Below are 109624 nucleotides of genomic sequence, written 5' to 3' on the forward strand. Positions count from 1 at the left end.
ACCTTGGCCGGACAAGATATTGCCGACACCCTCGTCAAGTACGCACGCCAACATAACCTCTCCAAAGTGGTGCTGGGTCGTGACGACTCGAAAAGGCGCAGCCCCTGGAAAAGGATGCTGGCAGATCGGATCGGCGAACTGGGAACCGACCTCGATGTGGTGCAGATTGCGCTCCCTGCGGTGCAACGTACACACACTCAGAACACAAGTTCCAGGAGTGAAAAGCGCGTTGCCTGGCCTGACTATGCCATGAGTGCTGCAATTTGCCTGGCTACAGTCTTGATTGCTACACCTCTGTCCCACGTGTTCGAGCTGACCAACATTGTGATGCTGTTTCTGCTCGCCGTCGTTATTGTCGCTGTGCGTTACGGCCGTGGCCCGGCGGTTCTTGCCGCCTTCCTCTCGGTGGGCTCGTTCGATTTTTTTTTCGTCCCACCGCGTTTTTCGCTCGCCATCAGCGATATCCAATACCTGGTGACCTTCGGCGTCATGCTGGTTGTTGCACTTGTCATAGGTCAGATGACTGCGGGCCTGACCTACCAGGCACGGGTTGCGCAACGGCGTGAAGACCGCATACGGGCGCTGTACGAAATGTCTCGGGATTTGTCTGCTGCGTTAATGATCGAGCAAGTGGCAGAGATCGGGACGCGTTTCCTCAATGCCCAATTCAGCGCACGCTCGGCACTGCTCGTCGCAGATGACAACGATAAACTCCAGATATCAATGCCCCCGAACGACGCACCTGAGGTCGACTCTGCTATTGCGCAGTGGTCTTTCGACAGAGTCGAAGCCGCCGGATTCGGAACCGATACACTTCCGGGGAGCCCGACACTCTATCTGCCGCTGTCAGCGCCGATGCGAGTGCGCGGAGTGCTGGCCGTGCAGCCTCGCGACACAACACGCTTGGCCGTTCCGGAACAGCGACGCCTGCTCGATACCTGTGCGTCACTCTTGGCCATCTCGCTCGAAAGAATCCACTACATCCATGTCGCTCAGGACACGACAATACAGATGGAGTCGGAGCGACTGCGTAATTCGTTGCTCGCTGCAATCTCACACGACCTGAGAACCCCTCTGGCAGCAATGGTCGGTCTGGCAGAGACACTGATACTCACCAAGCCTGTGCTGACTGGCGAGCACATTGAGATTGCCCGCGCGATTCGTGAGTCCGCTCAGCGCATGAGCACACTGGTCAATAACCTCCTCGACATGGCTCGACTCGAATCCGGTGCCATACAGCTCAACCTCCAGTGGCAGCCCTTGGAGGAAGTAGTGGGCAGTTCGCTGAGGGCCGCTCGCCCGGCCCTGGGCACACGTGCAGTTCAGGTAGCACTTCCCGAAGACCTGCCGTTGGTGAACATCGATGCGGTGTTGATCGAACGCATTCTAGTGAACCTGTTGGAGAACGCCAGCAAGTACACGCCTCCTGAAAAACCCATTCGAATCGGTGCTGCGGCCACCGATGATACCGTTGAGTTGTGGGTGGACGACTACGGTCCTGGAATACCGCAGGGTCAAAATGAGGCCATATTCAGCAAGTTTGAGCGCGGTAAAAAGGAAAACGCCGAACCTGGCGTTGGCTTGGGCCTGGCCATAAGTCGTGCCATCGCCAAGGCGCATGGTGGCAATGTCCATGGCGTCACGCGTCCAGATGGCGGCGCACGTTTCACCTTGTGCCTGCAACGTGGCGAGCCGCCAGTCATTGAGCCGTTGTCCGATCTGCCTGACGAGGGCCAGTCATGAACGAAACGCCGCTGCATGTTCTGATCGTCGAAGACGAGGCCGACATCCGGCGCTTCGTTCGCATGGCGCTTCAGGGTGAAGGCCTGGTGGTACATGAAGCGGATACGCTTGCCCGCGGCCTGATCGAGGCAGGGACGCGCCGCCCCAACCTCATCGTGCTGGACCTGGGGCTTCCTGACGGCGATGGCGTCGACCTCATCCGCGACCTGCGAACATGGTCAGAAGTGCCAATCATTGTGTTGTCGGCACGTAGTGCCGAAGCCGCCAAAATCCTTGCACTGGACACCGGCGCTGATGACTATCTGGTGAAGCCATTTGGCACCGGTGAACTGCTGGCACGAGTCCGGGCACAATTTCGCAGGAGTATGAAGAGCGCCGAGGGCGCCTCTATCGTGAGCTTTGGTGACGTTCACGTTGACATGGAAAGGCGCGTAGTGACGCGCGCTGGCATGCCTGTGCACTTAACGCCACTGGAGTACCGCCTGCTGGTTCATCTGTGCACCCACCCAGACCGTGTACTGACCCACCTCCATTTGCTCAAAGCGGTATGGGGGCCTGCACATGCAGCAGACACACAGTATTTACGGGTGTTCATGGGAGGCTTACGAAAGAAAATCGAAGCGGATCCTTCGCAGCCATCCCACCTGATCACTGAAACAGGCATCGGTTATCGCTTTGTCCCTTGAGAGCCCTTGATGATGGAGCAAGCCCGCGAGGCCGCTATCCCGCGTGCCTCAGTGAGGACCATGCATACTGGTCGAGCCTTGCGTCAGACGCTTGAGCACGACCACCATCAAGCCGCCGACCGTCAACATCGCCGCGAGAAACAACGGATAGGCAATCCACCAGGGGACGCCCGAGGTCATCATGCTGAATTCGGACATGCCACCAACGCTGGCGATCAGGTTGAGTGGCAAGAAGACCACATTGATCAATGTGAGTTTGCGCAACAGGTTGTTCATGCTGTTGTTCATCAGATTGCCACGTGCATCGATCAAGCCGGAAAACACCCTCGAATAGATTTCCGCTTGCTTGCTGCACTGGTTGTTTTCGATGATCAAATCGTCGATAAGCGCGATTGCCTCAGCGCCAAAGTGCTCTTTCTCGGCATGGTTGCGCAGGCGAGTCAGGACCGCGCCGTTGCTGTGAATAGCGTTGATGTAGTAGATCAGGCTCTCACTGAGGTTGAACATCTGAATCAGATGTTGGTTCTCCATGGAAGCGTTGAACTTTTTTTGCAACTCTCGGGCAACCATCTTGATGACCTTCAGGTGATCGAGATAGTGATGGAGGTTGTTGAACAGCATGTCCAGCAACACATCCAGTGGTGTGTGCAAGGGTTGCCGATCACCCAGCCCGCTCAACTGTGAGTCATCGGTGGCAATTACCAGCAAGCGCGTTTTCGAGAACAGCAATCCGAATGACGACACCTCGAAAGCGAGGCTTTCGGCACCCGAGTAACTCTCTGGACGCTTCCAGATCAAGAACAGGTTTTCCGGGTGAAACTCGATGCGCGAGACCTCGTCCGGATCCAGTGCAGAAGCCAGCGCGTGATCGTCCAGCTTGAAATCGCTTCGCAGCAGATCCCGTTCAGCAACATCGGGATTGCTGAACAACATCACTTCGGCATCGATGCGTTCAACCGGTATCAGCGCCCCATGGGCGAGTTGAAAACTCTTGATCACTTCTGTCCTCTACTGCTATCGACTACGCAAGCTCGGTATATAGCAGGGTTTGCCAGAGAACACCTACTCACCACGCCTGACCGCGACGCTTGAGTTCGAGGCGGCGGATAAACTCTTCCAGGATCAGCGCGTAGAGATCGTCTTGCAAATAGGCATCTTCAATACCCGCATCCAGGTTGGGATTGTCATTGACTTCGATCACCACCACGTTGTCACCCGATTGCTTCAGGTCGACGCCGTAGAGACCGTCTCCGATCAAGTTCGCGGTCTTCACCGCCAGATCAACCACTGCACGTGGTGCCTCATGTACCGCCAGGGTGCGGCACTCACCATTTACATCCTGGCCTTTGGCTTTGTGGTTGTAGATCTGCCAGTGTCCCTTGGACATGAAGTACTGGCAGGCGAATATCGGCTTGCGATTGAGCACCCCAATCCGCCAGTCATACTCGGTGTAGAAGTACTCTTGGGCGAGCAACAGCACCGAATGCTCAAACAACTGTGCGGTAGCTTCCAACAGCTCTTCCTGGCTTTGCACCTTGATGACCCCGCGTGAAAAACAACCATCGGGGATTTTCAGCACCAGGGGAAAGCCCAAGCGCTTACTCACCAGTTCAAAATCCTGAGGCCTATCCTTGTAGAGAATTTCGGTAGCCGGCATCCCCAGCTGGTGGCTCTTGAGCAGATCCGTCAGGTACACCTTGTTGGTACAGCGAAGGATTGACGTTGGATCGTCCATCACCACCAGACCTTCGCTTTCTGCCTTCTTGGCAAAGCGATAGGTGTGGTTATCGATACTGGTAGTTTCGCGAATCAACAGGGCGTCATACTCGGCGATGCGCGAGTAGTCTTTCTTTTCGATCAGTTCGACATCAATGCCCAGTCCTTTGCCAACCCGGATAAATCGCTCCAATGCTTTGCTGTTGGAAGGTGGCAACGCTTCTTGCGGGTCATGCAATATGGCCAGGTCATAGCGTGCCACCCGCCGTGATCGCGGTACTCGCCAAATCTTGCGACTGAAACGGTCCAACGCGTTGGCAAACTGATCTTCCTGATCTTCACGCAGTTTGTGTAACGCGCCAAACTTAATGCCTTCAATGCGCCAGTTCGTGCTTTTACGAAACTCGACGTGAAGAATCGGGCAGGGAAATATTTCGAATATTTGCCGTGCCAGCTCCTGAAGCGGTTCCAGGTTGGTCGTACCAAAGTACAGGGTTAGGGTGAACCCCTCGGCATTACTGTAAACGTGGTTAATCAATGCCCTGTCGATTGTTCTTCCGAGGTCATCAAGTGCTACACCGTACAATGACTTACGGGTCAGCTCGCTCATCGTCCGTACGGAGGGAATTACCTTATGACCGCGCGCTTCCGCCAATAATGAGCAGTAATAACCGTGCCCCAGGTACTTGTAGCTGCGGCACAGGTTAATTACTTGAACACGTTTTCCGCCTTCACTTTCCAGGTTTTTTTCGAGGTACTCCTGAGCCGTCATCAGGTCGTCACTTGGAAAATAAGAAGCCCAGTCATCTTTGCGTTCGACAATAATAACCAACTGACTGGAACCCTGTACCAGGCCAGATGAACAATTCAGTCTCAGCATTGCCGCCAACTGCTTTTTCTCTGATACTTCACGCACATCACGTTGTGCTACTGACATTTGAAGAAGTCCGCTGAAAAACAAGTTCCTGTCTATTAAACACGAGCCTTTCAGAAAGTCTCGTTTCGTTACGTAACTTTTACGGCGGCTATATGAACCTGCTATTTCGCAACGCTACACAAGAAGACTTGAAGCCCCTGCTGGCGCTGGAAAACCAGTGTTTTACCTCTGACCGACTGACGCCACGCAGTTTTCAGTGGATGATCAGCCGCGCCCACGCCAGCTTGATCGTCGCGCAGGTGGGCAGTCAGTTGATGGGGTACTGCCTGGTGCTGTTTCATCGCGGCACCTCCCTGGCCCGACTCTACTCCATAGCCATTGCCACCCACAGTCGAGGCATGGGCCTGGGGAAACAGCTGCTGGACCAAGCTGAACAATGTGCCCTGGCGCACGACTGTGCCTACATGCGCCTGGAAGTCAGATCGGACAATCCTGTCGCTATCACGCTCTATGAGCGCAACGGATACCGCCGTTTCGCCGAGGTCAACGACTACTACGAAGACCATGCGCAAGCGTTACGCCTGGAGAAGCGGATCCTGCAGCATCGCGAAAGCCGTATGGTTCCGGTGCCCTACTACCAGCAGACCACTGACTTCACTTGCGGGCCGGCCTGCCTCTTGATGGCCATGTGCGCGCTGCAGCCGAACCGCTTGGCCGAGCGCACGGAGGAGCTGCAGATTTGGCGGGAGGCCACCACCGTTTTCATGACCTCGGGTCACGGAGGTTGCAGCCCCCAAGGGCTGGCGCTGGCGGCATGGCGCCGAGGGTTTCGCGTGCGCCTGCAGGTCAGCGTTGACGGTCCGTTGTTTCTCAACAGCGTACGCAACAAGCATAAAAAGGAAGTCATACGTCTGGTACACGAAGCGTTCTGCACTGAACTACAGCACAGCGATGTACAACAAATCAGTGGCAACCAGTTGGATCTGGCACGTGTTCTGCGCGACGGAGGCCAACCCTTGGTCCTGATCAGCAGTTATCGCCTGACGCGCTCGAAAGCCCCACATTGGGTGATCGTCACAGACTGCGATGAAGATTTCGTCTACCTGCATGACCCGGACATCGATCACAGCCAGCACCGACAAGCACTCGACTGCCAGCACCTGCCTGTCAGCCATGCGGCATTCGACAAGATGTGCGCCTTTGGCAGCAACAAGTTGCGCGCATACGTAATCCTTTACGCTCGAGAACACGCCTGAAGCAGCCCCTAAGGCGTAATAGAAGACTAAAGTAAGTAGACAACGCAGAGTTTTACGGATTTTTTACGGTCACCAATCGGATCTGCAACGATACTGGCGCCCGCAAAAATGGCAGCGCTTGTCGATTTCCCTCGCGACAGCTCACCTGATCGTCTTCATCACTTTGGCGTTTCCGGGCACCTTTCGTCTGCTAGCGTAAACCCAGCGTAAATGAAAGAACCCAGCACAAGGTACCCGGGAGCAGGCCGAGGGCAGTACGCGTTTTTTCAGCATCCTCATTTTTCGAGAAACACCCAGTGAGCCAATCAGCAACCCAAGTAACCGAAAATTCACATGCAAAAACTTCAGCCGCAGGCCTGCTGGTCGCGGCAGTAGGCGTGGTGTATGGCGACATTGGCACCAGCCCCCTTTACACCCTCAAAGAGGTATTCGCAGGGCACTACGGGGTACAGGCCAATCACGACGGTGTGCTTGGGATACTGTCACTGATCTTTTGGTCGTTGATCTGGGTGGTGTCGATCAAGTACGTGCTGTTCATCCTTCGCGCCAACAACCAGGGAGAAGGCGGCATCATGGCGTTGACGGCGCTGGCCCGTCGCGCCGCTACACCCTACCCGCGCTTGAGCAGAATGCTGGTCCTGCTTGGATTGTTCGGTGCCGCGCTGTTCTATGGTGACAGCATGATTACCCCTGCAATTTCGGTACTTTCCGCTGTAGAGGGGTTACAACTGGCGTTTGACGGAATTGAGCACTGGGTCGTGCCGTTGTCCCTGCTTGTTCTGGTTGCGCTGTTCTTGATACAGAAACACGGTACCGCACGAATTGGCATCCTGTTTGGTCCGGTCATGGTGCTTTGGTTTCTGGTTCTAGGTGCACTGGGAATCTACGGCATCGTGCAGCGACCCGAAGTGCTGCATGCGCTCAACCCCGCTTGGGGCGTACAGTTTTTTATCGTTCACCCCGGGATCGGCGTCGCCATCCTCGGCGCGGTGGTGCTCGCGCTGACCGGCGCCGAAGCACTGTATGCAGACATGGGACACTTCGGCCGCAAGCCGATTGCTCGCGCGTGGTTCATGCTGGTACTGCCAGCCTTGGCGTTGAACTACTTCGGCCAAGGCGCATTGATCCTGGGGAATCCCGAGGCCGTACGCAACCCGTTCTATCTGCTGGCACCGCAATGGGCTCTGCTGCCAATGGTCGGGCTCTCTACGCTGGCAACCATCATCGCCTCGCAAGCGGTCATTTCCGGGGCTTTCTCCCTGACCCGCCAAGCCATCCAGCTTGGCTATGTTCCCCGCATGTTCATCCAGCATACCTCCAGCCAGGAGCAAGGGCAGATTTACATCGGCATGGTGAACTGGGCACTGATGGTGGGCGTCGTGCTGCTGGTCATTGGTTTTGAATCGTCCAGTGCTCTGGCCGCGGCCTACGGGGTGGCTGTGACGGGTACCATGTTGATCACTACAATCCTGTCCGCCGCTGTCGTCCTGCTCCTCTGGAAATCGCCTCGCTGGCTGGCGATCCCGATGCTGCTTGGTTTTCTACTGGTGGACAGCCTCTACTTCGCAGCCAATGCTCCGAAAATTTTTCAAGGTGGTGCTTTCCCCGTCATCGCGGGCATTGCCCTGTTCATCTTGATGACGACCTGGAAGCGTGGCCGCAAGATCATTGTCGAGCGGCTGGACGAGACGGCCCTTCCTCTCCATCTATTCATTGACAGTCTCCACTCACAGCCCCCACATCGAGTGCAAGGTACTGCCGTCTTCCTGACTGCCCGCACCGACGCTGTCCCCCATGCCCTTCTGCACAACTTGTTGCATAACCAGGTGTTGCACGAACAGGTCGTGCTGCTCACCGTGGTGTCTGAAGATCGTCCGCGCGTGCCTGCAGACAAGCGGTTTGAGGTCCAGGCATATGGCGCCGGATTCTTCCGGGTAAACCTTCATTTTGGCTTTATCGAAGAGCCTGATGTACCTGCGGCACTGAACCTCTGCCACTTGCCTGAACTGGATTTCAGCCCGATGCGTACAACCTACTTCCTGAGTCGTGAAACGGTCATCCCTACCAAGCGTATCGGTATGGCACGTTGGCGAGAGTACCTGTTCGCTTTTCTTCTGAAGAACGCCAACAGCAACCTGAAATACTTCAATCTACCGCTGAATCGGGTGATAGAACTCGGCACTCAGGTTGAGATGTAGGGTTACTACCGCGGATCAGGACACCTGCCTCGGGTGGTCAAATGACGTGCGATTTCGCACTAGCCAATTGCACTGCCCAGGCACCTCAATCTTCTGTCAGCTCGCAGACCCCTTTCGCCCCGTCCTTGCTGCTGTACGAGACAGAGGGTGTGCCATCGCGGTCGATGCTCAACGAGATGGTGATACCTTGGCCAATGGCTTCATAGCTATTTTCATTCAGCGTCTTCAGTTTGCCCTCTTCGCCATTGATGTAGATCGGCCCGCCTTCATCGGCGTGAACATCAATACCCCCTGGGCACGTGGCGTTCACCAATGGAATGTCGGCTTTCACGAACCCGACCATCGCGAACAGGGCAAGGCTCAACAGTACTCGCTTCATGGTTGCCTCCTCGGACCGGCGCTATGCCGTGACGTCTATGAACAGACTAGCCCACGGCATCCGCATGACGGCAAGGCCGGCTTACTCGATCAAACTCTGGGCTGCCCCGGACAGTTGCCGCTGCCCACTCAAGCCCACCATGACCCGTTCGACGATCTGCATGCGTTGCTCTGCGGCGCCGCGGATCTCGTCCATGGCGCGCAACGCGACGCTGGCTTGCTCCATGCCTGAACGTGTTGAAGCACCAAGCCCCTCAATTCCGGCTCGGGCGTCACCCGCCGATTGTTGCAGTTCGCCTGCAATGGTTTGAATCTGGGCACTGGAGTCGGCGACACGACGAGACAGGTTCCGAACCTCATCGGCTACCACCGCAAAACCGCGTCCATGGTCACCCGCACGTGCGGCCTCGATCGCCGCGTTCAGGGCCAGCAGGTTGGTTTGCCGAGCGATATCCTGAATGCTGCCGACCAACGCGCCAATGCGTACAGACTGCGCACCCAGTTCATTGAAGGTATGGGCGATCGTGCTCATCGACGTGTCGAGTTCACAGAGGATGTGCGAGGACGCCTGAATACTCTCGGCACTTGAACGCACATGCGCACCAGCAGCACGCGCCAACTGGTCGGCGAACTGCATATCGGCCTCGGTCTGGATGATGGCGTCATCAAGCTTTTTCAGCGTCTTCTGCAGCCTGCCGTCGCTCCACAAGGGGGCAATTACGTCGGTTATCGAAGCTGCGGGCGCGGGCTCGGGCTCGTGCACAACCGCTGCCACACCGTTCGGCATGCATTCAACCGGCACCTCAATCACCGCCGCCGGGCGAAAGTGATACAGCAGCCCTGCACACACAAAGCACAGTAACGCCACGCTGCCAAGGGCAGCCTGCTGCACCTCTGATACCAGTAACGCCGTTGCGATCAACACACCTGTCAGTTGCAGGATACCGGCGAGAAATCCACGACTCATCGTGACCGACTCCATGACCAGCGGTTTGAGTGGGCACTGCAGGGTGTGAAACAGGCAGATGACGTTATCGATAGCGCAGGCGGAACCCCGTTAAGCGTCACTCGGGAAGAAGGTATCGAAATCATAGGGCGCTCTTATTGTTCTTTATCCCACGATAGAGGCTGCAAGTAGTGGCAGTCCAATATTAGGTGGGTCTGACGCCATACCTGAAAAGTATCGTCACCATGACGAACTGTTACTCAATGGGGAATAGTCTTTTACAAAACCTCGGTATTCAGAAAACGTTCATTTTCGGCAAGATGCCGGAAGATCCGTGCACACGGACGAAAAGAAGAACAATGTTTCAACGCCAACGCGCCTTCCAGGGCCAAACGCGGCGTACTTGTCTGCCATTTCCACAAGACCATTCATAACAATCTCAAACCGAGTGTCTGTCAGACATTTTGTGCAGAGGGGCGACCGAAAGATGAATCACCTGAAAAATGGCGTACTGCTATTGGCCGTGTCCGGTGGGCTGGTACCACTGGCCAACGCAGCACCCTTCGTTAGCGACCAGGCCGAAGCCAAAGGCATTGTCGAAGACAGCAGCCTCAAGGTGCTGCTACGCAACATGTACTTCGATCGCGATGGCAAGAACGGCGGTGACACACGCCGCGACTGGACCCAGGGGTTCATGGCCAACTTCAGCTCCGGCTACACCCAGGGCACCGTCGGTTTTGGTGTCGATGCCTTCGGCTACTGGGGGATCAAACTTGACGGCAGCTCAGGCCAGACCGGAACCGGCAACCTGCCGGTTAACCGCGACGGCAGCCCTGAAGACGAGTTCGGCCGCGCCGGTGGCGCGCTCAAGATGCGCGTCTCCAAGACCGAGCTGAAGTTTGGCCAGATGCAACCCACCGCCCCTGTGTTCGCCGCAGGTGGTACCCGACTGTTGCCGCAGACTGCCACCGGCTTCTCGCTGATGAGCAGCGAGATCCAGAACCTTGATCTGGAAGCCGGGCATTTCTACGCCGGCACCTCCAATGCCACCACCAGTTCCAGCGGCGGCCTGTGGGCCACCTATGCCAACGTCGAGACCAGCGATGTCGATTACCTCGGCGGACGCTATGCACTGAACGACAACCTCGGCCTGATGCTGTACGCCTCGCAGTTCAAGGATATATGGCGCCAATACTATGGTGACTTGAACTATCAGTTGCCGATCTCCAGCAGCCAGTCCGTGGCACTGGACTTCAGCCTCTACCGCACACTGGATGAAGGCAGTGCCAAGGCCGGCTCGATCAACAACACCACCTGGTCGGCCTCGGCGGCCTACACCTTCCTGACCGCCCACACCGTTACCCTGGCCTTTCAGAAAGTCGATGGCGATACCCCATTTGACTATGTCGGGTTTGGCGATAACGGCGGGGGGGCTGCTGGTGACTCGATCTTCCTCGCCAACTCGGTCCAGTATTCGGACTTCAACGGCCCTGGCGAGCGCTCATGGCAAGTACGCTACGACCTGAAAATGGACACCCTTGGCGTGCCCGGCCTGAGCTTCATGGCCCGTTACATCAACGGTGACAACATCGACGGCTCGCACATGGCGGCAGACAGCGCCTACCGTGCCTATGGCTATGGTGACAACGGCAAGCACCACGAAACCGATGTGGAAGCCAAGTACACCATCCAGAGCGGGCCGGTCAAAGACCTGTCGTTCCGCCTGCGTCAGTCGTTCCACTATGCCAACGCCGACCAGGCTGAGAGCGACAACAATGAAATGCGCCTGATCATCGACTACCCGATCTCGATCCTGTAACCGCTGCACCAGCAGGCGTAACGCGGTGGTTTCTTCCGGTGCAGGAACCCCATCCGGCCGGATACAACCACCGCATCCCCGGCAACACCCTACCGATACCCTCGCAGTCAACCCTGCATCTCACAGCACTTACCCGCCTGCGCGCGGCCGGTGCTTGATCGCGCATTACTGGGCATAAACGTACAAGATATCGATCATGCGTGTTCACAAAACTGATCAGCGTCAACAACCCAGCATAGCGAGCAACAACTCTATTTTTTTGCCATAAATTTGACACACGCCTACACTGTAAGGGAGAGATGACTAAATACCTCCATACTGAGCAGGGTGAGCAGATTGAGTTGGGACAGTGGCGCAATGCGGCAGCACTTTGAAAAAATGCAGGCGGTGCTGTCTGCTGACAACGAAATACTGGACATCGAGGACTACGTCGATCAGTTCCTGCGGACACGCGGCTACGCCCTGACCAACGAAAACAGGCTTCGCGTTGCGATGCGATTGGAGCAAATCACCGAGTGGACCCACTACACCGTCAGTGAGCTGGATCATTGGCTTGATACGTGTTTCAAGGCATAGCAGCACCGAAGCAACGCCACCTCGGTTTATGGAGCGGAACCGGCCAGCAACTGTTGGTTAATGAACATTTGCTCCCGTCCTCGCGCTACCAGCCAACGATGGAAGTCACGGCAGTGGGCATTGTCGAATGCGCCCTTGGCACCCACCAGCAAATACGATGAGGGCATCGGCAATGCGTGTGCAAAGGGCATGATCAAGCGCCCGTCCGCCAGCGCACCGGCGATCATCGAACATTGAGCCAGTACTACGCCCTGCCCCGACAATGCGGCCTGAATCGCCATTGATGACAATGAGTAAACACGGTAGCCGTCACGCAACGACGAGCAATCGACCGCCTGAGCCATAAACCAGTCGCGCCATGACGGCGGCGAAGCGAACTTTGGTAGCCAGTCAATCGACAATAACGGGTAGGCCAACAGATCGGCCGGGGTATCCAGTGGCCGATCATCTTGAATCAGGCCGGGGCTACACACCGGAACGACACAATCGCGAAACAACTCAATGGCATTTTCGGTCGACTCAAGATCACCGTACGTGAGCCGGAAGTCGACTTCGTAGCCATCAGGCGAGGGCTCGGCATGGCTGCCGTCGAGAAACAGATTGAGCCCCGGGTGATCGCTCTGCCACGCGTAAATAAGCGGTGCCAGCCACTCGGAAAGCAACGACGGCAGCGCGCTGATGCGCAAGTTGCTAGCGTTTTTCGAGCGTTCGACCTCTACCTGGGCAATGCGCAGGCTTTCGAATGCCGACGCACAGCTCTCATGGTAACGCTGCCCCGCCGCGGTCAACCGGATACGCTTGCCCACCTTGAAGGTCAGGCTCAGACCCAGGCTATCTTCCAGCAGTTTCATTTGCTGGCTGACCGCACCGGCAGAAATCCCCAGACGCCTGGCGGCCTCGATAATGCCCCCGTAGCGCCCGACCGCTTCAAAAACCTGTAAGGCGCGCAGAGAAGGCAAGTTGTTCATCAGTCTCTCCTAAAGGGTGCTGACGGTTTGATACTTTAGCCCAGCTATACAAAGCAACAGCTTTCAGCATCTTTTCGCAAATTCAGACTCTCGTATGCTGGCCTTGGCACTGCCTCCCCTTCCCCTATCAAAAAAGCAAAAACAAGGAGAGCACCATGTCTATGCGTACTACCCCGTGTGTCGCGCGTTACTCGCCTAACCGATGGGATACCCCACGGGCTTCAGCGTGTACCGACGGGAACAAAAAAAAGCCTGACGTAACAATGCGTAACGAAACCGCGCACCTCCCCACCCCTTGGATTACCCTCCAGCACTCAAACCCCTTGGAACAGAGCCTTGCACCTACGCTGGCGCAGTTTGGCCTGCATATTGCTAATCATGTATATACAAGTACATGCATATCATGATGTATCTGTGCTTTAGCGCCGTACCCTCCGCCCCCTGTAACAGACAAAGGAAAACAACAATGAGAAAATTTGTCCTTGCCACTGTCCTTGCACTGGCTTCCACTGGCGCCCTCGCCAAGGACCTGAGCGTTATTCGCTTTGGTGTAGACCCGACGTTTGCGCCTTTTGAGTCGAAAAACGCTGACGGCGAGCTGGTTGGCTTCGACATTGATCTGGGCAACGCCATTTGCGCTCAGCTCAAGGCCAAATGTGTCTGGGTCGAAACGGCATTCGACAGCATCATTCCTGCGCTCAGGGCGAAGAAGTTCGACGGCGTGCTGTCGGCCATGACGGTCAACGAGAAACGCAAACAGAATGTCGCCTTCTCCGACCGCCTCTACAACTCGCCCAATCGCCTGATCGCGAAAAAGGACAGCGGCCTGCTGCCAACGGTCGAGTCGCTCAAGGGTAAACGTGTCGGGGTTGCACAAGGCACCACCCAGGAAGCCTTCGTCAAGGCCATGTGGGCACCACACGGGGTGATCATGGTCTCGTACCAGAACCAGGATGTGCTGTATCCAGACCTGGTCAGCGGGCGGATCGATGCCAGCCTGACCGATGCGGCCGTGGCCGATATCGGTTTTCTGCAAACACCGAGGAACACCGGTTTTGCATTCGCCGGCGATGCCGTCAAGCACGACGAACTGCTTGGCGAAGGGATCGCGATCGGCCTGCGCAAGGATGACCATGAGCTGATCGAGGCCATCAACGGTGCACTGGCAGAAATGCACAAGAACGGCACCTACGACACCATTCAGAAGAAGTACTTCAGCTTCGACATCTATAACTGAAGACGGCTACAGCGCGCTCAAACGCCTGCTATCCAGCGCTTGAGCGCGCTGTAGATACACAGCCCCTCCCCGAACACTCAAGCCTCGCAATGGACGGCCCACGGCCCCCCATTGCCTACGGAGAGACAGAACATGCTTTTACAGGGCTATGGTTCGCTCATTCTCGACGGTACCTTTGCGACCATCCAACTGGCGTTGCTCTCAATGCTGGTAGCCGTGACGATCGGCCTGGCCGGTGCCTCGGCAAAGCTGTCCAAACAGCGGCTGTTACGTAACCTGGCAACCGGCTACACCACCTTGATCCGCAGCGTCCCTGACCTGGTCATCATGTTGCTGTTGTTCTACAGCCTGCAAATCTGGCTGAACAACTTCACGGAATGGATGCAGGTCGAGCAGATCGACATCAACCCGTTCGTTGCCGGCGTTATCACCCTGGGCTTCATCTATGGTGCCTACTTTACCGAGACCTTTCGCGGTGCATTCCAGTCCGTACCTGCCGGCCAACTGGAGGCAGCCGTTGCCTACGGCATGAGCCGTCGGCAGATCTTTATCCGGGTGTTGTTTCCACAAATGATGCGATTTGCATTGCCGGGCATCGGCAACAACTGGCAGGTACTGATCAAGGCAACCGCCCTGGTATCGATCATCGGCCTGATCGATATCGTCAAAGTGACACAGGATGCCGGCAAGAACTCAATGCAACTGTTCTTCTTCAGCATCATCGGTGCGCTGATCTACCTTGCCATCACCACCGTCTCGAACGGCCTGCTGCTATGGCTGGAGCGCCGCTACAACATCGGCGTCAAGGGAGCCGCACTATGACCGAGATCATGAAGGACTACTGGAAAGCCTACCTCTGGTTCGATGGTTATCAGCTCTCGGGCGTCGCCATGACCCTGTGGTTGCTGGTCGTGGCCATTGCCCTCGGCGGCCTCCTTTCGGTGCCCTTGTCAGTGGCACGGGTGTCGAGAAACCCACTCATCCGCGGGCCGGTCTGGTTCTACACCTATGTGTTTCGAGGAACGCCGCTGTACATCCAGTTGCTGATTCTCTACTCCGGCATCTACAGCCTGCAGATGGTCCGCGAGCAGCCGGTGCTGGATGCCTTCTTCCGCGAAGGGATCAACTGCACCTTGCTGGCCTTTGCCCTCAATACCTGCGCCTACACCACGGAAATATTCGCGGGCGCCATTCGTGCCACCCCATATGGCGAGATCGAAGCCGGGCGGGCCTATGGCATGTCGCCGTTCACCCTGTACCGTCGGATCATTCTGCCTTCGGCACTGCGACGCGCACTGCCGTACTACAGCAATGAAGTGATCCTGATGCTGCACTCCACCACCCTGGCGTTCACCGCCACTGTGCCCGACCTGCTCAAGATTGCCCGCGACGTGAACTCGGAGACCTACTCCTCGTTCGAAGCATTCGGCATTGCAGCCGTGCTGTATGCCCTGATGGTGTTTGCCCTGGTCTGGCTGTTCCGACGTTGCGAAATGCGCTGGCTAGCCTTCTTGAAGCCACAGACTCACTGACCCGCCGTAAGTAATAAGAGAGCATCGAACATGTACAAGCTGAACGTAGATGAACTGCATAAAAAATACGGCGCCCATGAAGTCCTCAAAGGGGTATCGCTCAGCGCCAAAGCCGGCGATGTCATCAGCATCATTGGCTCGAGCGGGTCAGGCAAAAGCACCTTTCTGCGCTGCATCAACTTCCTTGAACAACCGTGCAGCGGACGTATTGCCGTAAACAACGAAGAGATCCGCACCAAGCTGGATATCAATGGGGCCATGCAGATTGCCGACCCTCGCCAGTTGCAGAAAATCCGTACCAAACTGTCGATGGTGTTCCAGCATTTCAACCTGTGGCAACACATGACGGTGCTGGAGAACATCATCGAAGCGCCAGTCCACGTCCTCGGCGTGAAACGCAAGGACGCCGAGCAGCGGGCACGCCACTACCTGAACAAGGTCGGGCTGGATGCGAGCGTGGCAAGCAAATATCCCTCGCACCTCTCTGGCGGGCAGCAACAACGCGTGGCCATCGCCCGGGCACTGGCAATGGAACCGGAGGTGATGCTGTTCGACGAGCCGACCTCCGCCCTGGACCCGGAACTGGTCGGCGAAGTCCTGAAAGTGATGCAGGCCTTGGCCGAGGAAGGCCGCACCATGGTCGTGGTCACCCATGAAATGGGCTTTGCCCGCAACGTCTCCAACCATGTCATGTTCCTGCACCAGGGCCGCGTTGAAGAAGAAGGCCCACCCGGTGAGGTATTGAACCATCCGAAAAGCGAACGCCTGACGCAGTTCCTCTCCGGGCGCTTGAAGTAAGTCGGCACATTCCCCTGCTGGCCACCGGGCAACCTCTGGATGCCCGGGGCCGGCCTATCGATACGAGGCCACCATGCTCGCAGGTTTCCCTAAACATCCCGGTTTCGCCCAGCAACGTGAACAGTTTCTAGCGGCGGCCAACGCTGCCGGCGCACGCCTGAGCGAATACCGCCACCCCTTGCGCGGCCCCTTTGGCGAGCCGCTGAGCACCGACGTTGCCCTGCTCGGTGATCCCCAGGCCAAACGGGTGCTGGTTGCGCTCAGCGGCACTCACGGCGTTGAAGGGTTCTATGGCTCCGACTGCCAGATCAAATGGTTGCACGCACTCGGCAACACGCCCCTGCCTGCTGATGTCGCGGTACTGATGATCCACCTGATCAACCCCTGGGGCACCGCCTGGATGCGTCGGGTCAACGAAGACAACATCGACCTCAATCGCAACCAACTGGACTTCTCTCAGGCACTACCAGACAACCAGGCCTACGAAGCGTTGCACCCTATCTACACCTGCGCCCAACTGCACGGTCCGCTACGGGAGCAGGCTGACGCGCTGCTCAACCAGCGAATTCGCGCCGAAGGCTGGTCAACCGTGATGTCGATTGTCGAGGCCGGCCAGTACCGTCATCCCGATGGCCTGTTCTATGGCGGCCAGTCCCCCGCGTGGTCGAACACCACCCTGCACACGATCTTGCAAACCCATCTGGCTCACAGCGAGGTTGCCATGTGCTTTGACCTGCACACCGGAGCCGGCGACTACGGGCACCCGATGCTGATGACCATTGCCCAGTCTGCCTACCCGGCACTGCACGATGCCCAGGCCCTCTATGGCCCGTGGCTGTACACGTTGATGACCGGAGCCGGCAGCCACAGCGACACCGGCGTAGCGGCAACAGCTACCGGCTACACCTCACAGGCGATCCTCAACGCCCTGCCCCACGTACACCTGATGCCATTCGTCATTGAATGCGGCACCTACCCGGGCGAGCAGGTTCACACCGTGTTGCGCAACGACCAGTGGCTGCACCTGCATGGCAACCTGGACGATAAGGTCGCGGCACACATCAAACGGGAACTGGTCGAGCAGTTCTACCCGGCGGACCCTGACTGGCACGCCGTCGTCTGGCTGCGCACCCAACATATCTGGGAACGAGCCTTGAGTGCGTTACCCAAGATTCACCCCGCCGCCCGTCGCTAAACACAGCGCCTGACACCCTTGTACAAAGCGACGCTCAACATAGCGTCGCTTTGGTTTGCCTGCAAAAAACGATTTAGTTTTTCTAAATCAATAAACAGTTTTAAGCATCTATTCTGACCTTATCAGCGCCTCGTATTCTGGCTTCGCCGAAAGCCTCGCCCTGCCGCACAGGGTGAAAACCAGAACAATAAGGAGAAACCCCATGTTTTTGCGCAACGCTTGGTACGTAGCCGCCAGTGAGGCCGAGTTGGGCGAAGCACTGTACCCCGTCACCCTGCTCAGTGAGCCCGTGCTGCTTTACCGCAAGACCGACGGCACCCCGGTGGCCCTTGAAGACGCCTGCCCCCACCGCAAGCTGCCGTTGTCCATGGGGCGTCGCCAGGGCGATGACATCGAGTGCGGCTACCACGGCCTGACCTTCGACTGTTCCGGCAGCTGTGTCCGTGCCCCCGGCAGCCGACACATCCCTCAGGGCGCCAAGGTTCGCAGCTACCCGCTTGCCATGCGCTACGGCCTGATCTGGATCTGGATGGGCGATCCCGAACTGGCCGACGAAGCTAAGATCTGTGAAGTCCCGGAATGGGGTGATCCGGCATGGGGGCTCAACCGTGGCGACAGTATGGTCGTGCCGTGCAACTACCTGTACGTGACCGATAACCTGCTCGACCCTTCGCATGTCGCCTGGGTACATCAGTCGTCCTTTGGCAATGCCGCGTGCGCCCAAGAGCCCCTGCAAACCCGGGTAACCGATACCGGCGTGATCGTTTCGCGCTGGATGCGCGATGTGGAAGTGGCGCCTTTCTACGCCAAGTTCGTCAAGTTCACTGGCAACTGCGACCGCAAACAGCACTACGAAGTGCACTACCCCGCCCAGGCCGTTATCAAGGCGATATTCACCCCGGCCGGCACGGGCAGCGACGAGGGCGAACTGCACGAGCAGGTGTTCCTGATGAACTCCTACAACTTCATGACCCCCATCGACGAGGAGAACACCCGTTACTACTGGTTCCAGGTACGCAATTTCGACCCCGAGAACCAGGACGTCTCCCGCCAGTTCGATGAAGACGTGCGTCACGCCTTCGCCGAAGATCGTGTCGTGCTCAGCGCCGTCCATCAAGGCATGGCCAACAAGCGCAGCCCCAACATCGACCTGGCCTCCGACTCAGGCCCGCTGCGCTTTCGCCGCAACCTGGAGCAGTTGATCGCCAACGAACAACGTAATGGCCTGATCGCCCGCAGCCAAGCGCAGGCCGAGCACGACAAGACGGAGGCGTGAGATGAACACTCAACCGAAGACGGCACTCAGCGCGCAAGGCTTCAGGGCCTTGCGGGTGATCGAAAAGAGACAGGAAAGTGCGGTCATTACCTCGTTCGTGCTGGCAGCGGACCATGGCACGTGCCCGCCCTTCGTGCCGGGTCAATTCCTGGTGGTTCGCCTGCCCACGGGCAACGGCGCCACACTGCTGCGCAACTACAGCCTCTCAGGCGACCGTAACGACCTGTCGCACCTGCGCATATCCGTCAAGCGCGAGCCTGCGCCCGCTGACCAGCCACAACTGCCACCCGGGCAAGGCTCCAACTACCTTCACGATCAGGTGCAGGTCGGCGATCTGCTCGAAGTCGCCGGGCCTGCCGGCGAGTTCGTCCTCGACGAAAAAAGCACACGCCCCGTAGTGCTGTTAAGCGGTGGTGTGGGCCTGACCCCCATGCTGAGCATGCTCCATCAGCTAAGCCGCCATTCGACCCGCACCGTGCACTTTATCCATGCCTGCGAGAACGGCGCCGTACATGCGTTCCATGATGAAGTACGCCAGTTGGCCGATCGGCGCCCCGGGATCAATGTGCATTTCTGCTACCGCAGCCCGAGCGTCGACGATCAGGCCAACCCGGCGTACCACAGCCAGGGCCTGATCAACCGGGAAACCCTGCAAGCGCTACTGCCATTGGACGACTACGAGGTCTACCTGTGCGGTCCACCACCGTTCATGCAGGCGAACTGGCGCCTGCTGCGCGACCTGGGAATCGACCGCCAGCGTATTCACTATGAGTTTTTCGGCCCGGCAACGGTTCTTGAGAGCGATCAGGAGCGAGCCCCAGCGTCCGTGACGCCAGCCATCAGCAGCCCACCCACAGCGACAGACAACGCCTTGACTGTGCATTTTTTGCCATCTGGCACCCGCGTGGACTGGCAACAGGGCTGTCACTCACTGCTTGACCTCGCCGAGCAGGCCGGCCTGACGCCCTCGTTCAACTGCCGGGCAGGCCTGTGCAACAGCTGCCAGGTCGGCCTCAGGGAAGGTACTGTCGAGTACTTCGAAGAACCGCTGGATGCCCCCATCAACGGCAACATCCTGCTCTGCTGCACACGCCCAACGAGTGCACTGACCATAGAACTGCGCGCGTAGGATCAACACCCACCACTGGTTGGCGGAGAATCGCGTGGGCTACGCTTTCGAGTGCATCGGCGATATCACGCGTGCATGATGGAGCGCGAACCAGCAAGCTTGGCGACAACCCCTTGGGGAAGCACTCCCCTGGCCCCGCACGCCCCTGACCCTATTGTACAAACCCAAGAGAACCCAAAGATGAGCATCTTCACACACGTCACCGTTGGCACGAACGACCTGAACAAAGCCCGCGGCTTTTACGACAAGGCACTGGGTGAACTAGGCCTCAAGCGTATCGCCGACCTGGGCGACAATGGCTCGATCTGGGGCGAAAATTCCCCGGCCTTTTTCGTCCTGAAACCCGCCGACGGCAAGCCAGCCACCGTCGGCAACGGCGTCACCATCAGCTTTGAAGCACCGAGTCGTGCAGCGATCGACGCCTTCCATGCGGCCGCCCTGGCATCCGGCGGTCAAGACGAAGGCAAGCCGGGCCCGCGCAATTGGGCACCCAATGCCTACGCCGCCTATGTCCGTGATCTCGATGGCAACAAACTAGCCGTTTACTGCTTCAAACCGGCTTGATCAACAGCCGTATCAAATGCCCGAAGCACTGCTTCGGGCATTTTTCGTTATGGGCCATGACGATTGATGTGACGGCAAAAAACAAAGCCATTGTAACGCCGCATTTTTCGACCTATCTTATACAAAACCTATACAAGGCTATTAGTCGTGTACAAGATAGAGCAATGGCCCCTGACGCTTTACTTCGACGGTGACTGCCCGCTCTGCGCTCGGGAAATCAAGCTCCTGCGCCGACGTGCTACAGACGCCCGGCTGCTACTGGTTGATATCAGCCGCGACGACTTCGATGCGCCTGCACTGGGTTTCACCCTTGAGCGCATGCAATCAGTCCTGCATGCGCGCTTTGCCAATGGTCAATGGGTTACGGGCCTGGACGCCACCCTCTGGAGCTGGCGAGCGGCAGGCCTGGGTGCGTGGGCCGCACCACTGACATGGCGCCCCATACGGCCACTGTTTGCCATCGGCTATCGCCTGTTCTGCCGCTTACGCCCCCATTTGGCCTGGTTACCTCATCCCGATGGCAGCCGTCGCTGTCGTGACAACCACTGTACGCTGCCGAAGTCGGCATCCGCGCCAGGCAACCCGCATACCCTTCAAACAACACATGGCTGCAAGGAGTCAAAATGAACCTGTCATTAGCCGAGCACTACCGTGAAATTCTCTCCGGCGTCGGCGAGAATCCTGAACGTGAAGGGTTACTGGACACCCCCAAACGCGCCGCCAAAGCAATGCAGTACCTGTGCAATGGCTACACCCTGAACCTGGAGGAAGTGGTTAATGGTGCGCTGTTCGAGTCGGACAACGATGAGATGGTCGTCGTGCGTGACATCGAACTGTACTCATTGTGCGAGCACCACATGCTGCCCTTCATCGGCAAGGCGCATGTGGCCTACATCCCTACCGGGCGAGTGTTAGGGCTGTCGAAGGTTGCCCGCGTGGTCGATATGTTCGCCCGTCGCCTGCAGATACAGGAAAACCTCACAAAACAAATTGCCGACGCCATCCAGCGCGTCACCGATGCCGCGGGTGTGGCCGTGGTCATCGAAGCCAAGCACATGTGCATGATGATGCGCGGTGTGGAGAAGCAAAACTCGGTAATGACCTCATCCGTGATGCTGGGAGCCTTCCGCGAGTCGTGCACCACGCGTCACGAGTTCCTGCAACTGATTGGGCGGCGCAGTTGATGCCAGGACCGGTGCAAGACGGCGTCACACCGACGTCACCTGCACCGCCCCTACCGCTCGACCGTGCTGCGCCTATGCCGCCGACAACGCTCTGAGCAGTAGCGCACCTCATCCCAACAGCGCGCCCACTTTTTACGCCAGACAAACGGCAGCCCGCAGACCACGCAGGTTTTGGCTGGAAGCTCGCTCTTTTTCACAACGCCTCACCGGCATCCAGCATGGCCAGTAACGCCTCGCCACGCTGCCAGAGCGCCTGCTGCTTGTCCTCCGACATGCGTGCGAGGTTTTTATACACCATGGCAAGGCGTTGATTGCGCTGCAGCAGGTCACGGTGACGCATCAGAAAGTGCCAATAGAGCGCATTGAAAGGGCAGGCAGTGCCCGTTGTACTTTCACTGACGTTGTACACACAGCCACTGCAGTAGTCCGACATGCGCTTGATGTACTGTCCGCTGGCACAGTAAGGCTTCGAGCCCAGATAGCCACCATCGGCATGCATGACCATGCCCAGGGTATTGGGCAACTCGACCCAGTCGAAGGCGTCCATATAGACGGACAAATACCAGTCGCACACCTGGCTCGGCACGATGCCCGCTAACAGGGCAAAGTTGCCGGTCACCATCAGCCGCTGAATATGATGGGCGTAGGCATGCTCCAATGTCTGGCCGATGACCTGGCGCATACAGTTCATCCGCGTGTCGCCCGTCCAGTAGAACGCTGGCAGTTGCCTGCTGTTGCCGAAAAAATCAAGGCTGGCATAGGTGGGCATCTGCAGCCAGTAGATACCGCGCACATACTCGCGCCAACCAATCAATTGGCGGATAAACCCTTCGGCAGCATTCAAAGGGATCCTGCCAGACCAGTAGGCAGCCTCTACATCTGCGCACACCTGACGCACATCCAGCAGGCCGATGTTGAGCGCAGCACTGATACGGGCATGAAACAGGAACGGCTCATCCTGGGCCATGGCATCTTGATAATCGCCAAAGGCCGCCAGGCCAAAGTCCAGAAAGTAGTCCCACAATGCCTGCGCATCGGCATGCGTCACGGGATAGTCAAAGGCCTCCAGCGAACCGTAGTGGTCAGTAAAGTGCTCGGCCACCAGCGCAATCACCTCACGGGTCATTGCATCCACGGTAAAGCGCGCAGGCAATGGAGCGCGCTGGTGCTTGGGCAGCGCCTTGCGGTTGTCTGCATCAAAGTTCCAGGCCCCTCCGACCGGGCTGCCGTCGCCATTGATGAGCAGCCCGCTCTTGCGCCGCATCTCGCGATAGAAAAACTCCATGCGCACCTGCTTTTTGCCTTTGGCCCAGGAAGCGAATTCGGCGCGACTACACAGGAAACGGCTATCAACATGCCAGTGGATAGGCAGGCCACTGCACGTGAGCGAATGCTCAAGACGCCAGTCGCCACACTCGGTCAGGTGCAGCGCTTCCGGCTGCAATAGCCCGTGCCAACGGCGCAATTCACCCGGCAGTGAGCCCGTATTATCCGGATCATCCAGAGCGACGTACTGCACACGGAAACCACGTTGGCGCAGCGCCTCGGCAAAGTGGCGCATGGCGCTGAAAACCAACACGATTTTTTGCGGATGATGAGGCACGTGGCGGGCCTCCTCCATCACCTCGGCAAACAGCACCGTATCGCGTTCGGTATCCAGCCCTTGCAGTGAAGGCAGGTCGAAGGACAATTGATCGCCCAGAACCAGGCACAGCCGTCGAGTACCGCTCATACCACAGCGTCCGATGAAAAATGGTTGCGCGCGTTTTTTGCGTCTATCAGGTGTATCCACCCATTCAGCATGCTTCCTGCCTCGAGATCATACGTTTGACAGGCCCAACAGGTGCTCATAACGCTTTACACACCGCCTCAGCCGGGGAAAACCTGTACAATTTTAACTTCTTGTACAAATTTTACATAGCGCTATTGATGACAGGTCAGATCTGTTGCCTGCCTGTAAACACTCATGGAGCCATTAATGTTCAACAGCCGCCTGAAAAAAGCACTCCAAGACCAGAGCGCAGAGCTGTACATGCTGCGCCAACTCATTGAGCAGATGAATCGCGGCATGCTATCGATACGGCTTGATGCGCAAACCCGTATCTGCGATTTCAACCCGCATTTCGCGCAAGCGCTGGGCTACAAAGACGAGCATCTAAGAGGCCGCCCACTGTCCGAAATTGTGCCGCCTTACGTCAGTAAACTGCCCTGCTTTCACGCGTTCAGATCTGCCGTGGAAAAGTTCGAACCGATCAGCGACGACTACCGCTATCTGCGTGCAGATGGCAGCCTTGCTTGGTTGAAATTGTATTGGTTTCCCATTCGCGGCGAAAACGGCGAGCTCTCCCACATTCAGGGCTACGGCAGCGAAGTCAGCCGGACCATTGAGCAGATAAAAGAGAATGAGTCGTTCATCGATGCGCTTATCCGCTCTACTGCGGTAATCCAGTTCAAACTGGATGGCACCGTTGTAACCGCCAACCAGCAGTTCCTCAACGCCATGGGCTACTCGCTCGAGCAGATCAAAGGCAAACATCACCGCATGTTCTGCAGTGCAGAGGACGCTGCATCACCTCAGTACTCGGCGTTCTGGAAAACACTCAACAACGGAGAATACGTCGCTGACCGTTTCAAACGGATTGACAGCCGCGGTCGTGAGGTTTGGCTGGAGGCCACCTACAACCCCGTTTACGACACGGAAGGCAATCTGTGCAAAGTGGTGAAATTCGCCAGCGTCGTCACCGATCAGGTCGCACGGGAAACTGAGGTGAGAGAAGCGGCAGCGGTCGCCTATGACGTCTCATTACAGACCGATGTGAGCGCAGAACGGGGTGCGGCAGTTGTCCAGGAAACAGTACAAACCATGCAGCAGATCGCCGGACAGATGCAATCGGCCACCCATCGAATTGAGGCACTCGACAAGCAGTCACTGTTAATCAGTTCCATCGTGCAGACCATTGGCGGTATTGCCTCGCAGACCAACTTGCTGGCGCTCAACGCAGCCATTGAAGCCGCCCGAGCAGGTGAGCAGGGTCGCGGCTTCGCAGTGGTTGCGGATGAAGTCCGTCAGCTCGCTGGCCGCACAAGCGCGGCAACGGAAGAAATCGTGAGTGTCGTACTGCAGAACCAGACGCTCGCCAGCGAGGCCGTTCAAGAGATGTTCAGCAGTCGGGAACAGGCCGAACAAGGGCTTGCATTAGCCAGCCAGGCCGGCGCCGTGATTGTGGAAATCCAAAACGGCGCCAAGCAGGTCGTTGGCGCGGTTGGACGTTTTGCCAATGAGCTACAGTAATCCGCACCGCCACAAAAGCCTGTTACGATCTGTGGCAGATCAGTTTTCAGGGGGCGCACCATGCGAACATCGGTACCACGGAGGGACTCGCAATCGCCTGAACATCCGGTAACGCCCCCATCGTTGTCTGCAACCGATAGGTAGAAGAAGGAACCTGTGCCTAGAGTGGTTATGAACACTGTACATTAGCGGGTTAAAAATCCGAGGAGCCCGCGAAAGCCCATGAGCACTAAAGGCCAGGTCCTAAATGATTGACGAAACACCTTCGACGCTCCCTTGCCAAGCCTGTAAAGAGGGCAAGAAACTGAATTTCGACTTCAGCATGGCATTCCAGCCGATTATCGATCTTCGCGACAACAGTGTTTTTGCTTATGAGGCCTTGGTACGCGGTACCGATGGCAGTGGCGCAGCCACCATTCTTGGCAATGTCACCGAAGAAAACCGTTATGCCTTTGACCAGGCGTGCCGGGTAAAAGCGGTTGAGCTTGCGTCCAGGTTACAGATCCCCTGTTTTGTCAGCATCAACTTCTTGCCTAACGCCGTATACAAGGCGGAAACCTGCATTCGTGCCACGCTTAACGCGGCGCGGCGCTTTGGTTTCCCTACTGAGCGCTTGATTTTCGAGATTACCGAAAATGAAGAGCTGGTGGACAAGGAACACCTGAAAAGCATTATTCGAGAATACAAGCTACAGGGTTTCAAGACCGCCATCGATGATTTTGGTGCAGGTTATTCTGGCTTGAATCTACTGGCAGAGTTTCAGCCGGATATTATAAAACTCGACATGAGCCTTGTACGGCGCATCTGCACCGACCCGGTACGGCAAGCGATTGTCAAAGGCATTCTAGGCGTCTGCGAGGCATTGAATATCAATGTGATCGCAGAGGGTGTAGAAACAACTGCCGAGCTTCAACAACTGCTGGCCTTGGGTATCAACCTCTATCAAGGCTACCTGTTTGCAAGACCAGAATTTGAAACCTTGCCGACAGTGAACTGGCCTGACCACAGCGTGTTGTAACGCTGGACACAGGGTTGATCCACCCAGCACGAATGCAGTTTTCTCGGCGCGAGGCTGATTCAGGCCGCCATCCCAAGGCGCATACGCCGCAATGGGGCAGTCATCACAGGCTGCCCAGATAATCCGCCTTGCCGATGTCCACCCCGTTGTGGCGCAAGATGCCGTACGCAGTGGTCAGATGGAAATAGAAATTGGGTATGGCAAAGCACAGCAGATAGTCCTGCCCGGCAAAGTGGATTTCCTTGTCGTGTACCTTGAGGGTAATCGGGCGCGCCTCACTGCCGTCCAGTTGCTGCGCAGTAATGCTCTGCAGAAACGTGACGGTTCTGGCAATGCGCGCCTGCAATTCGGGGAAACTGCTTTCAGTGTCGGCAAAACTCGGCACCTCAACACCGGCCAGGCGAGCAGCACACCCCTTGGCAGTGTCGGACACTATCTGTACCTGACGCACCAGCGCAAACATATCGGGGGCAAGTCGGGCGTTGAGGAAGAACGCCGGCATGATGTCCTTGGCATGAGCGTGGGCGGCGGCCTTGCGCAGAATGGCTGCCAGATTATCCAGCCCGCGGACGAATACAGGGATAGAGGCTTGGTACATGGAGACAGACATACGCTTTCTCCGGAGAGAACGTGGTCTAACAGGCGTCCGACCCTTGCAGATGAACATGCCGTCCTGTTTGGCGTCTGTCTGTTAACGATAGCTGAAGGCGTTCACTTATGTGGGGGCCGTCGGCAAGCAGCAGAGGCTGACTATACTTTCAGCTGCCCCGCGGTTTGAGCTTGGAGTTACCATCATGAAAAGCATGATACTTGGCAAGCTTTCAAAGCCCATCAGAGGTCGTAAAATTTCATGGATGTGCGCCCTACTCATTATCTCCGGATGCGCACACAACCCTGATATACGCGTTGGTCACGATACGGTTGATGGCGTTACGTCCAGGGACAATAACGCCTACATAGCGTGCGTAAAAAACGAGGTCAAGAATGGCGTCCCAACGTTTACCGTGGAAGATAACGGTAAAACCGATCTGTTTTTCGGCAGTACAGACCCCACTACAACAGAAGGGCTAGTTGTACTTTCCAGCGCTAACGGCCACAGCACCTACTCTGCCTACCAGAGAGACGCATGGTATGACAGAGGGCGGTTGCTCGATGCCGCACAAGCCTGCTCCAGAATCTAAGACCAGGCGTTGTATCGTTCGACAGTGGCTTGTGGCGCCGTTGAGGGTGCCATGGCCTGCACGAGACCAGGGACGACTTGTCAGGGGCAACAAAGTCGTCTCGGTTTCATCTTCATTCACGAGGCGCTTGGCTGTTTTTGCAGCGGCTCGCTGGCCCACACTGCACGATCATTCGCTTTTTCCCATCTATCATTGATTCAGACAAAGAACCTGCCTGACCAACAGGCCTGGCTTACGTCAGGCCTCAGTGCGACTGCTGAACGCTAAGCATTCGCTCAAACGTCACGGGAAAGGGAGTCATTCGGCGTTCCAAGCGGCTGAACCGACCAGGAGAGGCAGTGTGAAAACGCACCTGAAGGCTGAGAAAACCGCTCACTCCAACACCGCCTCACTTCGCCTCGATATCGTATCGGGCCTCACTGCAGCAGCAGTTGTGCTGCCCAAAGCCATGGCCTACGCCACCGTCGCAGGCTTGCCTGTTGCTGTCGGCCTGTATACCGCCTTCGTGCCGATGCTGATCTACGCATTTCTGGGTACTTCACGCGTACTCAGCGTCAGTTCCTCAGCCACACTGGCGATCCTGGCCGGAGCACAGATCAGCTTGGCCGTCCCCGATGGCGACCCCGGAAAGTTGATCACGGCAACGGCGACGCTAACCGCACTGGTTGGCGTGATGCTGCTCGTGGCACGCCTGATACGCCTTGGGTTTCTCGCGAACTTCATTTCCACCCCGGTGTTAAGCGGCTTCAAAGCCGGGGTCGGCCTGGTGATCGTGCTGGACCAGGTGCCAAAACTGCTGGGCATCCACATCACCAAACACGGTTTTTTTGTCGACATCCTCAACATCATCCATCACCTGCCAGAAAGCTCGCTGATCACCCTCGCAGTGGCGGCAGCAGCATTCCTGATACTCATCCTGATGGAGCGTCTATGGGCGCACTCGCCTGCCCCGCTGGTGGTGGTCGGCGGCAGTATTGCCGCGTCCTGGTACTTCGGCCTGCAAGCACTTGGTGCCTCGACGGTCGGCGTGATTCCACAAGGGTTACCCTCACTGACCCTGCCCGACCTGACCCTGGTCGAGCAGATGGTGCCTGGTGCACTCGGGATCGCCCTGATGAGCTTTACCGAGACGATTGCGGCAGGTCGTGCCTTTGTCCGGCCCGGCGACCCACCCATCAACGCCAACCGTGAGCTGGTTGCCACCGGGCTCGGCAACCTTGGCGGCGCATTGTTCGGCGCAATGCCGGCCGGTGGCGGCACGTCTCAAACGGCGGTTGTACGCGCCACAGGAGGGCAATCCCAAAAAGTGTCCATCGTCACGGCCGCAGCGGCACTGGCCACCATGCTGCTGCTCTCGGGGCTCCTCGGGTTCCTCCCACACGCTACCCTTGCTGCCATCGTCATCTACTACTCCGTGGGCCTGATTCAGCCGCAGGAGTTCATGGCAATCCGCAAAGTAAGGCCAATGGAGTTCTATTGGGCGCTCGTTGCCACGGTCGGTGTACTGTTGTTCGGCACACTGCAAGGGATTACCGTAGCCATCGTCGTATCGTTGGTCAGCCTGGCCTACCAGACCGCACGCCCGCACCTCTACGTTCTTGGCCGCAAGCCCGGCACCGACGTACTGCGCCCTCTTTCAGAAGAGCACCCCAATGACGAGACGTTCAAGGGGCTATTGATCGTACGACCAGAAGGCCGCCTGTTTTTCCTCAATGCCGACTACGTGAAAGAACAAATCATCGCACTGGAAGCGCAGTACCAACCACACGTGATTGTCTGGGACATGAGCGCGGTGCCCGATATCGAATACTCGGCACTGCAGGCCCTTATAGAAGGCGAGAAAAACCTGACCGAACTGGGCGCCAGCCTCTGGCTCGCAGGCTTGAACCCCGGGGTACTGGATATGGTGCGACGTGCCAAATTCGATGAAAAACTGGGTTCTGAACGCATGCTGTTCAATGCCAATGCGGCAATAGAAAAGTATCAAGCTCAGGAAGGCGCGTCGGCAGGTGGCATCACTTGAGATTGACACGTCGCCCCCCAAGCTCGGTGAGGCGCTGAGGTGACGCAATGAAAAAGAGCCGCAATTGCGGCTCCTTCACTGTTCACGCTTGTCCTGGCGTGGCGTGCCTTGGCTTGGTGCAACCCTCACTGCCCCGACAAATAGCTCACCAACTGCCTCCCATGGGAACTCAACGTATCCCACCCGCGAAAGCACAGTCGCATTTCCAACGTCGCCCACCGTTCTTCCAGCGGCACCCAGCGGACAGACAGCTCCTGCGCGGCACGATGGGCTGCGGTTTCGGGCAGCATGGCAATTCCGGCGCGCTGGGCTACGAGCTGCGCGATCGCCTCGAAACTGGGTGCGCGCACTCGAATCTTGAGCGGCATGCCAAGGTTCAGGGCCAGTTCTTCAATGAAGCGCTGCATCGCCCGCTCTGCAGGAAGGCAGACGAACGCGTAACCAAGTGCATCGCGCAAGTGCAACTGCTCACGCGCAGCCAAAGGATGATCCGCCGGCACCAACAGTACCAAGCGTTCGGTGCTGAACGGCAAGGACACAACCCCCTCATTGATGAGGCTGCCGTCATATACGCCAATCTCGCACTCACCGGCCCGAACCACCCTCAGGACATCAACGCTCCTATGTTCCACCAATTGCAGATCAACTTCTGGGTAGTTGGAAAGAAACGGCCCAAGCACTGCTGGCAGCAAGGTGTTGTTGGTCACGGTGGAGACAGCCAAATGCAGGGTAATACGTCGTTCCCCGGCCAGATCTTTTAGCGTGTCCTGCAGCTTCTGAGCCTCTCCGAGCACACTGCGAGCAGCCTCCAGGACCAAGTGACCGCCAGGGGTAAGCTACATACCGTCAGACTTGCGGGTGAACAGGGTCAGGCCGCAGCGCTCCTCAAACAAACGCAACCTGGTGCTGGCGGCAGACACGGCCACCGGAAAGGTTGCTGCGGCCTTGCTCAGGCTCCCCGTGGCGGCAACGGCAGCAAGCAGGCGCAGGTCCTGAAGATCGAAGTGCATGAGGGTTTCTCCATTTCAGAAAGGCACCTTCACTAAAAAGCGATATCTAGTGAACGACCATTCTGCTCAGAATAACGCCTTGCAAATCCTATCGCGTACTTCCTATGAAACCTTTGCACGCACATTTCCAGCGTTATCTCCAGAACGGCAGCGTGTTCGCGGTGCTGGCGGCCTTGGGGTTCAGCTTCAAGGCAATCTTCGTCAAGCTCTCCTACGCGGCCAGCCATGTGGATGCGATCACCCTCCTCGCCTTGCGCATGGGGCTGTCGTTGCCCCTGTTCATCTGGCTGGTGTGGTTAAGCCGCCAGCAAGCTAGCGCGCCGTTAACCTTGGGCAGCGTCGTGCGCGTGCTACTGCTGGGGTTGTTCGGTTACTACCTGGCGAGCCTTTTAGACTTCTACGGCCTGCAGTACATCAGCGCCGGGCTCGAGCGCTTGATCCTGTTCATCTACCCCACGCTGGTGCTGATCTTTCAGGCGATCGCCCTGCGCGAAAAGCCAACACTGCGCACCTTGGCGGCCATGGGCATCTGCTACGCCGGCCTGGGCGTCGCCTTCGTCCACGACCTGAGCGTTTCGGGCCTGGGCAGCCAGGTGATCCTCGGCTCACTGTGGGTATTCGCCAGCGCCGTGGCCTACGCCCTGTACTACTCAGGCACCGGCATGATGCTCAAACACATGAGCTCCATGCGCCTGGCAGGCTTGGCAGGTGCTGCGTCGTCGATCATGGTCTTGGCCCATTACCTGATGGTGGCGGACACCTCACAACTGCGCGATTTACCTACGGCGGTTTGGATCAACGCGGGGTTGATGGCGGTGTTTTCCACCGTGCTGCCGATCTACTGGGCGGCGCTGGCAATCCAGCGCATGGGCGCCACACAAACCGCAGCCGTGGGTAACCTGGGGCCGGTGCTGACGATGCTGGCTTCCTGGGCCTTGCTCAACGAAACGATCTCGACCTACCAAATCGCCGGCCTGGCACTGGTGCTGTTTGGCGTGTCACGGTTGAAGCCGGGTAAGCCCAAGGCTGCACCACAAGCGGCTATGGCGGACGAGGCAGCATGAGCTCTGGTGTCGACACCAGAAAGGCAGAAGTTCGCGCACCTGCCCAACTCGCCAACTTGCCTTTCTACGCGCAGGTTACGTCTTGGGAACGGCGCTATGTGCGCTGCCGAACGGAATTGCGGGCAGAGGTGCCGTATCGTCTAAACAAGACACCGTGTGTGTTGCAATTCTGCTCAGATCAAGAGGTGGCGTTCATGAACAACATTGTCTATATCGTCGGGGCTGTCGTGATCGTCCTGATTATCCTGTCATTCGTTGGGCTTGTGTAAGTTCGAAGAGCGTTTTTGCTCATCGTTTGGATTCGATTTCTGCGGATGCGCCATCAGGTAACTTGGCGCCTGCCCCCTGACAAGGGACGCCAAGAAGCTGGTTATGCAGCCAATGCCCATAAATAAAACCGATACCCGCTTCGCTATTTCACGAGCGACGCTCGGGAGGCGCTTGCTTTAAGGTTGTGGCATGGCCGGACTCTCATTCAGATGCGTTCCTCCAAAGCGCCTTAGCGCTATTCCTCCACAGTGATAACCGCCTCGCAGCTCACCGGAAAATTCACCGAGTTGGCTATAAAGCACTCATGGTGTGCATCCTCATGCAGACGCATCGCCAAATCCGTGTCTGAACCGGCGCTCACCTTAACTCGCGGGCGTAGCGTGATCTCGGTGAAATGTCCTTTTCGATGTGCGTCACCTTCGACCATGTTCCCTTGGGCCTGGTCAACGTACTCCAGTACTTTCACCTTGTTGACCGCGCAAAGGTGCAAATACCATAGCTTATGGCAGGCAGATAAAGATGCGACCAGCATATCCTCGGGATTCCATCGCTTGGGATCACCTCGAAATGCCGGATCAGCAGATCCAAGAAGGGCCGGTTTGCTTGGCACATCAACAACGAAGTCTCGTGAGTAGGCGGTATAGCTGGAGGTGCCTTCACCCACGTTACCCGTCCAGGTCACCATAGCCTCATAGGTATGCGTCTTCATCCTTGCCCTCGATAATGTAACGATTGACCGTAACAGGTATGAGAAGACCTGCTTGAGAATGTACAGATATCAATTGATCAGAGCCTGAAATACCATCAAACAAGCATGGCTGTTTTCGATTGCAAACCACTACATGTTGGTGGGGGATGACATCGACCACCAAGGTTCGGCAATACATACTTCATGATAGGCATCGAGACGCACTTTTCGCACCTCCACCAGCCACTCGCGCCGCAAGCTCGGCAACACCGTCTGAATCGGTGCGTCATCCAATGCCGTGTAGTTGATCTCGAACAACCCATGCACCGCTTCAGGCAATAGCTTGAGCGCTGCATTTGAAGATAGCGGGAAATACACCTGATCACACCAAACGTTGTAGTCCGAGTTCAGCACCTGATCACCTGGGCACTCGAACGTCAACAGCACCATGGGCGTCTCGATCAGTTGATGGTCACTCAGTAACTGGCGCGCCAGCTCGGCGTCTGGTGCTCGCTGGTAACCGCCACAGGAATGCCAACCCCACACCGGCGGGCGCCCCTCGCAGGACAAGCCACGGGCAGCCATTTCGCGGCACATGAGGCGGTACGCCGCCTCGTTCTCGGGGCAGACGTATGACCAGTCACCCTGTAACAAGCCATCATGCAGCAATGCCTGTAACTGGGCCTCGGGTTGGAACGTCCAAACCGTTGTTAACCTGCTGGGTGGTCTCAAACCCACTGACCTTCCGATGTGATGTCCCCGCACTGTAAACAGTTACTCTTATTTGAAGAATCTCGAGCCTCATCTGCGTTTCACGAAATCCTGATTATTGTTGGCGAGCCCCTGCTTTACATACGCCTGCGTATACCATCGGGCCTCAACCAATACTCTGTTTTTATCTGCAGCCAACGTTGCGCCAGCAACCGTTGAGTTAAATTCCCGTAGATTACAGGCGTAGCCCTACGTCCGTCGCGTATGATGCGCGACCCGAATTTGAAAACACTGTCTCATGAAAAAACTGTTTTATGTCCTAACGCTAACCCTCTCTGTTATCACTCCCGCCTTCTCAAATCCTCCGTCGACTTTTTCCGAAGCCAAGGTCGTAGCAAAGCAGAAGATCTACCTCGACCAAGCGAACAGTGCTATGGGCGAGCTGTATTGCGGCTGCAAGTGGACATGGGTCGGTAAGTCGGGTGGCCGGGTTGATGCTAAGTCTTGCGGCTATAAAACCAGGGAACAACAGAGCCGCGCGCAACGGACTGAATGGGAACACATCGTTCCTGCCTGGACATTCGGTCACCAGCGCCAATGCTGGCAGAACGGTGGGCGCGAGCACTGTGTGGACGATGATCCCGTGTTTCGAGCGATGGAAGCTGACCTGTTCAACCTCTATCCATCAGTTGGGGAGGTGAACGGCGACCGTAGTAATTTCAACTACGGCATGGCTAACGGGGTAGCGCCGCAGTATGGACAGTGCAAGACGCGGGTTGATTTCGATCAACGAACTGCCGAACCACGTGACGAGGTCAAAGGGCTGGTCGCAAGGACAACCTTTTACATGTTCGACAGATACAAACTGAGTATGTCTCGTCAGCAGCAACAGCTACTGATGGCCTGGGACAAGCAGTTCCCGGTTTCGTCTTGGGAGAAAGAGCGAGATAGGCGCATCGCTGCAATCATGGGTCATTCCAATCCTTTCGTAACGGGTGACCGTCGCTGGACGCAAGGATACAAGACGGTTGGTGATGGGCTAGTCAGCACCCTTCCTGTGAAAGCTCAGCAAGCAGCAGCCCAGCCAACCCTGGCAAGCGCGATCGGGGGAAGTTTGATCATTGGTAATCGGAAGAGTCAGGTGTATCACCTCTCACAGGGATGCCCTGGTTATGAGCAGGTGTCGGCGAAAAACCAAATAACGTTTGACTCTGAGTCTGACGCTAAGGCGGCGGGGTATCGTAAAGCAGGCAACTGCAAGTAGCTGAGGGCTGAGGAGTGCTTCTGTCTCTATTCTCGTGCCCAGCATGTCAAAGGGATCTGAGCAATTTTTTCCAATAGGCGCAGAGGACTAACTGGTGTGATGGGCTCCTTTTTCAAGGAGTATCACCATGAACGGAATCTTCTGGCCTCAGCGCCCACAGCATGTGATTCGTACTGTCCAGCTACCTTCCCCTTTGCTCCATCCCGAGCTCATCGAATCGATCCGTCAAATTTTGCAGAGGGTCGACGCGATGCGTTGCGTGCAAGCGTTCAGCGATCCCGACTTGCGCATGGCCAATGAGTTGAAGAAGAGCGTTGCAAATCACCTGGCAGTAATCTCGGCGCACTTGCAAGACGCAGATTCTCGCACCGCTATCGGTTGCATCGCTGAAGGTTTGATGGGGGATACACAATTTGCCGCGATGAGCCAAGCCGTGGCCGGGCTGGATGAACGTGAATTGGTGGCCCATGTGGGTGATCTATCGACGTGGCTGGGTAAGTCTCGTCAGACATTCAGCTCGGCATTTTTCGGTATCCCTAATGCCCGCCTGCAGCAGGTATCGGATTGTGTAGATAAGCATTTCCCCGAAGCATTGCAGCGACTGGCGAGTGACCTGTGTGCACCGCTGAAGGTGCTGCCCCACTGCACTTACAAAATCATCGACCTCTTCGGCATCGCTGGAGAGGCAAACTACTTCCCAAAGCATTTTGCTTACTTCATGCCTGAAGATCAGGGGGTGAAATACTCCCCGGTGAAACGAACAATCGTCTTTGCCAACACCTATCGCAGCCTTTTCGAAAGGATTGCAGTGCAGCAAGCCCCACTCTTCAATTGGCAGGCCGCTGATTTGCCCGCTGGCTACGAGCTTGATCGCTATTTGATTATCTGGTTCAGGGGGCACGACCTTGGCCACTCAATCGTCCTTGATAGCACCTGTTTTAGTCAGCTGAGCAAGCATGATCGCTGGGGGTCGATGGTAATCCAGGAAGCGCTGGCCGATGTGTTCGGTTTCCTGCTAAGCGTTGATCAAGCTATTGCGAACACGGTACAGCTGCAACCCGCTCAGATGGTACGTGTGTATACGCTTGAGCTTCTACGCTACCTGCGACGAGGAGCCCGTCAGTTCCCTGATGCCGGCTCTGCCTACATTCAGCTCCGCCTTTTGCAGGATTTGGGGGTGATTGATTGCACAAACCCCATGGCATGGTCAGTTGATACCGAGCGTTTCATTGGGGCTATGCGTTCAATTGCTCAAGACCTGATCAATGCTGGGCTCACTGGCGATCTATCTCGGTTTGAGGCCTTCATCTCGCAATATTGCCCACATCGACTGGGTGGCGAGGAGGGAGACTTAATGTTCGGCTTGACTGGCTGCGACGTCACTCTAGGGTATGCGCAGGAAATTTTAGAAGGGATCTCTTGAATGCAATTTAGTAATGGTTTTCTGCTCAGCCTCTCGCTTTGCCTGGAGATTGGGCTGGCGAACATGGCGATGATCACACTGGCGATGCAGCGGGGCTTTGCTCAAGGGGTATGGCTGGGGGTTGGCACCTGCGTAGGGGATCTGATCTATGCCATCTTGGCCATGGCCGGTATGAGTGTGCTGCTGCAAATCGAATGGGTACGCTGGGTGCTATGGATCGGTGGATCAGCTGTGCTCTGCTACCTCTGCGTAAAAATGCTCATGAGCGCCTTGAAGGTGAAAAGCAATGAGGCGGGGGGCGGGGCTAGTCAATGGGGTGATAGCAACCGCGCGCTTTTTACTAGAGGCGTGATGTTGGCCATGTCGTCGCCCAGTGCCATCCTGTGGTTTGCCGCAGTGGGTGGGGCCATCATTGCCCGGCAGGGTTCGGATGTAGCAGGTGCCGGGTTGTTCCTAAGTGGCTTCTTCGTCGCTGGGATATTCTGGGCTCTGGTGTTGTGCACGCTGGCAGCGCAGGGAGGCCGGTTAATGGGGCAACAGTTGGTGAGGTACACCTACATCGCCTCGGCATTGATCTTTGCCTACTTTGCAGCCTATGTCGTAGTTACCGGTTACGCCGAGTTCATTGGTAACCCGACGCCCACAAGCATTGAGCTGTAACTACCAGGTGAAGCTCCCATGACCTTGCGGAACGCGTTGCTCAAATGAGCCTGGTCAAAAAAGCCCAGGTCTACGGCGATACGGGTGGGAGAATCACCAAGGCGCAGGCGCCTTCTCGCTTCGATTAGGCGCAACTGTCTCAGGTACTGCATCGGCGGGAGGTGCTTTTGGGACTTGAAGCTTCGTACAAGGTGAAACTTGGACAGGTTGGCCTCGATACACAGGTCTTCGAGGTCAATTGGCTCGTACAGATTCGCTTTCATGAAGCTGATCAAGTGTGTAACCCGCAGAGGTTCGTCAGGAGCACTGGGTGTTGTACGAAAGCGGAGGAGCTCACTAAACAGCTCTAACTGGGCTTCTTCGCAGCTGTAAATATCCGGGGGAGAGAGCAGATTGACAATGCTGCGGAACAGATCGCCATCCTGTATGACGCCTTCAGTAAATACGGGAAGGCCACTGCTGCTAGACGTTTCACCTAGGATGCTTCGCACGTGCTCCACATCCAGGTGCAAGCTGATGAACTGGGTGTTTCCTTCGAAGAACTGAGAAGCCTGGACGGTCATGGGGTTGTAGAGCGTCACCTCGCCGTTGCTGACGTCCTGTTGTTTGCCGTCGTACCAGATACGTTCTCGCCCGCACAGGTTGGCACTAATCACATACTCTTCGTGGGTGTGCTTTGGGTAAAAACCACCGCTCGCGGTGACCCTTGAGCATTCAATTCGCTCATGCCTATTCAGGCTTTCCATGACCAAGGACATCTTCCCGTTTCTCTCTGATATCGCTGCCATCCAGGCAAGCCAGCCCTTGATGGGCTAAAGAATAGAGACAAACGATGCTCTCAGAAAGCCATAGTTTTTTTACAGTTTTTTTCTCGGCAACCTCACTTCCTCATTCAGGGCGGGGCGGTAGCAACGAACCTCTATCGGCGGCCCCACGTGACGCGCCTGCCACAGCGGTGACCTGTTTGTTGTGGTCGTTACTCCTCTGCGGACTCCTCTACTGCGGATTGAGGGGCCTGTGCCCCGCCCGGCAAAGCGCACACCAGGCGCATTGTCCTCGAGTCGTGCCGGTCCGTGTGCTTGAGCACCATGGTGCAAGCGCGGCCTCGCCGATCAGTAATCCAAATAGACGATGGCTTTTCAAACTGCCCTCCCCTCGTCACCAAAACCAGCACCACCTTCGGCTCCTGCAGTGGCAGCTACTGTTCGCTGGCCATTTCAGGCCCACTCGGCCCGCGTGGCTAGCCCGAACAATTCACGCAAGCCATTGATGCCCAGTTTGCGGTACAGGCGTTTTACGTAGGTCGCAGCGCTGACGGGCCGAACGCCCAACTGCTCGGCGATGTCTTCCACCGTCAGGCCGCTCAGCATCAGGCGCAACAGTTCCTGTTCGCGCAAGGTCAGCTCCACGTGCTGCTGCCTGATCACCCGCTCGGCCAGCAATAGAGGCATCTCGTTGGCATGCAGGTACGCGTGATAGTGCAGGCGCACGGCCTGGATCAGCAGCGGTGCGAGGGTTTCAAGGTAGTTCATTTCCCGTTCCGAGAAACGTCCATGCTCACGACCACGGTAGAAGTTCACCGACAGCCAGCGGTTGCTTTCGCAGTGGGTCAGCAAGGCCACGCGCTCGGAAATCTGTGGTTGCTCGTAGCAGATGCGCCGGTACTCGCTGTGCGCGATGTCATCGATGGACTGGCGTTGCACGATGGTGTTGTGCACGGCGCTGCTCTGGTTCATCGCCTGCTGGTTGCCATCCAGGCCAAAGAAGCGCTGGACATACTTGTTGGAAATCACCGGCAGCGACACTTCACGCGCCCGGTCCGCAAAGGAGAACACTTCTGGGTTACGGCGCTTCGGATAGGCAAAGATCGTGCACTGGGCCAGCGGTACACCGGGGCCGATGACCTGCAGCAGATCAGCGGCCAAAAACCGGCTGCGGTTCACGCCGATCCTGGCGAGCAGGTTGGCGGTGTGGCCGAGATTGAGGCTGTGTTCACTGCTGCCGGGACGCAAGGGCCAGTAGTGCATGACGGGTTCTCTCCACGTGTCGGGCACAGGTGATGTGGTGATTGCCAACCGCACGTGCCCGCTACTCTACCATCGTTTAGCGCGAGGTCTCTGGCATCGCTGGCGCGGCAATGGGCAGGCGCAGGGCCAACAGCGCACCGAGGATCATCAGAACGGCCGCATAGACAAAGCCCGAACCGAAATTCAAGGTCAGGTCTTTCAGCCAGCCGACCACCAACGGATTGACGGCCGAGCCAATATTCCCCACCGCATTGATTAGCGCAATGCCCACGGCACGTGCGCGAAAACTCAAGGCCTGGTCCGGCGTAGTCCAGAAGATCGACATGGCGCTGTAGGAGCCGCTGGCAGCCAAGCACACACCCACCAGTTGTACCGTTGGAACGCTCGAGAGCGCCGTGAGTAGCCAGCCTGCCGCGGCCAGCAGCATGGGCAGCACCAGGTGCCAGCGGCGCTCACGGGTACGGTCAGAATGCAGCCCCCAGACGACCATCAGGATGATGGTGCAAATCTGTGGAATCGCTGCCAGAAGACCGATCGAGGCGTTACTGCTGGCTGTGTTGAAGCTTTTTACGATCAACGGCGTCCATACCGCAATCATTGCCAGAGTGTTGACCAGGCAAAAATACACCAGGCAGAACAGCAGGATGTGCGGCGAAGTCAGTTCGGCCAACACGCTGCGCGCATTCTGCGCAGCCGCGGGTGTCGACGCCTGCCGATCGGCATCCAGCGCCTTCTGCACCAGCATCTTTTCTTCGTTATCCAACCACTTGGCCTGCTGCGGGCGGTCATCCAGGTAACCGAACACCACGCAGCCCATCAGCACCGAGGGCAAGCCTTCGAGCAGGAACAGCCATTGCCAGCCTTTCAACCCCCACACGCCGTCCAACCCCAGAATCAGGCCCGACAGTGCCGCACTGAAGCCCGCAGTGAACGGCATGGCGATCATGAACAGCGCATTGGCTCGGGCCCTGTAGGCCGCGGGAAACCAGAAGGTCAGGTACAGCAGCACGCCGGGCAGAAAACCCGCTTCGGTCACCCCGACCAGGATACGCAGCAGGTAGAGCGAGGTGGCATCAGTGGCGAACAGTGTGCACGTGGAGGCCACGCCCCAGGCAATCATAAGGCTGCCGATCCAGCGACGGGCGCCGATGCGCGCCAGGGCCATGTTGCTGGGAATGCCACAGGCGATATAGGCAATGTAGAAAAAGGTGCTGGCCAGACCGAACTGGGTGCCACTCAAGCCCAGGTCGCTCATCATGGTCAGGCCGGCAAAACCGATGTTGATGCGATCCAGAAACGACAATACAAAGCAGACAAACAAAAAGCCAATCAGTCTTTTAGAGACCTTTTTACACACCTGCTGGTAGCGGTCTTGAGCACCGGCCACCGCCGAAGTGGCCGCACTGACAATGGGGCTGCGAGTCATTGGGGACTTCCTGATTATTGTTATAGGAAGGCGCACCGGCTTGATCATTCAAGCCGGTGGCAATTGCACGATTGGCAGGGTGCTGGTTACAGGTCCAGCAACGCGGTGCGGGTCAACGCCATAAACTGCTCGGCATCGCCGAGAGCGTGAGCACTGAGCAGCGCCAGTTTCACCAGGAACAGTTCGCGCTTGCCTTGGGCTGCTTGATCCAGAGCGTCGGCGAGCTGGTCGTAGATCGTTTCAATGTCGATAAGGGTCAGTTGTTTGTGTTCCATGCTGTTGTCCTCACTCATTGCCCAAGGCCGTTTCGATGGCGGCGCGCAGCGCCTGGCCGCTGAGTTGATGCCAGCGTGCACACACGTGCTGGTCCGGGCGCACCAGATAAGCACTGCCCGTCTTCGACCCGTATTTACTGCGCAGGTGCCCGCTGTGGTCATCAACCTGCCCGTCTGCGCCGCTGACTGCGGTTTGCAGATTGCCGGTAACAGCCAGTAGCTGCAGCGGCACACCCTGCTCACGCAGTGCTTGCACCTGAGCCTGGATATCACCCGGCACCTCGGTGGCGTCGGTGAAATACAGCAGGTAGAACGACGCGCCCAGCCTGTCGAAAAGGAACTGGTCATCACCGAGCCGAATGTTCAACAGCGGAGCACCCTGATGGGGGCCGCTGCTGTAGAGACTGTTGTCATCGCCCTTGAAATTGAGCGACGAATCAACGTAGTCATGGGGCCGGGAGGTACGCCAGTGATACAGCGGACGCACGAACGCCTGAGTCAGTGACAGCGACAGCACCGCATCGCGGACCAGGCAATGGCCCGGCGTTGGCGGGGTCATGAAGCGCGTGCTTTTGCCGGCTTCGGCAATGATCTCTCGCGCGGCCCCTACCCGCTCCGCGCTGTAGGAGGCGAGCAGGCCCGGGCCGGCCACGCCCTTGATGGTCAGGGCCAGTTTCCAGCTCAGGTCATGGCAGTCCTGAAAGCCGGTGTTGGCACCACGAACACCGAAGATTGGCAGCAAGTGTGCGGCATCTCCAGTAAAAATCACGCGATCATGGATATAGTTCGGCAGGGTCAGCGCCCGCGCCGAATACACCGAGCACCAGTCCAGCTCCCACTGCGGATTCTGCACCCCGACGATGGCCAGTTGTGCATTGATTCGCTCGCGCAGGGAATCGGCGGACAAGGCGCGTTCCGGCGTCTCATCGCGCGGCAGCTGATAGTCGATGCGCCAGATATTGCCGGGCTCCCGGTGCATGAGCACCGTATTGCCCGGGTTCCAGTGCGGGTCGAAGTAAGCCAGGCGCTCGGTGGGCAGGTCGAGGTCGATCTTGATGTCGGCAATCACAAAGCGCCCTTCATAGGCGGCGCCTTCCAGTTGCAGGCCAAGCAGACTGCGAATGGCGGAGCGCGCGCCATCGGCGGCGATAACCCAATTGGCTTCCAGCGTGTAGTTACCGGCCGGCGTATCAATGTCCAGCGTCGCATAATCCCCGGCCTGCACGAGCGCAGTGACCTTGTTGCCCCAACGCAACTCGATCAACGGGTTGGCCTGACAGGTCTCGACCAGAAACTGCTCCAGGCAAGGCTGTTGCAGGTTGGTCATCGGCGGGAAGCGATCGTCCGGGTCGTGGGGCGCCTCCATGCGGAACACCCGCTGGTTGCGGTAAAAGGAATTACCGAAACGCCAGCTAAGTCCCGCCGCCATCACCCGTTCGGCGACACCGACTTGCTGGAGAATCTCCAGGGAGCGGCGGGTGAACACGATGGCGCGGCTGCCTTCGCTGACCTGACGTTCAGCCTCCAGCACAATCGACGGAATGCCGTAGCGGGCCAGATCCAGTGCTGTAGTCAGCCCGATGGGCCCGGCGCCGACAATGACCACAGGGCGACGCTCGACCTGTGCCGCATTCACACTGGCAGTGTGGGCAGGGAAAACCTGGTAATCGAAATAAATTGAGCGACGAGGCTCGGCGAGCGGTGTGTGCATCGCAGTGCATCTCCGGTTTTTATGTTTATTGGCCTGAGCCGTTCGGAATTGCAGAGGACTTTAAGCGGTGCGCGAAAAATCAATGTCCCCTTGAGGAGACAACTTTGTGTAAGCGCCAACTGTAGGCAGGCGTCGCATCGGCGATGATCGCAGCCTTAGGCTCTGTACGAAATCCCGAGAAACCCAAATGGCGCCCCTTGAACGCTGAGATTTTGTAGAGTCCCCCGCCATCAACGGAAAGTAATTCTGTGATGGCAAAACGTTACGAACTCTCGGACGAGGCCTGGGATGTTGTCTCCGATCTCTTCATCGAAACCCATGGTCGGGGGCGGCCTCGTTTGAACGACCGACTGATGCTTGATGGTGTGCTCTGGGTGCTCTGCTCCGGTGCTGCGCGGCGAGATATGCCGGAGCGCTTTGGCCCGTGGTCAACGGTGTATCAACGGTTTCGGGGCTGGCGCAATCAGGGGGCGTTCGATCAGATGCTCAAACGCTTGCACCTGAGATTGAATGAGAAAGGCTTGATCGATTTGCAAACCTGGATGATCGACTCAACCGCAGTACGCGCAACCCGAGCCTCATCTGGCGCTCGGAAAAAAGGGGGGCTGACGAGCCTGCCGATCACGCTCTAGGCCGCAGTCGCGGTGGCCTGACAACCAAAATCCACATGCTCTGCGACGCCAACGGGATACCGTTGCGCTTCCTCCTATCTGGCGGTCAAGCCAGTGACATCAGCTACGCCCAACCACTGTTGGACGAGGTCAGCATTCCATCGAGCCAACGTGGCCGTCCGCGTAAACGCTGTAAATGGTTGCTTGCCGACAAGGGCTATGACGCCGAAGCGCTACGCCGCTATTGCGACCAATATCGAATGCAGCCCGTCATCCCGCTGCGCTCGATGAAGCGCAAGCCCAAGCCTGGCTTACCCAGACTGTTCGACCGGCCCAAATACCGACAGCGCAACATTATCGAGCGCATGTTTGGCTGGCTGAAAGAGAAGCGCCGAATCGTGACACGCTTCGATAAGCTCGCGAAAAGCTATGCCGCCATGGTCTCACTGGCTTGTTCCATGAGGTGTTTGCGACATCTCTTTTCGTACAGAGCCTAGCAGCACCAACAGCCACAGAGGCACATCAGCGAGCGCCTGATGCTCGTCGTTCATCTGCATTCCTCAAATTAGGTCGGCTCCTACGACACCGGCATCCGCTGGAAGCAAGGAGCAGGCGTAGGGCCGTGAACAAAAAAGCCCCGCACAGTGGCAGGGCTTTAAATAGGACAAACCGGTTCAATGGCCGACTTTTGGAAGCGTCGCGCTGCGTTCACAGCAACATACGCTGCTATGAAAACAGAGTTATTCCGCGCGGAAAAGTAATTTTTACCATGCCCCACTCGCTGCCAAGAAAACTACACATCTTCTTTCAGGATGTAGAAAGAAAACTTTCGACCAAAAACCACCAATAGAAGAAACCAATCCACCAATCGCAGCCAATTGTTTTTTTAAATACCGCCTATACATCAAAAACTCTGAGCTATAAATTTCTTTGTGGTAGTTCATCCCGCAGGCTATTTTTTCCTGTCTGAGCACATTTCCGGCTAGGCAGAGGGTGGCAACTATGCGTCAAAAAATCATGCCTATGACGTTGATTTCACTTGCAGCCGCCTTAACATCATGTGGACTAATCGCACCAAAAAATTCGCTTGAACGAGTAGCAAAAGATTGGAGCATGACAGTTCGAGCAAGCCAAGTCATGCCGATTTACCCTCTGGAAGAGGACATCAGACCAGGAGACATTTATATTTCAAACAACTCCATTTCCACCGAAATGGAGACTTGGGAGAACAAGGGCTTTTTACCTCTTGTCAATCGTTTTGCTCGAATCCCAATAAGCCAAAAACAATACAACGATGTGCTCTCCAACAGCTTCACTCAAGTTGACCCGCCTTCATTTTATCGTCCCTCTAAAGCCGCGTTTCCAAGCTATACCTTTTCGGTCGATAACCGCGGTTCGTTAGGGCTTGCGATCCCACTAAATTCAGTACCTGTCGCACTCACCGCCAGCGGCGCACAAGGTGCCACTGGATCGGTAGTTCTGAAGGATGCGACCAGCCAAGGTCTGCCGGACCAGATCATGAACGAGCTCCTCTGGTCCTGGGCAAGCAAACAAAAAACATCTCTTGCTTACATGGCCTCAACTAGCTCAGAGCCTACGATACTTAGAGTTATTACACGTACTTTCAGCATTCAAGGAGCCACCGTCTCGCTCACATTTGATGAAACTTCAGGCGCCTCACTTCAAGCGGGCGCCCCAGTGAATTCTCCGGAGTTATTGAGCTCCTCAGAAGAAAACTATAAATCGCTCATAACCTACTTAAACACTCAGCTAGAGTTAAAGAAAGCAGATGCAGCTGTGGGCGACACTCCAGCCTTGCCTCCCGAACCGGAAGAAGCGAGTAGAAACCCAGAAATAGCAGCTTTGCAAGCCGATATTGCTAGAGTGAACAATCTTAGAGCGCAGCAACAACTTAACTCTCTGCGCGGTCAGATTACCAATCTGGAATCGCAGCGAAAATATGACGGATACGTTCTTCCAGGTGGCTCGTTTAAAGTAGCTGCACGCTCCGAACGAGGCATCACAATGGACGAAACCTTCGACAAACCACTAGTCCTCGGGTATTGGGCAACAGAATATCTAATACTTCCTAGTGGCGGCATCATGCCGATAGGTAAAGTTGAGGACTTAATCGAAAACCCCAGTCGCTACGAAAGCATTAGAAAACTATCTGTCGAATTAGCTGCCAAGCAGCCCAAACCAGGCATCGTCGACCCTGGCCCAAAAGGAAACCCATTCACACGATAAACAGCAGGATTACAGCCATGATTTTCGGAAGCGATGAAAATATTGTTTGCAACATCCTCAACACGGCTGACAACAACGAAGACCATGCTTTTTTCGAAGCCCTGCTCTCAGCCGGCGAAGCCAAATCGTGGCAACCCGTAATATTCTGGGGCAACTCTAACAAAACCTGCAAAATCCTCGTACTTTGCAAAACATCCAATATAGCAAAGATTGTCAAAATCCTTACTGACATATCTGACGATTGGATTGAGACGAGAAAGCAGCAGGCGCAAAATGCAGGATTTACTTTCTATACCACCCCGACTGATAATGGCTTCACCATGATTTATTACTAACTCTAAAACTGCTCCGGCACACTGCATTTAAATCCGAAATTCATTTTTTCGCCCCGCAACAAAACATCTCAAACAGCATGCATGTACCAACATAGAGAGCGGGGCTTATCAAAGCCCCTGCTTTCAGTGTTCCGAGCCAAACAACTCCTTCAATAGTGCTGCAAAATAGCTTTCAACTAATGGGTTTCCAGCTGCGTTTTTAGGTTACTTCTGACCTTACTTCAAGCAGCGACGCGTATATCACTAACAGAGCAATCAATCCAAGCTGCTCCTGCCCTAACAAGCTCTCTCGCTTTTCCTTTGCTGATACCGTAGTGCTTGCCCACACTCACCATCGGCCATTTGGCCCCATAGTACAGCCAGATAACATCACCCATTTGCTGATCGCGAACAGCAAGGCGAGCTACTGCGTTATCTATGGCAACCGTCCAGTCGTCGGTAATGCAATAGTTATTGCTCGCCGACGGCTGCGGCACCGCTTGGCGCACCTAACGCGTAGCCTCAAAGAACGCTCCGGGATCGCCTACCCGATGACGTGTCTGGCCAGATTTAATTTTAATAAAATATTCTTTGAATCTAATCTGAAAGTCATGCCCATCCATCAACAACGGACTAATTGATTGACGCCCACAAAATGCATAAATTCGATTTATTACCTCTCCAAAATAAAACACTTGTCGAGCAGGATCAAATGTAAACCCTGTATTTATTGAATCGGAAGGCGTGTCGCCAAACAAAAATATCTTCAAACCTTTTTGCGGCTTAAACTCAAACTGCAAATCCTCGCCCATTCTACCGCACTCCATGATCCAAAAGTCCAACTCCACCTCACTCAATTCGTGGTCCGTCAATTCAACAATAGCTTGATACCTTTTAGCCCAGCCGTCCAGAACCGCTGGACTTCCATCCGCATCAAAATGATTTCCAGAGTAGTGGTTACGCGGAAACAACCTTTGATACAGCTCGTACTTGCGAACAAACACTATATCTAGCTCATTAGACAAATAGTCAACCAACTCAACAAAATCTTGACGATGACTCATATATAGCTGAGCCCTAGTAAATGACTTACTATCTTCAGCAGACTGCTTCGATATATTTGCCGCCCTTCCAAGATGCGTATGCAGCAAATGCTGCCGCAATTGCGGAAAAGCCTCCCACAACATCCGCAACAGACACTTCCTTCTTCCAAGTAAGCAACGGAAGAATATTGAAATAAACTCCACCAGCCAAGAAAAGTAACGCACATCCGGCCCAAACTATACGATCCATCTTCGTTTCACCTCTCCAAAATTCGCTATTAACGATTATGCCGAAGCCACGTGCTCTCGGCGAGGATCCCCTATGTCTGCATTTCAGAAAAAGCCCGCCTTCGACTTTAAAACCCAATACGGCCTGGGCCTCAATCCGCAAGATGATGAGATCGTGGTCGACTTCTTCTGTGGTGGTGGCGGCGCCGGTACCGGGCTGGAGATGGGCCTTGGTCGGCCTGTGACCGTGGCCAAGAATCACAACCCGGCAGCGATCAGCATGCACACCACCAACCATCCGCACGCCCGGCATTACACCACTGACGTGTTTGAGGGTGATCCTGACGAAGAATGCGCTGGGCGCCGGGTAGGCTGGTTCCACATGAGCCCGGATTGCACGCACCACAGCCAGGCTGCCGGAGGCCAACCCCGCAAGCGCGAGATCCGCAACCTGTCGTGGATCGGTCTGAAGTGGGCAGGCAAGAAGATGTCACGGGTGATCAGCCTGGAGAACGTGAAGCAGATCATGAAGTGGGGTCCGTTGATCGCGAAGCGCGACAAGACCACAGGGCGCGTGATGAAGCTGGATGGTGGCATTGCTGCACTAGGTGAGCGCGTGCCAGCCCAACAGCAGTTCTTGGTGCCAGACCCGAAACGCCGAGGCATTACCTGGCGCCGATTTGTCACTCTGCTGGAGGGAATGGGCTACGTAGTCGAGTGTCGGATCATCAAGGCCTGCGACTTCGGGACACCTACCAGCCGGGAACGCCTGTTCATGATCGCTCGCTGCGATGGTCAGCCCATTGCGTGGCCAGAGCCTACCCATACAAGTAAGCCTGGCAAGGGCCAGCAAAGCACGCAGAAGGACAACCTCTCTGAGCTGCGACAGCTTCGACCTGTGTTCGATAGCGCGCCAATCGATGCGCTTACACCAGCAATGATTGCGCAGTACCGCGATGCCAGGTCGGCGAAGGTACGGGCAAATCGTGAAATTGCCACCCTCTCCCACGTATTCAATATGGCCAGGGAATGGGGGCTTACCGCAAAGGAGAACCCCTGCCAGGGTGTTCGCAAAAACAAGGAGACGCCTCGGGACTACTACGCCAATGACGCTGTATGGGATGCGGTCTACAAGAAAGCAGTACCGGAACTGAAAGACGCCATGGACTTGGCGTATCTCACGGGCCAGCGTCCAGCGGACGTACTAGTTATGAGAAGGGACGATATCGAGGGCGGTTATCTGGTTGTGCAGCAGAACAAGACACACAAGAAGCTGCGCATCATGCTCTCGGTGGACGGCGTAGATAACAGCCTTGGCAAGCTGATTAAGCAGATGGCCGCCCGGAACCAGGAACACAGCTCCAGCTACTTGATTGTCATTGAGCGAGGAAAACGCATGTCTGCGCCGATGCTGCGTAATCGCTGGGATGAAGCTCGAGCACTGGCCAGATCGACAGCCCTGGAGGAAAGCAACAGCCTCTTGTCATCTCGCATCGCACAGTTCCAGTTCCAGTTCCAGTTCCGCGATATCCGTCCGAAGGCTGCATCCGAAATCAAGGATATTGAGGACGCCAGCCTGCTGCTAGGACACACCAAGGGCGACATAACAGAACGCGTTTACAGGCGCGTCCGCGCCATCGCGAAGCCTTCAAAATAAGGAGAGTTTTGGAACACATCCATAAAAGTTATGGAACGCTTGGGTATTTTGGAAGGAAACGCAGGGACTTTTCTCGCCCCCAGAAACGCAAAAAGCCCTGAATAATCAGGGCTTTGAATATGGCGGAAGCGTAGAGATTCGAACTCTAGGATAGTTGCCCATCGACGGTTTTCAAGTCCATAATTTTTTCTTTAAAAATCAATGATATAGCAAATTTTATGTTCCGCATTTCACCTAATCTGAACGGGCCGAAACCCTTCCGTAACAAGGGTTGCATTTTCAGTTGCGGAACTGATTTTGAGTCGCTGACTACAGACTTTCTCAGTGGAGAAACGGAGCTGCGCCAGCGAGGGCGTGTAGCTGATAGGCCTGAATAGCTCCGGAGAATGACACTGCTTGTATGCGGAGATGTTCAACCTCATCTGCAGCTAGCACACCTTTCGCTGCTCCATATCGGCGCAAAGGCTCAGAGGCTTGAGCCATCAGTCGAGATGGAATATCGGCTGCCCCTGTGAGTGCAGGGAGTGTGGCGCCCCTCGACCTCACTATCAGCTGTCTTTAAGGGGTAGGCCGCTCGTACCATTGCTCAGTGCTTCCGTTATAGGCAAACTCCCAGCAATCAATTAGGCCTCCGACGTAATTTAACCCGCCTTCTTCGTCAGCCAGAATCTCTTTTCGCACCAGGCCTTTAGCAACTCTGAGATCTTCAGTCCCCCGATCATAGTAGGCTCCGGGTTTGGACTTCCGTGCCGGCGGCTCTGGAGCCTCTCGCAGAGTTTTCATCAACTGTTCTGCTTCTTCCTGAAGCGATCTACCTAACACAACAATCTCGTTTTCCTCCAGCCTGCGATATTTGAGAGTCGCGTACTTAGGAAACTCATCTGTCAGTACCACTTCCACTTGGTAAAGAGCCGGTTTCCGTGCTTCCCAGCAGTAAAGTGCAACTGCCAGTTGACATCTAATGGCATTGAAGGTGCTCTGATCCAACAAACGATGTGCAGAGACATCTTTCAGAGCACGCCGAATTACGTGTGAGATCACCTCCATTTGAAAATCTGCAGTCAAAGCTGGAAGATTTCGGGAGTCAAAAACAATGTCATCGTCCCAAAATTCAGCATGATTTACTTGGATTGCTTGATCGGAGCAGTGTTTGACGATTTTGAACTGGCCATCTACAAAGGTGTAACGGAGCTGACCGAGATGCTCCTGGATACCGTTTATCATGTGACCGAATGTCAATGCACTGCCTGAAAAAGCAATGACACATGTACTTGTAAACGATTCGAAATATCGCCTGAAGGAGCCCTCCAGATCGATACTTGGGCTCCAAACCTTCACTGGAATGCTACGGATTTTTTTGAAAATCTCGATGAGTCGATCACGTTTATCGAATCGACCGTCCTGAGACAGGAGGGTATCACCCACGAAAAAAATTCGGTCGTAAAGCTTCGTGTTCCATGAAGCGACTCCTGTGTAACCAGCAACAATCAAGGTCATGACCAGCTCCATGCCAAGGAAAATCGACTTATGTAGCCAGAGTTTCGGCCTGCCCGCTAGTCTCGCTTGTGATGGACTTGTTAGCTGATCGCAGCAAGGGCACCGCATTGGATGCCTTCGAGTACTTTGGCGAGCCACCCCTGAACATCCACGCCCTCCGTAATGACTCGAGCCCACCATCCAGAGCTAAGCCGCTTCCACAATGGTACAAACGGTAGCGCGATAACTCGTGATCTCGCGGGGAATCGTGCGTACCCAGTTCAGGTATTTCAATTCGTCAGAATTCCCACTCACACGAAGCAGCGCATCCAGCCCGAATAGACTGATTGAATCTAATGCGGTTGCAATGTCGAGTTTCGGTTCACTTGCTGTAAACCGTTCACAACCAATCCACTCTCATCGTAAAGCTCTGGCTCCGCCCCGCGAACAATGATGGAATCCTATACGCCAATCACTGAGAATGATTGGGGGTTCAACCCCCCGACTCCACAAAATAATACTTACAAATCAGTCGCTTAGCTATTTTCGCAAGTGCCTTTTTTGTGCCTGGATGGGCTGATTTGGCTGGATAATGCCAGCTTTATGACAGCCTTCCCAACCCATTCCACATCTGCGGCTGTGTCCCCTTCGCCTCAAGCGGCATTGTATTTTCCGACGATTTTCCGGTTTGAAATCGCACCACAGCGATCTGCCGGGGGTATTAAATCTGTGTCGGCTTACACACAGAGACCCACACATGCCGACACATGCCCCCAAGAAGTACCTGATCAGTCACGCCTCGCTGCAGCATTGCTTTGACAAGAGCCGCTCTGGCCTCGAAAAGCTGCGCGAAACCGATCCCAGCTTTCCTCGCCCTATTAAATTCGGTCCGAGCAAACAGGCTGGCGTTTATTTCGTCGTCGCGGAGGTGGAAGCCTGGCTGGAGAGCAAGATCAGCGAGCGTGACGGAATCATTCGGGCTTTCTCTGAGAGAGATGAGCAATGACCGGACACGAGCAGATACCGTCGTTTTTGGCAGAAATGCCCAAGGCGGCACGCGCCTCATATCTGAACCCAAGCATTGTGCCAAAGCCACTGCCGAACGGGTTGGCCAGGGTTATGCCCTGGCGTGGAGAGCTACTGCCTGCTGTTCTTCAAGAATACGTGCGGGATGTCGCTGATCGCACCCAGTGCCCGCCGGATTTTGTTGGGGTCGCGCTTGTAGTTGCTGTCAGCGCCGTGGTCGGGCGCAAATTCACCATCCACCCGAAACAGCATGATGATTGGACTGTCGTTCCCAACCAGTGGGGGGTCATCATCGGACGGCCGTCTGCGATGAAAACACCAGCGCTCAAGCAAGCGCTTCGTCCCTTGAACGCATTAGAGACAAGAGAGCGAAATCAGCACTACAGGGCGTTGGACGAATACAGGACCAACAGCGAGCTGCTCGATATCGAGCGCAAGGCTGCTAAGAGCAAGGCCACGAAACTTGTAGGCAGCGGCGACAAACTTGGAGCGCGAGAGGAACTCACCAAGGTTTCTAGTGACGTGCTGCCTCCAGTGCAGCGCCGTTACACCGTCAACGACTCAACAGTCGAGAAGCTCGGCGAGCTGCTCAACGAAAACCCGAACGGCCTGCTGCTAGTACGTGACGAGCTCGGGGGCTGGCTCGCAACAATACAGAGCGAGGACGGCTCAGTGGCACGCGCTTTCTACCTGGAGTGCTTCGATGGCAACGGCTCATTTACCTACGATCGTATTGGCCGAGGCACCCTGTTCATCGAGTCATGTTGTTTATCGCTGATAGGCGGCATCCAACCCTCACGAATCGCCTCCCTAGTGAACGCCGCGATCAGCGGCGAACTGGATGACGGTCTGATTCAGCGCCTACAACTCGCCGTCTATCCCGACGATATCCATGAATGGCGTCTGGTCGATCGCTGGCCGAACCAAGCTGCCGCTGAGCACGTGGAACAGATTATTGACCACCTCGACCAGCTCCCACCCGAGCCTCGTACTGCGCTCAGGTTCAGCCCGGAAGCACAGGAAATATTTAACGCCTGGTATACGCATCATATGCAACAAAGCCGGAGCGAAGAACTTCACCCAGCATTACAATCCCATTATCTAAAAATGCCGCAGACCATTGCGGGGTTGGCCCTACTGTTCGAACTGGTCGAAGGTGGACAGAGAGCCGTGGGCACAGAGTCCACGTCCCGCGCCATTAACTGGGCGAGCTACCTGATGAGCCATGCCTCGAGACTCTACGGCGCAGCTATCAACGCTCCACTACTCGGTGCCAGGCTGATCTTGGAGCGTCAGCAGAAATTACCCGAACCGTTTACCCCACGCGAGGTGCGTCAGAAGGACTGGATGGGATTGGGCTCACAGGACGCTGTAAACAACGCACTCGCAGTTCTGGCTGAACACGACTTAATCATTGGCTACGAGGTGGCCGGAGAAAAAGGTGGCCGCCCATCAACACGCTACATCTGGCGAAAAACGTAACCTCGACCCAACCTGTTTACCAAAATGCCGGTAGGGCAACCTACAGAACCTACGAAACCACGTTCTGTAGGTTTTGTAGGCACCCTTTTCCTGGTTGGGATAAGTAATCAGCGCCCAAATGGACGTACCTGAGCGCTTGGGGCAACTGCCGGGCTTGCGAACCGGCCGCTCTGAATCTGTCGAATCAGGCCGGAATCGGCCAATAGCTGCCTGTCGGAATCGGCTGAAATCGACCCAAAGCAGACGTTCACCAAGATTTTCTACCAGTCAAAAGCAGGCAGCCTGGCTGATGTAAATACGTCCACTGCTGGTTCAGCGCGCTCGAGTCGATGGCCAAACATGCCAGCTGCCTTCTAGAAAGCGGAATACCATTAATTGAGAAGCCGCCAAAGCCTGGCATTCACCGCTGCTTACCGTCGCCGCTCAGCCTTGCTCCGTAAAGTCTGGGTGAATGCATTGGCAATGCCCCGCAGTTCCATTAGATCCAGCAAGTCCAAGGCCTGCTCTGGATCGTTTAGTTGCTCAAGCTGATAGTTGGCTTCGTCAGCATAAAATGCCGGATTGAGGTTGCCAGCATTGATCCTTTTCCAACGAAGCTCCGAAGCAACCGGGCCATCCCCCAATGCCTCCAGCACCTTGCCACGGATAGCGTCGGCGTGGTCATTACTGCACTGGTTGCGCTCAGCTAGATCAAGGATGCGCAAGGCTTCCTTAGGATCTTTTTTTGCCACCAACTGGTAGCTGGCTTCATCGTTGTAGGCTGCCTGATTGTTGGTCGCAGACTCGATTTGCTCGTATCGTTGCCTTGAGGCGGTATCAGTCTGGCCGGATGCCTCCAGGCAATCAGTCTCGATGCTCATTACATAGTTGTTGATTGCCTCTGGGTATTGCGCTCGGTGCTCAGCCAGTCGTTGCAGAAATTGCTCGGCACCACCCCGTCCACGAGCACGCAGAGCCTTGCCTAGATTAGCCAGATTGCGTGGATTTCCTGGAGACCATTCCAGTGCCCGCTCGAAACAGTGCAGTGCCTCGCTACAAGCCGGCCCCAGTACCTTTTGCTGAAGCAGCCCCAAGAAACTCCACGCTTTGGTATCTCGTGGATATAGGCGTACCAGCAGCTGCAATACATTGATCTGAGCTTGTGACGGTGCATGGTTAACATACAGAAGAGTGTAATATTGCCAGAGTTTTTCAGCGCCCCATGCGGCTTGCCCACCTAACAGGTGTTCCACCCAGTCGCCCATTTCCTCGGTGGCTCCGGCACTTAACAGGTGATGACAGGCTTCGTTTGCCCGTTCGACATTCACATTGCTGAGTCGTCGAGTATTACCGAGTTGTTGCTGCCAGCAGCGCCCTACCTGCAGGTGCAACCTTGCCGCGTTGGTGTCCGCCGCCGGTAGATTTTGATCTTCGTCATCATCCGGCGCAGCGGTTTTCAATTGCTCGTGGCAGATCCAACTGCTGATGAAACCGTGCAAATAGAAGCGCTGGCCGCTGGCATCGACCGGCAGCAGACAACGACGCTCTAGGGCCTGCCAGGCCCCATCAACATGCAGCGCTTTTTCTAGCCAGTCAGCATGGTCATGCGGGATGCCAACCCGGTATAACGCCAGGCCCTGCAGAAGCTCGCGCTCGCCCTTGGAAAGGACTTTACCGTACAGCTCACCCAGCAAACCTTCCTCGACCTTGCATAGCAGCTTTTGTCGGAGATGCAGATATACCTGCCATGGTGATTGATTCTGGCCATGCGCAACCTCAATTAGCAGCCGGGTCGCCAGTGGATGTGCCTGCTGTCCGTGTCCACCACCCAGCCACTGGTACAGCGATTTCAAATTCTGCCCGTTATAATTCCATCCACTTTCTTGCCCGACCGGTGCACAGGCCGCAATAAACTCGCCAAGACTGGTTTTATCCAGGCCTAGCACCTCTTCAAAATGGCAGTCCTCACCAAAGCTTCCTGGCACTGGTCGCTCGCGCAGCTCGAAAATCCAGTACCATTTCGGAAAAGCTTTGCGCAATGCAGCCATTAGGGTAAACAGCTCTGGGCTTTTCCACTGCTTGCCTGCAAGCAGCAGATGGGCGCGATCAATCCAGATACATGCAGGCCTAGAATTTGGATAGCGTTGTTGCAATGTCCTTAGCTGATCGAGCAGCGATCCCTTGGGTACTTCCGGAGATTCGCTGTGGTCATTAAGCAGATTTAGCAATTGGCGAAACAGCTCGCCCGCAGTGGTTTCGGCAGCCACGGTGATATGTAACGACTCCAGACTCGCCAGTGGCTCTTGCTGCTGCAGTGTACGAATCAACTCGCTCTTTCCGTTGCCACGCATACCGTACAGAGCCAACGCTGACTTTTCCTGCAGTTTGCGGGACAGCAGCTTGAGTAACAGATCACGGCCAAATAGTCTTGTGGCGTGCCTTGGGTCTGGAGAAACAGGCTCCAAGGCCGGTAACGTTTCGGCATCAGCGACAGAAACAAAGGACCCCTGGGAGGCGGGCGACTGAATCCGCAAGCCCGACTTGAAGTGCCATTGACCTTTTTTTGCGTGCGTCGCTACCGGCGCGATAACCCAGCCATTTTGATAGGTATATAGGTGGGTGCAACAGGCCCCCGTGATCGGGTTCAACTGTGTAAAATTGATACCGAACTGATCCGGGGTATCGGCCCCGGTGGCACCGGCTGCCACTTGCACGCAATTGTCGCTTGGACGAACCCAGGCAGTATGGGTATGACCATGAAGCAGGAAGTGCAGATCCCTACTTGCGCGTTGCTCAGCCTCGTGGCGTTCAACTTCATTAAGCCAGTCAAAAGGATGATGTATAAGTCCGATTTTCACATCGGCGCCACGCAAGCCACCAGCCATATGGTTGAACTGCCATTGCCCGGCCAACCAGACGTGGCGATCATCCTCAGGGCCAGCACAACTCCAGGCAGAGTTGAAGCCGGCTACGCCCACCATCCAACCTTCCACCTCTAGCTGCTGGGCGTATAGGTGGTAGTTTTCCCAATGCAGCTCCGGCCGGTACTTCTGCACGAACTGACCGTACACTCGCAGACGTTCCATTGCCGAGCAGTGATCCTTGCTACTGCTGTCAAAGCGCCGATTGATATCGGCAACATGGTCTTTTGGCTTTTTGGCCATTTCGATCAGACGAGCCTGCTGATCGCCTAGTATTTCTCCACGGTTCACGTCATGGTTTCCGGGCACCATGAACAGCCGCTCTCTCGGCAGCTCGCAGCATTTCAGCAGCTCATCGAAGAAGCTCGCAGCCTCCTCGTACTGCTGTTCCAGCGGTGCACCGGGGGTTTCACCAAAGGCAATATCTCCAGTGCAGAACAACAAGTGTGGTCGCGGGACACTACCGTCGCTGAAACTCTCATCCAAAAAGTCAAGAAGCTCCCGGCGTATATGGCTATCACGCCAGTCTGTCTTTGGATGAAAGTGAATATCGGAAAGATGCAGCCAAACTAGTTCCTTGCCAGACACGCCGTAGTCCCCCTGAAAGTAATCAGGCGACGATAGCATATCGCCATAGGGCATACCTGGAGTACACATACACGCGCAGCGATATATTGTACTTGAGCGCCGGAGGTTGAAGGTTGGAGGTCTAGACAACCATGGCCATTATGAACCCAGACTTTTTTCTGATGGACACCACTCGCGCTGGGCGGGGCACTCTGATTGACACTCTATGTTGTCGAAGTACTTGCGCAGCAGCCCTCGGCCTTGGTCATAACTCGGGCCAGCATGGGCAGCGCATCGCTCTGCTGACCTGTCAATGCGCAACCTTGGAGCGATAGCAATTGATGAAGCCTATTATGACTCCAGGTATGGCTATCTGGCCGATAGCAGCCCTTCACGAGTGGCTGCTTGTGGCCGTTTGCTGCCCTCCACGAACGGCTGTTATGGGTTGAAAGCGGACAATCACTTGCACACTGTCGGCTGGGGGCTGGGGTTGGTGGCCATAGTGTACCGCAAGCCTCCAGTGCCAAAGGTCAAAGCTACGCTGTACGCTCCACCACACCGAACACTCACCGGAGATTCTACATGGACGAGAAGGCCACCATCATTGCAGACACCCTGGAACTACTGATGATGAATCAGACAGCTTTGAGGGCAGCTTTAGAGGAAGTGTCGCTGTGGGTAAGCCAGCGAGGCTCGACACAAATCCACGACAATGTTCTTAGCATGCTCGATGCGCACGCTGAAGGAATATCCTCTGGAATAGAGCGCCTACGCTCGTAACTCACGAAAGCCTGCCTCTAGAACGTACAGGCTGTCCGTTGTGGTCGTGCGCGGGCATCCGGTTCGATGCAAATGCCTTTAGTCAGCCGGCAATCACCGAAGCGTTAACAATCGCACCCCGAACCCTCGTGATTTCATCGACGATGACTTGGCTCAACGAATGAGGAGTGTGATCAAAATCAATGATCAATCGTCGAGCTGCCACCGCGTCAAGGTCACTATCCGGCACAATACGTTGCAGCGCTGCCGCAGCAATTCGAGACAAACCAAGCTCCAAAAATGCCCGACCAGTGTTGGTACTTACACCGAGTTCAAGCGCCAGAGAGAAATCAAAAATCTCCGGCACCCTATAACCCAAGCCATTTTCCACCATCACGTGTGTGAGAATATCAACGTAGGCCTTCCCCATTTGCACCAGCTGGAAACGTATCACGTCCTCAATGGTGTCGAAGGTGTCTTTGATAACCTTGCTGGGGTTCAGATCTGCAACTCTCTTGGCCTTGTAACCTGGCACCGTACGAACATACATGCTTTCGAAATTACGCTTTTTCTGGATCTCGTCCTTTTTTGCTTTGATTTCGTATTTGAGTATGACTGGATATGGTCTCCCTTCCATCCACCTTACGGCAATTCGCCCGACGTAAGCCCCGTAATCACCACCAAAACCTTTTATGTACTTGAATAGGACGTTGAAGATGTCACGGTAGTGGGCAATTGATTGTTTATCAAGATCCGCAGGATTTTTCGGAATCAACGCGTCCAGCTTTCCAGATTCCAAGCTCAGCACCAAAAAAGACATCAACTCATCAAGCGCAAATAAGTCTAGTGTCCAGTTAGCGCTCAGGATGGTCGCAGGCAGGCTCAAACCGTCTGAAGCCTCTTGCGAAGCATTGCAGAGCAATCGCGAGTCAAGGAAATCGAGCTCTGGGGCTACACGCGTTATAAAGCTCTGGACATCTCCTTGTCGAGCCTTACTGATTAGCATTCCTGCGGAGGCGACTGCATTTTTATGCACGTTGTCACGGAACTTTCCTGGCGGGGCATCACCACCCAGCACAGTGAGTATTTCCCGAGTATTATGGATAATGGACTCACTAAAGGCTGATTTAATAGTAAATTTAGTAAATTTATCCATAGGCTGGTCACTCCATGAGTCGTAACCAACCAAGAACACATTACCTACAATATCTTTAGCCATTCGACCGGCTCGTCCTGCGAAGTTCCACAGAAGTGCCGGATCAAGAATATTTTTATCGCCCTTGCCACGGGCTGGCGTATCAAGAAAGACGTTGCGCGCGGGCAAATTAATACCCTGAAATAACGTAGTGGTACAAACCAAAAATCTAATGGAGCCTTTCCTAAAAGCGGTCTCGATAGCATCTCGTAGCAGGGCAGGCATCTGCCCGTAATGGAAGGCGACGCCCTTTTCCACCATTGCAATAAGATGATACTCGGGATGAATATGCTCTTTTATGAACGTAACCAGGTCATCATTTTTGCCCATAGCGTCGGGATCAGTGACACCAAGCGCAATTGAGCCCGCAAGCTTCGCAGCCTCAGTGGGGGTCTTCGCATACACTAAAGACCCACCGCTACTACCAAGTTCGAGGGCGACAGCCGCCAGAAGGGTTTCTGGGGACGACAGCCCCCTATCGCACATCATTGAGCCGACGAAAGTTGCCTGATGAGATGAAAGTAACTTAAAGTCAAGTTGATTACGACCAGTACTCTTAGTCACTACGATTCGGTTTTGAAGAACTGGCGATACGGTTGTAGAAACCTCAGCAATTTGTGGCAGCCCAATGCTCTCGATAGCCTCTTTGAACCCCTCAGCGCCTGGCGCCAGCATCACAACGTGTGTTCGTGGGTATCGTCCAAAACATTGCTCAATACAGTCTTGCAGGATCATCCCACGAGCACCATCAGAAAGATTTTGTGCCTCGTCGACAATTACCAGATCGATTTTTACAGATGTAGTAGATAGTAAGACCTGGAATCGCTCTTGAGTTAGAACAAAAATTTGTCTTGGTACGGCCTCAAAAGTAGGAATATCCGTCACCCGGATCTCCGCCTCACTCGCAAGCCTACCTTTGATTTTCATATGCACTTCGGCGAGCAATGCACGCGTGGGAGCTATATAGACGAACGTAAAGCTTCCAGAGGAAACCGCACGGCGGCAGAGATGTTCAATTACTAAAAAGGACTTACCAGCGGAGGTTGGAGCAGATATAGCGAGAGATGCCCCACTTTCCAAGGAATCCCAGACTCCCTTCTGGTAGTCAGTAAGAGCGATCATCTCCCCATGGACTTGAATTGTATTGAGGTGCTCTACAACTCGGCGCTGGATCATGCTAGCCAAGCTAGTCAGCTTAGTTTTGAAGTTCAGCTCACTGTATTTAAGCCCTGGAAAATTTCCAAGCTCAGCCAGTACCGCAGAGCATCGTTCCAGTATGCCTGGCTCCCGACTTACCAACATTGCATTGAACGCAATGTTCTGAGCCATGCCCACATGCGATTCAACATTTGACTGCGCGAACACCGAGGCACAGTAAAGCAGTTTCTTGAGCGCCTCAAGATCTGGATCTTCTTTTGATCTCACTATATTGGTCGGCAGAGTGTTTGCGGCGCCAGCAGATTGGAGATGATCGAGAGATGTTCTGAACTCCGCGTTCCCGATAATACGTGCCGACAATTCAGACGCAAAGCTACTCATCGACACCTCCAGCATCGAGCGTGGACTGCGTTAATACGGTATCTGATGGAGCAGGCACAATACCTAGTGATTCATAGAACTGCTCCCTCAACTCGTCGACATCTGGCACCGCCACTAGGTAAATCATGCATTTATTCGGATCGACGCTGTACTTCGCCAGTTGATTACTCACATTCTGATGGTGGCGCTCATGATCCTTCACATAAAGCCTACCAAAATGGAGTTCATGCTTTTCTAAATCATCGTCATCAACCGGGAGTTTGTTACCGAAATGCTTTGTTTCTGAATAACAAACCACTGCCACCGACCTTTCTCTCTTCGGAGCATTTGGCTTTTTGAAAACGTCGAGATACTCCATGATCCTTTCTTTCTCATCCGATGCAAGGGCATCGAGATTTCCGAGATCCCGCACCAACCCATACTCTTGCAGGTACTGTTTTTTATCGCTTCCAAAGCCAGCGACTGACTCCGCGTAATCGGCAGTCCCGCTTGCCGCGCTACCAGCCAATTTCGATTCGAGAAAAAATACATTCAGTACACCATTCGTGACCGAGGCATGAATACCATCAAGGCCATGAACGGGCATATTGGTTGAGGTTTTCAAGGACATCTTTGCCACCAACTGAGCCGCACCCAAATGATGCACAGCCACGCAATAGGCGAGTACTTCACCGACCTCACTTGCCCTGGAAGGAAACTCCTTCCGAAATTCTATGAACGCGCTCCTGACAGCTTTCTGAATCTGGGTGGTGATTGATAAATCACCATTTTTTCCAGCAGTGAGCTGTGCAAGGTACATTTCACGCCGCCTACGGCTCAGCGCATAGTTCACCGCTTGACTGCTAAGGAAGTCAGCTAAAGAATTCGTATTGGGAATGTCTTCCTGAAACCGCACATGCAGTAAGCCTAGTTTCGGGGCTGCCCCCGAAGCCGGGACAGAAACGTCCATAGCGCATTTGACAAAATCGTCTAGCGGTGACTGATTCAACAGCTTGTCTATGACGTCACTGAGTGATGGCAAAGTTAAAGATGAGGACACTTATCCATTCCCTGGGTGGAGCGCAACAAGGCCTCACTGGCGTTAGGCACGTGCAAGCGCTAGCTCTCTGCAATGAGCCGATGATGACGCGAATGGACTCAGATTGCCATCACCCCACATCTGAAAGCGCCAGGGCCTCCGGGGTGGCCATTGACATCGTTCATGCAGAAACGGCGAGGCAAGAGCACTCCCCATCAAAAGTGCTATCCGAGCTTTATACGTAAAAGCAGGAGCACCAAAGCCTTGTGGGCTTTGCCACCAAAAGCCTATGTGTCTAGAAAATGACCACCGACTGCATGTGAATCGCCCCTAGTTTCGTAGGCAATTTTAGGCGTCCGCTTTTGGCCGCAAGCAGCCACCTTCGGCGGCCATTCTTGACCGGCTCGGTCTACCGATCACTATCTGACTATTATGAACGCACTTCACCGTCGTCATTCGTTGCCCATTCACCGTACTGGCCCTGCGCTCAGGAAGACGCACCGTCATCTGCCGTCCGTTTCTCGTCGCAGCCGGAGCCTTGCACTTACACCTTTGATGCCGGATCGTCATCTCACGCTGGTTTGTCGCTACCACTGGGGCTCCCCCGCGAACAGATTACTCCCTCAGGAGCGGCATCATACTGACATCACCCCTTCACAACGCTAATTACCTGGAAAAAGCCCGTGAAGACGCTGAAGCCCAGTATTCATGTGGCTTGCACCCACAACACCCCTTCACGACACCTCTTAACGACACCCCTTCACAACGCCAATTGCCCGGCTATAGTCCGTGAAAACGCTGAAGCCCAGTATTCATGCGGCTTGCGGCCACAACACCCCTTCACGACACCTCTTGACGACACCCCTTCACAACGCCAACTACCTGGAAAAAGCCCGTGAAATCTCTGAAGCCCAGTATTCATGCGGCTTGCGGCCACAACACCCCTTCACGACACCCCTTCCAGCAAATCGGTAAGTTTCTCTATGGGAAGTGAAGCGTCAGACTCCCATAAGCAATAGATGGGGGGTGAGCCCTATTTTTTACGATGTGTCGCGAAGCGGATGTCAGGGCCACCCAGATGCATCAGATCAGCCACTTGGGTTTTCCGAGGTCGAGGGGAGACTAGGCTCACCTACATTGAGGAGTGCCACCATGACCCTATTCGCCACTATGGCCAACTTGATGGCCTCAATCGTCCAGCCGACAAAACCGCTGTACACCACAGCGTGTATATCCCATCCAAGGGAAAGCAGTCGTGCTGCATGACGGTCTCAATATCCGCAGTGAGCGTACGTGGTACCAGTATCCCGAGTCGCTGACCGGCGAAGGAGAGAAGTCGACCTAACCGTTCGATCTTCACATCGACGATAACGCGGCCTGGGTCGAGCCCGTCATGCAGACTCAGGCTGACAATTGCAGCCTGCAGAGCAGCTTCATGAAGCTGATGGAATACGGTTGGGTAAACACGGCCAACGGGCTGCCGATGATGGATGGCTGCCTCGATGTCATGGGCAATGCTTAGGGCATGGACTCGATGAGCGAGAGTCTGTAGTTCGATCACGGTGGCGCGTTCGCAGACTGAATCAGCGCCCGCCAGTTGCCGGCGCTAGAACGTTAAACCAGCATGAAAAATTGCTGTGCGTTTCTGTACAGTGAACGAGTCTCTTAGACTCTGATGCACATCAGCACGGGAGAAGAACATGGAGCGGTTTGAGCTACTAATCTATTCAGTGTTCGGCGTGATCTGCGCCTTGGGGGTAACAGCCGCGATTGGTTACAGGATCGCCGCTTACCTGGACAAGCAGCACGACAACAGCAAACACAGCGAAACACGCCCGAACTCGACTGCCGATTAATTGAATCAAGTGCGCCATCAGGTCATTCAAGCATGCGCCCAGGTCAAGGAGGATGACATCGTGAGCAAAGTAGAATGCCAGTGCTGCAAGAGGATGATGGTTCCGAAGGTGATCACCAGCGCTCCGCTTTACGTGAGCGGAGTTCCCCTAGGGGGTGGTGATCCTGAGTCGTCTGTATGCCCCTTCTGTCTGTCGCCAAAGTGGATGCTTACCGAGCGCCAGGCTTTGGCCGCGGGAAGGGCCAACGTAGAGTTCTACGGCATCATGGTTCTCGCCCTAGTAAACATCGTTGCCTTCGTCCGTTTCGGCGAACTGGCGGGCGGTATAGCGCTTGCGGTGTCAGTCGCAACCGTTTTCATGCGCCCCAGGATGATTCGAGCCTTGCGCCGTCGCCTGGGCCGTTAAACGAGCCAGTCTCCACAGGCGACCGGAATGCTACCTAAGCTGAGAATACAGCCGGGGTAGAATTCGCACGAATGTCGCTACTGCCCGACAGCATGTAAAACTGCGTCGTTACTGGGTCATTTGATCACGGATTATAAGTACTATGGTGTTACTGGCCCCTGTATGGCGAGCGGTAGCCCGAATCCCCATGCCTGCACCGAGCAGTTCACCAACGCGCTGACGCAGCCCCCCCCTTCCAGGCTGCCCTTTTAAGCACCGAAGGTTTGCCCCTCCAAGGGTGAAGGTTTCAGGTTCAGTTCCTGTCTGAGACGCCATATTTTAAAAGGCCTGCAGCCATTACTAACAATTCACGCTGCCTTCCATGGATGTCAGGTGGGTGCAAAAAATGATTGCAGGTTCATAGGCCTCACGCGCGAAGAAGCGGTGGGTTATTTTATGCGCTCAATTTTGCTGGCACGGCAGGGGAAGCAATATGAACAAGCTAGGGAGAAACGACGAATGCTGGTGTGGCTCGGGCAAAAAATTTAAGAAATGTCACCTTGGTCGCGAGTCGGCTCAGCCACATAAACCTTGGAATCTTAGCGTTGCCCATAGGAAACACTTCTCGAAGAAGCTGTGTTCAGCCCCCGACCCCTTCCATTCGCAATGCTCGGGGTCAATCATTGCTGCGCATACTGTGCCCCGCTCGGGAAGCTTGAACCAGATCGCAGATGATGGACACGTTATGTCTTTCATGCCGTCTCTAGAGGGGCTGATCAAGCACAATGGTGTTTTAAAACCTGAAAGGGTGGGTGTGCGACGAGCTTCTACATTCAGCGGTTTCTGCTCCACGCATGATGATGGGCTTTTTGCGCCAATTGAGAAGGATGCATTCGTAGGGAGCCAGGAGCAGTGCTTCCTCCTGGCGTACCGTGCTTATGCACGAGAGATTTACACTAAACGTGCGGCGTCGGAGCAGGCCAAGCTTTATAAGGACCTAGATAGGGGGCGTTCGCCAGATCGACAGATTGAAATCCAGGCGTTCGCCCACCTCCACGGCGCAGGAATTGATGCTGCGTTGCGTGACATAAAGATTCATAAAGCGCGCTTTGACAGATGTTTGACGAGTGGAGACTACTCATCGGTGCGCTCCTACATCATCGAGCTAGAAGGTGCACCACCAGTAATGTGTAGTGGTACCTATGCGCCTAATGTCGATTTTTGGGGGAGGCAGCTGCAGGATATGGCTGATCTAGCGCTGGTCCCAGAACTAATGAGCGTGACCTCTTTCTTTGGCGGAGAAAAGGGGCAGATAGTTTTTTCATGGATGGCTGAGGACGACAGGTGTTGCACGGCTCTGATCAAAAGCTTGGAGCAAATCAATGACGATGATCTGTCCTCCACGCTTGTAGCGTATTTCTTTGACCATTTTGAAAATGTTTTTGCCTCTCCGTCTTGGTGGGATGGATTAGGGCAGTCGAATCAAGATGCCTTGATCCAACGAATGATCGGTGAAATAGGTGTCGCATTCGGGCTCGTGCCACCTAGCAAGTCGCCTTTCAAAATAGCACCGTGGGTCATATCCAGGCGCTATCGAGTCGGCTTCTAGGGGTTGGAATCTCGGATGCGCAGTACTGTGGTAGACGAGCAATTGGCGTGTCTCGCGGTGGCTCGAATACCCAGGCCCGCAGCCAGGAGCTCTTTTATGCGATTGTGTAGATTCTCGTCGATTGGGCGGCCCTGAAATTTGCCGGCCAGTTTTGCCTTCTGGATACCCTGGGCCTGGCGCTCGCGGCGCTGCTCGTAGTCCTTCCGGGCGATCGCCGCCATCATCTCTACTAGCATCGAGTTGATGGCGGCCAGCATCCGGTGAGTGAACTCGTCGCCCTGCGTATCGCGCATACCTTGATGACTGGTGGGCAGATCCAGGGCGACGATGCGCAAGCCCTTGGCGTCGATCGCCCCCCTGAGCTTGGCCCAGTCATCGGCGGGGAGCCGGGATAGGCGGTCGATGGATTCGACCAGCAGCACGTCACCCGTGCGAGCATCCTTGAGCAGGCGGAGTAATTCAGGCCGATCCGCGGCTGCACCGCTGGCGTTCTCCAGGTACTCGCAGGCGATCACCTTGTTGTGATCGCTGGCGAACTTCTCCAGGGAGACCCGAGCGCGGCCAGCGTCTTGCTTGTCGGTAGATGCACGGAGATAAGCACGGATGAACATAGTACAACCTGTATCAGTTAGGGTGTTGCCCTAAAGCTGTTGCACTTTAGGTGTTACTTTTCAATATAAAAGGCTGACAAAGCCGAAAGTTTCCCGTATCAGCCTAGGCATACTCAAAAAATAGCCGTAGGTTTGAGAAAAACCCACGGCAATATAGCCCAGCAGAATTACTGCGTGATTGCACTCACGTGACCGCCCATTGGCATTCGACTTGACCAGCCGTTTGCATGGGATTTGACTAGCACATTTGATGTCTTTGAGCAACAGAAGTCGGCCAATGGCGAGCGTTTAGAGCAGTCAAGATACATCTGTGTCGTTTTTTAAAGTCTACGTTTTTCTCTAAACAGGCAGGATAAATCTTGCTCATAGCGTATAATAGCCATAAGACATCATCACCACCCTTATAAAGTCAACGAAAATACAAATGACATACGTAAAAGAAACGGATCGTTTTAAAGCTAAGTGTGCAGCGGGCACTACGTATACCATCATTGAAAACACAAAAGAAAAAAAAGAACCAAGAACTCTCAGCGAGCACGTTTATGAAACGTCGCGAAAATCTTATTTTTTATCAACAGGCGAAAAAGTAAACAAACTCACAGAAGACACTTTCTTAATAATCAAAGGAAAAAAATAATCACCCAAGACAAGCCAAAATTCAAAAAATCTTATATCGGTGACCTAAAAACCGTCTTTGATTACTTGAAAAATCAGGCATTACTCATTGCCATAGTAATTGCCATTCCAGAGATAGTGTCGATTATAGCTAATGCCCGCCTTGGGTCATGGGTGGCACTGCTGGGCTTTTCGATTGCAACGAGCCTGGCAGCAGTATTTAGCGTTTATAACTTAATATGGCTTCATTACACTCTAGAGGATAAACCAAAACAAAAAACACTCCGCATTCTCACCTTGGCATTTACGTTTACACTAGCCGCTGCAGCAATGGCGGTGGCTGCACTAAAGACCTTCCATGCATTAATACCTAACCTGAATTGGTTCACTATTAATTGATCGCTCGCAAACTGGACTGCCCCCGGAAAGGTAGACATCCCCGGCCTATGCAATTACTCAATTACTTCCCTACGAAGTAAAGCGCCCTGCCCTGATTGAAGATTGCCGCAGGAATCGAGTTTTTTCTCAATCGCTGGCCAGGGTGATAGATGTAGATCCACTCAGGCAGGTGGTGCGATGCAAGCAACATGGCTTCCGACGTCGTCATGTCGTTCTTATAGGCATCAAGCGTGAACTGGTTGTTACGGATGAAGATAGGCCCGTAGCTGAGTGGCGATCTCAGAAAGCTCGGCGATTTAGCAGCCTCCTCACTGTATGGAATCGGCCGCTCGGCATAGCTATCTACCAGCGATGCATAGCCGCGGGCATGGCCATCAGGATGTTTACCAGTCAGCATTGGCAACTTCGATAGGCCATGGGCAAAAACTCTCTTGCGAGCATCTTCGACCTTACACAATGCGAGAGCAGACGCCGCCTCCGGCGAGCTTGCCTGGTCCGCAGGCACCCACGCGACAACCTGAGTTGCACGCGCCGGATCGCTCGACCCACCCAACAGCATCAAGCCCAAGCCAATTCCCGCTGCTGCGCCACCACTCAAACCTTCAGGTGGCGAAGCGAAGCTCATCGCGCTTAATCCAGCATCCCCGAGCACTGTTCCAGAACCGCTGGCCGGGTTCGCCCTATCAACTGCCCCTGCCAGCTCGATTGGAACGTCACGCTGCCCGGAAATCCCCATGGCGGTCAGAACATGCATAGCATCCGACCATTTTTCCCTCGGTACATCTTTCGGCTCAGGAAGCTGCACAGTCCTAGCCCCCAGGGTGCCAGAGCACCCAACCAGAAGAGCTACAGTCGCGGCCAGCAAGCCGATTCGGATCGTTGTTGATTTGTTACCCATGGCGCCACTCCCTGGTTTGATTGCCACAGCTTACGGAAACCTTCAGGAAACCCAACGGCATAAGCCTGTGAGCTGTTCCGGCTTGGGATTTCCAGAGCCTGGCATAGCGTGTCAAGCAACCTCATGCATGCGGAGCACCACCATGGAATTTCGTCACCTAGGCAATGGACAGACTTTCCCACCCATAGCGCCGAATGGCCGGATTTACGCCGTACCTGTCACGCAGGAAAACCAAGTAGAAATTTTCTGCCTGACACCTGAAGGCATCGTTGGAAGCGGCGTTTCGGCCAACTGGTCTGAAATCACGGGCGTCTACTACGACGATGAGTCTTGGGAAATCATCCTGCGCAATTACACCGGGCGGGGAATGCGTTTCCGTCGTGGCCATCCCTGCTTCATGGTTGCGGAGGGGGACGAAACGATACTGACGAGCATTCAGGGGTACTCAATCCCCATATGCACAATGAACCGCATAGCTTTTGAGAAAGCCAATGACTCCTGCCAAAAACCACGCCAAAGCGAACCTAGATAAAAGAAACATAACTTTTACGGCCATTTCAATTTCCGACGCTAAAAGCGTTTGAAAGCGAAACCTATCCCTCCAGAGCCCCAGTACCTTGTTCTCAAACGGACTGATACGGAGCGCTGAAAATGACCCCAAAGATATTCCCTGGCAGGGAGAGAACACCCCAATGAGCACACCGCGCTGGGTTCTTATCAAACGTGCGCCTGAACGAATTCCTCATCACCTCTGCCGCCATGCGCGGCGCGGAGAAAATCATGGAAATTCAGACTGAAACTCTGGGTGAGGAAGAAATTGCAGCTATCACTGGCTATCAACTGCCATCGAAACAAATTCAATGGTTAGCCAGTAATGGATGGCAATACGCCCTATCTGGCGCCAGACGTCCGGTCGTTGGCCGAGTGTACGCTCGCCTAAAGCTGGCCGGCGTTAAGCCAACAGCAATGAACGCCGTCGCAGAGACTTGGACTTTCGATTTGTCTCGGGTGGGTTAGCAAGATGCGTCCGAAACAAACCGCTAATAGAGATCTTCCGCCGCGAATGATTCGGCGTACGCGAAAGCGCAAAAACGGCAACATCTGGGTTGCTTACTACTACGACGGCAGGGACGAAGATGGCAGGCGTCGAGAGATACCTTTAGGTAACGACCTGGACATCGCCAAAGTGGAATGGGCGAAGCTCGACAGAAAGGCCGTTCCAAAGATAACGCGCCTGATGGGGCAGCTATTCGATCGCTATGAAAGGGATGTCATTCCGGGCAAAAAGCCGCGCACCCAGAAGGACAACCTGGCCGAGCTCAGACAGCTGCGCAAAGCCTTCGATGATGCCCCGATGGAGCTGATTACACCTCAAGTACTTGCCCAGTATCGAGATCGGCGGACGGGCAAGGTTAGGGCGAATCGGGAGATCGCCCTTCTCTCTCACATTTTCAACATGGCAAGGGAGTGGGGCATTACTGACCGCCCAAACCCAGCGACCGGTATCCGCAAGAACAAGGAGACTCCTCGGGACTTCTATGCAGGACCGGCGATCTGGGATGCGGTGTACGAACACGCCACTTCCGAGCTGCGCGATGCAATGGACTTGGGCTATCTGACCGGTCAACGCCCAGCTGATGTACTGGCCACCCGGGCGACAGACGTGGTTGATGGTTTTCTGCAATTCGCCCAGGGCAAAACGACAAAAAAACTCAGGATACGTCTTGAGTCGGAAACAGAGACCAGCCAGCTGGGGATACTGGTTGAGCGCCTTCTGAGCCAACGCAAGGCGCGAGGGGTTCGCAACCCGTACCTAATCGTGACAGAGGACGGCCGCAACGTGACGCCAGCGATGCTACGCCTTCGCTTTGATGATGCTAGATCCAAGGCGGCCGCCAAAGCGATGGAAGACCTTGATAGCGTCCTGGCCGACAGCATTCGTCAATTCCAGTTTCGCGATATCCGCCCCAAAGCAGCGAGCGAAATTGAAGACCTGGCGCACGCGAGTAGGCTACTAGGGCACACCGATAAGCGGATCACGCAGACCGTTTACCGCCGCGTCGGGGAGATCGTGAAACCAACCCGATGAAACATCTTTTACGAAGGAGTTGCGGAACACCATCGAAAAGTTGCGGAACACTTGGCCTTTTCAGCTTCAAGTTTTCCACCCTCCAGAAACGCAAAAAGCCCTGAATAATCAGGGCTTTGAATGTGGCGGAAGCGTAGAGATTCGAACTCTAGGATAGTTGCCCATCGACGGTTTTCAAGACCGTAGGATAAAGCCCCAGTCCATGAGGCGTCAGCACCAAAATCGATTCCAAAACAATCACGGAATGGCTAGGCTCCAGGCCGCATACGGCAAGGGTCGCCATTTCTGTTTTGGAATCGATTTCCACTGCTTTCCAACGCCCTCTGGACAACAAGACAAGACCGCTATAGCGTTGCCTCACATACAAGGAGATAGCAAATGGCCAGCGACGTTTTGATGAACATTCTAGAGGGCGTAAAGATTGTCTCCAGCCCAACCTCATACCTGATCGATGCGTTCGCACAGTCCCTGAAGGACAAAGAGGAACCGAGTGGCATCGTTGAATTGCGAGTGGAGACTGAGCGTCGCGAACTCGAAATGCGGATGGCTGAGGCGGAAGCGAGAGTCGCTCAAGAGCTTGCTATCGCTAGGCGTATCGAGACTGCACATGAGGTCGAAATGACAGAATACTTCGATTACTCCGGCAAGGGCCACGTAGGATTGAAAGCTGATGCTGAGAGTATCAGCGTCGGTGCTGGTGGGAGCGGCCGTCGCGTAAGCAAAAGAAAATTCGTGTTCAAGGGCGGCCCAGGAATGGCTGAGATTGAAGGAAATCTTGAAAAGGCTTAGGCCACGCCATTGGCTAAATTCTTTATCAAGCCTCCAGTACTGCAGCAGTAGTGCGGAAAATCGACCTCAGGCCGCACCGTTAGCGGCCGATGCGTCGAGCCTGTCTAATATGCATCGGCGAGTTTGGTCGACTTTCGCCCAGTAAAACCGAGAAGCTTTCGAGCGATTTTAGACAGCATACGCGCCCCACCCTGGCGTTCTGCCGACGACGATCCGTCCTGGCTCGTCTCCATTCCAGCTATTCGAAATCTCGTAACTAAACAGGCCGATGTGGTGCGCCTCATCGATCTCCATCAACCCCCAGGCTCTGGCAGCCTCGGACAGCTCCAGCATGTCGACCAGCGTCTCGGCGCTCATATCACGCCGGCGATGGGCGGCATAGGCCATTTCATCAAGCACGGCGGCGCGTCCGTCGGGATCGGTGGCTAAGGCGAATTGATCGTTCAGTTCATTCAGCCAAGCTTGCGGTACGCCGGCCATCATTCTGCCCTGCACTACCAAGACTGCGCATACAGCACTCCGTCGATGCTCTCCACCCCGTTGATATTCATCTCGAGCTGGGACCTTGGCATCGTGCAGGACCGGGATGATGTCGGGCCCAGGGGGTCGGGTTGAACACCCAGGCCTGCGTGGCTACCCGGCCCAGCGGCTCGCTATGATGGTCGCCGATATGAATGTCGGCGCGAAGAGGCTGGATCTTTCTGAACTGATCAGATGGGATGGCCTGGCCATTCACGCGGCGGCGGACGAGAAGGAAGTACATTGGGCACCAATACTGTACATATATACAATATCGTAATCACAATCGCCGATCCCGGGCAACCTGATCAGCCTGACGGCGTCAGGGAGTCGTACTCGAGTTCGCACTGGCGCCCGGCTGTCCGGGCGGCGTCATAAGCTTTCGCCAGATCTCACGCTCGTTCATCAGCCCGCGCGAGCAAGTCGGAGAGCACCATGGCGGCGCGGGTGGTTGCTTGGCCTCGGGCGATAGAGACACTATCCGAGCCGAGGAGACTCGGACTCTTGCAGCTTGCGCCGCTGGAACCTAAATCATAATAGCCACTGGCAAAGCCAGTAAAATCAACACGTTGAGCCGCCCGCAGCCGTTCACGTTGTCTCAAGAGATGAACAGAAGTACACGCTGATAACCAGCGTGATTCACGATCTGTTCACGCTACCTCTCCGGCGTCCTGCCGAACGAACACTATCCTCCCCTTACCGATCGTCACCTGAGATTCATCAGAGCCGCGAGTCACTAAGCGAAAGCAAACCTTCGTTTTTATGCGACAGCTGTCCTACAGATGAGAAAACGAAACTATTTTTTCGATTCCATGGATAAGCCAGGCCAAGACTTCGGCATCCTGCCGACCGAGCACACCCTCCTATTTATGCAATTCACGCACATAGGCCTGACAGGCCTGCAGGGCGATCAATCCTTCATCACCGTCTCCAGTGATGGCGACAATTCGTTGAGCATACGCTGGGTCAAGCTGGGCGCGTAGGGCTCCATCCACCACGCCTCCGGCGCTGGCGGGCGTTCGCACCCCACCGTTACAACCCTGGGCGGCAACGGCTCCGGCGTCGACCAGGACTGACAACCGCAGATCAGCAGTAGCCAGCCGGTCGCGCAGGCGAGCCTGAGCTTGGTTCGCATCGTTCATCTCCTTCCAGTGATTTTTATCCTGCGTCTGCAGACGGTCTTCCAGGTCGCGCCGCGCATCCTGCTGCACCGCCAACTGATCGATGGCGGCACCGGCAGCCGCTTCCCGCTCACGGCTGTGTGCCTGATCTTTCTGCGCAAGCTGCCGCTCATACCCCGCTGCCTGTTTTTCCAGCTCGTCGGCCTGCCACAACCAGGCAAGGCGTGCACCCGCCGCCGCCCCAAACAACAGGGAGAGCAACACCCACCGCGCACCGAGCGACATCAGATCAGCACCTGCTCGGCGCGCTTGTAGATTGCGAGCCGGTCATCCAGCCCATTGAGCCCGCCGTTGATGCGACGCGTGATGACCTCGAACGCCGACGGCCCCTTGTCGGCCAGCGAATTGAGGCCCGCCTGATGCCAGAACCAGCCGGCCGAATCGGCCGCGTGCTCTGGCCGCTCGAGCTGCTCAGGGCGAGCGAGCAGATCGAGACCCAGCGCTTCGCAGCAGCGCTTGTAGTTGTCATGCCCAGTGACCCGAATCAGGCCACGGTCGCGATATCGCTGACCATCGCCATCAGCCTCGGGCGTATTGCCCAGCCGGCCGGTGTCGTACTTCGACAGATACTGCTCACCACCGAGTTCACGCACATAACGCAGCTGGCCCGACTCATGGCCGACCTGGGCAAGGAAGGCGCGCTTGCGTAACGGGGTCACGATGTCCCACTTGACCATCGCCGCATTCAGGACAGGAAGAAAAACGCCGGCTTGAAGGCCGGCGTTAGGGAGGATGTGTTGCAGCTGCTTGAGGGTGACTGTCATCTTGAATCTCCTGTTGTGGCCTGACGGCCCGAATAATTTGCAAATGTCATCCAGCCAACGTCGACGCCGCAGGACCGAGTGCTCGTCAATACAAATAGCCTTCAGGTAAACTCGCCACCGCATCGCTTTCGATTGACCTATTGACCAGGCTACTGATGAGCAACCCAAATATTAAATATCGCCCCGACATCGACGGGCTTCGCGCTATTGCGGTACTTAGCGTCGTACTGTTCCATGCGTTCCCCTCCTTCCTCAGAGGTGGATTTATTGGCGTAGATATTTTCTTCGTCATCTCTGGTTTTTTGATAACCTCCATTATTTTCAAGAGCCTTAACAACAAGACCTTCAGCTTTGCCGATTTTTATAGCAGACGGATAAAACGAATTTTCCCCGCGCTTGCACTGATACTGGCAGCCACTTACGTGATGGGCTGGCTCTCGCTGACTGCAGAAGAGTTTTCGCAATTAGGCAAGCACATCATCTCCGGCGCGGCGTTCGTTTCGAATTTTGCCCTCTGGAACGAATCAGGCTACTTCGATAGTTCAGCACAACTGAAACCTCTGCTGCACTTGTGGAGTTTAGGGATAGAAGAACAGTTCTATATTGTGATGCCGCTTGCGATTTTTATTTTCAGCCGTTTCAGGGTCAACCCCGCTGCGCTACTCACCTGTGCAGCCATCGCCTCATTTGCGTTGAATATCAAACTCATTGACTACGACCCAATCGCAACTTTTTACTCGCCACTAACACGCTTCTGGGAGCTCCTTGCAGGCAGTCTGCTGGCATGGTTCACAATTTACAAAGACACGCCTATCTCCGCTACCACTTGGGCGACGTTGACCAGCCAGCAAAAACATCTTCGAAATCTGCTTTCTTTCATGGGACTCGCCCTGCTGACTTTTGGCCTTCTCCACATAAAAAAAGGCGCAAACTTCCCTGGTACCAAAGCACTCATCCCCGTGATTGGTGCGGCCCTAATTATTCTTGCCGGGCCAATGGCCTGGATTAACAAAAACCTGCTGTCAGCTAAAACCATGGTCTGGATTGGCCTGATCAGCTTCCCGCTGTACCTGTGGCACTGGCCCCTGTTCTCCTTGCTGCGCATAAACGAAGGAGAGCCCAGCACACTGCTAATGGCTGCCGCATTGCTGCTTTCGATAGCGCTCGCGTGGGTAACCTACCGCTACCTTGAACTCCCGATCAGAAATTCAAGCTCTGAACGTCTCAAGCTAGTTACGCTTTCCAGTGTTATGGTAGTTGCCGCTGCTGTAGGCGGCGTAACCTATATGGCGGGCGGGCTGCCCGAGCGGCAAGCTAACAAAGCGTTGGAATCCTACGCAAACAGCATTGCGAGATCAGACGTAAAACGCCACGCTGGATGCATTGATATTCTACATGCCTACAAAAAAGAAGGTGACTGGTACTGCCATATAGGTGACGCGAAACCAAAACAGGACATATTTGCTTTTGGCGATAGCCACGCTTACAGCCTACTCCCTGCCTTCGAAAAGCTAGCTGCAGAACATTCACTCTCAATCGCCTTTTCTTCTGCCTCTGGCTGCCCGCCATTGCTGGGAATTCAATCCATGCGCGGCGAGCTGGATATTGAAAAACACAATTGCCAAGCACTCAACGAGCGTATTTTTTCGTACATCAAGTCCGAGCAGATCAGTACCGTTGTATTGGTGGGACGGTGGTCCTATTACGGCGGAGGAACCACAAAACTTGGAAACTACAACCTCATCGCCAAAGACCCGACTACACAACCGACGCTTGCCCAATCAGCCCAGAACTTGCAGTGGGCGATTGATAATACGGTCAAGCGCTATCGCGAAATAGGCGTCAATGTCTATCTTGTGGAAGACAACCCCCAGCAGCTTAAAAACCCCAAGGAAGTGTTGCGCACCGGCAAAGGCCGAGAGCAAGCATACGATGCGTTGTCTGTATCAAAGGCTGAACATCTGAAGCATTCCGCATTCTCAGTGAAAGCCATTCGCGAAACACCAGCGACAGTAATCAACTTCGATTCCATTCTCTGCCAGGAGGCTATCTGCCCCCTGACCAGGGAGGGAAAATTCTGGTACTTCGATAACAACCACCTCAGCGCAAGTGGTGCGCTAGCCGTTTACCCTGCGATAGAAAGCGCCTTGGTGAACGCTGCACCAGCTCCTATAACTGCCAGATAGGGCGTGGGGGCAAGCAGTCCATACACTTGATGACACAAAGCCACTCCGGCTCTAGCCCAACGAGACCATCCTGAGTGGCTGCTGTGACTTCTTCCTTTTTGCCCCTGGCTTCAGCCTTGCCCTTCTTGCCGCCGTTGCACTGGACCGCCGTCGAGGCGCGGCTTGAAGCCCAGGGCGTTGATGGTGCGTTCGGCAAACAGGTCGGTGCGGCCGGCCATTTCCAGCCTGACCCCGGCGGTGCTGCGATTGAATGCGGCAAGGCGCGCCTTGGCGGCCTGCTCAGCTGCGGACTTGTCCGTGTGGATGTGCCGGTCGGTGTGCACCGGCGGCAGGCCATCCGGCGACTCGTCGTTCTCCAGTTCCACCACCTTGAGCCTGCCGCTGTTCTTGTCCAGGTGCTTGGTACGCAATTCGTTGAGCATGCGCTTGGTCAAGTTCGGCTCGCGCGCTTCCATGAACCACGCCGCTGGGGCCGGAGGCTTCTCGCACCCCACTGCTACCACTCTTGGTGGAGGCGTCGAGTAAGACTGACAGCCGCAAATCAGCAGTAGCAAGGCGGTCACGCAAGCGATCCTGAAGTTGTTGAGCATCGAGCAGTTCCTTGTAGTGGGTTTTGTCATTCACCTGCAGGCGGTCTTCAAGCGCTCGGCGCTTTATCTGTTCGTCCAGCTGCCAGTCGAGCACGGCCACAGAGGCTTCGTTGCGCTCTCGTTGGAAGTCTTCGCCCTGCTTGGCCAACTGCTTGTCGTAGCTATTGGCCTGCCACTTCCAGGCACCCAACCCTCCAAGCGCAAGTCCGATCAGCAAGGCCAGCAAAACAATGGGAACAACTACGCGCAGCCCCAATCACTTCATGCCAGCCTACCGCCAGCGGCAATGTAGTGGGCGATCAGGTCGTCCAGCTTGCGCTCATGCTGTTTGTAGCCAGCGCCTGGCAGGCTTGCCCAAATGTTCCTGCACTTTGAGATGGCTGATTCGATGCGGCCGGCATGTACGTCCGCCAGCGCGCCACGCTCCTTGATCAGTTGCAATGCCAGCTTGTCTTGGCTGACGGGCCCGAAGTCCGGCAGCTTTAGCAAATCACGATAGTGCGGCCAGTAGCGCTGGAGCTGCTGATACCGCCCTGCAGCGGTCGACTTCAGCCCTTTCGTGTTCACGGTCACCAGAACGCCAGGATGGTCGGCATAGTTGGTGAACGTGTTCGGGCTGTTGAGGCCGCCGACAATTACGTCATAGCCATCGTTGCGTGTGTACTTGCTGGTCGAGGTACCCTCCGACCACGCCAGCATGTCGAGGAAGGCGAGCGCATTCTTGCTGCCCGCCAGGGAGTCAGAAATCTTGGCCATGGTTTTCTCCAGGCGAAAAAAAGCCCGCTCAAGGCGGGTGATTCACAGGCGAAAAAAACGCTTTCGCGGTCGTGCTCTTTAATGGCAAACGGTCATGGCAGAACGAGTGCGCCCTCTAAGCTCAGCACGGCGAGCTGCTCGATGGTGAGCGCGTCCAAGTTCTTTTCCGTAACGTCCCGCAATGCCTGCTTTCTGGCCACGATAACGCTGACATCCTGGCCTGCCTCCAGGGCGCGCATGTAGGCAATATCTAACTCAGCCAAGCGCGGCTCACGCTCGATCCGCAAGCGCTCACGTACAGCTCCTTCAGCTTTGACACGATTAATCGTAATCATTGGCCACCCCCTACACCTTGCGCAGGACCGATGACAGCGGCATCCAATTCCCATGCATCACGAAAAGCCCGATCCTCAGGGACACTATCGGCGTCAACGATCCAGAACAACAAGCCAGCCGGAACGTCCTTCGCGCCGATTTCCTCCAGGGTCAAGCCGCAGTCGCACGGAATGAGTACAGCCGCCGGCGCGCCGGCGGGTTGAAACAGAATTCGCTTATCCATCCGATCCCCCTTAGTTGCTAAACACGGTCGCGTCGACATACACAAAGTCAGTGACGCCTGAAGCCTGCCCCGTAGTGCCAATCTTGAAACTGCCGGTTGTTCTGGAGTAGGCCTTGGTACAGTTGATGCCTGTAATAGCCGCATCGGTCGCAGCGCCACTGGTCACAGCGGCATAGTTTGTATTCGGCATTGGCGCCGCCAGGTTCACTGTGTAGTCGCCGGTTCCGTTGTCCGTGATCGAGCTGACGTTAAAGCTGCTGCGAATCGCTACCGTGCCCGCGCCGTTGAAGTTGACCCAGGCGCTAGCGACCTTCGCGGCGGCCGGCGGCGTGAAGTCCTTCCATGCGCCCCAGGCGGTTCCGCTGTAAATGCGCAGGTAGAGCCCGCCGGTCGCCGTGTGCATGGCCAGCTGCGCGCGGCTCTGCGACTTGGCAGCGTCGAGGAACGTCCAGCCCCATATCACGCCGTTCGTCGTGTCCGGCGAGCCGGTGGCCAACGCCCCGCCCAAAAACGGCCCAGCGGCGGCGGTATTGAAGTCGGCAAGAGTCGGCACGGCAATATCAAGCTTGCCGGCCAGGGCATTAGTCATGGTAACGGCAAAGTTAGGGTCATCCCCGATGGCCGCCGCCAGCTCGTTCAGCGTGTCGAGCGCCGCCGGCGACGAATCCACCAGAGCGGCCAGAGCCGCGCGCACGAACGCCGTGGTCGCAAGCTGCGTGGTATTGGTTCCAGCCGCTGCGGTCGGCGCCGTTGGCGTGCCCGTCAGCGCCGGCGAGGCCAGCGGGGCTTTAAGGGCATCGGTCGCATCGAGCGCCGCCTTCACTGCCGCCACGAACGCCGTGGTGGCAATCTGCGCGGTATTGGTGCCAGCCGCTGCGGTCGGCGCCGTTGGCGTGCCCGTCAGCGCCGGCGAGGCCAGCGGGGCTTTAAGGGCATCGGTCGCATCGAGCGCCGCCTTCACTGCCGCCACGAACGCCGTGGTGGCAATCTGCGCGGTATTGGTGCCAGCCGCTGCGGTCGGCGCCGTTGGCGTGCCCGTCAGCGCCGGCGAGGCCAGCGGGGCTTTAGCATTCAAAAGGGCTTGAATCGCGGCGCGTAGCTGGGCGTTATTGCCTTCGTCCGCAACAATGCCTGCCAGCGCCAGGACGCCTAGGATTTCGTCGGTAACGGCATTGCCCCAAGCCGATGGGATCAAAGAACCAACTTGGCCGGTCACTGAATTTTCATCAACAAACTTGCCATTTACCAGGCCGACGCCTGGCACATTCCTCGGGTAGTCCATTCAGTCCTCACCATACTTAATAAATTCAACTGCATGCGCCGGCGCACTACGGCGCAGCACACACTCCAGGGCGCCGCTTGGGTTGCCGCCGAATTGCTCGCCGAAGTAGCTCACGCCGAACCGGCGACCAAGGCGGCGCCGAGGCCCGGTTTCAAGCGTCCACATGAACTGCGCGACCCACGTACCGAAGCACGCCGCGCCGAAGCGTGAGCGCCCGAAGCGTGGGGCTCGGTGCTCAATTACGCGGGCCTCGGGGTAGCCATGACTTATGGCCAGCTCAACGAAGTACGCCGGTGACTGGCCACCGACCTCGACCAGACGACGGCGCACCGCCAACTGGCGATCCTCAAACTTGGGCGAATCCCCTAGGCAGGGATCGGGCAGCCGCATGACCCGCTCCCAGTCGGGGACCAGTTCCCGAACAGTTTCGGGAAAGCTTTCCTCCAGCAGGTCGGCGGCGCGCAGATCCTCCCGGGCAAGCTCCTGGGCGGCTGCCTGCAGCAGCTGGTCTACTTCGGGGTTCAGTTCTTTGTCCCACGCAGGACCGGGCGGCAGCAGCGCCCGTAACTGCGCGTAGTAGTCGGAGGCGGTCCTTATCGCCACAGCACACCCCCATAGGTCAGCATCTCGTTGCGCGCCGCTACCACGTCGGCAGCCGGGCTGATCAACTGATGATCACGCTCACCAAGCGCGCCGCTGAGGGCCTCGCCGATGTGCGTCCAAAGCAGACCGGCGCCAAGGTCCGACTCGCGGTTGTGCAGGTCGACCAGGGCAGCCTCCACTGACCGGCGTACTGCGCCGCTGTCGGGGATAATCTTCAGTTCGTACTGAACCGGCTTTTCCAGCGGAGGCAGTACGTAAAGCTCAGCGGTGACCGGGCGCTGTTTCTCGATGTACACCCGCACCTCTTCGCAGGCGGCTGCGCTGGGAATGGGGTCTAGATCGCCGTCGCGGACGAAGAACAAACCAACCGTGCCCGGCCCCATCCAGTGCCGCACAAGCCAGGCACGGGTGACGCCCGGGACTTCCAACGCCCAGGTCACATAGTCATCTTGGTTGCCGCCGTGAGGGATCACCTGATACGAGCGAATCACCCGGGCGCGCAGCGCCTCAATGCTCTCTTGTTCGGTACCGCCCTGCAGGCCAGGCGCATCAACGGTCACCGTGTCATTGATTCCCAGCACCGGGGAGATCAAGCGCAGGATCGTACCGGCTGGGGTATTACCCAACTGGCCGGCCTCCAAGGCTTCCAGCTTGACCGTGCCGCTCTGACCGGCCAAGACAACGCTGGCCGTCACGCGAAAGCGCACACCGTCATCACGCTGCAGCAGCACGCCTGCATCGAGCAGCGCCGAGGCAGCACCGCTAAAGGTCGCGGCACCACTGGAAACCACCGCCTCCAAGCGGTCACGCTTGAGCCGCACCCGGGCCATTCGCCGCAAGGTGTCTTGATCCGCTGTGTCCGGCAGGATCTGCGCGGCGATGTATTCCTGATGCCCGTAGCGCCCGAAGGAAGCCGCCGCCTGCACCCGAGCCAGCACCTCGGCGTCGGATCGCAGCAGGGCCGAGCCGCCCAGGTCAGACTGCGCCCGGCTGATCAGCGCGGGCAAACTTGGGGTTTCAAACGGCATTGATCACCACCCATAAATTCTCAAATGGAACGTCGATGGTTCGGCCATCGCGCAAGGTCAACACCACCCGCATTGCCAGCCGGTCAACACCGCGTGTCGTCGTTACGCCGACCGCCGTAACGCGCCCGTCTTCCAGCATCCAGGCCAAGGCCTCGCGGGCGAAGGCTTGAGCATCCCGCTCGGTGTCCGCCGTCAGCGTCCGCCGGCGCAACAGCCACAGGCGTGAGCCAATGCAGTCGTTGGCCTGCGTGGGGAAACTGTCGCCCCACCAGCCAAAGCGCTGGGCGTCATCGAGCGGGTCATCAGGGCTTGCACGGCGCCAGGTCAAAAGACTGATCTCTGTTGCCCGACGCCAAGCCCGGTCGGTGTCGTCGCTTTCAATCAGCGGCATATCACCCTCCTGCCACTGGCTTTTTGTCCGAGCCTTCATGAACGTGCTGCATCTGGCTCACACCACCAGCCACCTGATCGCCCGCTGACTCGATACGGCCCGTGGTGCGAATCACCGGGGTGTCAAACTCGACGGCGGTGTCGGCCTTGACCTTGAGCGTCAGCGTCTCGACCTCGATCACCCGACCGCGCTTAAAGTGCAGGCGGTCGCCCTCGTCGGTGTACAACGCCACCTCGCCACTTTTCAGCCCCTGCAGGCGAAACTGTCGATCAGCGACACACACCACCACGCCGTGCGAACGGTCGCCCCCCACAAAGAGCGCGATCCCCTCAGCGCCCGGGTGCGCGTTTGAGGTGAAGCCATAGGGCTCGAAGTGCTCCATGCCGTCTTTCACTTCACCGGCCAACAGGCGCATCTGCAGGCTTTGCAACTTGCTCGTGGCCTTGACCAGCGTGACCACGCCCCGGGCCAAAATCTGTTTTAGTCCGCTCATTGCTCGGGCTTCCAATCTGCTGGGATCAAGTATTCAAAGTTGTCCGCCTTGCCGCCTTTCTTGAGCTTGCGGCTGTTGTACGGGTCTTTCGGCTCAGGGTCGAAGCTGTCCGGCGGGGCCACCGTGATGTTGGCCACGGTGCCGCTCTCATCCAGGCTGTACTGGATTTCACTGATGAGCATGTCGCGGTCGATACCGACCCAAGGGTCGACCACCCGCACAATCATGTTGTGCAGCCACAGCGCCCCGTTCGACTGCCGCCAGCCCTGCACCTTGTACTGCAGGGTCAGCGCCTTACCCATGCGGCTGCCGCGCTCCCAGTTCGCCCGCGCCTCGGCAAGGCTGGGGGTCATCTGGCCGCTTTCGTGAATCATCAGCACCCGCTTACGCGCCGCACGCGGGTCCGTGACTTCAGCCTGCACCTCGGAGGCCTTGGCACCGTGTTCGTCATCCGTGCCCGAACGCTGGCCAACAACCTTGTAGTCGGAGAACACCCCGGAAAAGTCGAGCGACGCCGAACCGGTCAGGATGTTCTGGCCCAGTTCCAGCCGGTCAACCGCCCGCCCCGCGCTACCCGGGTTGATGATCACCAGGCGCCCCCGGGAGTCATCGGTGGACAGCAGCCGCGACAGCGTTAGCAGCCGGTCTATCGACTCAAACACCGTCTCCCCGGGCTCAATGCTGTGCTCAGCCAATTTGGTAGTCTCGGCCACCTGGCTCTGCACCTTGACCCCGTAGGGCTCGGCCAGGCTCTGAACGATCTGCTGCACACTCTGGCCACGCCACTGCCCGGGCTGATTGATCGCCGAGCAGTCGACCAGATCAGCCGTCAGCGAACGCCCGCTGATTGCCCGGTTCACCGTCTTGCTGTCGTAGTTCACCGGGGTAGCGAAGACCCAGCCCGTCAGCACCAGGTCATCACCTATCAACACCTCGCAGAAATCGCCCTGCCTGACCGGAATTTCCTCAGCCTGATCCGGCCAGCGCCACGTCACATCCAGCGAAAAATCTCGGGTCTGTCGCTCGATACCGGCACTGATGCTGGCTTTCTTCCAGCCGCGATAATCCAGGCCGTTCACGCGCAGCGTGACAGCGTTTAACGGGTCCATGAGTTACTCCTGGGCGATGTGCAGCACCCCGACAGGCAGGAACCCCGGGTGCGGCACTTTGTTACGCGTAACGATTTCAGCGGCGCGGGATGCGTCGCCAAAGCACTGATAGGCCAGCACCAACGCGGGCAGGCTTTCCTTGGGCTCAATCTCAACTAGGCGAACGCCCGAGCGGGCCACCTCGGAGAGGTGCCCTTTAACGTGCTTACGCACCGCCTCGATCAGCTCAAAGTGTTCATGCGATGCCGACAGCCCGGCCTCCCACAGCGCCGCGCTAAGCCCATCACGCAGGCTAATCACGTCATCTGCTGCCGGGACTTCTGGCCGCTCCAGGGGTGACGCCACCTGCTGCGCCAAGGCTGGAACACCGAGCAGTACGGCAGGCGCCGATACCACCGGCATCAGCGCGGCTGCCCGTACGGCCTTGACGATCAAGGCATCACGCATCAACTCCCGTGCCGCCTTGACGGCAGCGGCTGTCGCCAGCCCGCCCGGCGGGTTGGTCATCAGGTCATCGAACTGCTGTTCGGCCATCAACTGCCGGGCCAGTTCAAGCTGTGACGTGATGCCACGACCTGAGTCCACGAACCCCGAAAAGACCTCTTCGGTGCTCGCCAGGCGCGCCACGGTATTGGCAAACACTGGGTCAGCCGCCACCGTGGCCGAGCTGCTGGACGACGGCGACCAGCTGTAACCCGACGACCGAGTGCTGCCCCCCACGCTGGAAAACTGCGCCCGGATCATGGCCGAGAAATTACCCGGGGCATTGATCAGCATGTCAGCCAGCGCCTCAGCCGAACTGACAAGGCCAAGCACCTGGCTAAACTCCCGCTGAATCGCCATCTGAATCCCGGCGATACTGTTCTGCAGCGCCGTTACCGCCATGCGTGCCCGGTTGACCACGGTCATCGCGGCTTTGTAGCGGGCCAGCGCGGACTCCAGAAAGCTCTCGCTGGATGCCTCTACCTGCCGCGATGCCTTCGGCACCCCGGCCGGGTAGCCCTTTTCCCCGGCTTCGACAAACACCAGCTCAAAGCGCACGATGCCGCCCTCACGGCGCTCATGCGAAACTTGGCAGCCATCCCCGGCGGTGACCAGCAAGCGCCCGAACCACGGGTGTACCAGCTCGCCCGCCCCGGGTTTATCCAGGGCATTGAGCAAATCGTCCCGCCGGTCCAGGCAATCGTCACCGCCAATAAAGGCCGTCAGTTTGATTTCGCGGGTCTTGCTGCCCATATCCTCCACCAGCGGCTTGTCCCGCTGGGGGTATTCGTGGACCTGCACTCGCCGCCCGACTGGCGTGGCGTCACTGTCGACCAGAAACGCCACGCCGCGAAACGAAGCCGGGTGCAGTTGATCGCGCCATGTCGTCATCCTGCCTCCCTACCCAATGAGCGATAACCGACTGATGGGCTTACCGACAGCCCAGGTTGATTGGTCTTCGCAGGATCAACACGCATGCCCGGCGGTGCATTTTCAAAGCGCACCACCATGGACCCCTCCAGTTCGGTGCGCGCCGCGGCTGTCGCGCAGCAGCAGCCTGAACCAACGAGCCACGGCTTTGCGGCAGGCTTCCTGCAGGCAAGGCCGAGCCACCCGCACTTAGGCTTGGTCGCCCAGTACCGGATACCTGAGCAACCTGAGTACCCGGTACCGCGCTAACCAATGCCAAAGGCGCCATGCCGGGCAACGGCTGATTGGCGGGGTTGCGCATCAGGCTGGCCACCTTCGTGGCCTCTGGCATCAACTCAGGGGCTTGAGCAATCGGCTTGACCAGTTGCCCCGGCGCCATGCCGGTCTGCGCGTTGCGCGCTTCCTGCTCGGCCGTCCACTGCTTGACCTTATCCGTCGCAGCACCGATCACCCCGGCGCCGTCCGTCTCGATGCCAAGAAACTTCATCATCGGCTCAACGATGGGGCGCAACTCGTCCCAAAGTCCCCTGAAGAAACCGCTGATTGGCTCCCAGTGCTTGATGATCAAACCCAGCGGCGACCAATCGAACAGCGTCCCCATGAACTCCGCAAACGGTACCGACAACGCCTTGACCAGATCCCACAGCGCGCTAAAGAACTCAGTCAGCGGCCCCCAGTTGGCAATGGCCAGGCCGAGCGGGCTCCAGTTGAAGGCCTCTTTCATCCACGACCAGACCGTCATAGCCGGGTCTTTGATCCTCTCCCATACCCAAGCGAAGTAAGGCGCGACGCTCGACCAGTTCGCAATCAGCACACCCGCCGCAATCGCCACACCACGCACGACCAGGCCGATAACGCTCATTTTTGCCACACCATCCATCAGCATGAGCGCGGAAGTAGCCCCCGCCGTGGCCAAGCGCAACACGGTGAAGCCGACCGCCGCCCCGATGATGCCCTTGATCAGCCAGGGGTGCGCGCCGGCCAACTGGGTCACGCCGGTGATGATCGGCCCGACCGTCGCCATGAAGTCGTTAAACGGCGGCAGCAGGACAGAACCGACCGTAATGCCCAGCCGGGTCACGCGGTTGCGCAGCAACTGCATGGCGTTCTGCGTGGTCGCCGACCGCGATTCATACTCAGCCTGCATAGAACCGGCGTATAGCGTTGAATCGCCAACCGACTTGAAGTTCTTCTGCAGGGTGTCCAGGTTGGTCAGCAACGGCGCAATAGCCCCTACCGACTCCTTGCCAAACAGGTTGGTTAACACCGCCGCCTGCTTGCTTTTCTCGACCTTGGACAGGGTCTTGAGCACCTTGTTGATCGTGCCCTCAGAGTCGGTTTGCATGCCCTTGGCGATTTCGTTGGCGTCCAGGCGAAGCGCCTTGTAGGCCTCTTGCTGCGACTTGGTGGCCGCCGTGCCAGCGGTCAGGGTCAGCATGAAGTTCTTGATGCCCGTGGCCGCCACGTCCTGGGCGATACCCACCCCGGCCAGTGCCGAGCCCATCGCCGCAATCTGCCCGGCGTTGACCCCGGCCACCTCACCCAGCGGGCCAATGGCCGTCAGGATCGCCGAGATTTGCCCGGTACTGGCCGCACCGGTGTTACCCAGGTAGTTGATCTTGTCGGCCAGCGCGACCACTTCCTGCTGGTTCATGTGGAAGGCCGTTCGCCACTTGGCCATCATCTGACCGGATTCGGCGGCGCTCTGATCGAAGGCCACACCCATTTTGACGGCCGCTTCGGCAAAGCTGTTGAGTTCTTCCCGGGCAATACCCGACTGACCACCCGCCGCGACGATCTGCGCGATACCTTCGGCAGCCATCGGCAACCGCTCGGACATGCTAAGCACGTCCTCACCCATCTCCTTGAACTGGGCCGGCGTCTCAAAGTTGACCACCTTCTTGACGTCGGCCATCGCGCTTTCAAAGCCGATGGCAGCCTGAACCCCCATGACAAAAGGGGTCGCAATAGCGCCCCCTTGAATCGCATCCATGAAGGTGATTTTGCCGAGGCCTGAGCTATTCAACTGCTTGCGCAGAACGGCTGCGTTCTTGCGCACCCCACTCAACACCGGCGACAACTTGTCGACGCCAGTGATGAGCGCCTTTAGCTGGAACTTATCCGCCATTGCCGCCCCCTAACATCGCCTGGATTCGCCACGCGTTTTCTTCACTCTCAAACAGCTGGTCTAACGGCCAGTTCATGACCTCGTTCGGGTTCACTTTCCAGAACCAAGCGAGGTCATAGACCAACTCAGTCAGTTGCTTGAGGCTTCGGAATCGGGGGCTTTCGTCGCCGGTGACAGGAAAAAACCAATGACCATCCACACCAATGTGTTCAGGTCGAACAGGTCCAACTGGCTAACAGAGCTGGGCGGGATACCGGCACAAACCGCGATGTACTTCGACGCGGATTCGATATCCGCCACCGGCTGCATACTGTCGCTGAGGGAGTAAGGAAGCGTCTTGATTTTGCATGCTTCTTGCGGGGTTGGGCGACGCAGATTCAGTTCGGTCAGTTGCTCACCGTGAGCATTAATCGGCGCGGCCAACGGGTGGTTAATAGTGCTCATTACTGCCAGTCTCCAGAAATACCATCGAACTTGATCGCAACCTTTGCGTCATCGGCAGACACTTTCATTTCGTCCACCACATACGCACCGGACAGCACGTAACAACTGCCGTCCTTGAACTCAGCGGTGACCGTCATGTTGGTGCCGTTTTCCAGCTTCGCCCGAGGAAAATCAGGGGTTTTGACCGCATCGACCGCCACATAGGGCGTCAGGTCTTCTTCCTTGAACACCCCCGTGGTAATCGTCTCGCGCTTGAACTTGGACAACGGCACCTCAACACCGCCGGTAATCGTCAACTGCTCGCCGTCGACCTTGACGTAACAGGTGCCCGCGACTTTCTGACCCATAAAGGGATCTCCCATAAAAAAGCCCGCATAAGGCGGGCCGGGGTGGATGTGGAAGGGTTACGCCGCGTCTTCGTACTGCAGGCGGAACTGATAGAGCAGCGCAAACACGCGCAACTGATTGACCAGATCCGGCGGGAACAACACGTTCAGGCGGTTCGGGTTGCTCGCGTCGCGCTCGACAATCAGCTGCGCCTTGAACAGCTCGGTGTTCTCAACGATCCCGGCGCGCTCCAGCTCGCGGTACGCCGCGATCAGCTCACCACGGATCACCAGCGGCGTGACGATTGCCTGACCAGCGCCGAAGTTGGTGCCATCGTTGGCCAGCTTGCAGCGCCCGTACTTGCTGGTAATCCGGCTGCGCAGGTAGCGGATAACGTGCGCCGACTGGTGCAGTGTTTCGCTGTCCAGATAGGAGTCATCCGGCTGGCCGAAGGCGTTACGCTGGTAGGTCGTAACGGCGCGCTGAATGCGGTACTCGCCGCCACTGCTCGATGCCGTAGCGATGCCGCTTTTCAGCAGGGAATCCGCCTCGGACAACATGAAACGGTCGCTCGCAGCAGCGGGAGCAATAGCCCCCAACACACCGGTCTGCGTGGGCCGAGCCGGGTCTGCGCTGATGAACACCGCCGTGCGTGCTCCCCACTGCGCCGCGACCTCCCAGACGGGTTGGGGCACGCCGGGCTCAAAGCCGTGAATCGTCATGTGCGGGTCATTGCGCAAGCGTCCCGCCGCCACCAGTTGGCCGAGCGTACCGCGCTTGGCGCTGTACACATGGCCATAGAGCTGCTTGGCCCACGACCAGCGACCGGCGCTGTCATCCATGACTTCTTGCCAGTCATCGAGCGTAGCGCTGTCGGTCCAGGGCTGGGTAATGAACTCAAACTCTTCATCGCCCAGCGCCGCCAGCGCCATGGCCATGTCAGGCGAACCGACACCGCCAGTCATGGCAGTGACTTCCAGCACCAGGCCTGCCGGTGTCACCTCACCATTGACGCGGCCCAGGCGATTCAGCTCGACTTGAATGTCGTTGCCGAGGTCACCCTTGAACTTTGCCGTCAGCGTCACGACAGCGCCTGCAGCCATAGCGGTAACAGGCAGCTCAGTGGCGGCGTTGATGCTGGTCGCCAAGCCGGTGGCCACGGCCTCAGCCGACGCCGAGGCAACCACGGCAGAGCGCACACGCTGGCCAGCCACATACAGATTGATCAAGCCCGCCGCTGTCACGTTGCCCGTTACGGTAACGCTGCAGGTCGCTGCCACGCCGGTGTCGACCTTCAACGGCAGGCACCAGACCTCACCGGCAATGTCGATAGCGCGATGCTTTTGGTGCATTGCGGCCAGCATCGAGCCGGCGCCGCCGATGGCAATGGCTTCAGCGGTGCGCGACACCAGCACCAGACCACCGATTTCGGCGGCATCAGCGTTGTCGTTGACCTGGCCAATGATCAGGCGGCGAAGTCCTGCACCGGCGCCACTGTTCGCCATCGAGTTATCAACCTCGGCGTAGAACAGCGGGACACGAATATCAGACGGAATACTGCTGAAACCGACGCTCATACCTTGGCCTCTTTCTTGGGCTTGGCTTCTACCACGTCACCTGCATTCAGGCGGCGCACCCAGTACGCATTGCGGGGCACATAGGCGCCCTCTTCGGGCAGCAGTTCGCCGCCCTTCTCCGGCATCGGGTTGTCACGCCCCGCTACCGGCTTCAGGTAAATCTGAGTCATTGAGATAAGTCCTCTCGGGTTTTGATTTCGATACGCCCGTCAGGCCCCTCGGGGGCGACATTGCGGTCGACCACGGGGTCGATAAAGTCGAACGACGTGTCGACCCCTTCCAGCGCAGGAAGGTCCAGCAGCGTGCATGCCTGCCACGTTTCCGGGCTGGTACCAGACCCAATGGTGAAATTGCCCAGCTGGAAGTCAGCGAAGAACCGGAACCGGTAAACCACCCGATCACGGTCGATCAGCAGCAAAGACCCGCCGTCATACAGCAGTTGCCCGTAATCCTTATCAGGCTCAAACCCAACCAGAGCGCGCCAGAGACTGGCCCGAACCAAATGCAACTGGTCGGCAACCTGCTGCCCGCGCTCGTCGTAGTTCTTCAATACGACGCACACATCAATGGCGTCCCTGACCTGCTGAACAATGACGTTCTGCTGCTCCGGCTCATCGGCCCCGTCACCGGTGGGGATCACATACGCTGCAGGCAGCTCCATCAGCGCACTGCCCTTGACCGGATCCCAATCCAGGCCACCCGCCACCCGCCCCTTAAAAGACGGGCACCGCTGTTTCAGTTGCTCGATCACTGGGGTGATTCGCATGCTTTCCTCTCGGGCACAAAAAAGCCCCATTACGGGGCTTGGGCGGCGCCTGGGGCGTCAGTTCAGCAGCGCATCGGCAAAGGTCTGCCGCAAGATGCGCTGGACGTCCGCTTTGGTGTCCGCCAAGGCATCGGTCATGTAGTTGTCTCGCGGCGTGATGCGCCACCCGTTTCCCTGCCGGGCAGCAACCAACGCCTGCCGCTGGCCACTGGCACGGCGATTACTCTTGCCACGCCCCTTACCCGGGGCAAGCGCCCGAGGCCTGGACCCAAGCCGCACCCCATAGTGCAGATACGCGGGATAGAACTCTTCCATGCTTTCAGTCTTGGTCGGTGCAATACGCACCAGAAAGCCAGAGCGCGACACCTTGTAGCTGATCGAATCGACCGTCGCGCCGGTTCGACTCTCCGGGTAGCCCGCCTGCCCACCGCCAAGCGCCAGGTTCATCTGCGCGCGGCCAGTGACCAAGGCACCAACCTTGCGCATGCCTGCCCGAACCTTGCGCTTGTTGAAGGCTTCAAAGTCGAACTTTTCAAAGCCTTCGATATGCAGGTAGCCGTCAACGGAAACCGAATTGCTCATCGCTTCCCCCTTCGTTGGCAGGCGGACCATCTGGCCCCAGCTCCTCAACTTCGATCACCGACCACACCATGCGCCCAGCCAGATCGGTTGGCCGGCGGACGCGAAACACCCGATCATGCCAAACAAGTTCATGCGCCGAGTCCAAGCCCGGAATGTGACGGCAGTAAAGGCGGTGAGTGATCTTGTTGCCGGTTTGCTGAGCATTGGCATAGGTCGCCGTTCCAAGCGGCTCAACCTTTACCCAGCGGTTGCAAACGTGGGTGAACTCAGGCGCCAGGCCGGCGCCTGCTGGCTTGTCAACACGAACTCGAACAGCCATGCGAGCGCGAAGCTCGCCCGAGGAAGGCTCTCTGATCGCCATGGCTAGAACCTCGGCGGCACGGTGATATCCGCCAACAGGTGGTCGACGAAGCTCGCCGGGACTTCGGCTAGCGATTGCCCGACGACCAAAAGCCCCCGGTGGGTGAATACCGTTTCCGCCGCCATCAGCAACCAGCTCAGTACACCGGGGTAGGCCTCAATGTTCACGCCCGCACGGTATCGAATACGCAGCGCACCTGATGGCCGACCACCTGGGAAATGCAGATAGCTTTCCCGCCCACTGGAACGAACCTCAACCGCACCGGAAAACAGCTCAGGGCTTGCGCCGTCGTCCAGCAGGTGAACTGATTCGACCTCTGTTACCTGCCCAACATCCAGTGGGTGCCCCGACGCGAAGTGCTCAGGCCAGTCCTCTTCGTACAGGGCAGCCCGAATCGCGGCGCCGGTTTTAGATTCGCATTGCGCGGTAACACCGGGAATGATGATCTGCTCGATCAACTCTGGTTGCAGATCTTCCGGCTCAGCCCGACATTGATACGCAACCTGCTCCAACGTCAGCACGGGCGGCCCCGTGTAGGCGATACGGCGCGCCATGATCAGGGCTTCCCATCAGTATCCGATTCCGCACCTGGTTTGCCACCGGTACCGGAGTCATCTGCTCCGGTACTACCCTGTGCCCCACTGGGTGCATTGCTATTTGCACCAGTCTTGCCCTTTTTTGAAGCCTTCTTGTCAGCCTCAATGGCATAGCCTGCCTCAATCAAGCTATCTGCAACGCTGGAATCAAAGCCTGCAGTTTCTCCGGCAGCATAACCGCGCCAGTTTTTTTCAAAGGTAACGATAACTTTGGACATGGGATGCTCCCCTAAACTGAGTCATGGAAGGCCCGGAGCTCCGGGCCGGGTGTGTTAGAGGGTGCTGCCCCATTTGACGTCGGTCATCACTGCCACCGACTCAACGTGCCGCGGGCCCGAAGTCATGCTTGGCAATCACGCGCACCAACGTCTGATCACGCTGGAAGGCGCTGATGACGTTGCCGCTGCCGTCCTTGTAGGTAGCCTCCTTGCTGAAGTCGATGACCATCGCGTCATCTTCACCAATGAAGCAGTCCGCGAAGTCTGCGAAATGGATTTCCGAGGCATCGCCATCGGCCCCCAGGTTGATCGGGATCTGGGTAGAGGAGCCTACTGGGAAGCCCTTCAGCATGTTCTGGTCCAGCTCTGGATAGGCCTTGTTGCCATTGCCATCACGCAGCGCCGAGAGCCAGCGCTTGGTACGCGGCGCCATGGCAAAGCCGGGAGCCGTCATATTGGAGTTGGCATTCTCCAGGCGCAGGATCAAGGCAGACAAGGCAAACTCGACAGCCTCAAGCGTCACTGCTGCCGGTGCCGCGAACACGTTGAAAGCCGGCGCCCAGAAACGCAGCCCTTTGGGCAGGTTGCCGGTGCCTGCGCCACGCAGGAAGGACAGGTCTTCTGCCGTTGCTACAGAGGCAGTCAGATCGTTGACGACAAGACGATCAACGCTCGGGTTGGTGCCCGAGTACGCCAGCAGGTCGTTGCTGATCGGAACCAAGGCCGCCAGCTTTTTCGACGACAGTTTCAGATCGTCGAACTGCATATCGGTAGCCGGCATATCCTCCTCGGTACCGATGTAGCCGACGACTGCGCCGCCTTTAATTCGCGGCACTGTGAGGTTCCCGTTTTGCAGCGGCAGGGAGACGGCGCCGAGCTTGCGCACCACCGACTTAGGCCGCAACAGTTCGATTACTTCGCTGGAAAAGCTCTGCGGCACCAGAACCCCGCCAGCACCCGGGGTAACGGTGCTCAGAGCCATGGCGATTTCAGGGCTGTAGCCTGAGTCCTTCGCCATCTTGGCGGCGGCATGCTGATCGCCGCGCGCAGCAGCGAGCACGCGAACCATCTGCGCCATGTTGGCACCTGGCACAGGCTTGGCCGTAAATGGACCACTGATGTTTCCGGGTGGACCATTCAGGCCTTGAGCGCTCTCATCGACGGGCACCGCATTGGTCGCGGCCATTCGCTCGGCGGCTTCAGCTCGAGAAAGTTTGTCGGTCAGGCTGTTGAACTGAACGCTAAGCTGCTCGAACTGGGCCAACTGCTCTGCACTGAGCGAGGTGCCCGCGGCTTCAAGTTGGGCCAGCGCCTGAATCTGGCCATTGATAGTGGCGCGTTCGCTACGCAATTGAGTTACGAGGGACATACTGCCTCCTGGGCATAAAAAAACCGCCAATAGGCGGTTGAGATCACTGCCGCGAACGCGGTCAGAGTTGAGACTGAATGGCGAAGGCTGAGGCCTGCACACTGATTCGCTGTCGTGTTTGAACGCCGCCCTGTCGTTGCGCGCGACTGAGGGCGACTGCTTGAGACAAGTTATCTACCGCGAGTTGCGGTGACTCCAGGCGATCTGCGAGGCCAACAGCAATGGCAGTCGCACCGCGATAACATCCGGCCTCGGTGGCAATGATGTCGGTCACGTCGCGACCACGGTACTCGGCAACATGGGTCGTGAAGAGCTGGTAACTCTCCTGCACGATCTCATTGAGCACCTGAAGTGACTGATCAGTGATCGGCTCGTTTGGGCTCAGGTCATTCTTGTGCGCCCCTGCAAACACCGTGGTTACCTTGACGCCCATACCCTCGATCATCTTGGATCGATCCATGTGGCTGGCAATCACGCCAATGGACCCCACGCCAGAGGTAAGACTGACCACTACGTCTGTACATGCGGCCGCAATCAGGTAGCCGCCAGAGTACGCCATGAAGTTGACCAAGCCAGTGATGGGCTTGATCTTGGTTGCTGCGCGAATATCCGCTGCCAGCTCAAAGGCGCCGACTGCGCTGCCGCCTGGGCTGTCAATATCGAGCACAATGTGTTCGACCATGGGGTCGGCCACCGCTTGATTCAGCGCTGCACGCAACCCCTCGTAGCTGGTCATCGTTTCGCAAGCATTCAGATGGCTGCCGCGACTCACTAGCACACCGTGCACCGGAATCACCTCAACACCCGTTTGGGCGATCGCCGCACGTCTCTGCTCTTCGCGGCGATCCTGCTGCGCCTGGTAATCCTCATCGTCATAAAACAGCTTGGGATCGGCTGCCGCTCCTCCCATGTTCAAATTGACGATATTCAGGCTCATGGTCTGGTTGGCCCAGCGCACAGCCATATCCAGCATATCGGGGGTGGTCAACAGCGGCTGATTGAACAGCAGACTGGCAGCACGCAGATGTCGTTTCATGCGGCAAGCATCCTCAAGATGTCGTCGCGCTGCTGCTCGAGCTGAGCGCGGACGTCGGGGTTGTTCATGTTGGGTAGGCCATGCGCCACATCAGTCATGTTCAGCGGCTGCAGGTAGCTATCACCGTTGGCCACCGGCGGCATGTTTTCCAGGCGGCGAATGTCATTGATCGACAGCCATCCCCATTGGCGACCGATCGCATATGCGTCGTAGCGGCTCTTCTGGTCGCCTCGCAGCAAGCCGGAAAGGTTGAACTCAATGAAGTACTCCCGCCGCTCGGCCGGCAGTAAAAAGTCGCGCATCATCGCCTGCTCATGCCGCTTGACCCATGGCATCAAGGCAAAGATCACGTACTGAATCAGCAGTTGCTCAAGGCTGTTGTAGCTGGCCTTTTCTAGGTCGTTAACCATGTGAGGCGGAATCTTGTAGATGCGCGCCAGATCGAGGCCGGTAGCCTTGAGGATGCCCAGTAGTTCGGCATCAACGTTATTCATCGATACCGGCTTGAAGGTCATACCCTCCTGCAGCATCGCGACCTTCTTGGCGTTGTCGATACCGGAGAACTTGGTCCCCCACTGATCGAGGATGCGGTCGATGCTGACCTGCTCCTTAATTGGCGGCGCCTCCCGCGGTCGCTCAATTACACCGCTGACGGCGGTACCGTTGGCGAATGATTTGCCCGCGTACTGCCTAACCGCCTGGGCCAAGCCGACCGCATCTGCATGCAGCTCAATGGGCGACAGGCCGGTGTAATGGTTTTTCGTGTGCCAACGCACATGATGTATCAAGCGCATAGGCAACGGTCCATGTCCGCCAATGCGATACACCGGCCGGAGATCTCCGCCCTTGAGGACCAGCACCTTATCGTTGTGAAGTGGATAAAGCGCTTTCACTGCGCCGTCATCACTCCGCTCAATATAGCTGTAGCAATTGCCTCTCAAACCCAATGCCAACTGCCCGGCTTCGCGGTACTCATAGGGTGTCTGCCACGGGTTGGGTTGGTAGCGCAGCACATCGTAAAGCGGGTGACCTGAAGCAACTTCACGCTTGCCATCCCCGAGCCGGCGGTACATCTCAAGCGGCAACTGGCCAATGCTCTCTGCCAACAGCGTGACGCAATTCTGGAGAACCGTGATTGCCAAGGCGGTGTCCGGCGTGACAGTCACCCCTGCTGCCGACCGACCAGAGCCAATCAGGCCGCGCCAGAAGCCGCTACTCCCGTCGGAAACTGCACCCTCATTGGCGCCGAGCAGATTGCTGAAGAACATGCTCAGCCCCCTTCGGGATTGCGTTTGAATTGAGCGCGGGCGGCAGCCTTGTCAGCCAACCAGGCCCAACCAATCAGACCAAGCCCCGCAATGATAAAAGCAGTGGGTACATGAATCAGGGCGACTCCGCCGACCAGTAGGCCGAAGCCGACCAGACCAGCCAGCCACGCTGAAATTGCGATGATGTTCAAACCCCGACCCCTTCGTCATAGATGGATGTGCCACTGCTACCGCTTGAGACTGCCCCGCTGATACCAGTCGCCATGATGGCCGCGATAATCCCGTCGATTCGCCCGGTAGCCTTGGCCTTGTCTGCTTTGCGGTTGTTTGCTGGGTCAGAAACGATCACTGCGTTACCCGCACACCAGGTCATGACTGGGTTACCGTCATGACGCAAGGACTCCACCGTTTCGACTGGGGGTGCATCATCAAAGAGTTCATCTGATGAATCGCCACCTTCAGGCCTGAGTTCGGACATCCCAAGCAAGCGGCGCTCAAATTCGTCTACCGCTGGCCCCATATCCTTGAAGCCCTGCCCGAATTCAACCAGCGGCGGCAGCGAGATATCGTACTCAGTCATCAATTGACGCATGTCTTCAATACGCCACCGGTCAAAAGCAATCTTGTCCACCTGGAAGAAGTCACAAATGGTCTGCATCCTGCGAAGTACATGCAGCTTGCTGATGGCTCGACCCGGCGTTGTTTCAAGATCCCGCGACTTAATCCAGGCCGCATAAGGCACCTTGTCCCTCGCTTCACGTTTATCCAGCTCGAAATCGGGAATCCAGAAATACGGAAGCAGCCGCCAGTGCGGATCCTCATAGGTCGGATAGAACAGCAACACAAAGGATGTAAGGTCAGTGGTGCTGGACAGGTCCAGCCCACCTACACACGGGCGATTTCGCAGGACCGACATCGGTACGCGCTCTTCGGCCTGACTCCAAACATCCCATGAGATCCAGGGCGATTCGGCGCCCGTCCACTCGCAGAAGTTCAGCCGCCTAACCATCGCCTCTTTGCTCGGCATCCCTCGCGCCTCCGTCACTTGTTCACGCAAGTACTTCATGCCTGGTAGATCGGCGTCTTGCAGTGACGGGTTCGACTTGAACCAGCAGCTTTCATCCTTGATCGGATCATCACCCTCATCCAGCGAGCAGATGTAGGCGAAAAAACCGTCGTCGATCAGCGCGCCGGAAGCAACCCTGGCCCCGTACTCGTGATACTCCCAGCACGGTCCGCGCTTGTTTGAGCCGCTGTTGGTGATCATGAAAATCAGTGCCTGTTTACGGCTCTTGGTGCCGGCTCGCATCATCTCCACGACAAGGTTGGTCTTGTGTTCATGCACCTCGTCAATCAACGCCATGTGCGGCCTGGGGCCGGACTGACCGTCGTCGGAGCTGATCGGGCGGAAAAACGACCCGGCCTTCAGGTAAGCCAGGTTCCAGATGTTTTGACCGGTACCACTGCAGGCCAGGCGCTTCGTCAGCTCCGGCGACTGCTGCACCATGGCAACGGCATCTCGAAACAGGATCATCGCCTGGTCTTTTTTCGTCGCCGCTGCGTAGATTTCGGCCCGCGCCTCATTGTCTGCGACCAAGCCTTTCAGCCCAACTCCGGCGGCTAACGGTGACTTTCCTGAGCCCTTCCCACTCTCGACGTAAACCACGCGAAAGCGCCGGTAACCATCATTGGTCTTCCAACCAAAAATGCTGCCGACGATAAATTTCTGCCAAGGCAACAGCTCAAATGGCAGACCTTCGAACTCACCGCCGTTCAGTTTCAGGACCGTGCGGTAAAACCGAATGGCCTTGTTGGCCTCCTCCAGATCCCAAACCAACCCGCGCTTATGCCCTTCCTGTAAGTCCTTCAGATGACGGGCGCATGCGTTTCGTATGTCCGGCCCGGCGACTCGCTCACCGGAATGCACTTCACGCGCATACTGGGTAGCAGGATCCTCAACCGAAGAACTCCGCGAACTGGTCTTCTTGGTCGTCATCGGCTTTTATCTGGACTTTAGATCGGGCGGCTGGGGTGAGGCCGAATTCGACCAGGTAACTTTTAAAGCGTCGGTCGGCGTCAGCGAGCATGGCAACAGCAGGGTTCGCTTTAATCACCAGCTCGCCCTGTGTGCTGGTGGTCTCGTAGGTTCGCCCATTGGCGTCGACAAGTTCGCGCAAAGCGAGAATCTCGGAGTAACAATCACACAGTCGCTCAAGCGCAAAGCCGTCTGCTTCAGTGAGCACACCCATGCGATCGAGCAGGACGGTGAGTCGCCCCCAGGCCACTTGACCTTCATCAGTGAGATGCGCCGGAGTGCTGGGGATGCGCTTGGCTGGCAGTGGCTCTTTCTTGTTGATCGGGCGCTTGCCGGGATTCCCCCTGACCAGCTTCAGCTCTGTCGGGGTCGGTCTTCTCCCAGCCATTTTTTGATCCCAAAAAAAATCATTTCATTTCGCGGCTTTGCGCACGAAGGGGGGCGAACGGTCAGGAAAGGTTTCAGGAAAAACATTTTCACCCCCCCTACCCTGGATCATGGGGCCCCGCAGCGCCCGGAGGCTTTCAGGAGGGCCGATTCCAGTGGTGCCGTGGGTCCAGCGGCCTTCCGCTGACGTCGCACCCAACCTCGCGTCCTGACTTCTCAAGGCGTTGCTTGTAGGAGCTATGACAGCTGGTGCACAGCGATTGCCAGTTGGTCCGATCCCAGAACAGGGTCATGTCACCGCGGTGTGGTTTGATGTGGTCGACGACGGTGGCCGACACGACGAGCCCTGTCTTCTCACATCTAACGCACAAAGGACTCTTACGCAGCCAACCCAATCGGGCTTGTTGCCAACGGTAGCCATAAGGCTTTGGCTGTTTTTCGCCGCCTGGCGAAGGCAGAGTCACTGATCAGCTCTCCGACGCGGCAGCTTGAACTCGGCAAACCGGTCAGCCAAATCAGCAATCTTCTTCACCCCTAGAAAGCCAATGAACACACCGGCAGCCGTTGCGAAGTTCTGGGGCAGACCGAAGTACTCGAGCAGCGGGATAAGGCCGATGGTGATCAGGGTACATAGCGAGGCCTCGAGCAGTGCCTGCCGCCGTGTGCCACCACCGTAAATGATCCGCAGTGCGCCGACGACAAACGACAGAGCACCAGCGTAGATGGTTGGGGCGTGCTGGCTCAGCCAGGCGAGCACAAGCAGCCAGGTGTCTGGTTTGTCGGGCATGTTTGGCATCTCAGATCCTCCCGTAGCAGGGAGCGCAAGTTAAAAGGCCCGGCAGGTGCCAAGGCTCGTATGAGTGCAGAGGGCCGGTGCTTACCCGGCTTGATGGGCTGGATCGCTGGGTCACGTACCCCAGCCTCTCATCGCGTAGCCGATCAGGGAGCGCACGGCTTTGATCGACGCCACTACCGACTTAGCGCAGCTGCCTGCGCACGTCATCTGCATAAACGAAAAAGCCCCGCACGGTGGCAAGGCAGATAAAGTAACTCCAGACACACAAAACAACTTGATATTTATACGCCTAGAGGTATAATAAACCCATCAACCACACAAGGAGACGGAGGTGCAAAGTAGGCAGTTGATCAAGGAGCTTGAAGCTGCTGGATGGGTTCTAAAGCGAGTCACTGGAAGCCACCACATTTTCAAACACCCCAACAACCCAAACTCAATACCAGTGCCCCATCCAAAGAAAGACCTACCGATAGGCACGGTAAAGAGCATCAAGGAACGAGCCGGGTTGCAGTAACCCGGCTTCACCCTTTGCACCTTCGCAGGAGACAACAATGCAGTATCCGATTTGTATCGAATGGGGCGACGAGAAAACCGCAGTCGGCATCCAAGTGCCGGACATTCCAGGGGCAGTGACTGCCGGTGACACATTTGAAGAGGCCTACACCGCCGCTGTCGAGGTCGCTCACATCATGCTCGAGGAGATCGCTTCGAGCGGCCAGGCTATCCCGCTGCCAACCACTGCTGCAGCGCATCGGAGCAATCCGGACTTTGCAGACATGGGCTGGGGCATGCTTGAAATCGACATCACCCCGTACCTGGGCAAGACCGAGAAGGTCAACGTCACTCTTCCCGGCTTTGTGATTCAGCAGATCGACCGATATGTGCGCGACCATAATGTCAAAAGCCGGTCGTCCTTCCTGGCTGATGCTGCCATGGAGAAGCTGGGCAAGTAACCAGAAACGACAAAGCCCGACACGATGGTCGGGCTTTTCGGGGTCACTCCTCAACACGCGCAGGAATGACAGGATGGGGAAATAATCGGCCACGCGGCCATTTGATGTCAAGCGGCATTTTTAATCGAGAGACCTTCGTAGTCGAGGATAGTGGAGGCAGCCTCCAGCGCCTCGCTCACCATTGCCTCCAGTACATCCTCGATGCCCTTCTTCCATCGGCGCCGAGTGCGCTCAGGGCGCGCCTCAGGATCCCAGCGATTGATGTCGTAGTACTCGGCTGGAAGCACAATCATGTCGCTGGAGCGCTTGCCATCAGCCCCCTTCAGCTTTGGAATCGCCCAGGCCGTTACCGCACTAACGATGAACAGATGTGGCGCATGCGACGCAACTAGCGGATGCAGCCGGCCGATGGACTGAACCTTGCGGCCCTTGTGGGTGCTGTACTTCGCCACCAGAGCATCCCAGTGCCGCGGCTTAAGCTGACTGTGCAGCCTGGCAAACACCCAGCAATCAGCATCGCGCCGAGTGATACCACCATCCTCTACTGAACGGCTCAGCGTGGCCAGATCATGGCCGTCCTCGCTGCCCGGCTGATAGAGTTTCTGCCAGGCCTGCTTGCTGGTGTTGTCGATTGCCTCCACCGCTAGGGCCGAAACGACCGCCGCCAGTACGCTGCTATAGATCATGTCCTTCCCCTCAATCCCCGGTGTAATTCGTTCCGCCGGCACCGCGGCGGTTGTTCTGTTGGTACTGCGCAGCCGGCCCAATGAGCGCTGGCTTGTTCAACTGTTCGATCTGTCGCTGCGCGGCCTGCAACCGCAGGCTCAACTGGGTGACCAGCTCGTCAACCGGCAACGCCTCGCCAGTCGCAGCCACTACCCAGCCAGAGGCGTTGCACTGCACGCAGGCCATCTCGTGAAACACCCCTTCGATGACCGCCATCCCCCGGCATGCTGGACACTGGGCCAGCTCGATCACCTGCTTGCGGAAGGCGGGGCCATGGCTCTTTTTCATGCCTTTGAATCCTCGCCTATGGTTTGTCAGTGAAAGGGCTGGAGCCCGCGTTAATCGCAGCCTCCACGGGAAAACAAGAAACTTCGCGTAATGGCTCGGCAATGGTGTGGATCGAGGCAAAACCACGCCCATCAAGACAGTGGTGCCACTTCTCCAAAGCCTCGCGCTTGCCCGTCTCCACCCACGAATGGATATAGGTCTGCACGTTCCTGCCCATTGCGTGATTGAGCAGCAGCTCTCCGATCAGGAAGTCGATCCCCAGGTCCACCCAGGCGGTGCGGGCCACTTTGCGCAGGTCATGGCTGGTCCACTCGCCACGACCGAGACGGGTGAAGATCGCGAAAGCCTGGCTGTCGCTCAATGGCTTGCCGGATTTGGCCGGGAACAGGTACAGGCCGCTGTATCCGCTTGCGATCTGCGCCTGGCGATAGCGCTGAAGCAAACCGCACACCTGCTCGGTCAGCGGCAAGGTCAGCTCGGTCCGGGTCTTGGTGTTCTTGGCCGGGATATGCCACTGGCGCTCATCCAGGCTGAAGTCCCGCCAAGCCGCCAGACGAGTCTCCGATACGCGGGTGCCGTGGCACAGCATCATCAGGGCCAGCATGGCCTCGGCCGGAACCTGAGCGAAATGCCCTTCCAGCTGGCTCAGCAACCCTTCAACCTGAACGTCCCGCAGGCGGGCGGGCTTGGGCTTGATCTTGGCCTTGGAGAAGTCACTGAAGCGAATGGCTGCCATGCCATTAGTGGTGATCATGTTCAGCCGGGCCGCCTGCTTGAAGGCCAAGGCCAGCAGACGAAAGATCAGACGCAGGTACTCCAGCGACAACTCGGCCTGCAGCGGCCACATCAGGCGCTGATCAATCTCGGACTTGCTCACCTCAGCCAAAGGCAGATCGCCCAAGCGAGGGATCAGGTGCTTCGTCATGGCGGAGTGCGCGGTGGACTTACGCTTATCCGACAGATTGCGGTCCTTGCTCATGCGCTCGTCGAACCACTTCAACAACTGGCCAGTGGTGAGCCATGTACCCACAGCTGCGTTTGCGCCTGGCTCGCCAACCATCCGGGCGCGGACGGCCGGCAATACGCTCAGCACCGCCTTTGTGTTGAGGTCGGGATAATTGGCAATCTTGCTCCATTTACTGCCATGCACTAGGTACCAAGAGCCGCGCGTGCGGTCTTGCTTGTATCGAAAACGGAATGCAGGCTGCCGAGTGTCTCGAAGGTCGCGAACCTCGCTCTCCGCATGCCGGCGAATCTCGGCATCGGACAAGGTAACGGTCAGCGTCTTGCTCATGCGGCCACCTTGGTCTGCGGCTGCAGCAGGTAAGCGCGAATTGCCTCCAGCGCATCGATGGCGCCGCGGCAGACGATCGCCAGATACCCCTGATCGAGTAGCGCCTGAATGTAGGCATCCTGGCTCGGCGACACAGCAGCGTCGAACGGCGGCTTGGCCTTGAACTCGATGTACAGGCCGAAATAGCCGCCGCGCGCCATCGGCAGCACCAGATCGGGAATGCCGGCCTTCACGCCCTGGGCCTTGAGCTTCGCAGCCACGGCCTTGACCCGGTGCCCACCGTTCGGGACGTGGTACAGCAGCTTTGCCGCATCGGGATAGCGCAGCCGCACTTCGGTCATCAGTGCAGCCTGCTCCAGGCCTTCGCGGTCAACAGGCTTGGTGCGGGACTTCTTCGTGCCGAATAGCGCTGGCTTGGCGGTCTTCATGCGGCAATCACCCCCTCGCGGATCAGCAGAGCCTGGGTGCGCATAACACCCTCGGCGTGGTACTGGCGAGCCGCCTCACGGTCGACAACGTTGCTGCGGCCATCACAAGCGTCATGGCAGGCGCTGCAAGCATGAGCACCCTGCAGGTCATTCGGCTTCATGCCGACGCCGCAGGTGCCGGACATCCGGTAATGAGCAAGCACGGTGGTTTCGGGATTGCCGTTACAAACACCAGGAATGCGCACCTGGCACTCCCGACCGCGCGCGGCCTTGGTCAGCTTGGATTGCTTCATTGGCGGTCGTCTCCGTGAAGATCGATGACAGTGAAAGTGGATGGCCACATACGCAGGCCGTGAGCTCGCGCCGATGCTTCGTCGCGGTACAGACCAACAGGCGGCTGGGGTTTATTGGTGAGATCCAGCAGGTGACCGCAGGCATACAGCGCCCATCGGTACTCGGCGAGGTCGGGCGCAGCCAGCATCGGATCGGTCATGCGCGTGCACCTCGACCCGCACGCAGCGCCTGCAGCGCGGCACGCCCCACATCGAGAGTGCGTGGCGCGGGCGGTGCAGCAAGCTCGGCAACCGGTACCGGCCCCAGGCTCTCGCCTTTCCAAATTTTCCTGCACTGCACCAGGTAGTGCTTCTCGAAGCAGATCAGCCCGAGCTCACGGGACATCAGCGGCAGACTATGGAAACCGGCGGCAGCAGTTGCGTGGTAAACGGCTGGATGCATCCACTTCGCCGATCCACGCATAGCTGGATGGCAGTTGCGCAGGCCTTGGGCGTAGGCCTTTTCGACGCTGGGCAGGCCCAGGCCTTCCGGCGCGAAGCACCAACTGACGAACACCCCCGGCGCCGGAACGAACGCGGACTTGCTCGCGCTCAGCACGCGCATGCCGTGGTCGATCTGCTCGAGGCGAGTGATCCCGGAACGCATGAACTCGCCGAGCCATTCCAGCTTGGCCGCATCCATCACGGAAGGCGTTGGCCAGGATTGGCGCCAAGCACCACAGGCGCCGCGCAACCGCAGGAATAAATCCTCAATCACCTGCTGGGTTGCTGGATCAATCGGTACGTGGCCTGGCTCAGCCGGTGACTGGTAGGTCGGATCAGTTTTGCGACTGGCAAGAAGCTGTCGAACATTGGTCGCGGTCACAGGCGCACCCCCTTCTGTGCCCAGTTGGATTTGGTCTCGTCCAGCTCTGCTTCGGCTGCAGCCTTGGCCTTCTCGCTCTTGAGCCACTTGGCCAGACGGAAGCACCAGCCGCCGTTGCTGTCGAACACCTTGGGTCTAGCGACGAAGTAACCCAGGAAGCCCTTCAGCGCCTCTTCGGTGAGCGCTTCGAGGGTGAGCCCGGCCAGGGTAAGTTGGGCGGACACCTTGTCGACCGGTGGATTCCATTCGGCGAACATGGCGAACCGTTGAAGGTCGTCCTGAGACTCCAGCGCCTGGCGGTCTTGATCGGGGATCACTTCCTGCAACTCGCGCGGCTGCTGCTCTTCGGTTACTTGATGGTTAAGTGACGGATTGGGTGCAATGGCTGCACCCCGTTCTGTCGTAGATTGCACCCCGTTCTGCTGTACGTTGCACCCCGTGTCGTCAGTTGCACCCCGTTCATTACGAGGTGCAGCCACTGCACCCCGCTTTATCTGGAGGTCGTAAACCACAGGGCGGCGGTCGTGACGATCGATGTACACAGCAGCCAGTGCCTGGTTACCTCGAACGATCAAACCCTTCTCTTCCAGTAGATCCAGCTTCGACCGCACAGTGCGCTCAGAGAGGCCCGTGTCTTCGGTCAAGGTCTTGGCCGATGGGAAGGCGCCACGGCCATCGGTACCGGCATAGTTGGCAAGGCACAGCAGCACGTGGCGTGCGCTTGAGTCTTTCCCGAGGTCGCGACGAGAGAGCGCCCAGGTCATAGCTTGAACACTCACAGCGAGGCTCCAATATTCTTTTCGGCCAGCAGAGCAAGGCCTTTCGGGGTGACGAGGGGTTGATATGCAGCGCGATCGGCACCGGTTTCGGCATCAGGCTTCAGGGCGGTGACCTTGTGGACCATCAGGCCGGCGCTGATGCGAGGCTGATAGGCGATCCAACGCGTCGATCCGTTGCGATGGAAGATCCAGCGATGCTGCTGAAGCCAGGCGAACAGCTTCGAGGGCGGAACTTGCAGATGCTTGGCCGCATCAGTGATGCAGATCGCTCCACCGGCGCCAGCAAGACGCTGGATAGCAGCTACCTTCGGAGCCTGGCGCTCGATGACACCCTGCAGTTTTTGGTTTTGTTCAACCTGCTCGGCAGCGAGGCGCAATGCCTCAGCGAAATTGGCCGGCACCTGGAGGCGAGCAACCACCCCACTCTCCAGCTCCTGCCAGCGGTCGATGATCTTGGCGCGCAGTTGAGCGTTGTACCCAGAGACCAGCACCAGCGTGTCACGCTGGCTAAGCAAGAACTCTGGATAGACCCGGCCGTTCTGCGGGTGCGTGTAGGGGGTCTCCTCAGATTTGAGGACACCCTGTTTGACCAAGGCGCGGGCATCGCGCAGCACGTTGTCGTGGCTTTTCCCGGTCAGCTCGGCGATCTCTCGCGACGACATGACCTGACGCGACAGATTCGCGGTGATGCCAGAACCTGACGCGACAGTGGCGCTATTGCCTGCATCGATTGCAGTGTGCATAATCGACTCCACGTTGTTGTTGAAGAAGCCGGTCTAGCCACCGGCTTTTTTGTGCCTGCGATTCAGGCGGCCTTAACCGATGAGGCCATCTCGTCCAGGCTCTTGCGGACGTGATCAATCTCTTTGCTGATCTGGGCTTTCTCGATCTGGGTGACGTGGTTGTCTTCGAGCGCCACGTGTACAGCGATAGTCAGCTCAGCTACTTCCTTGCCGACGCTGATCATTGCTGCAGTGAGCGCCTTGGGAACTGGTGCTTCCTTCGCTACCAGGTCGAAACCGAACGAATCCGCCAGCGCCTTCAGTGGGCGCATGTCTTCGGTGTGCAGGAGAATCCCGAACAGATGCTCGATGGTCAGGTGGTGAGCATCGTTATCCGGGTTGGCGCGTTGCAGCAGACTGACGTGGGGAACGCCCATCTTTGCGCTCAGGGTCTTGGCATCGTTGTCCTTGACTGCGTCGTGGCAGGCCCGCAAAAACTTGTCCATCCGTAAAACCTCAAATCTATTTCAGTGGTTGGCTAACGCTGGTGCGGCGATCATTTGCATACAAACCCTGCAGCCACACTGCGTTCAGTAGGAACTGGTCATGCAGCGGATTTCTGTGAGGAGACATGAGCCGGGAATGGCTTTATCTCCTCGGCCGTAAAGGAGCCGTCCTCATGCTCGGTGACCAAGATTTCTCGCTCAGCTTTCAAGGCCTTCGCGATAGCAGGGGCGCTTACGCCAAGGCCTTTGGCGACAGCTGACTGACCAATTCGCTGGACCAGATCTGGCAGTGGCGTCTTTTTCATTTCGTTGCCTCAAAGAAACAGGTTTCACTCAAATATTAACCGCCGGTTAGCTCTATAGCAACACCGGCGGTTGAGGTGTTTTTTATTAACCTCCGGTTAAATCCGCGCATGAGCAAAAAGAAAGAACTCTCCCCCGAGCTGAAAGCCGAGTGCGACGCAGCGAAAGCGTTGTTCATGGCGAAGAAAAACGCCCTTGGCCTAACCCAAGCCAAGATCGCTGAAGCAGCGGATATTTCGCCAGCTGGTGTCGCCATGTACCTAAATGGCACCAACCCGCTGAATGCGAAGTTCGCTGCGGTTCTCTCACGCCTACTCAACGAGCCCGTACGGCGGTTCAGCCCGAGGCTGGACAGTGAGATCGCCGGAATTCAGGGAGCTCGCTCTGAGGGCGCAAAATCAGCCTCTGAAGGTGCAGCTCAAAAGGTGCTGGAGATGCTGCGAAAGCATGGAGGGAAGTCTCTTGATGCTGCCGCCCAGAGCAAGATTGCGCAGGCCGTGGCTGACAGCCTGGCTGAGGAGACTGCGCCCTTGGTACGCAGCGAGGCGCTGTCGGCTCCGGCTGTGCACACTGGCGACATCTCAATTCCACAGTACGACGTCCGCGCCGCAATGGGCCATGGCCAGCTGCCTCCGGAGTACAACGAAGTAATCCGGAACGTGGTCATTCGCGAGGAGCTGCTGCGTGATAAGGGCGTGAGTTACACCTCCCCTCAAGCATTGGCGATCATCACTGGATGGGGTCAGAGCATGGAGGGCACGATCAACGACAAGGACCCCGTGATTGTTGACCGTGGTGTCAATGACTATGCAGGTGAAGGGGTGTACGTGCTGAGCTGGCATGGCGACCTGCTCATCAAACGGTTACAGCGGAAGGATGAGGATCATGTTTGGCTGATCTCGGATAACCCGAAGAACAAGGATCTCGAGGCTCGGATCGATGACGTGACGATCCATGCCAAGGTGCTTCTTGTGTGGAATGCTCGCAAGGTTTAACGATATTGCACCGAGGCAACATGAGCAGCTGGACAGAGGCCACTATCCAGCTCTCTATACCTCAATGCTCGATCAGCAGTTCGTCATACTCACCAGCGGCCAGGGCTTCCTCGTCGTACGCATAACCTAAAGCCTCAATCTTCTTGCGTTTTTTATAGAGGCCGAGCTCTTGCTTTGCATGGTTCACCGCCTCCTCTTTGATGAAGTCTTCGTATCCGCTAAAAACCGGATAGTCGTTGAGGACCAGCAGTCGATCTAGCTGTTTGTGCAGAGAGTCCATTGTCATCTCGCGCTTCGCAAGCGCTGTACCCTCGGCGAAAAGCATGAATTGCTCCGACAGGATGTGCAGTCGATACAGCTCATCGCTACGCAGGTAATTTTTGCCCGTCTTGGCTTCATCAAGCGTAGGGAAATCGCCACGCATCGTCTGAACGCCCATGCCTTCCGCATGATGATCGGCCCGATCGAGAATAAGTTTGGAGCTCGTCATGCCTGTTACTGCGTGATGAAACTTGTCCTGCAGAAGCGCATAGAAACTCCTGACCTGCTTAGATCCAGGATCATAGTCAGATGAGCATATCTTGAAGCACTCCCGGACCTTGGCGTACACCTGCTTCTCTTCCGAGCGAAGGGCTCGCACGGCAGCAGCCAGCTGGTTCAGCTTTTCGGGAGATTCCCGTAAAGCCTTCTCGTTGATGACGTAGCCTTGCTCAATGAAAGCCTTGAGGGTCTTGGTAGCCCATTGACGGAACCTGACAGCTCTCTTGGCGTTTACCCGATAGCCAATAGAGATAATCATATCGAGGTTGTAGTGAGGCACATCTTGCCGCATTACTTCCCGGCCACCCTCAATTTGAACTATGGCAAATTTTGCCATGGTTGCTGCTTTCTCAAGCTCTTCGTCGGCATAAACGTTTTTGATGTGCTTCAAAATATTCGAGTAATCGACACCAAAAAGCTGAGCAATATTTTGGCCTGTAGCCCAAATCGACTGCTCCTCGGGATCGAATCTCAAGCTGACTTCGACGCCATCGTCCGCGAACAGCATGGCTTTTTCGGAAACCACAGGGTAAGGCTGTATATCCTTTGGCATTGTCAGCTCCAGTGCCAGGTCAAAAATCAAATGCCATTATGCCATCAGCAGAACAAGGTTCTCTCGCAGTTTGCTTTGCCCGTTTAGATCAGAAAGGCGCCTCCTCCTCTTCCCGCTCCACCGACTCCACCTCCCACTCCATTTCGATCACCCGATCGTCATCAGTTGGTGCATCCCATTCCAGGATCACCGACCCGTCATCGCAGAAGGTCATTTCCAGACCATCAGTCTCTGCAAGCAGATCCATCATCACTTCCCAGTCCTGATCGCTATCCGTGTCTAGCCGGTGTATCAGCACCTTCCTCCCCTGCTGAGCCAGCGGTGAATTGATCATTGCTGAGACTCGTAGCCCGAGGCGCTCCAGGCCGGTCAGTTTCTCACGCTGTGCTGGCATAGCCATTTCCTGCGTCGCTCCCATTTCTCACCTCCGACAACTGTATATCCGTACAGCAATCGAAAAATACTAACCCTTAATTCCGAAAAAATAATTAACCGCCGGTATTGACGTAAAAATTACCGCCGGTTAACTTTGTCTCAACACCAAGCCCGGTTCGGACTTGGCCGCGACCCTCAAGGTCGCCGCTCTTTACACAACCTGACGTTTCAAAGCACCGGCCGGGAAAGGCGGATAGCGTGACCATAGCCTTGAGGCTCCCTGGTTGCTCAGTGCTCACAGTGGCGACACTCCCTGAGCATGGCCGAATCGACCTCGGTAAGCCGGTGCAAGCAACAGAATTAGCGCCCTGAGCTTCGGCTATGAGGGGCGCCGGACTTGATGCAGCCCTGACCCACTCAACCGGGGCCAAACAGAGCTTTAGCGCTGCATCTCGCATGGACCTTTGAAGGCGCCGTCACCGCTGATTGACGGCGCTGGAGGAAGCTCGCGGCCCACCCCAGCGAATCGCGGACCTGCAATCAGCAGCGGGGAAGCGAACTGATCACCGTTGACGCAATACACCCGGCCTGTCGCCAGTAGCGAGGCCGGGAGCTTTCACCGATTGGCCTTGGTGACAGGGCCAGACGGGAAATCACCCAACCAGAGGAAACACCATGTTCGGCAAATTTTTTGGCAAGAAAGTCGGCAACGCTCAGGCCGAGATGAAGAAGGTCGTCAACCGTGACCTGATGCAGGCCATTGTGGGTGGCGGCCTGCTGATCGCCGCAGCTGACGGCGAGATTGAAGCCGCCGAAGTCGCCAAGCTCGACGAGCTGATCCGCGCAAACCCAAACCTGGCGCACTTCGGCAGCGAAATCACCGACACCATCAACCGCTTCACCGCGCAACTCAATGCCAACTTCCAAGTCGGGCGCCTGGCGATCAAGCGCGAACTGGCCGACGTGAAGAACGTCCAGGCTGATGCCGAGGAAGCCTTCGTGAACATGATCGCCATCGCTCAAGCCGACGGCGAGATCGAACAGGCAGAGCTGGTCGTCCTGAAGGAAATCGGCCTGCACTTCGGTCTGCGCCCTCAAGACTACGGCATCGAAGTATGAAGGCGTCGCGGGCGGCATTGATCGTCAGCGTCGGAGCACTGGCTTTGTTCATGGCGGCCATGTCACTGGCCAACTGGACCGGCTGCGCCTGGTACGGCTACCAAACAGATCGCACAACCCGCTATGCGTTTGGCGTCGGTTGCATGGTGAAGATGCCAACAGGCTGGACACCGCGACATGAGCTGCGCACCGAGCAATAGAGCATCACTTCTGCCCATTCACTGAGTGGGCAGCGGGATGACAACCAAGGAGTAGGACCATGTTGATACTCACCCGCCGCATTGGCGAAACCATCCGCATCAATGACGACATTAGCGTGACCGTGCTAAGCGTCCAGGGCCAGCAGGTGAAGCTGGGGATCGCTGCACCGGCAGACGTTGCCGTGCATCGCGAAGAGATCTATGAGCGCATCCAGGCCGAGAAGCGCAGCCCTGAAGCCGCCTGACTCCGCCAAAGAACAACCAGCGCCACGTCAGCCTGACGTTAACTGCCCGATCACCTGGTTCCCCATCACCAGGCTGCATCGGTGTGTGATCTGGATGCGCAGGCTGATGCGCAAACCTAGTCTCGTTGGCTGGCTACTGAGACATCAGAGAGTTAGGCCGCCAAGCCGGAGATCAGTACCGGCCAGATCACACTCCAATGCAGCCACCGCCGGCTAGCCCTTCCCCGCCCGGTCGACGGGCATCAAAACCTAGAGGAATCCAACATGCACCCAGCCATGCAGGAGCGCGTGGAGGGCGTAGCTGCCCTTCGCCTGCGCGCCCACCTCGCGACCCCGGACTTCTACGCAATGATCGGTCGACCAGCTCCAGTGCAGACTGTTCGCTATCAGGTAGTCACCAAGGGCAAGGCCTATCACGTCGTGGAGCTGGCCACCGGCAAGACCAAAGGCTTTTGCTTCAGCTACAAGGCGGCGATGGTATTCGTTGAAGCCATGGAGGCAGCTGCAGGTCGCAAGCTGGTGCAGCGGCAATGATCGGCGAACCTATCCCAGATCCGCGCCATCAGATCCTGGCTGACCTTAACGCGAAGATCGACCGCTTCTTCGCTGATGGTGGTCAGGTGACCGTGGGAAAGCCATTCGAGTACGTCCCTCGACCGCAAGCCCAGTTCAACAACCAGCTACCGGTCGGCGAACGCAAGGCGGCAGCGCAGAAGCACCGCGATGAAGAAGCCAGGCGCATCGAGCAGATCCGCGAAATGGCCAAGACCATGACCTACAACGAAGCGGCCAGAGCGACCGGCTACTCCACGGCCACGCTGCATCGTATCGCCAAGCAAGGCGGCTTCCTGTTCAAGGTCAGTACCGCACGACGCGGCAAGGGCAGAGCCATCGATCGGGTGGCGGATGCGGCCAAGCTGGAGCAGCTGAAGGCACTGCGTGATGGCGGCCTATCGCGCTACCAGGCATCCAAGCAGATGGGCATCAGCGACAAGCTGCTGGACCGGCTGATCAGCGACTACGAGATCGACTTCCCTGCCAGGCCGATCAGCAGTAGAGCGAAGCACGACCAATGATCATCGCCACCACCAATCACCTGGAGGCGATCAAGTACGCCGCCTGCATGGCCAGAGCAACCAGCACAGCCTGGGGAGTCTATCGCACCAGCGATCAGCAGCTTTGCGTTATGCCCACGACCGGCACACGCCAGCGAGCTCTGGAGGTGTGCCACCCATGATCCGCCGAATTTCAAACCGCGTCCGGCATGGCCGGCGCCAGCAGCATATCGACCTACCACCCAGCGGAATCCTGCCCACGGAGACGAAATCATGCCAACCCCAACCGATACAGCCGAGTTCCTCGAGGAGCTTAACGGCGGCGCTTTCGCCAGCCAGATCGGCCACGCCCTTTCCGAAGTCGCCGCCGGCGTCGTCGATCACGGCAAAGCCGGGAAGCTGACTATCACTCTCGACTTCAGCCAGATTGGCGAGTCGAGCCAGGTCAAGATCAAGCACAAGCTCGACTACAAGGTGCCAACCAAGCGCGGCACCCGCAGCGAGAACACCAGCCTCGATACACCAATGCACGTCGGCGTCGGCGGCAAGCTTTCCCTGTTCCCCGAAAAGCACGACCAGCTGTTCAGTCGTGAACAAGCGCCTGTAATTCCCCGCAACTAACCTCATCGCCTGCAAGGAAAAAACGAATGTCTCTCAGCAAAGAAGCACTCCAGCTCATCACCGATAACGCCTTGGCCGCAGCTGGCAAAGTCCTGCCGACCAACACCCCTGCTGTTCTGGTTCCTGACAGCGCCACGGTTATCGACCTGGAACGTTTCCAGGCAGGCCGTAGCCGCTTCCGTGGCACCTACTCCACCCATTCGCTGGCTGACTTCAGCGGGTACGTCGTGGAGCGCGCAGCGCCTGACGCCAAAGGCTTCATCGACCAGGACGCCATGAGCTGCGTTGTGCTCTTCAACATCGGCACCCCACTGAACCCTGGCCACGCCGATGATCGAGCTGTGCTGCGCCTGAAGGCCTCGGCAGCGTTCGCCGCCGTACAGGCGGTAGGCGGCCAGGCCCTGAACCAGAAGGCCATGAGCGACTGGATTGAAGATTGGCACCAGCACCTGGTGGCCACGGCCGAAGATGGCACCGGAATGTCGATCGCCAAGGCAATCGCTGCAGTGCGCACCATCACCGTGAAAGCCTCGTCGGAAAGCGATCATGCAGTTGGCGAGACCCGCG

The 109624-nt window shown here is 56.8% G+C and carries 122 protein-coding genes and 7 pseudogenes (2 of these 129 cut by a window edge); 55 read left to right on the forward strand and 74 right to left on the reverse strand.

From position 1 onward, the window contains the following. Both kdpD and AB7M23_RS20325 read left to right on the forward strand, forming a co-directional pair. Positions 1–1743, forward strand: the 3' portion of a protein-coding gene (gene kdpD, locus AB7M23_RS20320) for a two-component system sensor histidine kinase KdpD (RefSeq protein ID WP_454241841.1). Its footprint begins 957 nt before the window's first position; 1743 of the gene's 2700 nt are visible here — the last part of the coding sequence; its start codon lies beyond the left edge, outside the window; the stop codon is at positions 1741–1743. Continuing rightward, positions 1740–2429 (forward strand): response regulator, encoded by a 690-nt coding sequence (locus AB7M23_RS20325; protein ID WP_409278472.1) that lies wholly within the window; start codon positions 1740–1742, stop codon positions 2427–2429. The genes kdpD and AB7M23_RS20325 overlap by 4 nt, the downstream gene beginning before the upstream one ends. A 48-nt stretch (positions 2430–2477) precedes the next feature. Here AB7M23_RS20325 and AB7M23_RS20330 read toward each other — a convergent pair whose 3' ends face one another. After that, the gene (locus tag AB7M23_RS20330) at positions 2478–3428 is read right to left on the reverse strand and encodes a magnesium transporter CorA family protein (protein ID WP_454241842.1); all 951 of its coding nucleotides are present in this window, start codon (positions 3426–3428) and stop codon (positions 2478–2480) included. A 67-nt stretch (positions 3429–3495) separates the two neighbouring features. Then, complete coding sequence (locus tag AB7M23_RS20335) at positions 3496–5025, reverse strand: RimK family protein (protein ID WP_454242204.1); 1530 nt, start codon at positions 5023–5025, stop codon at positions 3496–3498. A gap of 149 nt (positions 5026–5174) precedes the next feature. On the opposite strand from AB7M23_RS20335, the gene AB7M23_RS20340 reads away from it, so the two are divergent. After that, the gene (locus tag AB7M23_RS20340; RefSeq protein ID WP_454241843.1) at positions 5175–6278 is read left to right on the forward strand and encodes a GNAT family N-acetyltransferase/peptidase C39 family protein; all 1104 of its coding nucleotides are present in this window, start codon (positions 5175–5177) and stop codon (positions 6276–6278) included. A 296-nt stretch (positions 6279–6574) separates the two neighbouring features. After that, positions 6575–8476 carry a potassium transporter Kup gene (locus AB7M23_RS20345; protein WP_102051951.1) on the forward strand — a complete coding sequence of 634 codons (1902 nt, stop codon included), beginning with the start codon at positions 6575–6577 and terminating at the stop codon, positions 8474–8476. An 85-nt stretch (positions 8477–8561) separates the two neighbouring features. Here the strand turns inward: AB7M23_RS20345 and AB7M23_RS20350 are convergent, their stop codons facing one another. Further along, the gene (locus tag AB7M23_RS20350; protein WP_454241844.1) at positions 8562–8855 is read right to left on the reverse strand and encodes a hypothetical protein; all 294 of its coding nucleotides are present in this window, start codon (positions 8853–8855) and stop codon (positions 8562–8564) included. Between the two features lie 81 nt (positions 8856–8936). Next, positions 8937–9836 carry a methyl-accepting chemotaxis protein gene (locus AB7M23_RS20355; protein ID WP_454241845.1) on the reverse strand — a complete coding sequence of 300 codons (900 nt, stop codon included), beginning with the start codon at positions 9834–9836 and terminating at the stop codon, positions 8937–8939. A 451-nt stretch (positions 9837–10287) separates the two neighbouring features. Between AB7M23_RS20355 and AB7M23_RS20360 the strand changes: the two genes are divergently transcribed. Together AB7M23_RS20360 and AB7M23_RS20365 are read left to right on the forward strand one after the other, a co-directional pair. Further along, positions 10288–11619, forward strand: coding sequence for an OprD family porin (locus AB7M23_RS20360; RefSeq protein WP_454241846.1), 1332 nt, complete (start codon positions 10288–10290; stop codon positions 11617–11619). 357 nt (positions 11620–11976) lie between these two features. Beyond that, the gene (locus tag AB7M23_RS20365) at positions 11977–12195 is read left to right on the forward strand and encodes a hypothetical protein (RefSeq protein WP_099775213.1); all 219 of its coding nucleotides are present in this window, start codon (positions 11977–11979) and stop codon (positions 12193–12195) included. A 26-nt stretch (positions 12196–12221) separates the two neighbouring features. Here AB7M23_RS20365 and AB7M23_RS20370 read toward each other — a convergent pair whose 3' ends face one another. Next, positions 12222–13163, reverse strand: coding sequence for a LysR substrate-binding domain-containing protein (locus tag AB7M23_RS20370; RefSeq protein WP_102051955.1), 942 nt, complete (start codon positions 13161–13163; stop codon positions 12222–12224). Positions 13164–13629: 466 nt separating this feature from the next. Here AB7M23_RS20370 and AB7M23_RS20375 point away from each other — a divergent pair, with 466 nt between their 5' ends. The 10 genes from AB7M23_RS20375 (at position 13630) to folE (ending at position 22078) form a co-directional block, all read left to right on the forward strand. After that, positions 13630–14400, forward strand: a complete 771-nt coding sequence (locus tag AB7M23_RS20375) for an ABC transporter substrate-binding protein (protein ID WP_065759650.1) — start codon at positions 13630–13632, stop codon at positions 14398–14400. Between the two features lie 132 nt (positions 14401–14532). Continuing rightward, on the forward strand, positions 14533–15222 hold the full coding sequence (locus AB7M23_RS20380) for an ABC transporter permease (protein WP_065759651.1): 690 nt from the start codon (positions 14533–14535) through the stop codon (positions 15220–15222). Continuing rightward, positions 15219–15932: an ABC transporter permease gene (locus AB7M23_RS20385; RefSeq protein WP_065759652.1), complete on the forward strand. Its 714-nt coding sequence runs from the start codon at positions 15219–15221 to the stop codon at positions 15930–15932. Before AB7M23_RS20380 ends, AB7M23_RS20385 begins: the two co-directional genes overlap by 4 nt. A 30-nt stretch (positions 15933–15962) precedes the next feature. Beyond that, positions 15963–16730, forward strand: coding sequence for an ABC transporter ATP-binding protein (locus AB7M23_RS20390; protein ID WP_102051956.1), 768 nt, complete (start codon positions 15963–15965; stop codon positions 16728–16730). A gap of 73 nt (positions 16731–16803) precedes the next feature. Beyond that, positions 16804–17925 (forward strand): DUF2817 domain-containing protein, encoded by a 1122-nt coding sequence (locus tag AB7M23_RS20395; RefSeq protein WP_454241847.1) that lies wholly within the window; start codon positions 16804–16806, stop codon positions 17923–17925. Positions 17926–18127: 202 nt separating this feature from the next. Next, a complete protein-coding gene (locus AB7M23_RS20400) occupies positions 18128–19201 on the forward strand; it encodes an aromatic ring-hydroxylating dioxygenase subunit alpha (protein WP_065759655.1) in 1074 nt (357 codons plus the stop codon). Between the two features lies 1 nt (position 19202). Further along, positions 19203–20330 carry an FAD-binding oxidoreductase gene (locus tag AB7M23_RS20405; RefSeq protein WP_454241848.1) on the forward strand — a complete coding sequence of 376 codons (1128 nt, stop codon included), beginning with the start codon at positions 19203–19205 and terminating at the stop codon, positions 20328–20330. Positions 20331–20510: 180 nt separating this feature from the next. Next, on the forward strand, positions 20511–20894 hold the full coding sequence (locus AB7M23_RS20410) for a VOC family protein (protein WP_330523822.1): 384 nt from the start codon (positions 20511–20513) through the stop codon (positions 20892–20894). Between the two features lie 147 nt (positions 20895–21041). Next, on the forward strand, positions 21042–21521 hold the full coding sequence (locus AB7M23_RS20415) for a thiol-disulfide oxidoreductase DCC family protein (RefSeq protein ID WP_454241849.1): 480 nt from the start codon (positions 21042–21044) through the stop codon (positions 21519–21521). After that, on the forward strand, positions 21518–22078 hold the full coding sequence (gene folE, locus AB7M23_RS20420; RefSeq protein WP_102051961.1) for a GTP cyclohydrolase I FolE: 561 nt from the start codon (positions 21518–21520) through the stop codon (positions 22076–22078). Before AB7M23_RS20415 ends, folE begins: the two co-directional genes overlap by 4 nt. A 50-nt stretch (positions 22079–22128) precedes the next feature. On the opposite strand, the gene AB7M23_RS20425 is transcribed toward folE, so the two are convergent. Then, positions 22129–22275, reverse strand: a complete 147-nt coding sequence (locus tag AB7M23_RS20425) for a DUF2256 domain-containing protein (protein WP_102051962.1) — start codon at positions 22273–22275, stop codon at positions 22129–22131. Further along, positions 22272–23810, reverse strand: coding sequence for a cryptochrome/photolyase family protein (locus tag AB7M23_RS20430; protein ID WP_454241850.1), 1539 nt, complete (start codon positions 23808–23810; stop codon positions 22272–22274). The genes AB7M23_RS20425 and AB7M23_RS20430 overlap by 4 nt, the downstream gene beginning before the upstream one ends. A gap of 300 nt (positions 23811–24110) precedes the next feature. Here AB7M23_RS20430 and AB7M23_RS20435 point away from each other — a divergent pair. The 3 genes and pseudogenes from AB7M23_RS20435 to AB7M23_RS20445 form a co-directional block, all read left to right on the forward strand. Beyond that, positions 24111–24827, forward strand: a pseudogene (locus tag AB7M23_RS20435) (PAS domain-containing protein); the annotation flags it as partial. Positions 24828–24935: 108 nt separating this feature from the next. Continuing rightward, a pseudogene (locus AB7M23_RS20440) lies at positions 24936–25370 on the forward strand (methyl-accepting chemotaxis protein); the annotation flags it as partial. A 247-nt stretch (positions 25371–25617) separates the two neighbouring features. Further along, positions 25618–26388, forward strand: coding sequence for an EAL domain-containing protein (locus AB7M23_RS20445; protein ID WP_102051965.1), 771 nt, complete (start codon positions 25618–25620; stop codon positions 26386–26388). Positions 26389–26491: 103 nt separating this feature from the next. Here the strand turns inward: AB7M23_RS20445 and AB7M23_RS20450 are convergent, their stop codons facing one another. Then, positions 26492–26998: a DUF1993 domain-containing protein gene (locus AB7M23_RS20450; RefSeq protein WP_454241851.1), complete on the reverse strand. Its 507-nt coding sequence runs from the start codon at positions 26996–26998 to the stop codon at positions 26492–26494. A 184-nt stretch (positions 26999–27182) separates the two neighbouring features. On the opposite strand from AB7M23_RS20450, the gene AB7M23_RS20455 reads away from it, so the two are divergent. Both AB7M23_RS20455 and AB7M23_RS20460 read left to right on the forward strand, forming a co-directional pair. Then, a complete protein-coding gene (locus AB7M23_RS20455; protein WP_454241852.1) occupies positions 27183–27569 on the forward strand; it encodes a hypothetical protein in 387 nt (128 codons plus the stop codon). Between the two features lie 340 nt (positions 27570–27909). Further along, entirely contained in the window at positions 27910–29592 is a 1683-nt protein-coding gene (locus AB7M23_RS20460) for a SulP family inorganic anion transporter (protein WP_454241853.1), read from the forward strand. A 125-nt stretch (positions 29593–29717) separates the two neighbouring features. Here the strand turns inward: AB7M23_RS20460 and AB7M23_RS20465 are convergent, their stop codons facing one another. Together AB7M23_RS20465 and AB7M23_RS20470 are read right to left on the reverse strand one after the other, a co-directional pair. Beyond that, complete coding sequence (locus AB7M23_RS20465; RefSeq protein WP_454241854.1) at positions 29718–30410, reverse strand: LysR substrate-binding domain-containing protein; 693 nt, start codon at positions 30408–30410, stop codon at positions 29718–29720. 18 nt (positions 30411–30428) lie between these two features. Continuing rightward, the gene (locus AB7M23_RS20470) at positions 30429–30602 is read right to left on the reverse strand and encodes a helix-turn-helix domain-containing protein (protein WP_454241855.1); all 174 of its coding nucleotides are present in this window, start codon (positions 30600–30602) and stop codon (positions 30429–30431) included. A 104-nt stretch (positions 30603–30706) separates the two neighbouring features. Here AB7M23_RS20470 and AB7M23_RS20475 point away from each other — a divergent pair, with 104 nt between their 5' ends. Beyond that, positions 30707–31666: a DMT family transporter gene (locus AB7M23_RS20475; protein WP_454241856.1), complete on the forward strand. Its 960-nt coding sequence runs from the start codon at positions 30707–30709 to the stop codon at positions 31664–31666. After that, entirely contained in the window at positions 31663–31935 is a 273-nt protein-coding gene (locus AB7M23_RS20480) for a hypothetical protein (RefSeq protein ID WP_454241857.1), read from the forward strand. Before AB7M23_RS20475 ends, AB7M23_RS20480 begins: the two co-directional genes overlap by 4 nt. A gap of 236 nt (positions 31936–32171) precedes the next feature. On the opposite strand, the gene AB7M23_RS20485 is transcribed toward AB7M23_RS20480, so the two are convergent. Together AB7M23_RS20485 and AB7M23_RS20490 are read right to left on the reverse strand one after the other, a co-directional pair. Beyond that, complete coding sequence (locus AB7M23_RS20485; protein WP_454241858.1) at positions 32172–32645, reverse strand: OsmC family protein; 474 nt, start codon at positions 32643–32645, stop codon at positions 32172–32174. 129 nt (positions 32646–32774) lie between these two features. Then, a complete protein-coding gene (locus AB7M23_RS20490; RefSeq protein WP_454241859.1) occupies positions 32775–33209 on the reverse strand; it encodes a hypothetical protein in 435 nt (144 codons plus the stop codon). A 424-nt stretch (positions 33210–33633) separates the two neighbouring features. On the opposite strand from AB7M23_RS20490, the gene AB7M23_RS20495 reads away from it, so the two are divergent. The 3 genes from AB7M23_RS20495 (at position 33634) to AB7M23_RS20505 (ending at position 36682) form a co-directional block, all read left to right on the forward strand. Next, positions 33634–34599 carry an endonuclease gene (locus tag AB7M23_RS20495; protein ID WP_454241860.1) on the forward strand — a complete coding sequence of 322 codons (966 nt, stop codon included), beginning with the start codon at positions 33634–33636 and terminating at the stop codon, positions 34597–34599. 127 nt (positions 34600–34726) lie between these two features. Then, positions 34727–36022: a hypothetical protein gene (locus AB7M23_RS20500; RefSeq protein ID WP_454241861.1), complete on the forward strand. Its 1296-nt coding sequence runs from the start codon at positions 34727–34729 to the stop codon at positions 36020–36022. Beyond that, the gene (locus tag AB7M23_RS20505) at positions 36023–36682 is read left to right on the forward strand and encodes a LysE family translocator (protein ID WP_454241862.1); all 660 of its coding nucleotides are present in this window, start codon (positions 36023–36025) and stop codon (positions 36680–36682) included. It begins immediately after the preceding gene. Here the strand turns inward: AB7M23_RS20505 and AB7M23_RS20510 are convergent. From AB7M23_RS20510 to AB7M23_RS20530, 5 genes are all read right to left on the reverse strand, one after another. Continuing rightward, positions 36634–37428 (reverse strand): AraC family transcriptional regulator, encoded by a 795-nt coding sequence (locus AB7M23_RS20510; RefSeq protein ID WP_454241863.1) that lies wholly within the window; start codon positions 37426–37428, stop codon positions 36634–36636. The genes AB7M23_RS20505 and AB7M23_RS20510 overlap by 49 nt on opposite strands. A 471-nt stretch (positions 37429–37899) precedes the next feature. Beyond that, positions 37900–38709 carry a helix-turn-helix transcriptional regulator gene (locus AB7M23_RS20515; protein WP_409278497.1) on the reverse strand — a complete coding sequence of 270 codons (810 nt, stop codon included), beginning with the start codon at positions 38707–38709 and terminating at the stop codon, positions 37900–37902. A 76-nt stretch (positions 38710–38785) separates the two neighbouring features. Next, positions 38786–40135 carry an MFS transporter gene (locus AB7M23_RS20520; protein ID WP_330523837.1) on the reverse strand — a complete coding sequence of 450 codons (1350 nt, stop codon included), beginning with the start codon at positions 40133–40135 and terminating at the stop codon, positions 38786–38788. Between the two features lie 86 nt (positions 40136–40221). Then, entirely contained in the window at positions 40222–40410 is a 189-nt protein-coding gene (locus AB7M23_RS20525) for a DUF2783 domain-containing protein (protein ID WP_083199803.1), read from the reverse strand. 10 nt (positions 40411–40420) lie between these two features. Beyond that, on the reverse strand, positions 40421–42121 hold the full coding sequence (locus AB7M23_RS20530) for an FAD-dependent monooxygenase (RefSeq protein WP_454241864.1): 1701 nt from the start codon (positions 42119–42121) through the stop codon (positions 40421–40423). A gap of 251 nt (positions 42122–42372) precedes the next feature. Here AB7M23_RS20530 and AB7M23_RS20535 point away from each other — a divergent pair. From AB7M23_RS20535 to AB7M23_RS20545, 3 genes are all read left to right on the forward strand, one after another. Then, a protein-coding gene (locus AB7M23_RS20535) for an IS5 family transposase (protein ID WP_454241865.1) occupies positions 42373–43229 on the forward strand; the annotation gives its coding sequence in 2 pieces (ribosomal slippage) (positions 42373–42711 and positions 42714–43229; 855 coding nt in all). Between the two features lie 505 nt (positions 43230–43734). Continuing rightward, positions 43735–44979: a hypothetical protein gene (locus AB7M23_RS20540; protein WP_454241866.1), complete on the forward strand. Its 1245-nt coding sequence runs from the start codon at positions 43735–43737 to the stop codon at positions 44977–44979. Positions 44980–44996: 17 nt separating this feature from the next. Beyond that, complete coding sequence (locus tag AB7M23_RS20545; protein WP_454241867.1) at positions 44997–45314, forward strand: hypothetical protein; 318 nt, start codon at positions 44997–44999, stop codon at positions 45312–45314. Positions 45315–45535: 221 nt separating this feature from the next. On the opposite strand, the gene AB7M23_RS20550 is transcribed toward AB7M23_RS20545, so the two are convergent. From AB7M23_RS20550 to AB7M23_RS20560, 3 genes are read right to left on the reverse strand one after another with little or no spacing between them, the layout of a single operon-like run. Beyond that, entirely contained in the window at positions 45536–45802 is a 267-nt protein-coding gene (locus AB7M23_RS20550; RefSeq protein ID WP_454241868.1) for an antiterminator Q family protein, read from the reverse strand. Then, the gene (locus AB7M23_RS20555; RefSeq protein ID WP_454241869.1) at positions 45803–46357 is read right to left on the reverse strand and encodes a hypothetical protein; all 555 of its coding nucleotides are present in this window, start codon (positions 46355–46357) and stop codon (positions 45803–45805) included. A 34-nt stretch (positions 46358–46391) separates the two neighbouring features. After that, complete coding sequence (locus AB7M23_RS20560; RefSeq protein WP_454241870.1) at positions 46392–46586, reverse strand: hypothetical protein; 195 nt, start codon at positions 46584–46586, stop codon at positions 46392–46394. A 72-nt stretch (positions 46587–46658) separates the two neighbouring features. Here AB7M23_RS20560 and AB7M23_RS20565 point away from each other — a divergent pair, with 72 nt between their 5' ends. Continuing rightward, complete coding sequence (locus tag AB7M23_RS20565; protein ID WP_454241871.1) at positions 46659–48221, forward strand: DNA cytosine methyltransferase; 1563 nt, start codon at positions 46659–46661, stop codon at positions 48219–48221. A 558-nt stretch (positions 48222–48779) separates the two neighbouring features. On the opposite strand, the gene AB7M23_RS20570 is transcribed toward AB7M23_RS20565, so the two are convergent. Next, positions 48780–49718, reverse strand: coding sequence for a hypothetical protein (locus AB7M23_RS20570; protein WP_454241872.1), 939 nt, complete (start codon positions 49716–49718; stop codon positions 48780–48782). A 736-nt stretch (positions 49719–50454) separates the two neighbouring features. Between AB7M23_RS20570 and AB7M23_RS20575 the strand changes: the two genes are divergently transcribed. Together AB7M23_RS20575 and AB7M23_RS20580 are read left to right on the forward strand one after the other, a co-directional pair. After that, complete coding sequence (locus tag AB7M23_RS20575; RefSeq protein WP_454241873.1) at positions 50455–50703, forward strand: helix-turn-helix transcriptional regulator; 249 nt, start codon at positions 50455–50457, stop codon at positions 50701–50703. Further along, positions 50700–52205, forward strand: a complete 1506-nt coding sequence (locus AB7M23_RS20580) for a YfjI family protein (RefSeq protein ID WP_454241874.1) — start codon at positions 50700–50702, stop codon at positions 52203–52205. Before AB7M23_RS20575 ends, AB7M23_RS20580 begins: the two co-directional genes overlap by 4 nt. Positions 52206–52615: 410 nt before the next feature. Here the strand turns inward: AB7M23_RS20580 and AB7M23_RS20585 are convergent, their stop codons facing one another. After that, on the reverse strand, positions 52616–55762 hold the full coding sequence (locus tag AB7M23_RS20585; protein ID WP_454241875.1) for an AAA family ATPase: 3147 nt from the start codon (positions 55760–55762) through the stop codon (positions 52616–52618). Positions 55763–56254: 492 nt separating this feature from the next. Between AB7M23_RS20585 and AB7M23_RS20590 the strand changes: the two genes are divergently transcribed. After that, positions 56255–56452 carry a hypothetical protein gene (locus AB7M23_RS20590; RefSeq protein ID WP_454241876.1) on the forward strand — a complete coding sequence of 66 codons (198 nt, stop codon included), beginning with the start codon at positions 56255–56257 and terminating at the stop codon, positions 56450–56452. Positions 56453–56534: 82 nt separating this feature from the next. Here the strand turns inward: AB7M23_RS20590 and AB7M23_RS20595 are convergent, their stop codons facing one another. Both AB7M23_RS20595 and AB7M23_RS20600 read right to left on the reverse strand, forming a co-directional pair. Further along, positions 56535–59165: a DEAD/DEAH box helicase gene (locus AB7M23_RS20595; RefSeq protein ID WP_454241877.1), complete on the reverse strand. Its 2631-nt coding sequence runs from the start codon at positions 59163–59165 to the stop codon at positions 56535–56537. Beyond that, positions 59158–60204 (reverse strand): HamA C-terminal domain-containing protein, encoded by a 1047-nt coding sequence (locus tag AB7M23_RS20600; RefSeq protein ID WP_454241878.1) that lies wholly within the window; start codon positions 60202–60204, stop codon positions 59158–59160. Before AB7M23_RS20600 ends, AB7M23_RS20595 begins: the two co-directional genes overlap by 8 nt. A gap of 1372 nt (positions 60205–61576) precedes the next feature. Here AB7M23_RS20600 and AB7M23_RS20605 point away from each other — a divergent pair. Beyond that, positions 61577–61705 (forward strand): hypothetical protein, encoded by a 129-nt coding sequence (locus AB7M23_RS20605; RefSeq protein WP_454241879.1) that lies wholly within the window; start codon positions 61577–61579, stop codon positions 61703–61705. Between the two features lie 178 nt (positions 61706–61883). After that, a complete protein-coding gene (locus tag AB7M23_RS20610) occupies positions 61884–62039 on the forward strand; it encodes a hypothetical protein (RefSeq protein WP_454241880.1) in 156 nt (51 codons plus the stop codon). Positions 62040–62552: 513 nt separating this feature from the next. On the opposite strand, the pseudogene AB7M23_RS20615 reads toward AB7M23_RS20610, so the two are convergent. Further along, positions 62553–62669, reverse strand: a pseudogene (locus AB7M23_RS20615) (recombinase family protein); the annotation flags it as partial. 247 nt (positions 62670–62916) lie between these two features. On the opposite strand from AB7M23_RS20615, the pseudogene AB7M23_RS20620 reads away from it, so the two are divergent. Beyond that, a pseudogene (locus AB7M23_RS20620) lies at positions 62917–62985 on the forward strand (SEC-C metal-binding domain-containing protein); the annotation flags it as partial. Between the two features lie 183 nt (positions 62986–63168). Next, positions 63169–64032: a hypothetical protein gene (locus AB7M23_RS20625; RefSeq protein WP_454242216.1), complete on the forward strand. Its 864-nt coding sequence runs from the start codon at positions 63169–63171 to the stop codon at positions 64030–64032. On the opposite strand, the gene AB7M23_RS20630 is transcribed toward AB7M23_RS20625, so the two are convergent. Beyond that, complete coding sequence (locus tag AB7M23_RS20630; RefSeq protein WP_454241881.1) at positions 64029–64643, reverse strand: recombinase family protein; 615 nt, start codon at positions 64641–64643, stop codon at positions 64029–64031. The genes AB7M23_RS20625 and AB7M23_RS20630 overlap by 4 nt on opposite strands. A 424-nt stretch (positions 64644–65067) precedes the next feature. Here AB7M23_RS20630 and AB7M23_RS20635 point away from each other — a divergent pair, with 424 nt between their 5' ends. Both AB7M23_RS20635 and AB7M23_RS20640 read left to right on the forward strand, forming a co-directional pair. Then, the gene (locus AB7M23_RS20635) at positions 65068–65280 is read left to right on the forward strand and encodes a hypothetical protein (RefSeq protein ID WP_454241882.1); all 213 of its coding nucleotides are present in this window, start codon (positions 65068–65070) and stop codon (positions 65278–65280) included. A gap of 65 nt (positions 65281–65345) precedes the next feature. Further along, positions 65346–65657 carry a hypothetical protein gene (locus tag AB7M23_RS20640; RefSeq protein ID WP_454241883.1) on the forward strand — a complete coding sequence of 104 codons (312 nt, stop codon included), beginning with the start codon at positions 65346–65348 and terminating at the stop codon, positions 65655–65657. 61 nt (positions 65658–65718) lie between these two features. On the opposite strand, the gene AB7M23_RS20645 is transcribed toward AB7M23_RS20640, so the two are convergent. Beyond that, positions 65719–66555, reverse strand: a complete 837-nt coding sequence (locus AB7M23_RS20645; RefSeq protein WP_454241884.1) for a hypothetical protein — start codon at positions 66553–66555, stop codon at positions 65719–65721. Positions 66556–66697: 142 nt separating this feature from the next. On the opposite strand from AB7M23_RS20645, the gene AB7M23_RS20650 reads away from it, so the two are divergent. The 4 genes from AB7M23_RS20650 (at position 66698) to AB7M23_RS20665 (ending at position 69433) form a co-directional block, all read left to right on the forward strand. Continuing rightward, a complete protein-coding gene (locus tag AB7M23_RS20650; protein WP_454241885.1) occupies positions 66698–67087 on the forward strand; it encodes a hypothetical protein in 390 nt (129 codons plus the stop codon). Positions 67088–67335: 248 nt separating this feature from the next. Beyond that, on the forward strand, positions 67336–67572 hold the full coding sequence (locus AB7M23_RS20655) for a DUF4224 domain-containing protein (RefSeq protein ID WP_159388353.1): 237 nt from the start codon (positions 67336–67338) through the stop codon (positions 67570–67572). Positions 67573–67576: 4 nt separating this feature from the next. Next, positions 67577–68644 (forward strand): phage integrase, encoded by a 1068-nt coding sequence (locus AB7M23_RS20660; protein ID WP_454241886.1) that lies wholly within the window; start codon positions 67577–67579, stop codon positions 68642–68644. A gap of 378 nt (positions 68645–69022) precedes the next feature. Further along, on the forward strand, positions 69023–69433 hold the full coding sequence (locus tag AB7M23_RS20665) for a hypothetical protein (RefSeq protein WP_454241887.1): 411 nt from the start codon (positions 69023–69025) through the stop codon (positions 69431–69433). A gap of 168 nt (positions 69434–69601) precedes the next feature. Here AB7M23_RS20665 and AB7M23_RS20670 read toward each other — a convergent pair whose 3' ends face one another. The 5 genes and pseudogenes from AB7M23_RS20670 to AB7M23_RS20690 all read right to left on the reverse strand — a co-directional run bounded on the left by AB7M23_RS20670 (position 69602) and on the right by AB7M23_RS20690 (position 71897). Beyond that, complete coding sequence (locus AB7M23_RS20670) at positions 69602–69916, reverse strand: hypothetical protein (protein ID WP_454241888.1); 315 nt, start codon at positions 69914–69916, stop codon at positions 69602–69604. Between the two features lie 11 nt (positions 69917–69927). After that, positions 69928–70196: pseudogene (locus tag AB7M23_RS20675) on the reverse strand (hypothetical protein). A gap of 64 nt (positions 70197–70260) precedes the next feature. Beyond that, positions 70261–70425 (reverse strand): annotated as a pseudogene (locus AB7M23_RS20680) (DUF2514 family protein); the annotation flags it as partial. Positions 70426–70815: 390 nt separating this feature from the next. Beyond that, positions 70816–71358: a lysis protein gene (locus AB7M23_RS20685; RefSeq protein ID WP_454241889.1), complete on the reverse strand. Its 543-nt coding sequence runs from the start codon at positions 71356–71358 to the stop codon at positions 70816–70818. Further along, positions 71358–71897 carry a glycoside hydrolase family 19 protein gene (locus AB7M23_RS20690; protein ID WP_454241890.1) on the reverse strand — a complete coding sequence of 180 codons (540 nt, stop codon included), beginning with the start codon at positions 71895–71897 and terminating at the stop codon, positions 71358–71360. The genes AB7M23_RS20685 and AB7M23_RS20690 overlap by 1 nt, the downstream gene beginning before the upstream one ends. Positions 71898–72052: 155 nt before the next feature. Here AB7M23_RS20690 and AB7M23_RS20695 point away from each other — a divergent pair, with 155 nt between their 5' ends. Next, the gene (locus AB7M23_RS20695; RefSeq protein ID WP_454241891.1) at positions 72053–74083 is read left to right on the forward strand and encodes an acyltransferase family protein; all 2031 of its coding nucleotides are present in this window, start codon (positions 72053–72055) and stop codon (positions 74081–74083) included. A gap of 51 nt (positions 74084–74134) precedes the next feature. On the opposite strand, the pseudogene AB7M23_RS20700 reads toward AB7M23_RS20695, so the two are convergent. Next, a pseudogene (locus AB7M23_RS20700) lies at positions 74135–74493 on the reverse strand (phage late control D family protein); the annotation flags it as partial. Between the two features lie 169 nt (positions 74494–74662). On the opposite strand from AB7M23_RS20700, the gene AB7M23_RS20705 reads away from it, so the two are divergent. After that, positions 74663–74965, forward strand: a complete 303-nt coding sequence (locus tag AB7M23_RS20705; RefSeq protein ID WP_454241892.1) for a hypothetical protein — start codon at positions 74663–74665, stop codon at positions 74963–74965. Here AB7M23_RS20705 and AB7M23_RS20710 read toward each other — a convergent pair. From AB7M23_RS20710 to AB7M23_RS20845, 28 genes are all read right to left on the reverse strand, one after another. Then, the gene (locus AB7M23_RS20710) at positions 74935–75429 is read right to left on the reverse strand and encodes a glycoside hydrolase family 24 protein (protein WP_454241203.1); all 495 of its coding nucleotides are present in this window, start codon (positions 75427–75429) and stop codon (positions 74935–74937) included. The two genes, AB7M23_RS20705 and AB7M23_RS20710, sit on opposite strands and share 31 nt — an antisense overlap. Positions 75430–75521: 92 nt before the next feature. Next, positions 75522–75764 carry a hypothetical protein gene (locus tag AB7M23_RS20715; protein ID WP_454241893.1) on the reverse strand — a complete coding sequence of 81 codons (243 nt, stop codon included), beginning with the start codon at positions 75762–75764 and terminating at the stop codon, positions 75522–75524. After that, entirely contained in the window at positions 75761–75988 is a 228-nt protein-coding gene (locus AB7M23_RS20720; protein WP_454241894.1) for a hypothetical protein, read from the reverse strand. The genes AB7M23_RS20715 and AB7M23_RS20720 overlap by 4 nt, the downstream gene beginning before the upstream one ends. A 10-nt stretch (positions 75989–75998) precedes the next feature. After that, positions 75999–77270 carry a hypothetical protein gene (locus tag AB7M23_RS20725; RefSeq protein WP_454241895.1) on the reverse strand — a complete coding sequence of 424 codons (1272 nt, stop codon included), beginning with the start codon at positions 77268–77270 and terminating at the stop codon, positions 75999–76001. Then, entirely contained in the window at positions 77271–77873 is a 603-nt protein-coding gene (locus AB7M23_RS20730; RefSeq protein ID WP_454241896.1) for a YmfQ family protein, read from the reverse strand. Then, the gene (locus AB7M23_RS20735) at positions 77864–78901 is read right to left on the reverse strand and encodes a baseplate J/gp47 family protein (RefSeq protein WP_454241897.1); all 1038 of its coding nucleotides are present in this window, start codon (positions 78899–78901) and stop codon (positions 77864–77866) included. Before AB7M23_RS20735 ends, AB7M23_RS20730 begins: the two co-directional genes overlap by 10 nt. Further along, positions 78891–79286: a phage GP46 family protein gene (locus tag AB7M23_RS20740; RefSeq protein ID WP_438810747.1), complete on the reverse strand. Its 396-nt coding sequence runs from the start codon at positions 79284–79286 to the stop codon at positions 78891–78893. Before AB7M23_RS20740 ends, AB7M23_RS20735 begins: the two co-directional genes overlap by 11 nt. Positions 79287–79293: 7 nt before the next feature. Continuing rightward, positions 79294–79785, reverse strand: a complete 492-nt coding sequence (locus tag AB7M23_RS20745) for a phage baseplate assembly protein V (RefSeq protein ID WP_454241898.1) — start codon at positions 79783–79785, stop codon at positions 79294–79296. Beyond that, positions 79782–80894 carry a phage baseplate assembly protein gene (locus tag AB7M23_RS20750; RefSeq protein ID WP_454241899.1) on the reverse strand — a complete coding sequence of 371 codons (1113 nt, stop codon included), beginning with the start codon at positions 80892–80894 and terminating at the stop codon, positions 79782–79784. Before AB7M23_RS20750 ends, AB7M23_RS20745 begins: the two co-directional genes overlap by 4 nt. A gap of 3 nt (positions 80895–80897) precedes the next feature. After that, entirely contained in the window at positions 80898–82268 is a 1371-nt protein-coding gene (locus AB7M23_RS20755; RefSeq protein ID WP_454241900.1) for a DNA circularization protein, read from the reverse strand. 40 nt (positions 82269–82308) lie between these two features. Further along, complete coding sequence (locus tag AB7M23_RS20760; protein ID WP_454241901.1) at positions 82309–84435, reverse strand: phage tail tape measure protein; 2127 nt, start codon at positions 84433–84435, stop codon at positions 82309–82311. A 129-nt stretch (positions 84436–84564) separates the two neighbouring features. After that, positions 84565–84879 carry a phage tail assembly protein gene (locus AB7M23_RS20765; protein WP_454240906.1) on the reverse strand — a complete coding sequence of 105 codons (315 nt, stop codon included), beginning with the start codon at positions 84877–84879 and terminating at the stop codon, positions 84565–84567. Next, positions 84879–85226 carry a phage tail tube protein gene (locus tag AB7M23_RS20770; protein ID WP_454240905.1) on the reverse strand — a complete coding sequence of 116 codons (348 nt, stop codon included), beginning with the start codon at positions 85224–85226 and terminating at the stop codon, positions 84879–84881. Before AB7M23_RS20770 ends, AB7M23_RS20765 begins: the two co-directional genes overlap by 1 nt. 57 nt (positions 85227–85283) lie before the next feature. Continuing rightward, entirely contained in the window at positions 85284–86783 is a 1500-nt protein-coding gene (locus tag AB7M23_RS20775; protein WP_454241902.1) for a phage tail sheath subtilisin-like domain-containing protein, read from the reverse strand. Then, positions 86780–86953 (reverse strand): DUF2635 domain-containing protein, encoded by a 174-nt coding sequence (locus tag AB7M23_RS20780; protein ID WP_083199776.1) that lies wholly within the window; start codon positions 86951–86953, stop codon positions 86780–86782. The genes AB7M23_RS20775 and AB7M23_RS20780 overlap by 4 nt, the downstream gene beginning before the upstream one ends. Further along, positions 86950–87549: a phage tail terminator protein gene (locus AB7M23_RS20785; RefSeq protein WP_454241903.1), complete on the reverse strand. Its 600-nt coding sequence runs from the start codon at positions 87547–87549 to the stop codon at positions 86950–86952. Before AB7M23_RS20785 ends, AB7M23_RS20780 begins: the two co-directional genes overlap by 4 nt. Positions 87550–87606: 57 nt before the next feature. After that, positions 87607–88131: a hypothetical protein gene (locus AB7M23_RS20790; protein WP_454241904.1), complete on the reverse strand. Its 525-nt coding sequence runs from the start codon at positions 88129–88131 to the stop codon at positions 87607–87609. Continuing rightward, entirely contained in the window at positions 88109–88492 is a 384-nt protein-coding gene (locus AB7M23_RS20795; RefSeq protein WP_099774412.1) for a head-tail adaptor protein, read from the reverse strand. The genes AB7M23_RS20790 and AB7M23_RS20795 overlap by 23 nt, the downstream gene beginning before the upstream one ends. Before the next feature lie 2 nt (positions 88493–88494). Then, the gene (locus tag AB7M23_RS20800) at positions 88495–89046 is read right to left on the reverse strand and encodes a hypothetical protein (RefSeq protein WP_102053537.1); all 552 of its coding nucleotides are present in this window, start codon (positions 89044–89046) and stop codon (positions 88495–88497) included. 2 nt (positions 89047–89048) lie between these two features. After that, the gene (locus AB7M23_RS20805; RefSeq protein ID WP_454241905.1) at positions 89049–89306 is read right to left on the reverse strand and encodes a hypothetical protein; all 258 of its coding nucleotides are present in this window, start codon (positions 89304–89306) and stop codon (positions 89049–89051) included. A gap of 100 nt (positions 89307–89406) precedes the next feature. Then, a complete protein-coding gene (locus tag AB7M23_RS20810; RefSeq protein ID WP_454241906.1) occupies positions 89407–90675 on the reverse strand; it encodes a phage major capsid protein in 1269 nt (422 codons plus the stop codon). A gap of 61 nt (positions 90676–90736) precedes the next feature. Further along, positions 90737–91711, reverse strand: coding sequence for a S49 family peptidase (locus AB7M23_RS20815; RefSeq protein ID WP_454241907.1), 975 nt, complete (start codon positions 91709–91711; stop codon positions 90737–90739). After that, on the reverse strand, positions 91708–92979 hold the full coding sequence (locus AB7M23_RS20820) for a phage portal protein (protein WP_454241908.1): 1272 nt from the start codon (positions 92977–92979) through the stop codon (positions 91708–91710). Before AB7M23_RS20820 ends, AB7M23_RS20815 begins: the two co-directional genes overlap by 4 nt. Before the next feature lie 2 nt (positions 92980–92981). Next, complete coding sequence (locus AB7M23_RS20825; protein ID WP_330523971.1) at positions 92982–93170, reverse strand: hypothetical protein; 189 nt, start codon at positions 93168–93170, stop codon at positions 92982–92984. After that, a complete protein-coding gene (locus AB7M23_RS20830; RefSeq protein ID WP_454241909.1) occupies positions 93167–94975 on the reverse strand; it encodes a terminase large subunit in 1809 nt (602 codons plus the stop codon). The genes AB7M23_RS20825 and AB7M23_RS20830 overlap by 4 nt, the downstream gene beginning before the upstream one ends. Next, positions 94935–95402, reverse strand: coding sequence for a phage terminase small subunit P27 family (locus AB7M23_RS20835; RefSeq protein WP_099774397.1), 468 nt, complete (start codon positions 95400–95402; stop codon positions 94935–94937). The genes AB7M23_RS20830 and AB7M23_RS20835 overlap by 41 nt, the downstream gene beginning before the upstream one ends. A 136-nt stretch (positions 95403–95538) precedes the next feature. Beyond that, on the reverse strand, positions 95539–95865 hold the full coding sequence (locus AB7M23_RS20840) for an HNH endonuclease signature motif containing protein (protein WP_454241910.1): 327 nt from the start codon (positions 95863–95865) through the stop codon (positions 95539–95541). After that, on the reverse strand, positions 95862–96197 hold the full coding sequence (locus AB7M23_RS20845) for a phage holin, lambda family (RefSeq protein ID WP_454241911.1): 336 nt from the start codon (positions 96195–96197) through the stop codon (positions 95862–95864). The genes AB7M23_RS20840 and AB7M23_RS20845 overlap by 4 nt, the downstream gene beginning before the upstream one ends. Before the next feature lie 331 nt (positions 96198–96528). On the opposite strand from AB7M23_RS20845, the gene AB7M23_RS20850 reads away from it, so the two are divergent. Together AB7M23_RS20850 and AB7M23_RS20855 are read left to right on the forward strand one after the other, a co-directional pair. After that, on the forward strand, positions 96529–96711 hold the full coding sequence (locus tag AB7M23_RS20850) for a type II toxin-antitoxin system HicA family toxin (RefSeq protein ID WP_454241912.1): 183 nt from the start codon (positions 96529–96531) through the stop codon (positions 96709–96711). Between the two features lie 37 nt (positions 96712–96748). Then, positions 96749–97150, forward strand: a complete 402-nt coding sequence (locus AB7M23_RS20855; RefSeq protein ID WP_454241913.1) for a type II toxin-antitoxin system HicB family antitoxin — start codon at positions 96749–96751, stop codon at positions 97148–97150. Positions 97151–97257: 107 nt separating this feature from the next. Here the strand turns inward: AB7M23_RS20855 and AB7M23_RS20860 are convergent, their stop codons facing one another. The 11 genes from AB7M23_RS20860 to AB7M23_RS20910 all read right to left on the reverse strand — a co-directional run bounded on the left by AB7M23_RS20860 (position 97258) and on the right by AB7M23_RS20910 (position 103356). Beyond that, positions 97258–97836, reverse strand: a complete 579-nt coding sequence (locus AB7M23_RS20860) for a hypothetical protein (RefSeq protein ID WP_454241914.1) — start codon at positions 97834–97836, stop codon at positions 97258–97260. Between the two features lie 10 nt (positions 97837–97846). Further along, positions 97847–98164, reverse strand: coding sequence for a hypothetical protein (locus AB7M23_RS20865; RefSeq protein ID WP_454241915.1), 318 nt, complete (start codon positions 98162–98164; stop codon positions 97847–97849). Positions 98165–98180: 16 nt separating this feature from the next. Next, a complete protein-coding gene (locus tag AB7M23_RS20870) occupies positions 98181–99458 on the reverse strand; it encodes a tyrosine-type recombinase/integrase (RefSeq protein ID WP_454241916.1) in 1278 nt (425 codons plus the stop codon). Continuing rightward, positions 99455–99886, reverse strand: a complete 432-nt coding sequence (locus AB7M23_RS20875; RefSeq protein ID WP_454241917.1) for a VRR-NUC domain-containing protein — start codon at positions 99884–99886, stop codon at positions 99455–99457. Before AB7M23_RS20875 ends, AB7M23_RS20870 begins: the two co-directional genes overlap by 4 nt. Next, a complete protein-coding gene (locus AB7M23_RS20880) occupies positions 99883–100179 on the reverse strand; it encodes a DUF1364 domain-containing protein (protein ID WP_454241918.1) in 297 nt (98 codons plus the stop codon). The genes AB7M23_RS20875 and AB7M23_RS20880 overlap by 4 nt, the downstream gene beginning before the upstream one ends. Beyond that, positions 100176–100379, reverse strand: a complete 204-nt coding sequence (locus AB7M23_RS20885; protein ID WP_454241919.1) for a hypothetical protein — start codon at positions 100377–100379, stop codon at positions 100176–100178. Before AB7M23_RS20885 ends, AB7M23_RS20880 begins: the two co-directional genes overlap by 4 nt. Next, positions 100376–101044 (reverse strand): replication protein P, encoded by a 669-nt coding sequence (locus AB7M23_RS20890; RefSeq protein WP_454241920.1) that lies wholly within the window; start codon positions 101042–101044, stop codon positions 100376–100378. Before AB7M23_RS20890 ends, AB7M23_RS20885 begins: the two co-directional genes overlap by 4 nt. Next, positions 101041–101808: a helix-turn-helix domain-containing protein gene (locus tag AB7M23_RS20895; protein WP_454242205.1), complete on the reverse strand. Its 768-nt coding sequence runs from the start codon at positions 101806–101808 to the stop codon at positions 101041–101043. The genes AB7M23_RS20890 and AB7M23_RS20895 overlap by 4 nt, the downstream gene beginning before the upstream one ends. A gap of 11 nt (positions 101809–101819) precedes the next feature. Next, on the reverse strand, positions 101820–102485 hold the full coding sequence (locus AB7M23_RS20900) for a Rha family transcriptional regulator (RefSeq protein WP_454242206.1): 666 nt from the start codon (positions 102483–102485) through the stop codon (positions 101820–101822). Positions 102486–102628: 143 nt separating this feature from the next. Then, positions 102629–103051 carry a phage regulatory CII family protein gene (locus AB7M23_RS20905; protein WP_454241921.1) on the reverse strand — a complete coding sequence of 141 codons (423 nt, stop codon included), beginning with the start codon at positions 103049–103051 and terminating at the stop codon, positions 102629–102631. A 98-nt stretch (positions 103052–103149) separates the two neighbouring features. After that, on the reverse strand, positions 103150–103356 hold the full coding sequence (locus AB7M23_RS20910) for a Cro/CI family transcriptional regulator (protein WP_454241922.1): 207 nt from the start codon (positions 103354–103356) through the stop codon (positions 103150–103152). A 108-nt stretch (positions 103357–103464) separates the two neighbouring features. Between AB7M23_RS20910 and AB7M23_RS20915 the strand changes: the two genes are divergently transcribed. After that, positions 103465–104349, forward strand: a complete 885-nt coding sequence (locus AB7M23_RS20915; RefSeq protein WP_454241923.1) for a LexA family transcriptional regulator — start codon at positions 103465–103467, stop codon at positions 104347–104349. 61 nt (positions 104350–104410) lie between these two features. Here AB7M23_RS20915 and rhuM read toward each other — a convergent pair whose 3' ends face one another. Continuing rightward, complete coding sequence (gene rhuM / locus AB7M23_RS20920; RefSeq protein ID WP_454241924.1) at positions 104411–105442, reverse strand: RhuM family protein; 1032 nt, start codon at positions 105440–105442, stop codon at positions 104411–104413. An 88-nt stretch (positions 105443–105530) separates the two neighbouring features. After that, entirely contained in the window at positions 105531–105836 is a 306-nt protein-coding gene (locus tag AB7M23_RS20925) for a DUF1654 domain-containing protein (protein WP_454241925.1), read from the reverse strand. A gap of 656 nt (positions 105837–106492) precedes the next feature. On the opposite strand from AB7M23_RS20925, the gene AB7M23_RS20930 reads away from it, so the two are divergent. The 7 genes from AB7M23_RS20930 to AB7M23_RS20960 form a co-directional block, all read left to right on the forward strand. After that, positions 106493–106936: a tellurite resistance TerB family protein gene (locus tag AB7M23_RS20930; RefSeq protein ID WP_454241926.1), complete on the forward strand. Its 444-nt coding sequence runs from the start codon at positions 106493–106495 to the stop codon at positions 106934–106936. Beyond that, on the forward strand, positions 106933–107136 hold the full coding sequence (locus tag AB7M23_RS20935; protein WP_454241927.1) for a hypothetical protein: 204 nt from the start codon (positions 106933–106935) through the stop codon (positions 107134–107136). The genes AB7M23_RS20930 and AB7M23_RS20935 overlap by 4 nt, the downstream gene beginning before the upstream one ends. A 59-nt stretch (positions 107137–107195) precedes the next feature. Then, positions 107196–107381 (forward strand): carbon storage regulator CsrA, encoded by a 186-nt coding sequence (csrA, locus tag AB7M23_RS20940; RefSeq protein ID WP_454241928.1) that lies wholly within the window; start codon positions 107196–107198, stop codon positions 107379–107381. 264 nt (positions 107382–107645) lie between these two features. Further along, the gene (locus AB7M23_RS20945) at positions 107646–107915 is read left to right on the forward strand and encodes a hypothetical protein (protein ID WP_454241929.1); all 270 of its coding nucleotides are present in this window, start codon (positions 107646–107648) and stop codon (positions 107913–107915) included. Next, positions 107912–108457, forward strand: coding sequence for a hypothetical protein (locus AB7M23_RS20950; RefSeq protein ID WP_330523676.1), 546 nt, complete (start codon positions 107912–107914; stop codon positions 108455–108457). Before AB7M23_RS20945 ends, AB7M23_RS20950 begins: the two co-directional genes overlap by 4 nt. Positions 108458–108709: 252 nt before the next feature. After that, a complete protein-coding gene (locus tag AB7M23_RS20955; RefSeq protein WP_163938918.1) occupies positions 108710–109057 on the forward strand; it encodes a hypothetical protein in 348 nt (115 codons plus the stop codon). A gap of 26 nt (positions 109058–109083) precedes the next feature. Next, a protein-coding gene (locus AB7M23_RS20960; protein WP_454241930.1) for a DUF2303 family protein crosses the window boundary here: on the forward strand, positions 109084–109624 show its 5' portion. It continues 275 nt past the right edge of the window; the window shows 541 of its 816 coding nt (coding positions 1–541); it begins with the start codon at positions 109084–109086; its stop codon lies off the right edge, out of view.

It is taken from the genome of Pseudomonas sp. HLS-6 TE3448 (genome assembly GCF_053629555.1).

What these genes read in the sequence shown, in the direction of transcription:
- AB7M23_RS20935 (WP_454241927.1), top strand. Translation starts at nt 106,933, where the DNA reads ATGAAGGCGTCGCGGGCGGCATTGATCGTCAGCGTCGGAGCACTGGCT.
- AB7M23_RS20325 (WP_409278472.1), top strand. Translation starts at nt 1,740, where the DNA reads ATGAACGAAACGCCGCTGCATGTTCTGATCGTCGAAGACGAGGCCGAC.
- AB7M23_RS20390 (WP_102051956.1), top strand. Translation starts at nt 15,963, where the DNA reads ATGTACAAGCTGAACGTAGATGAACTGCATAAAAAATACGGCGCCCAT.
- AB7M23_RS20395 (WP_454241847.1), top strand. Translation starts at nt 16,804, where the DNA reads ATGCTCGCAGGTTTCCCTAAACATCCCGGTTTCGCCCAGCAACGTGAA.
- AB7M23_RS20515 (WP_409278497.1), bottom strand. Translation starts at nt 38,709, where the DNA reads ATGCACTACTGGCCCTTGCGTCCCGGCAGCAGTGAACACAGCCTCAAT.
- AB7M23_RS20715 (WP_454241893.1), bottom strand. Translation starts at nt 75,764, where the DNA reads ATGATTACGATTAATCGTGTCAAAGCTGAAGGAGCTGTACGTGAGCGC.
- AB7M23_RS20375 (WP_065759650.1), top strand. Translation starts at nt 13,630, where the DNA reads ATGAGAAAATTTGTCCTTGCCACTGTCCTTGCACTGGCTTCCACTGGC.
- AB7M23_RS20905 (WP_454241921.1), bottom strand. Translation starts at nt 103,051, where the DNA reads ATGGACAAGTTTTTGCGGGCCTGCCACGACGCAGTCAAGGACAACGAT.
- AB7M23_RS20710 (WP_454241203.1), bottom strand. Translation starts at nt 75,429, where the DNA reads ATGGCCAAGATTTCTGACTCCCTGGCGGGCAGCAAGAATGCGCTCGCC.
- AB7M23_RS20845 (WP_454241911.1), bottom strand. Translation starts at nt 96,197, where the DNA reads ATGCCAAACATGCCCGACAAACCAGACACCTGGCTGCTTGTGCTCGCC.
- AB7M23_RS20745 (WP_454241898.1), bottom strand. Translation starts at nt 79,785, where the DNA reads ATGAGCGGACTAAAACAGATTTTGGCCCGGGGCGTGGTCACGCTGGTC.
- folE (WP_102051961.1), top strand. Translation starts at nt 21,518, where the DNA reads ATGAACCTGTCATTAGCCGAGCACTACCGTGAAATTCTCTCCGGCGTC.
- AB7M23_RS20900 (WP_454242206.1), bottom strand. Translation starts at nt 102,485, where the DNA reads ATGTCGTCGCGAGAGATCGCCGAGCTGACCGGGAAAAGCCACGACAAC.
- AB7M23_RS20955 (WP_163938918.1), top strand. Translation starts at nt 108,710, where the DNA reads ATGCCAACCCCAACCGATACAGCCGAGTTCCTCGAGGAGCTTAACGGC.
- AB7M23_RS20505 (WP_454241862.1), top strand. Translation starts at nt 36,023, where the DNA reads ATGCAATTTAGTAATGGTTTTCTGCTCAGCCTCTCGCTTTGCCTGGAG.
- AB7M23_RS20860 (WP_454241914.1), bottom strand. Translation starts at nt 97,836, where the DNA reads ATGATCTATAGCAGCGTACTGGCGGCGGTCGTTTCGGCCCTAGCGGTG.
- AB7M23_RS20510 (WP_454241863.1), bottom strand. Translation starts at nt 37,428, where the DNA reads ATGGAAAGCCTGAATAGGCATGAGCGAATTGAATGCTCAAGGGTCACC.
- AB7M23_RS20410 (WP_330523822.1), top strand. Translation starts at nt 20,511, where the DNA reads ATGAGCATCTTCACACACGTCACCGTTGGCACGAACGACCTGAACAAA.
- AB7M23_RS20525 (WP_083199803.1), bottom strand. Translation starts at nt 40,410, where the DNA reads ATGGAACACAAACAACTGACCCTTATCGACATTGAAACGATCTACGAC.
- AB7M23_RS20720 (WP_454241894.1), bottom strand. Translation starts at nt 75,988, where the DNA reads ATGGATAAGCGAATTCTGTTTCAACCCGCCGGCGCGCCGGCGGCTGTA.
- AB7M23_RS20895 (WP_454242205.1), bottom strand. Translation starts at nt 101,808, where the DNA reads ATGACCTGGGCGCTCTCTCGTCGCGACCTCGGGAAAGACTCAAGCGCA.
- AB7M23_RS20580 (WP_454241874.1), top strand. Translation starts at nt 50,700, where the DNA reads ATGACCGGACACGAGCAGATACCGTCGTTTTTGGCAGAAATGCCCAAG.
- AB7M23_RS20780 (WP_083199776.1), bottom strand. Translation starts at nt 86,953, where the DNA reads ATGACTCAGATTTACCTGAAGCCGGTAGCGGGGCGTGACAACCCGATG.
- csrA (WP_454241928.1), top strand. Translation starts at nt 107,196, where the DNA reads ATGTTGATACTCACCCGCCGCATTGGCGAAACCATCCGCATCAATGAC.
- AB7M23_RS20660 (WP_454241886.1), top strand. Translation starts at nt 67,577, where the DNA reads ATGCGTCCGAAACAAACCGCTAATAGAGATCTTCCGCCGCGAATGATT.
- AB7M23_RS20445 (WP_102051965.1), top strand. Translation starts at nt 25,618, where the DNA reads ATGATTGACGAAACACCTTCGACGCTCCCTTGCCAAGCCTGTAAAGAG.
- AB7M23_RS20500 (WP_454241861.1), top strand. Translation starts at nt 34,727, where the DNA reads ATGAACGGAATCTTCTGGCCTCAGCGCCCACAGCATGTGATTCGTACT.
- AB7M23_RS20490 (WP_454241859.1), bottom strand. Translation starts at nt 33,209, where the DNA reads ATGGCTGCCCGTGGCTTGTCCTGCGAGGGGCGCCCGCCGGTGTGGGGT.
- AB7M23_RS20790 (WP_454241904.1), bottom strand. Translation starts at nt 88,131, where the DNA reads ATGAGCAATTCGGTTTCCGTTGACGGCTACCTGCATATCGAAGGCTTT.
- AB7M23_RS20405 (WP_454241848.1), top strand. Translation starts at nt 19,203, where the DNA reads ATGAACACTCAACCGAAGACGGCACTCAGCGCGCAAGGCTTCAGGGCC.
- AB7M23_RS20370 (WP_102051955.1), bottom strand. Translation starts at nt 13,163, where the DNA reads ATGAACAACTTGCCTTCTCTGCGCGCCTTACAGGTTTTTGAAGCGGTC.
- AB7M23_RS20810 (WP_454241906.1), bottom strand. Translation starts at nt 90,675, where the DNA reads ATGTCCCTCGTAACTCAATTGCGTAGCGAACGCGCCACTATCAATGGC.
- AB7M23_RS20530 (WP_454241864.1), bottom strand. Translation starts at nt 42,121, where the DNA reads ATGCACACACCGCTCGCCGAGCCTCGTCGCTCAATTTATTTCGATTAC.
- AB7M23_RS20590 (WP_454241876.1), top strand. Translation starts at nt 56,255, where the DNA reads ATGGACGAGAAGGCCACCATCATTGCAGACACCCTGGAACTACTGATG.
- rhuM (WP_454241924.1), bottom strand. Translation starts at nt 105,442, where the DNA reads ATGCCAAAGGATATACAGCCTTACCCTGTGGTTTCCGAAAAAGCCATG.
- AB7M23_RS20520 (WP_330523837.1), bottom strand. Translation starts at nt 40,135, where the DNA reads ATGACTCGCAGCCCCATTGTCAGTGCGGCCACTTCGGCGGTGGCCGGT.
- AB7M23_RS20785 (WP_454241903.1), bottom strand. Translation starts at nt 87,549, where the DNA reads ATGCGAATCACCCCAGTGATCGAGCAACTGAAACAGCGGTGCCCGTCT.
- AB7M23_RS20875 (WP_454241917.1), bottom strand. Translation starts at nt 99,886, where the DNA reads ATGAAGACCGCCAAGCCAGCGCTATTCGGCACGAAGAAGTCCCGCACC.
- AB7M23_RS20800 (WP_102053537.1), bottom strand. Translation starts at nt 89,046, where the DNA reads ATGGCGCGCCGTATCGCCTACACGGGGCCGCCCGTGCTGACGTTGGAG.
- AB7M23_RS20560 (WP_454241870.1), bottom strand. Translation starts at nt 46,586, where the DNA reads ATGGATCGTATAGTTTGGGCCGGATGTGCGTTACTTTTCTTGGCTGGT.
- AB7M23_RS20855 (WP_454241913.1), top strand. Translation starts at nt 96,749, where the DNA reads ATGCAGTATCCGATTTGTATCGAATGGGGCGACGAGAAAACCGCAGTC.
- AB7M23_RS20815 (WP_454241907.1), bottom strand. Translation starts at nt 91,711, where the DNA reads ATGAAACGACATCTGCGTGCTGCCAGTCTGCTGTTCAATCAGCCGCTG.
- AB7M23_RS20355 (WP_454241845.1), bottom strand. Translation starts at nt 9,836, where the DNA reads ATGGAGTCGGTCACGATGAGTCGTGGATTTCTCGCCGGTATCCTGCAA.
- AB7M23_RS20540 (WP_454241866.1), top strand. Translation starts at nt 43,735, where the DNA reads ATGCGTCAAAAAATCATGCCTATGACGTTGATTTCACTTGCAGCCGCC.
- AB7M23_RS20360 (WP_454241846.1), top strand. Translation starts at nt 10,288, where the DNA reads ATGAATCACCTGAAAAATGGCGTACTGCTATTGGCCGTGTCCGGTGGG.
- AB7M23_RS20695 (WP_454241891.1), top strand. Translation starts at nt 72,053, where the DNA reads ATGAGCAACCCAAATATTAAATATCGCCCCGACATCGACGGGCTTCGC.
- AB7M23_RS20865 (WP_454241915.1), bottom strand. Translation starts at nt 98,164, where the DNA reads ATGAAAAAGAGCCATGGCCCCGCCTTCCGCAAGCAGGTGATCGAGCTG.
- AB7M23_RS20450 (WP_454241851.1), bottom strand. Translation starts at nt 26,998, where the DNA reads ATGTCTGTCTCCATGTACCAAGCCTCTATCCCTGTATTCGTCCGCGGG.
- AB7M23_RS20805 (WP_454241905.1), bottom strand. Translation starts at nt 89,306, where the DNA reads ATGTCCAAAGTTATCGTTACCTTTGAAAAAAACTGGCGCGGTTATGCT.
- AB7M23_RS20735 (WP_454241897.1), bottom strand. Translation starts at nt 78,901, where the DNA reads ATGCCGTTTGAAACCCCAAGTTTGCCCGCGCTGATCAGCCGGGCGCAG.
- AB7M23_RS20725 (WP_454241895.1), bottom strand. Translation starts at nt 77,270, where the DNA reads ATGGACTACCCGAGGAATGTGCCAGGCGTCGGCCTGGTAAATGGCAAG.
- AB7M23_RS20605 (WP_454241879.1), top strand. Translation starts at nt 61,577, where the DNA reads ATGCAGACTCAGGCTGACAATTGCAGCCTGCAGAGCAGCTTCATGAAG.
- AB7M23_RS20755 (WP_454241900.1), bottom strand. Translation starts at nt 82,268, where the DNA reads ATGACGACATGGCGCGATCAACTGCACCCGGCTTCGTTTCGCGGCGTG.
- AB7M23_RS20430 (WP_454241850.1), bottom strand. Translation starts at nt 23,810, where the DNA reads ATGAGCGGTACTCGACGGCTGTGCCTGGTTCTGGGCGATCAATTGTCC.
- AB7M23_RS20645 (WP_454241884.1), bottom strand. Translation starts at nt 66,555, where the DNA reads ATGGGTAACAAATCAACAACGATCCGAATCGGCTTGCTGGCCGCGACT.
- AB7M23_RS20565 (WP_454241871.1), top strand. Translation starts at nt 46,659, where the DNA reads ATGTCTGCATTTCAGAAAAAGCCCGCCTTCGACTTTAAAACCCAATAC.
- AB7M23_RS20835 (WP_099774397.1), bottom strand. Translation starts at nt 95,402, where the DNA reads ATGGCTGGGAGAAGACCGACCCCGACAGAGCTGAAGCTGGTCAGGGGG.
- AB7M23_RS20365 (WP_099775213.1), top strand. Translation starts at nt 11,977, where the DNA reads ATGCGGCAGCACTTTGAAAAAATGCAGGCGGTGCTGTCTGCTGACAAC.
- AB7M23_RS20870 (WP_454241916.1), bottom strand. Translation starts at nt 99,458, where the DNA reads ATGAGCAAGACGCTGACCGTTACCTTGTCCGATGCCGAGATTCGCCGG.
- AB7M23_RS20655 (WP_159388353.1), top strand. Translation starts at nt 67,336, where the DNA reads ATGGAAATTCAGACTGAAACTCTGGGTGAGGAAGAAATTGCAGCTATC.
- AB7M23_RS20545 (WP_454241867.1), top strand. Translation starts at nt 44,997, where the DNA reads ATGATTTTCGGAAGCGATGAAAATATTGTTTGCAACATCCTCAACACG.
- AB7M23_RS20670 (WP_454241888.1), bottom strand. Translation starts at nt 69,916, where the DNA reads ATGATGGCCGGCGTACCGCAAGCTTGGCTGAATGAACTGAACGATCAA.
- AB7M23_RS20925 (WP_454241925.1), bottom strand. Translation starts at nt 105,836, where the DNA reads ATGCCAGCACAGCGTGAGAAACTGACCGGCCTGGAGCGCCTCGGGCTA.
- AB7M23_RS20910 (WP_454241922.1), bottom strand. Translation starts at nt 103,356, where the DNA reads ATGAAAAAGACGCCACTGCCAGATCTGGTCCAGCGAATTGGTCAGTCA.
- AB7M23_RS20625 (WP_454242216.1), top strand. Translation starts at nt 63,169, where the DNA reads ATGTCTTTCATGCCGTCTCTAGAGGGGCTGATCAAGCACAATGGTGTT.
- AB7M23_RS20495 (WP_454241860.1), top strand. Translation starts at nt 33,634, where the DNA reads ATGAAAAAACTGTTTTATGTCCTAACGCTAACCCTCTCTGTTATCACT.
- AB7M23_RS20760 (WP_454241901.1), bottom strand. Translation starts at nt 84,435, where the DNA reads ATGGCGGATAAGTTCCAGCTAAAGGCGCTCATCACTGGCGTCGACAAG.
- AB7M23_RS20485 (WP_454241858.1), bottom strand. Translation starts at nt 32,645, where the DNA reads ATGAAGACGCATACCTATGAGGCTATGGTGACCTGGACGGGTAACGTG.
- AB7M23_RS20820 (WP_454241908.1), bottom strand. Translation starts at nt 92,979, where the DNA reads ATGTTCTTCAGCAATCTGCTCGGCGCCAATGAGGGTGCAGTTTCCGAC.
- AB7M23_RS20830 (WP_454241909.1), bottom strand. Translation starts at nt 94,975, where the DNA reads ATGACGACCAAGAAGACCAGTTCGCGGAGTTCTTCGGTTGAGGATCCT.
- AB7M23_RS20350 (WP_454241844.1), bottom strand. Translation starts at nt 8,855, where the DNA reads ATGAAGCGAGTACTGTTGAGCCTTGCCCTGTTCGCGATGGTCGGGTTC.
- AB7M23_RS20795 (WP_099774412.1), bottom strand. Translation starts at nt 88,492, where the DNA reads ATGGCGATCAGAGAGCCTTCCTCGGGCGAGCTTCGCGCTCGCATGGCT.
- AB7M23_RS20585 (WP_454241875.1), bottom strand. Translation starts at nt 55,762, where the DNA reads ATGTGTACTCCAGGTATGCCCTATGGCGATATGCTATCGTCGCCTGAT.
- AB7M23_RS20575 (WP_454241873.1), top strand. Translation starts at nt 50,455, where the DNA reads ATGCCGACACATGCCCCCAAGAAGTACCTGATCAGTCACGCCTCGCTG.
- AB7M23_RS20385 (WP_065759652.1), top strand. Translation starts at nt 15,219, where the DNA reads ATGACCGAGATCATGAAGGACTACTGGAAAGCCTACCTCTGGTTCGAT.
- AB7M23_RS20770 (WP_454240905.1), bottom strand. Translation starts at nt 85,226, where the DNA reads ATGGGTCAGAAAGTCGCGGGCACCTGTTACGTCAAGGTCGACGGCGAG.
- AB7M23_RS20945 (WP_454241929.1), top strand. Translation starts at nt 107,646, where the DNA reads ATGCACCCAGCCATGCAGGAGCGCGTGGAGGGCGTAGCTGCCCTTCGC.
- AB7M23_RS20475 (WP_454241856.1), top strand. Translation starts at nt 30,707, where the DNA reads ATGAAACCTTTGCACGCACATTTCCAGCGTTATCTCCAGAACGGCAGC.
- AB7M23_RS20570 (WP_454241872.1), bottom strand. Translation starts at nt 49,718, where the DNA reads ATGACCTTGATTGTTGCTGGTTACACAGGAGTCGCTTCATGGAACACG.
- AB7M23_RS20765 (WP_454240906.1), bottom strand. Translation starts at nt 84,879, where the DNA reads ATGAGCACTATTAACCACCCGTTGGCCGCGCCGATTAATGCTCACGGT.
- AB7M23_RS20930 (WP_454241926.1), top strand. Translation starts at nt 106,493, where the DNA reads ATGTTCGGCAAATTTTTTGGCAAGAAAGTCGGCAACGCTCAGGCCGAG.
- AB7M23_RS20775 (WP_454241902.1), bottom strand. Translation starts at nt 86,783, where the DNA reads ATGAGCGTCGGTTTCAGCAGTATTCCGTCTGATATTCGTGTCCCGCTG.
- AB7M23_RS20380 (WP_065759651.1), top strand. Translation starts at nt 14,533, where the DNA reads ATGCTTTTACAGGGCTATGGTTCGCTCATTCTCGACGGTACCTTTGCG.
- AB7M23_RS20915 (WP_454241923.1), top strand. Translation starts at nt 103,465, where the DNA reads ATGAGCAAAAAGAAAGAACTCTCCCCCGAGCTGAAAGCCGAGTGCGAC.
- AB7M23_RS20950 (WP_330523676.1), top strand. Translation starts at nt 107,912, where the DNA reads ATGATCGGCGAACCTATCCCAGATCCGCGCCATCAGATCCTGGCTGAC.
- AB7M23_RS20555 (WP_454241869.1), bottom strand. Translation starts at nt 46,357, where the DNA reads ATGAGTCATCGTCAAGATTTTGTTGAGTTGGTTGACTATTTGTCTAAT.
- AB7M23_RS20610 (WP_454241880.1), top strand. Translation starts at nt 61,884, where the DNA reads ATGGAGCGGTTTGAGCTACTAATCTATTCAGTGTTCGGCGTGATCTGC.
- AB7M23_RS20400 (WP_065759655.1), top strand. Translation starts at nt 18,128, where the DNA reads ATGTTTTTGCGCAACGCTTGGTACGTAGCCGCCAGTGAGGCCGAGTTG.
- AB7M23_RS20885 (WP_454241919.1), bottom strand. Translation starts at nt 100,379, where the DNA reads ATGACCGATCCGATGCTGGCTGCGCCCGACCTCGCCGAGTACCGATGG.
- AB7M23_RS20470 (WP_454241855.1), bottom strand. Translation starts at nt 30,602, where the DNA reads ATGCACTTCGATCTTCAGGACCTGCGCCTGCTTGCTGCCGTTGCCGCC.
- AB7M23_RS20665 (WP_454241887.1), top strand. Translation starts at nt 69,023, where the DNA reads ATGGCCAGCGACGTTTTGATGAACATTCTAGAGGGCGTAAAGATTGTC.
- AB7M23_RS20685 (WP_454241889.1), bottom strand. Translation starts at nt 71,358, where the DNA reads ATGTCGCTCGGTGCGCGGTGGGTGTTGCTCTCCCTGTTGTTTGGGGCG.
- AB7M23_RS20635 (WP_454241882.1), top strand. Translation starts at nt 65,068, where the DNA reads ATGACATACGTAAAAGAAACGGATCGTTTTAAAGCTAAGTGTGCAGCG.
- AB7M23_RS20880 (WP_454241918.1), bottom strand. Translation starts at nt 100,179, where the DNA reads ATGAAGCAATCCAAGCTGACCAAGGCCGCGCGCGGTCGGGAGTGCCAG.
- AB7M23_RS20480 (WP_454241857.1), top strand. Translation starts at nt 31,663, where the DNA reads ATGAGCTCTGGTGTCGACACCAGAAAGGCAGAAGTTCGCGCACCTGCC.
- AB7M23_RS20335 (WP_454242204.1), bottom strand. Translation starts at nt 5,025, where the DNA reads ATGCTGAGACTGAATTGTTCATCTGGCCTGGTACAGGGTTCCAGTCAG.
- AB7M23_RS20690 (WP_454241890.1), bottom strand. Translation starts at nt 71,897, where the DNA reads ATGACAGTCACCCTCAAGCAGCTGCAACACATCCTCCCTAACGCCGGC.
- AB7M23_RS20595 (WP_454241877.1), bottom strand. Translation starts at nt 59,165, where the DNA reads ATGAGTAGCTTTGCGTCTGAATTGTCGGCACGTATTATCGGGAACGCG.
- AB7M23_RS20630 (WP_454241881.1), bottom strand. Translation starts at nt 64,643, where the DNA reads ATGTTCATCCGTGCTTATCTCCGTGCATCTACCGACAAGCAAGACGCT.
- AB7M23_RS20750 (WP_454241899.1), bottom strand. Translation starts at nt 80,894, where the DNA reads ATGGACCCGTTAAACGCTGTCACGCTGCGCGTGAACGGCCTGGATTAT.
- AB7M23_RS20340 (WP_454241843.1), top strand. Translation starts at nt 5,175, where the DNA reads ATGAACCTGCTATTTCGCAACGCTACACAAGAAGACTTGAAGCCCCTG.
- AB7M23_RS20455 (WP_454241852.1), top strand. Translation starts at nt 27,183, where the DNA reads ATGAAAAGCATGATACTTGGCAAGCTTTCAAAGCCCATCAGAGGTCGT.
- AB7M23_RS20650 (WP_454241885.1), top strand. Translation starts at nt 66,698, where the DNA reads ATGGAATTTCGTCACCTAGGCAATGGACAGACTTTCCCACCCATAGCG.